This is a genomic window from Paenibacillus sp. J31R98 (assembly GCF_056269245.1).
In genome coordinates, this window is sequence record NZ_JBWDNO010000011.1 from 115343 (window position 1) to 229797 (window position 114455).

Here is a 114455-nt window from a genome sequence, read left to right on the forward strand (position 1 = left end):
GCTGTCGATGCCCTTGCTCTACTTCTACCGCATGTTCCTTCCGGTTATTTGGGCTCTGAACGGCTCTGCGAATAAGTTGTTGCGCATTATAGGTGTTGAACCGGCAAGTGAGCATGATTCTGCGCATACGGAGGAAGAAATTCGGATTCTCATGGATCAGAGCGCGAAGAGCGGCATTATTAACAAAGAAGAGCTGCAGCTGTTCGACAACATATTCGAATTCTCCGATCGGTTGGCACGCGAGGTGATGCTGCCTCGTACCGATATGGACTGCTTGTATGCAGATCAATCCTTCATAGATAATATGAAGCATGTTTATGCGACGAAGCATACGCGTTATCCAGTCTGCGTGGAAGATAAGGATCAATTGATCGGTTTCGTACATATTACGGATCTGCTGACGGCAGATCCGGATGAAGAGCAGTCGCTGCGCCAGTTCCTTCGCCCGATACTGAATGTACCGGAATCGATGGAGATTAGCCACGTGCTGAAGCTGATGCAGCGCAAGCATTCGCAGCTTGCCATCGTTGTCGACGAGTATGGAGGCACGGCAGGCATGCTGACAACTGAGCTGATTCTTGAAGAAATTGTCGGCGAGATTCATGACGAATTTGATAATGAGCAGCCGAATGTTGTCGTTAACGGTGACATCACTTCGGTTGATGGCCGGATGCTGATCGAAGAGATGAACGATCTGTTCAATCTAGATATTGAAGACGATGACGTGGATACGATTGGCGGTTGGCTATTCACGAAGCTGGAAGGGAACCCTGTCGTTGGCAAGAAGATCGAGACAGGCGGCTATGTGTTTGAAGTGGCCGAGAGCGAGCGGCTGCGTGTGCTGCGCGTCCACATCTACGTTTCCCCGAAACCGGACGAAGAGAGCGCATCAGCGGACCAAGAGCAAGAATAATGTATGGAGTCTGTGCCTGGATAACAGGTACAGACTTTTTTTTGTTTACGCAAGAAGTTAAATATTACCCGGGAAATCATGAAATAAATCAGATTAGGAAACAAATCTAGGCGGTTGTCATATATTTGAGAAATAATGCTTTGTTTGAGATGCGCATTGTGAGGAGGAGAGCACAAGTGAATGTGACGAAGCAAACGCGCGAGTGGTATCCCTTTGTCGGTCCTTTTGACCCTTGTCCACCAAAGTATGTGAAGTCTTATTCTGTTCCGCCCAATCAATTCATTCCATACCAGCCCATGAATTTGCCGCAATTTCCGCTGGCGGATGCCTTGAGACTTGGCACGCTCTGGCCTGCATTGTATAGCCCATATGAGTCCAAATGCAAGCCGGCAGGAGGGGCATAACGGATGAATAAGAAGCTGGATGAGAACTATTACCGCAAGCTTCTGGAGCTGCAGCAGCTGGATTTTGCACTGGTTGAACTAACCCTTTATCTGGATACACATCCGAACGATCTGCAGGCATTGCAGCAGTTTAATCAATTGGCTCAGCAACGTCAGCAATGTGCCACGCAGTTCGAGATGGAGTATGGGCCGCTTATGCAATTCGGACATAGCTATTCGAAGTATCCTTGGCAATGGGTAGAGAGCCCTTGGCCTTGGCAGGTATAAGCATAGGCGGAGGGAGGGAGATGCTGCATGTGGATTTATGAGAAGAAGCTGCAATATCCGGTTCGGGTCAGCAAATGCGATCCTCGGGTTGCTCGCTATCTTGTTGAGCAGTACGGCGGAGCTGACGGCGAGTTATCGGCGGCGCTGCGTTACTTAAACCAGCGGTATTCGATACCGGATAAAGTCGTCGGATTACTTACAGATATTGGAACAGAAGAGTTCGCACATCTGGAGATGATCGCGACAATGATCTACAAGCTGACGAAGGATGCGACTCCGCGGCAGCTCGAAGAAGCGGGACTTGGCTCGAACTACGTCAATCATGATAACGGACTGTTCTATGCCAATTCGTCTGGTGTGCCGTGGACCGCAGCGTACATCGGAACCAAAGGAGATCCCCTTGCTGACCTCTATGAGGATATAGCGGCGGAGGAGAAAGCGCGGGCGACGTATCAATGGATTATCGATATGACGGACGATGTGGATTTGCAGGATGGATTGAAATTTCTGCGTGAGCGGGAAATTGTCCATGCGATGCGGTTCAAAGAAGCGGTCGAGATGATCAAGGCGGACAGGGACACCAAAAAAGTATTTTAATTTGCAGGATTGATGGATCAAGAGCTGGCATGCCGTGGAGGTGTGCCGGCTTTTTTTGACGTGAGAAAACGTTAAAAAAATGTTAATTTTTAGGCTGACTGAAACTTTTCGGTGATTGTCGGCGTCTACATGGTACGAACATTACTCGAATTTTGGAAAAGAGGCAGCCTTCATAGATGGAAACAAATTTACCAGCGCGCAGCAGAACGGGATCGTCCTCTGTTCCGCCAAGAAGATCAACACCTCCGCAGACGCCTTTTGCCCGACGTCTTAAGCGGATTGTAAAAATTACCGCAATTACCGCAGTCGTGCTATTCATGCTCGGCCTTGGCGGTATCATCTGGATGTTTATTACGCCATCAGGCAACAACTTCCGCTATCTGATCGCAGATACGCTCATTACGACTCAGCACCGTTATTTGGCCAAATATATCATTGGTCAGCATGAGCTCGACACACGGGTAAAGGCGTACCAGAACCGTTTTGACGCGATGGGTGAGGAACGGGATACGCATGAGATCAAACCTGGTGCAGGTGAGCAGACCGGCTCTGACAGCGGTGCAGAAGAGCAGGAGAAGCCGCTTGTTGAAATTGAGAAAATTTCCGGGCATGGATACAGCGGCTATGTCATGACCGTCAACGATCCGAAGAAGATCCGTATCGTCGTGCCGCAGAAAGCAGGCCGAGGCGAACGTGTGCTGAGCATGGTACAGCGAACAGGTGCGATTGCAGGTGTGAACGGCGGCGGCTTTGCCGATCCGAATTGGCAAGGTAACGGCTTCCAGCCGATTGGCGTCGTTATGTCGGGGGGCAAGCTGTTCTACAGTGACCTTGGCAAGTCGCGTTCGACGCAGATTGTAGGGCTCGATAAGGATGGCAAAATGATCGCAGGCCGCTATTCGCTTAACGAGCTCCAGCAGCTTGGCGTGCAGGAAGCGGTGACGTTCCAGCCGCGTATTATCGTCAACGGCAAAGGGCTGATTAAGAACGCAGCAGACGGCTGGGGCATTGCGCCGAGAACGGCTATGGGCCAGCGGGAGGACGGAACCATTCTGTTCGTCGTCATTGACGGCCGCCAGCCGGGCCACAGTATTGGAGCAAACCTCTACGATGTGCAGAATATTATGCTCGCGCATGGCGCAGTCATCGCCGCGAACCTTGATGGCGGCTCTTCCACGATGCTCGTGAAGGATGGAGCCGTGCTGAACAAGCCGTCAACGAAGAGCAGCGAGGGCAGATACTTGCCGACGGCTTGGCTTGTGTTCGATCATCCGGAGCAGGCGGATATTGCAAACGTGTGGGCAGGACTTAAGCCAGGGGATATTGATCCAGGTAAATGGTAGCAGATAGAGGGTAGAAAGCAACTCAGAGTGCAGAAATGAAAGTTGGAGTGCCGGAGAGAGGTCTAGTGGACTGCTTCTCCGGCACTTTGTTGTTGTTCAGGCCAGCTGCTTGCGGGCTCAGGAGGCTAACGGTACCCAGACGTAACGGTACCCAGACGCGTTATTTGGCGCAAATGGCTCTTTTCTGGCATGTAACGGATCACAGAAGCGCTATTTGTATGAAATCGGTCTCTATCGGTAGTAAATGAGGTAAATAACGTCTCTGGAGTCCGTTACAGATATTTGACCGCTACTTTTGAACGAATAAGGTCTATACGTTCCGTTAGACGGGCGATTGCTGACAGGCTGTTGGAGATTGGCCGAGGTGCGAAAATGAATAACGGTGACTCATGATCAGTCAAGCGCGTCTTGCGCCTCTATCGTATCTTCCAGTATGATAAAAGGCATTAAATGGTGAAAAGGGGTTTGTTCGCTTGAGCAGCTTGAAACAGTTGGCGCAACCTGAAGCAATGATTTTTGATATGGACGGTACGTTGTTCGAGACGGATACGCTGCTTGTTCATGTGCATGAGCGGATCTTCAAGACGCTTCGCAGCGAGGGGCTGTACATGCAGCCTACGCCGCCGGTGGAGAAGCTGCTCTCGTGCCTCGGCATGCTGCTTGAAGATATTTGGCGTAAAGTAATGCCTGACGCCTCGGAAGCGGCGCAGCGCAGAGCGGATGAGCTCATGCTGCAATATGAGCTGGAAGGGCTTGAAGCTGGCGAGGGAGAGCTATATCCGCATGTAGCGGAGACGCTGCAGGTGTTGAAAGAACGCGGGTATAAGCTATTTGTTGCCAGCAATGGACTGGAGAAGTATGTAAAAGAGGTGGCGCGCTATAAGGGCATCGCACCGCTCTTCGACGGCTTGTACAGCGCAGGCGAGTACGGCACCGCCTCGAAGGTTCAGCTTGTCGCGCGGCTCATGGCCGATCACGGCGTTGCATCCGCGTGGATGGTCGGCGACCGCTCCTCGGATGTGGAAGCGGGCAAAGGCAACGGCTTGCAGGTCGTCGGCTGTGCTTATGCGGTCTACGGGCGACAGGAGGAGCTACAGGGCTCCGACGCGCTTATAAGCGACTTCCGGCAGCTGCTGGAGCTGGCGGGGGAGTAGAAAGCGCAAAAAGCAAGCTGAGAGAGCCAATACGCTCTCTCAGCTTGCTTTTCAATCATATGACGACGGGACGAGCTTCTCTTTCCGTCGTTTTTTTTGTTCGTGCAGCCATATGGCATACTCCAGCGGCCTAATGATAGCGGTCCGGTAGGTGTCGCGTTCGCCGGCTTGGATGAACACTTCGCGGGCTGGCTTCGGGTTGACCTCGAGCAGCCAGATTTGGCCTTTGCGGTCGATTGCAAGATCGAGTGCGAGCTCGCATAACCGGCCGTAGGACTGTTCGAGAAACTCAGCGATTTCGACACCGAGCAGCTCTGCTCGCTCCACGATGTCATTCGTCTCTTTCTCGTTTTTAATCCAATCGCCGAGCAGCTCTTTCATCTTGATCGCTTGCCCGCCGCCGTGAAGATTCGACGTGATGCTGCCGGATGCGCCAATGCGCCCGGCGCAGCCCGTCACTTCCCACTCGCCTTGCCCATTCTTCTGCACGAGCATCCGGTAGTCGTGAACCCGCCCGTTCGGCAGCTTCAGCTGAATGCCCTGCTGGACGATGTAGTGGTTGTCTTTCAAGTTCCAGGAAGCCAATCTGTTCTGAATGCTGGACAGCGCGACCCGTTGCGGCGACACGATTCGGCGAGACTGGTCACGTCCTTGGATCGAGTAACTGGTCCCTTGTTTCTCAATCCGAAGGATGCCGCGGCCGCCGGTTCCGTTAATCGGCTTTAAGTAGACGAGCGGATACTTGCGGATCATCTCCATCAAGTCATTCGAGCTCTCATACAAGCGCGTTTGAGGAAGATGCTCCTTGAATACCTCTTCCTTGCGCATGGTTTTGTAAACCGTCCATTTGTTACGCAGCACGCGGTTCAGGAAGGTGAGATGCCCGTATTTCCTGCGAAAATTACTCAGCTCCACGAAGCGATGGCTCTTCTGAATCCGGCACCGGTCATAGATCATATGGGGAAAAGAACGCCACTTCCGCGTCCAGCTCTTCGTAGCAGCATCATACATATGTGCGTTAATCCGGTTCTGTGTAAAGTTCACGTCCGAAGGCGTGAATACGAACACCTCTAGGCCGAGCTTCTTCCCGGCGATGATCATCTTCTGATAAACAGGTCTCTCCTCGAGCAGGCCATTGTCATTGAGATAGAGGGTTAGGATGCCGAGAACCGGCTGACCCATAATAACTCCTCCTAAACATTTTTGCGATTATTAGCGAAGGTGGGGCAGAACTCTCACATCCGAAGCTTGCAAAAACATCCTGTAGCGGTTAGCTTTCAAAGCGGAGCGTCGGCTTCCCCGTCGGACCGGTATGCAGGCTGACCGCTTTCATGCCGGCGCGGAAGCACATGCCCATGCTCTCCGGATTATCAGCGGCAACCGTGCAAGCAAGACGCCCGAGGCGCCGCTGTAATGCCGCGAGCAGCGCGCTCCCGGCGCCTCGGCCGCGAAACTCCGGCGAGACGACAACGAAGCAGGCCCGCTCGCCGCCGTCCTCTGCGAAAGCGACGGCGGCGAGCTTGCCGCTTACTACGGCAATGGCAATCGCCGCTTCAACTCCAGCTTCGCCGCCACTGCCACTGCCATTGTTACTGCCGCCCGCTCTGCTTGCCACGAGCCGCGCCGGAGCGAGCTCCTGAAGCGCCGCAAGCGCTGCGGTCGTAATCCGTTTATCGCCGTGCCGATACAGGAAACGAGTGATCTTCTCTTTCGATGCCGACCACTGGGACGGCGATAACAGCTTCACTTGCATCGCAGCTTCACTCCTCAGTACAACTACAGCAGCTACAGCCCGCGCATCTTCAGCAAATATTGGCTGTACTGAAAGATCCGGTCGAGCGAACGTTTGCGGATGTCCGGTTCATCGAATTTCATCGGCTTCGCATTCGCCTCGAAGAACCACACTTGACCGTCCTGATCGACGCCGAGATCCATCGACATCTCCATCAGCTTGCGGCGGGAACCGCGTTCGATCTGCCTCGCGATAATGAGCGCTGTATTGCGAGTCTTTATTAGCAGTTTACGTGCTTCATCTTGGCCAAATACGCTGACAAGCAGCTTCTCCGGATCTTCGATGCTGCCGCCGCGCGGCACATGCGTCGTAATGCTATAGGAGCCGGCGACTCGCGCGCCGATGCCGCTAATATCCCACTGGCCGCGGCGGTTCTTCTGCACAAGTGTCCGCAGGTCGAAGGAGCGCTCGTTGAACGCTGCGAGCTGAATGCCCTGCTGGGCAATGTATCGATCGCCGCTGCTTTCTTTTACAATCCGTGACCATAGCTTCGCTATCGAGCCGCAGTTGTAAGATGTGCTGCCCTTTTCGCCTTGAATCTTGAGTGTGTAGGGGAGTGTCTTCTCTGGCTGCAGCTGAATCGTCATAATGCCTTTGCCTGCTTTGCCGCTGACCGGCTTCAAGTAGAGGAAACGGTGTTTCAGCATCATTTTGCCGAGCCCGCCAGCTGTCAACAGGCGCCGCGTAGCGGGAATGAACGGCTGCGTCGTGCGGGACTGGCGGAGCCATTTGAATAAGCTCCACTTATTGAAGAACGAAGGATTAAAGATTTGGATTTGCGGATGGCTGACGCAGGCCGCGATCTTCCGTCTGACCTCCGGCTGCAATTCATCCTCACGCAGAGGAATACGGTTGTAGATCAAGTTCGGTACTGGGAACTTCTGCCCGATCCACGTATCGGTATCTCTGTCGTAAGTGAAGCCGTCAAGCAGCTTCCGACTAAGCTTCAGCTGCTTGACAGTTACGACGTAAACAAGGAAGCCATGGCCTGAGCCTGCTGCGATAATGTCGGCGAAGTTGCTCCGGTTGCCGCGAAACAGCTGGATGTCATCTTCAATCGTCAATATGGCGAGAACGGGCTGCTTGCTCAGAATGATGGCGGCTTCGTCCGCAGAATCCTCGTGAAATACGAGAGCCATCAATCTTCGCCTCCTTGCCCCGTGAACTTGCTGAGATACATGCAGTGCTCCAGGATATGATTAACCGACTCCCGTCCCTGCGCGCGCAGTGCAGGATGGCTGAAGATTGAACGGCCTGGCTTGGCGTTGGCTTCAAACATCCATACATCGCCATCCTTGTCGATGCCGATATCAAGGCCGAGCTCGCCGAGCGTATGCGGGAAGTTGCGTTCGATTGCTTCCGAGAGCTTCACGGAAACCTCTTTCGCTTTCGTCAGCATCTCGTCTGAGCGTTCACCGAAGGCTTGCTTGAGCGCTTGCTCCGGCGTGAGCAATTGGCCGCCATTCTTGATATGCGTCGTTACGCTGCCTCGGCCTGCTTTCTTCGCGCCGATGCCGACCGGCACCCATTCGTTGTTGCCGTTCTTATGCATGTGGAAGCGGAAGTCGATTGGGCATCCGTCGATTTCAATAAGCCGCACGCCTTGCTGGCTCACATACCGGCCGAGCCCGCTGCCGTGCCTGGTTTCCAGCATTCGCATCAAGCTGTTGAAGTTCGTAAAGCGCAGCAGCACGTTCGTGCCGCCTCTGCGGTATCTCGCGAAGTATCCGCGCTTCGGATGATACGTCAGCCGATAGATCCCAATGCCAAGGCTGCCCGCAGTCGGCTTGAAGTAGATGAATTGATGCTTCTCTAGCATCTCTTTTATTTTATCTGAGCGCGGATTGTTAACAGACTCCGGCAAATGCTCGAGTGCCTCTACGTCCTGGTCGAGCAGCTTATAGACATCAGATTTATTGAAGAAGCTCCAGTTGAAGAACGGAACGCCTTTGCGGATGAATCTCTCCCGTAACGACATGATTGTAGAAGTCGTCTCGGCGACGCGGCTCGGCAGCCGGTTATAGACAACATCGGGCAGAGGAACGACCTTGCGGTACCAGCCGCCGGTGCTGTTCAGGAAGTAGCCGTTGATGGTGCCTTGATTCCAGTTCACGTCTCGCGGCGTGAAGGCGAAGAAGTAGGCTTTGCGTTCTCCCATCCGAAGCAGCTGGCGTATATAGCCGGAGCGAGAGCCGAATGGCGACTCGCTGGAGCGTGCGCCGTCCGTCAGGACGCCGATGAGCGGACCAAGCTGAACCTCGTTGTCGTCCCCTTGAATGAAGGAGATGCTGCCGGCTTTCGGCACGCGGATCGATTGGCGCACGCCTGCGGACAGATAGAGATGGTGGCCTTGGCGCTCGATTGTTTTGACCGCTGCGGTTATTCGCTCGTGACCAAGCTTAAGTTGGATCGTCTTCTTGCCGGCGAGCTTTAACGATTTAAGGAGTGAGCCCGACAGATAGACGATGCGGTCACTTGATGGTGAGAAGTGTACATGACAAGATGTCAAACTCATGGATGAACCTCCTGGATGTATCTCCCTTGATTTCGGTTGGAATGGAATATCGGTTTCTGGCGTGCCGCCAGATGCAGGGCATATTGAAGCGGCCGTATGACCGCAGCTTCATAGGTGCGCTCATCATCCTCAAAAGACTGGCGGCCAGGTCTGCTGTTTGCTTCCAGCAGCCATATCCGGCCGTCCTGTTCAATGCCGAAGTCTATCCCAAGCTCGGCAAGCCGCCCGAAATGCTGTTCCAGCACTTCGGCTGCGCATTCGCTGATTCGGCGGATGAGCTGCAGCATCTGAGCTGCGACTTCTTCGCCGAAGCGCTCAGCCAGCGCATCTGCGGCATTCGCCGCTGTGCCCCCGCCGTGCAAATTCGAGGTAACGCTTCCGCTCTCTCCCGTGCGCAGTGCTGCTCCGGTGAATGACCACCTGCCAAATCCGTCCTTCTGCACAAGTGCTCGAACGTCGAAGGGGCAGCCATCCTCGTCAATCAGCTTCAGGCAAGGCTGGATGACATAGGGCGCGCCTGCGGTGAAACGGAAGATCCAGCTGCTAACGTTCCGCCAGCTGGTGAATGCATGTGAAAGAGGACGGTTTCTTCGGTCTCTGCCATCAAGCTGCCAGCCGTTCTCCGCCCGAATGAGTCGAAATGCGCCTCTGCCTTGCGCGCCGGCAGATGGTTTCATGAAGATGCCTTCCTCGTGCTGGCTCGCCGCAAGCTCAAGGCTTTGTGCTCCGGAATAGCCGAGCGAGCGCGGGACATGCGGCGCTAGCTTGGCATTGCCGCTCAATACGCTGTAGACATATAACTTGCCGGGAAGCGAGCCGTTTAGCAGTATATACGGCTTCAATCGTTTGAGTTCGTTCAGCGCCTCCATTGTCAGCGCATAGTGATCGGATGACTTAGGCAGAGCCCGGTCATAAACAAGGTCGGGAAGCGGGAAGCTTCCAGCCTGCCATACGCCGCCTTGCAGCTGATAGCCGCGAAGCATCCGGCTTGCCGCATAAGGGACGCTGGTGGCGCAGAAGAAATAAACGAGCAGCCCAAGCGATTGCCCGAGCCGACTCAGCAGTCGGCAGAATGAGTCTTCCGGCAATGCGGAAGGCGTCATGCTCTCGCCTTGCGCAGATGCGGACTTCGGACGAATTTCACTGATCATAACGCCAAGGACAGGGGATTGCTCAGAGATAGCCAAGCGGTCGCTACCTCCTTTTCGTTAAAATTCGGCAAGATGCCGGGCATAGCGAATCAAGTTTCGGACGGAAGGGCGGATTTTGTTATCCTGCAGCGGAGTGTTATCGTTCTTGGACGGCTTCGAGTTGACCTCGAGCAGCCAGACCCGCCCGCTCGTATCGAGCGCCAGATCTATTCCAAGCTCACCGAAGTGAGCAGGGATATGCGTATCGATTCCCTTTGCAATTTCAAGAGCAGCGCGGGTTAGCTTCGCTGGCGCGTCGTGACTGCCGGAGAGATTAGACTTCGCGACCGCCTCGCGCACGGTGCTGAGCGTGCCGCCTCTGGCGAGATTGGAGACGAAATGATTGCTTCCGGCTGTGCGTGCGACGATTGAAGTAAGCATCCATTTGCCTTGCTCATTCTTCTGAACTAGTGCCCGGAAGTCGACCGGCCGACCTAGAATATCAATCAGGTGAAGGCCTTGCTGAATCTGGTAACGGACCGTTTTCATTTTGCCGGAGATGGAGGCGTACAGCTTGGCGATCCCGTTAAAATGCTGCCTCCGCGTACCAAGCGTCGTTGCATATTGCGCCGAGTAAGAATCGGCGTCGACTCTGGTGATGCGGATAATGCCTTTGCCCAGACTGCCGCGCACCGGCTTGAGGAAGACGGTGTTGTACTTGCTGCACATGGACTTTAGCATCGGCAAGCTCCGCAGCACATGCGACTCCGGCAAATATTTGATGAGAGAGGAGTCCTTCACCAGCGCTTCGAACACTTCGGATTTATCGAGAAACTTCTCGTTGAACACCGTGCTGCCGTGCCGCAGCTTCACCTCTTTAATAAACTGCTGTACATTCGGGCGATTCTCCAGCTTGCGGCTCGTTAAACGGTTGTTGACGATGTCGGGAACAGGCATCATCACTTTCCGCCAGCCATCGGAGTAGACCCATCCCTCGACATTATTGAAATTATCTGTCACATGATCCGGCGTAAAAAAATATACGTGAGCGCCTTGGGCGGCGCAGGCATCGACGAGCTCCTTGCAGAACATAGTGATGGAGCCGAAAGGCCGATCTCGTGTTTCGGGATCGTCACGGCTGATCAGTACGCCGATTAAGGGGCCGAGAGAGAGAGTGGACGTATCGTAGTTATAACGTATGCGCAGCGACGTACTTACGAACAAGCCCATCTTTCTTGCCAAGCTTTGACCGATGCGCATGCCGTCATATCGCTCGACAGGCACTACTTTGACATAGTGGCGAAGCGCTCCAAACTTCAGGATAACCGGCTGTCCTTGCGGGATTTTCCACTGTCTTAAATAAGCATCGCCGAGCATTATGGCATCATCCGGCAAGATGCCTGGGCTGATGACCTGAACGGCGACTTTCGATTTGAGCATCGACGAAGCTCCTTCCAGGCTGGAGGATGACGAGGTGCAGCTTCTGAAGTCTTAAACAGTAACACACGAATTAATTCATCATATGAGGACAGATATACCTTGGTGATTAGCGGACAGCGTAGGTACAGGGAAAAATAGGCAGATGCCCCGCGTTTTTTCTGAAAACTTGACCTGCTTCTGCTACAATAAGACATACCGAATACAAGACAAGGAGTGACCGTCCGTGGCTTCCGGAGTAAATGGGCTAGAATCGCTAACGAAACACGAGCGTCTTATGCAATATATTAAAGCGCTCGAAATCGGTACCAAATTATCGGTGCGCACGATGGCGGAAGAACTCGATGTGAGCGAAGGCACGGCCTACAAGGCGATCAAGGATGCGGAATCGGCCGGGCTTGTGAGCACGAAGGAGCGGATCGGCACGGTCCGCATTCAGCGCCGCAACAGGGAGACGCTCGACCGGCTGACGTTCGGCGAGGTTGTGGAGATCGTGCAAGGCGAGCTGTTCGGCGGCGCGGCAGGTCTCGATAATACCCTGCACAAATTCGTCATCGGCGCGATGGAGCTTGATGCGATGGTGCGATATATCGACGCAGGCAGTCTGCTAATTGTCGGTAACCGGGAAGGGGCACATAGATGCGCGCTCGAGCAAGGCGCAGGCGTGTTGATTACTGGGGGCTTCGGCACAAGCGAAGAGATTAAGCGGCTCGCGGATGAGAAAGGGCTGCCGATTCTCTCCTCCAAGTACGACACCTTTACCGTCGCTTCGATGATTAACCGGGCGATGTTCGACAGGCTGATCCGCCAGAAAATCATGCTCGTCGAAGACATCGTCACTTACAGCCGTCCGGTTGAGACGATGCGTCTTGGCGAGACGAAGAACGATTATATGCAGCTTGCAGCGAGGGTTGGCGGCTCGCGCTTCCCGGTACTTGATGACCGTGGACGAGTCGTTGGCATGATGACTGCCAAGGATGCCGAAGGCGAGCCGGATACACAGCTCGTTGACAAGCTGATGACGCGCAGCCCGATTACGGCGGCACCGAATATTCCGATTGCATCGGCGGCGCATACGATGGCGGCTGAAGGCATTGATCTGCTGCCGATCGTCGATAAGAACCGCAAGCTTCTCGCGGCTCTGAGCCGAACGGAAGTGCTGGAAGCGATGCGTTACGCGGGCAAGCAGAAGGAGTCCGGTGAAACGTTCGATGAATTGATCGGTGCGGGATTCGTGAAAAAAGAGAATGATCAGAGTGATTGGCTCTACGAGGGCCGGATAACGCCGCAAATGTCCGGGACGTTCGGCACAATTTCCGAAGGGGTGCTGGTCACTTTAATGACGCAGGCTGCGCGGGGATTAATACGCGAGATGGGGAAGCGGGACTATATCATTGAGAGTATGACGACCTATTTCGTAAGGCCGATTCAGCTGGAGAGCGAAGTGGTTATCGAGCCGAGCCTGCTGGAGATGAGCCGCAAGAGCGCCAAGCTCGAGATCGAGCTGAGGGACCCTAGCGGCCTCGCTGCCAAAGCGATGCTAACGGCGCAATTAATTGATCCGTACTGATTCCGAACTAACCTTTCATAGAGCGGTATATGCTGTTGTTGCGCAAGCCCGCGAACAGGTTGAACAGGCCAAGCACGATAAATAGTGCGCCAATAATGACTTTAACCGTTGATCCGTTGTATGCGAGCATGACGAACAGGGCGATGAAGATCAGCATGATGCCCATGTAGATGTTCATGCATGCGGCATAGATGCCACGTTGCCTTGTATCGTTTGATCGGCGAGCTTTATAGCTGTTATAAACCGAGAATAGCGATGCGCCGATAATCACGATGACGATCAACCAGTGAAGTGTACTTTCCATGACGCTTTATGCAACTCCTTATATGTGCTGTGCAGCTTATGCACGTTTGTCCCATTGTAGCATGAATTGCCGTATCAGCGAAAATAAGCCTGCGTTCCCACCTGTGTCAATTATGTGATCGGTCTATTGTAAGACTCTGCTTTAAACCACACCTGCAGCACATTATCGACGACGAGCATCGTCCGAATTTCGACCGTGTATTCTTTGCCACTCGCAAGCAAATAAACTTTATTATCCAGCAGCTCCCGGCCAAGCTCGCCATTGGCGTTAATTTTATAGATGCTTGTGCCGACGAATACGCTCAAGTCCTTCCTCAGCCTATCCTTCAGCTCCTTCTTCATCTGCTCGTCCGTCAAACCGGGACGATCCGATGCTTTATTGTCCAGCAAGATTGGCAGAACAGTCTTAATGACCGTATGCTGATCTTTGAATTTATTCAGCTTCTCAATCCGATCCTCATACTCAATCAATTTATCCTCAAGCTCTGTATGGCTGTCTCGCAAAGCGTTGAAGCTCATAAAGAACACCGCGTGATAGGCCATCGCCCCTATTATGGCGCCAAGCACGACAAAGGCGCATGCCTGCATGAGCCTGGAGAACCGTTCAAAGGGTGGAACGCGCATCGATCAGACCGCCCCTCTGCACAGCCAGCGTATCAGTTCTGTCCCCATATGCGCGCCGAGAAAGGCGCACAGAATGTAGGCGATCTGGAGCGCAACTGGTGATAAATGCCCCTCGATCATATTGCTTTCAATGACGCGCATTGGGTCAATTGTCCCCCCTACAGCGGCGACGAGCGCCCAAATCTTGAGCCGTGACGCGGTTTCCAGCATGATGGCAGCAGGAGCTGAGAGCACGAATACCGAGCCTATTCCAGCCAGCATGGAGCCGCCGAACACAACGCCAAAGGCAATGAAGAAGTCGATCATCGCATTCGATAAGAAAGAATTCATCTTGTTCATTACACCCTCCTGTGGGAGTACATGGAATACATGGGGGGAGGCTCCGCAATCAGCTCGTCCCCTAGTCCATTCTATGGGCGAGCAAGGCGTCAATATGATAAACTAGTATAAAATGATTGGTTCTGAAAGAAAGAAGGGACGAACAATGAGCGGCGAACGCGATTTTGTCCATTTGCACGTGCATAGCGAATTCAGCCTGCTCGACGGGGCTGCTCGGATTAAAGACTTAGTGAGCCAAGCTTCTGAGCTTGGCATGAAGGCGCTCGCCTTGACGGATCACGGCGTCTTGTACGGCGCAGTGCCGTTCTATAAAGCTTGTATCGCTAGAGGCATCAAGCCGATTATCGGCTGCGAGGTTTATTTCACGACGGGATCGCGCTTCGACAAGGGCGCGCGCAAGGATAATCCGATCTATCATTTGATTCTTCTGGCGAAGAACGAGACCGGCTACCGAAATCTAATGAAGCTGAGCTCGATCGGGCATTTGGAAGGCTTCCACTATAAGCCGCGGATCGACCTTGAAGTGTTGGCCGAGTATTCGGAAGGTCTGATCTGCCTTAGCTCTTGCTTGGGCAGCGAGATTGCTCAGCACCTGCTGCATGACCGATACGAGCATGCGCTGAAGTCTGCGGAGCGGTACCGCTCGATCTTCGGCGAGGATTTCTATCTGGAGCTGCAAGATCATGGCATGCTGGAGCAGAAGAAGGTGCTGCAGGCGACTCTTCGGCTGGCGCAAGAGACGGGCATACTGACAGTAGCGACGAACGATGTTCACTACTTGAAGCCGATAGATGCGGCCGTTCAAGATGTGTTGATCTGTATCGGCACTGGCAAGACGGTTGAAGACGATGACCGACTGAAGATGATGACGGATCAGATGTATCTCAAGAGCGCGGACGAGATGGCGATGCAGTTCCGTCAAGCGCCGGACGCCGTGGCCCGCACAGTGGAAATTGCGGAGAAATGCAACCTTGAGCTGACGTTCGGACGAGCGCTGCTGCCAAGATTTAGCCCGATTCCAGCGGGAATGAGCTCGGCTGACTACTTGTCCGCACTCTGTCATGAAGGGCTTGAGACACGTTATTCCGGGGAAGCGGCGTGGACTACAGACGCTGGTTATAAGAGCAACATTACAGAACGGCTGGACTATGAGCTAGGCGTTATTGACAAAATGGGCTTCAGCGATTATTTCCTTATCGTGTGGGATTTCATCCGTTTTGCGCATGAGCAGGGCATTCGCACCGGTCCGGGGCGGGGATCGTCCGCGGGCAGTCTGGTGGCTTACACGCTTAATATTACGGATGTCGATCCCATTAAATATAAGCTTCTATTCGAGAGGTTCCTCAATCCGGAGCGGATTACGATGCCGGATATTGATATTGACTTTAATGATGAACGCCGTGACGAAGTCATCAGTTACGTTTCTGCAAAGTATGGCGACGAGCATGTGGCGCAGATCATTACATTCGGTACGATGGCGGCAAAAGCAGCCGTGCGAGACGTTGGCCGAGCGATGGCTGTTCCGTTCGGCGAGGTGGATCGGGCGGCGAAGCTGATCCCGAACCAGCTTGGCATTACACTTGAGGAAGCGATGCGCGTAAGCTCAGAGCTTCGCGAGGCGGCGGAGCGTCAGCCGAAGACAGCCGATCTGCTGCGAATGGCGCTGAAGGTGGAAGGAATGCCGCGCCATGCCTCGACGCATGCGGCAGGCGTTGTCATCTCCGGCGAGCCGCTAACTCATTACGTGCCGCTGCAGGCAGGGAGCGAGAAGACGGCGCTGACCCAATACTCCATGGAGCATCTGGAGTCGGTTGGTCTTCTTAAGATGGACTTCCTCGGCCTGCGCACACTCTCGATTCTTGAGCGAACGCTTGACTGGGTGAAGAAACAGCAGGGAATCACGGTAGATTTCCGCTTCATCCCCGACAATGATCCGGCAACCTACGCGATGCTATCACGGGGCGAGACAACGGGCATCTTCCAGCTCGAGTCCGCTGGCGTTAGGCGTGTGCTGAAAGAGCTGAAGCCAACTCAGTTCGAAGATATCGTCTCGGTCACGGCGTTGTACCGTCCGGGTCCGATGGAGTTTATCCCGAAATATATCTCCGGTAAGCATGGTCTTACCGATGTTGAGTACCCGCATCCGTCTCTTGAACCGATACTTGCCGATACCTACGGCATTATCGTGTATCAGGAGCAAATTATGCAGATTGCATCGACGATGGCGGGCTTCTCGCTTGGCGAGGCGGATCTGCTGCGCCGTGCCGTATCGAAGAAGAAGCGCGAGGTGCTCGACGAAGAGCGCGCTCACTTCGTAGAGGGAAGCTTGCGTCAAGGCTACCCTGAGAAAGATGCGAACGCCGTGTACGATATGATCGTCCGTTTCGCGGACTACGGCTTCCCGCGCGCCCATGCGGCGGCGTATGGCGTGCTCGCGTTCCAGACGGCATGGCTGAAGGCGAATCATCCTGTGCCGTTCATGGCATCCATGCTGGCGTCGGTCACAGGCAGTCAGCGGAAGACAGCGGAATATGTAGACGAATGCCGCCGAATGGGCATCGACGTGCTGCCGCCGGATGTGAACGAGAGCAGCGTGACGTTCACACCAGTGAATGGCGCGGTTCGCTTCGGCCTCGCGTCGATCAAGAACGTTGGGACGCAGGCGATCGAATCTCTCTTGAAGGAGCGGGATGACCGTCCGTTCGAGAGTCTGCTCGATCTTTGCCGGCGCGTTGACCTGCGCGTTGTGAACAAGCGCGTGCTTGAGTCGCTTATTCAAGCAGGCGCATGCGATTCGCTCGGTGGACATCGCGCGCAGCTAGTCGCTGTGCTCGATGAGACCGTCGAAGCGGCGCTGAAGTGGCGCAAGGAGCGCGAGGAGCTTCAGATCGAGCTGTTCGGCTTCGATGAAGTGCAGAACTGGGATGTGGAGATGCCGGAGGTTCCGGCTTATACGACAGGCCAGAAGCTGTCGCTGGAGCGGGATCTGCTCGGCATGTATTTGTCCGGGCATCCGCTTGACGCTTATGAGGCGGAGCTTGAAGAGCTGCCGCTTGATCGTCTCGTTGATCTGACGGAAGTGCCGGAGGGTTCTTTCGCAACCTTGAGCGCGATGGTTGTGTCGGCGAAGCATTTTACGACGAAGAAAGGACAAGCGATGGCCTTCCTTGAAATCGAGGATCGCATTATGCGCGTCGAGGCGGTCGCGTTCCCGACCATCTGGAAGCGTCACTCGGCTGCGCTCGATCCGGGCAGCCTCGTTATTGTTCTCGCCAGCGTGCAGCATCAGGATGAGGATTATAAGCTCCTCATCGAAGATGTGGTGCCGCTTGGCGGCGGCACTGGCATGGGCAGCGCGGCCGACTCGGTGGCCGCAGGAGTTCAGCGGCTGCAGCGGCAAGCCCGCAGCCGCAGCGGCGAAGCCGCGGCGCGCGGCGGTGGCTCCGCGGCCGGCGGCGGCACGGGCTCGCGGCCGGCGCCGGCGGCGCAAGCTCGCGGCGGTGCTGCCGGGGCTTCGCAGGCGGGCAGCGCCGGAGCTGGAGCGGGCGCACCGCGGCAAGCCGCGCCTGCTGCGCAGCCAGCGGCGGCGCACGTGAATGCGCCAGCGCGCAGCGGCAGCGCGCCACAGCAGCCAGCTCCGTCTGCTCAGCCGGCAGTCGCCCGCGGCGGCGGTACCTCGCAGCAACCTGCCGCAACGGCTAAACGGCCGCAGCGCCTATACGTCAAGATCGTCGCAGGGCGCGAAGACTCCGCATCGCTCGCGAAGCTGAAGGCGCTTCTGACGGCAAGCTCAGGAGTCTATGAAACTGTCCTGTTCTATGAGCGCGAAGGACGAACTGTCGCGCTTAGCGACGCCTTCCGCATCAAACCTTCGGAGCAGTTGTTGTCGCAAATCGAGTCGATATTTGGTAAAGGGTCGGCTGTTGTGAAATAATAATGAAAATGGACTCGAATCATCGTTTTGCTGGGCAAGGGTTTACACGGCCTTTTTGCTTAACCAGGCACATGTTGATATGAAGCTGCATACATTAGGAGACACAGAGCCAATAGCAACTCCATTACGTTGCTTAAAGCTTTGTATTCGCCGCTTGTATGGGCTGAAGAAGCCAGGGAACGGAGTTTTGACTCCCCTGTCTCCCCCCAATTCGTACAAGCTGGACAGTGGGGGATGAACAATGTCGTCCGATATGGAGAAATGGCTGAACAGACGCGGTGTTTCGGTAAGCGATGTTGCAGATATTGTATTTTCGCTGCAAAGTCCGTATAATGCGGCTTTGACCTATGAGGAATGCGAAGAAAGCGTGCATGCCGTGCTTGGCAAGCGTGAGGTCCAGTATGTCCTGTTTACAGGCATTGCGCTGGATGAACTGGCGGAGCAGAAGCTGCTGCCCGCGCCGCTGCAAGCGATTATGGAAGCCGATGAGTCGCTCTTCGGCGTTGACGAGACGCTTGCGCTCGGCATTACAAATGTATATGGCATGATCGGACTTACAAGCTTCGGCTATCTGGACAAAGTGAAGCCGGGCATCATTCGTAAGCTTAATGAGAAGGGCACGCATGTGCATGTCTTTCTGGACGATCTCGTCGCAGGACTTGCTGCTGCTGCATCCGCAAGGATCGCACACCAGGATCCGAAAGCGAACCGGTACGAAATCGCAGACACGCCTTAACCCGCGTGAACGCCGCCTTTCGGGTCTGGAATATGCTCACAGTCCTCGCGCCGTTGCGATGAAAACCAAACTTATGGTATCATGATGACATCATATGCCCAATTAACGTGTGTTCATTTTGCGGCTAATGCCTATACAAGTGCGATCAGATGTTCTTTTTATTATTGCAAGGAGGTACCTTTCATGTGGACGGTTATCTATATCGCGCCTACGGCAAAAATTGCGGAGAGCATCAAAAACCGGCTGACCCAAGAAGGGTTTCTCGTGAAAATCAGGCCAATTAACGTATCGAAACAGCAATACGAGATATTGGTCCCATCTGGCGAACTGGAAGAAGTGCAGGAAGTGCTGAACAATATTCTAAACTCGGGGCGGTAATAGCTTGAACTTACTGCGCTCCGCTCCAAAGAGGTGTCACTCGTGTTCAAGGACTTATTTCATAAAAAGAAGTATGCCACAATTCCTTCGGGTCAGCCGCGTACGAAGCCGGATATTCCGGAAGGCTTAATGTCCAAATGCCCGAAGTGCGGCAACATTCAATTTAGCAAAGAAGTCGAGAAAAATTTAAAAGTTTGTCCAGGCTGCGGACATCACTTCCGGCTTAACGCTTGGGAGCGCATTGCCATTACACTCGATGAAGGCAAGCTGACGGAGCTGGACGCGGATCTCGAATCCGTTGATCCGCTTGGTTTCCCAGGTTATGCAAACAAGCTGGAAGCGCAGAAGAAGAGCTCCGGTCTTAAAGATGCGGTTGTAACGGGAGTAGGGACGATCGGCGGTCTGCCGGTCGTCGCCGCTTTCATGAGCTTTGATTTCTTCGCAGGCAGCATGGGTTCCGTTGTCGGTGAGAAGATCACACGTGCAATTGAGTATGCGCATGCGAACAAGCTTCCGCTGATCGTGTTCTCCACCTCAAGCGGCGCTCGTATGCAGGAGAGTATTCTCAGCCTTATGCAGATGGCTAAGACAAGCGCAGCACTCGCGAAGTTCCAAGGTGACGGCGGTCTGTATATTTCCATTATGACTGATCCTACAACAGGCGGCGTCTCCGCAAGCTTCGCATTGCTTGGCGACTTTAATTTGGCCGAGCCCGGCGCGCTTATCGGTTTTGCGGGCCGTATCGTAATTGAACAGACTATCCGCCAGAAGCTGCCGGACAACTTCCAAACCGCGGAGTTTAACCTGCAGCACGGACAGCTGGATAAAGTGGTACACCGTAAAGAAATGAAAGCAACACTTGCGAAATTGCTTGATATGCATTCGGTAAAGGGGGAAATTATCAATGGCGGGTGAGCTGCCGTTTGAGAAGCCGCTTAACGAGCTGCAAAAGAAAGTCGAAGAGCTGAAGAAATTCGGCCTAGAGTCGGGTATTGATTTCAGCGATGAAATCGCCCGTTTGGAAGAACGCTGTAAGCAACTGCAAGAAGATCTGTACAATGAATTGACGCCTGCGCAGAAGATGCACTTAGCGCGCCATCATGGTCGCCCTACAACGCTTGACTACATAGGGACGATTTTTACAGACTTTATTGAGCTTCACGGCGATCGCCTGTTTGCTGACGACCTCGCAATCGTCGGCGGTCTGGCGAAGCTGAACGATGTGCCGGTAACCGTTATCGGTCATCAGCGCGGCAAAGATACGAAGGATAACATTGCCCGTTTCTTCGGAAGTCCGCATCCGGAAGGGTTCCGCAAGGCGCTCCGCTTGATGCAGCAGGCGAACAAATTTGGCCGCCCGATCGTAACGTTTATCGATACGAAAGGCGCTTATCCAGGCAATACAGCGGAAGAACGCGGTCAATCCGAAGCGATTGCCCGTAATTTGCGTGAGATGGCCATGTTCGGTGTTCCGATTATCTGCGTCGTCATCGGCGAAGGCGGAAGCGGCGGTGCACTCGGACTGGGCGTTGGTAACCGTGTATTGATGCTCGAGAACGCGATTTATTCGGTTATTTCTCCGAATGGTGCGGCATCTATACTATGGAAAGATGCCTCTCGCGCTGACGAGGCAGCTGCTGTGATGAAGATTACGGCTGCTGACTTGAAGGGCTTCGGCATCATTGAAGAGATTATCGCCGAGCCGCAAGGCGGAGCGCATCGTGATCTGGCCGAGCAATCGGAGACGATCAAAGAAGCGATCTGGCGTCACCTTGGCGAACTGTCAAAACTTTCGTCCGAGGAATTGATCGAAGACCGGTACGAGAAATTCCGCCGCATCGGGGAGTTCCGCTCACCGGAGCCGGATGCTGATATCGAGCAGATTCAAGAGGCTGAATCGGCTAGCGTTTAATTAATGACTGTATAACGACAATGTGATCGTTTAGACACGGAGGATGGAAAATTACTTATGCGTAAAACGAAAATTGTATGTACGATCGGGCCTTCCAGCGAATCGCTCGAAAATACGAAGAAACTGATTAACGCGGGCATGAACGTTGCTCGTCTGAACTTCTCCCACGGCGACTTCGAAGAGCACGGCAACCGGATCAAGAACATTCGTCAAGCTTGCCAAGAGCTTGGCAAAACAGTTGCGATCCTGCTTGATACGAAAGGTCCAGAAATTCGTCTGGGCAAATTGAAAGAAGAGCCGATTGAGCTCGATCAAGGCGATACGATTACATTGACGACGGAAGAAATTCTCGGCGACCGTAACCGTATTCCTGTTACGTACTCGAACCTTCCTGCTGATGTAGAGGCAGGCTCGACGATCCTGATCGACGACGGTTTGATCGGCCTGACGGTTGAAGAAGTCGAAGGCACTGAGATCAAATGCCGCATCGTTAACAGCGGTCCAATCAAGAGCAAGAAAGGTGTAAACGTTCCTGGCGTACACATCTCCTTGCCTGGTATTACGGAGAAGGATGCGAACGATATCATCTTCGGTATCGAACAAGGCATCGATTTCATCGCAGCATCGTTCGTGCGTAAAGCGACGGACGTGCTCGAAATCCGTGAGCTGCTTGAGAAGCATAACGCAAGCCACATCCAGATCATCTCGAAGATCGAGAACCAGCAAGGCGTTGACAACCTGGACGAGATCCTTGAAGTGTCCGACGGCCTTATGGTTGCGCGCGGCGACCTCGGCGTAGAAATTCCTGCTGAAGAAGTACCGCTCGTTCAGAAGAAAATGATCCAAAAATGTAACCTGGCAGGTAAGCCGGTAATTACAGCTACACAAATGCTCGATTCCATGCAGCGCAACCCGCGTCCGACACGTGCGGAAGCAAGCGACGTTGCGAATGCGGTCTTCGACGGCACTGACGCGATTATGCTTTCCGGTGAGACAGCTGCCGGCAAATACCCGGTTGAGTCGGTTCAAACGATGTCCCGTATCGCAGTTCGTGCGGAAGAGACGCTGAACTACCGTGAGATCTTCACGCGTCAAGCGAATGCGCAGCAAAAAACAGTAACAGAAGCAATCAGCCAAGCTGTTGCCAACTCTGCTCTTGATCTGAACGCGAAAGCGATTATCACATCGACAGAGAGCGGCTACACAGCACGGATGATTTCCAAATACCGTCCGAAATCGCCGATTATCGCAGTAACGCCTGTTGAGCAAGTTATGCGCCGTTTGGCTCTGATCTGGGGCGTAACGCCAGTGCTTGGTACACCTGCTGAAACAACGGATGAAATGTTCGACATCGCGGTTCAAGGCGGCATCAGCTCCGGCATGGTGAAGCTTGGTGATACAGTTATCATCACAGCTGGCGTACCGGTTGGCCGTTCCGGCTCGACGAACTTGATCAAGATTCACACAATTGGCGAGATGATCGCTAAAGGTCAAGGGATCGGCACTCAAAGCGCGACAGGTAAAGTGGTTGTAGCTCGCACTCCTGGAGAGGCTATCGCGAAAACAACAGAAGGTTCGATTCTTGTGACTGTCTCGACAGACAAAGAATATATGCCTGCGATCTCCAAAGCAGCAGCAGTGATCACGGAGCAAGGCGGCATCACTAGCCACGCGGCGATCGTTGCGCTTAACCTTGGAATCCCTGTTATTCTAGGTGTTCAGAATGCACTTGAGCTTCTACACGACGGTTCGGAAGTAACGGTTTACGCAGAAGTTGGCGTTATCTATTCCGGCCAAGCTAAAGTGATGTAATAGGTTTATCAAAAAAGCGATGGTGCGGAAGCGCCGTCGCTTTTTTTTAACTAGGAATCAATTTGAGGATAAAGGGCTGATGAGGGCATGACGGAAGCAGACAAAGAGAACGTTCTCTGGCATTTGCATCCCCTTCGCGTTCGCTATCAAGAAACGGATCAGATGGGCGTTGTGTTTCATGGGAACTACGTGACATGGTTTGAAATTGGCCGTACGGAGCTCGTTCGTGCTTTGGGGATGACGTATGACAGGGTAGAGAAGCAGGGACTGCTTCTTCCTGTCGTGGATTTGGATTGTGCTTATGTCTCCCCGGCTCGGTATGATGATACTGTCGTCGTATATACGAAACTGGAACAATTCTCGCCTACTCGGGTATCATTCCGATCGCAGATTCGTCTCATGGATGAAACAGATGTCGAGCGTGTGAAATGGTATATTGGAGCTGAGCCGCCGGGTAAGCTGCTTGTCCGAGGCGGTACCCGGCATGTATGGGTCAATCTGGATTGGCGACCGGCAAGACTCGACAGGCTGCTGCCTGAGTTGTACGAGCTTATGAAGGCAGCCTCGGCAGGTATAGTGCCTAATCAAGGGGAAGGAGGCAGCTAATATGCTAAAATGGATCATTGCCGCAATCATCATCGTTCCTGCCGTCGAGATGTGGGGCATTATTAAGGTAGGCCATATGATCGGCGGCTGGCCGACCTTCGGTCTTATTCTCTTAACAGGATTTGCTGGGGCGCAGCTGGCGAGACTTGAGGGACGCAAAGCGCTGATGGATGTCCAAGCACAAATCCAAAGCGGCAGGCCGCCGGGGCATGCCATGCTGAATGGAGTTTGTGTATTGCTCGGAGGTCTGCTGTTGCTCATGCCAGGCTTCTTTTCGGATATCATAGGCCTCACGCTCCTATTCCCGTTGACACGTCCGTTCTATCGCTTGATGATACTCCGTTGGCTGGAGAAGAAACTTCGTAGTGGCTCGCTTACGATTCGAAGAAGATAAAAGCCAGTAATTCTATCCTATACCTATTCCAAGTGAAGGTGCCGCAGCAGGTGGCGTGCCCTTCGCTTTTTTTGTGTTGGATACATGGTGCAGGCAGTGCAGGTATCGTTAATTCGCCCAATGTAAATAAAGAGCAAGGAATGTCAATCGTTTCAGGTAGAGCGAGCCATGCAACGCACTTACAATAGAAGTAAGGGTATTCGAAAGGTGGAAACGATCGAATAGGGTACTTCAGAGGAGGAGCTTAACGATGACAGCGCTTGATTCCATCTATCAGGTAAAGAACGGACGCAGAACGAAACGAATTTCGAGCTATGACCGGTCCGGGCTCAATAAAGACTCGATTGCAATTGCTGCGGGAGAGGTTAGCGAAATTGCTCGCATCGGAGGGGCGGGCGTGATTCGTCATATTTGGCTCACGATGAATTGCGCGGACCGAATGATTCGGCGCAATGCGGTGCTGCGCATGTATTGGGACGGTGAAACCGAGCCGAGCGTGGAATCGCCGATCGGCGATTTCTTCGGGCAAGGATGGGGAGAAAACTACAATTTTGCATCGTTGCCGCTTGCTGCGGCGCCTCATAAGGGCCAAGCGCTGAATTGCTATTTTCCGATGCCGTTCGGTGAGGGAGCCGTCATTACGATCGAGAATGAATCCGATGAACCGATCGAGTCCTTCTATTACTACATCGATTATGAGGAACACGACGCGATGTCGGAGGACGCAGGCAGATTTCATGCGCAGTGGCGGCGGGAACTGACGGAAGCCGATCAGGTGGACGGAGAGAACGAAGGCTTGGAGCTCGTGCCGCAGCAACCGAACTGCTCCGATGTAGACAACTACGTAATCGCCGATATTCGTGGCAAGGGTCATTTTGTCGGTATCAACTATTATGTCGATAATCCAAGTCCGATGTGGTACGGAGAAGGAGACGATATGTGGATGATCGACGGCGAACAATGGCCGGGATCGATGCACGGAACCGGAACGGAGGATTTCTTCAACACTGCATGGTGTCCGAAGGAAGTTTATTTGCACCCGTATTTTGGCTGTGCCAGAGTGAACGGAGAAACCGGATTTCTCGGGCGGACGCATGTTTATCGATTTATGCTGGAGGATCCTGTCTACTTCGAGAAGTCGCTGCGCGCCAGCATCGAGCACGGGCACAACAACGCGCTTACGCTTGATCTGGCAACCGTTGCCTATTGGTACCAGCTCGAACCGCATCAGACTTTCTCCAAGCTTCCAGGCAAGGAAGGTAGGCAAAATAAGCCGATTATCAATTTGCACGATATCCATTATTGGCGGCAGGAGTACCGCAAAGCATTCGGTAATGGAACGACGCTGTGGGGGAACGAATGGCGATCGAAGCAGGACTAGCCCAGCAAGCAATGTCAACATCGTCATCTAGAACGGGCGGCGATCGGTCCACTATACTTTCTTTTATAAGGCGGTTGAGTACCCGATGATCAAGCTATCTGACAACAAACGATTTTTGACTTATCAGGATGGGAAACCGTTCTTCTACCTCGGCGATACGGCCTGGGAATTGTTCCATCGTCTTACCCGCGAAGAGATCGCAGCGTATTTGGAGAACCGCAGTGCCAAGCGCTTTACGGTCCTTCAAGCGGTTATATTGGCGGAAATGGACGGCATCGAGGAGCCCAACGCTTATGGCGATGTGCCCCTGCGGAGGAATGAGTCAGGCGCATTCGATCCGACGCTGCCGGCGGTAAATCCGGATGGCTACGATTATTGGCAGCATGTCGACTATGCGGTCGATAAAGCCGCTTCCCTAGGAATGGTCATGGGGCTTGTGCCGACATGGGGAGACAAGGTAACGCTCGGCAATCCGTATGCCAAGGGGCCGGAGCTGTTCGATGTCGACAATGCGCGGGCATTCGGCCGTTATGTCGGCGCGCGATACAAGGAATGCCCGAACATCGTATGGATTTTGGGCGGTGACCGCAATCCGGACTCGAAGCTCGCCGTATGGCGCGCGTTGGCAGAAGGATTGCGCGAGGGTGACGGTGGCAGTCACCTGATTACCTATCATCCGCTTGGCGGGTATTCCTCGTCGATTTGGTTTCATCACGATGAGTGGCTCGATTACCATACGAATCAGTCGGGACATGGCGCCAGGCATTTGGACAACTACAATATGATAGCAAAGGATTATCACATCTATCCCCCTAAGCCGACGTTTGACGGGGAGCCCCGCTACGAGGGTCATTCGGTCAATTGGAGCGATGAAGCTGGCTATTTCACGGATTACGACATTCGACAGGCCGCTTATTGGGCCGTCTTGGCCGGTGCATTCGGGCACACTTACGGCCATACGAGCGTGTGGCAGCTGTTTGAGCCGGGCCGGCCGGCGTACAGTGGTGCAAAGCTGCATTGGCGAGAGGCGCTGGACAGCCCGGGAGCGGAACAAATGCGACATTTCCGTGCGTTATTCGAATCGAGACCCTTTCTCCAGCTCGTGCCTGATCAGCAGATAATCGTGAATGCGCTTACCGGATCGGATCATATCCGGGCGGCACGAGGCGACAGTTACATCTTCGTATACAGCGCGAGCGGGCAATCCTTCGAGCTCCTCATGGGTAGAATTCCGGGCAGCCGGCTGCTGGGGCACTGGTACGATCCGCGGTCGGGACGATCGACTGCGCTGACCAAGAAGGTGGCGAATAGCGGCAGAGCTTTGTTCACGCCTCCATCATCCGGCATCGGCGAAGATTGGGTGCTCATCTTGGATGCAGAGGAATAGGAAGAGAAGTAAGAATCGCCTGAACTGAAGCGATGAACAGAAGGAACAAGCTTAACTTTGAATGGAGGAATATTCGATGAAAGCCATACCACTGGAGCGCATTTCGCTTGAAGGCGATCTGCGAGACCGTCTGACGGCCAGCGCTTCGCGTCTAGCCGACTCGCTGTACGGGCCGGACGAGGTATTCAAGCCGGCGACCTATGATTGGCCAGGCGATAATGAAGGCAGAACGCTGCTTGCCCAAGCGTTGACTGCCCGCGCCACGGGTACGGAGCCGCTGCACACGGCAGCGATTATGGCCAAGCTGCCGGAGGCGGTGAATGAACGCGGCTATTTTGGCCGCATATTGCCTGACGGGATGACGGACGAACAACAGCTTTCGGGCAACAGCTGGTATTTGCGTGCGCTTGCTGAGCTGTACGTGTGGAAGCGGGAGCCTGACGTTCTCCATCAAATCGAACGCGTCGTCAAGGGATTGATTCTTCCTGCCAAAGCGCATTTCGCGTCTTACCCGACCGATCCTCAGGAACGTGCGATCGACGGGGAGGCCGCAGGGTCGCTGGGGGAAAAGCCGGTTCGGAACTGGTACTTGTCAACGGATATTGGCTGCGCGTTTATTATGCTTGACGGCGCCACTCATGCTTACGAGTTGCTAGGCTGGCCGGAGCTGAAAGCAACGATCGAGGAGATGATACGGAAATTTCTATCGATCGATCTGTTGGGAATCAGCGCGCAGACTCATGCGACGCTGTCGGCGCTGCGTGGAATACTCCGCTATTACGGTATGAGCGGCGATGCCGGTCTGCTAGCTGAGGCTGAGCGAGTATTCGAGCTGTACGTCCAGAAGGGGATGACGGAGAACGGCGCTAACTACAATTGGTTCAACCGGCCTTGGTGGACAGAGCCTTGCGCGGTCGTCGATTCGTTCGTCGCTTCAGTCGAGCTGTGGCGAGCCACTTCGAAGCCTCACTACCTGGAGACAGCCCACATGATTTATTTCAACGCCATGAGTCACGGCCAGCGGCCGAACGGCGGCTTCGGCTGTGATAACTGTGCGGGCGCGACTGAGCGCGAGCTGTATGCGCTGGACAATGTATATGAAGCGTATTGGTGTTGCACGATGAGGGGCGGCGAGGGACTCGCGCGCGCGGCGGAATACGGCTACTGGGTGGACGGAAGCCGGGTATCGGTGCCGTTCTATCATAACGGAATTGCTAGCCTTGCATGGGATGACGGAGAAGCGGTCATTCGCCAGACAACTTCGTATCCGTATCGGGGGCATGCAGGGTTTGAGGTGCTGAGCGCCTCGTCGTCCTGCACCGCAACGCTCCGTTTCTACGTTCCGCAGCATACGGTTCCGGGAACGTCGGCCGTCAGCATGAACGGTGTACGATTGGATGCCGTGAGCGAGAACGGTTATCTGGAGATCCAGGTCGAGCTAGTTACAGGCATGCGCTTGGAGCTGCAATTCGAACTCGGACTGACGCGCGTTCCTGCGCATTCACCAGGATTTCCGAATGCCGTTACGATGCGTCATGGAGCGCTGCTGCTGCGGAGCAAGTGGAATCAAGAGGAGTCGAATGGCAATGAATCGGAGTTTGGCTCGTTGACCTATGCTGAGGAAGGCGTGTACACGGATGCCACTGGTTCCGTCGTTCTATCGCCGGTGTTCGTGCCAATTCGCCAGAGCAACAAAGAAACGACGCTGGAGCATAAAACGATTCTGTTCACATAAACGAGGAGGCAGGAGCAGTTATGAAATTTTCTGTATCTTTAGGTGCGGTGTTTGGCAATAGCAGCATGTCCACGGAGGAGAAAATTAGAAAATCAGCGGAGCTCGGGTTTCCGGCGATCGAGTTCTGGCAATGGTGGAGCGAGGATCTGGAGCTGGTCGAGCGGGTCACGAAGGAATGCGGCATCACGGTCGCATCCGTCTGTACCCGATTCGTATCGCTCGTCGACGCTGAGCGAAGAGCGGAATATATCGAGGGGCTGAAGGAGAGCATCGCGGCGGCGCGGCGTCTTGGATGCCGCTATCTGATCAGCCAGACCGGCGACGAGCTTGCCGGCGTTAGCCGCTCCGTACAGGCCGCTTCCTTGGTGGCGGGTTTGAAGCTGGCTGCGCCTCTGCTAGAGGAGGCCGGCGTGACGCTCGTCGTGGAGCCGCTCAATACGCGGGTCAACCACCCTGGTTATTATTTGCAAACGACTGAGGAAGCGGCTGCCCTGATCGGGGAAGTGAACAGCCCGAATGTCAAAGTGCTCTACGACGTCTATCATCAGCAGATTACGGAAGGCAATCTGATTCCCAATATACGTGCGCATATGGACGTCATCGATTATTTCCATATCGCCGACCATCCCGGCCGCCACGAAATCGGGACCGGTGAAATCAATTATGAGAACGTGCTTAGCGCCATCAAGGAAATCGGATTCACCGGTTATATCGGATTAGAATATTTCCCGTCGGCAGAGGCGACCGAAACTCTTCGACAATTGCTGCGCACATACGGAAGCTTGGTAGAACCGGCAGCTGCAGCAATTAAATAGGCTCACTTAGCATTTTTGCTAGCTTTAAAAGAAATAATAAAGGAGATAAACAACTACATCTGCTTAACTCCTTTCAGAGTGTCGATAAGTCCACAGGACTTTTCGGCACTTTAATTTTAACGTGAAGGCCAGGCGGAGCCATTCAAGTCATCTTCGCGACCGGACTTTATAAGGACAATATTTACATTGCTGATCTAGTGTTTACAAAAGTAAACAGATGTCATGACGAGTCAATACTTTCATATTTCTTGACTGGTCGTTCTCCGTTATGATGAGGCAGCAAGATAAAAATAACATAGGGAGGCAACAAGCATTGAAACACTCGAATAAGCTCGCTATGCTCTCACTGATTATCGTTCTTACTGTCGTTACGGCTTGCTCAAAGTCGAATGATGCCGGCAGCGGAGACGCGAATGGCAACGCGGCTGCGGCGAACAAAGGCAATGCAGATTCAGCACCGGTCGATATCAACGCGAAATACGATCCGCCGATAACGGTGACAACCGTACGGGATCAAGACGCTTCGATCGCATTCAAGCAAGGCGAAGATTTTGACAATAATAACTGGACAAAAGCTTATCAAAACGAGCTTGGCATTACGGTCAAGCACAGCTGGATCGTACCGAGCGATCAATATGACGCGAAACTGAATATTGCAATCGCTTCCAACGATTTGCCGGATATATTCAAGGTCAACGGCTCCCAACTGAAGCAGCTTGTCGATGCGGGCATGCTGGCGGATTTGACCGACGTTTATCAAAAATACGCCTCCGATCTGACGAAAAACTCCATCGAGTCCGGTCCGCTGGCGAAAGCGGCGGCTACGTTCGATGGCAAGCTGATGGCGATTCCGCCGGATGAAAGTGGATACGAGGGCGGGATCAACCTGCTATATCTTCGTTCTGATTGGATGAAGAAGCTGAACCTGACGACGCCGAAGACGTGGGCGGATCTGGAGAAAGTGATGGATGCGTTCGTCAATCAGGATCCGGACGGCGATGGCAAGAAGGATACGTTCGGCCTATCGCTCACGAAGGATTTGTACAAGAACGGCGTGGCGGAATCGACCGGCGTGTTCAATGCCTTCGGCTCGCACCCGAATATCTGGATGGCAGGCGCGGATGGCAAAATCGTCTACGGCGGCATCCAGCCGGAGACGAGAACTGCGCTTCTGAAGCTACAGGAAATGTACAAGAAAGGCTGGATCGACCCTGAATTCGGGGTGAAAGACAGCGGCAAGGTCGGCGAAGATTTTGCCAATAATAAGATAGGGGTCGACTATGGCGCACTATGGAATCCGCTGTGGCCGCTGCAAGATACGGTCACGAAGAACCCGAACGCGGACTGGAGCGTATCTCCTGCGGTGTCGGCAACTGATAAACCGGTGCAATATTCGGCCGATCTCAGCTTTAACGAGTTCATGGTCGTGAACAAAAACATGAAAAACCCGGAGGCGCTCATCAAGTTGATGAACTTTGCCAACGACAAGCTCTACGGCGGCACGGCCGATCCGAAAGTGTTCCATTCCGACAAAATCGGAGACAAGCAGTACGATTATTTCAAAGAAAACGTCGTCAGAGTCGGCGGCTCCAACCCGATTGGCGGAAACTTCGGCCACTACAAGAAAGTAACGGCGGCACTGTCAGCGAAAGATCCGGCTGGACTGAATCCGGAGCAGAAGGACTACTACGACAAAATCGTTGCTTATAACGGTGGCGACCGCACGGCATGGGGAACGATGCGCGTCTTCGGACCCGAGAGCGCCTACAGCACGATCGAAGGCGTCTACCAGAATAAAGATCAGAACTTGAAATTCACGAAGTTCTACGGAGCTCCGACGAAGACGATGGCATCGAAAAAGTCGACGCTGGACAAAATGCAACTCGAAACTTTCACCAAAATCATTCTTGGCGCGCCGATCGAAGAATTCGATAAGTTCGTCGAGGACTGGAAGAAACTTGGCGGCGACCAAATTACGCAGGAAGTAAACGAATGGTCGGCACAGCAAGGTAAATAACGCCGATGCGGTTCGGGAAAAGAAGGAGAACGATGGAGGTTCGACAACCGTTCTTCTTCTTTCTCTAACCGAACCAACCGAATTTGGAGGACGAACAATGAATAAAACTCGAGTCAGCCAGCTGCCGTTCCACCTCATGCTTCTGCCGGGCGTCGTCCTGGTGCTCATCTACAGCTACGGTCCGATGTTCGGCATCATCATGTCGTTTCAGCAGTATATTCCGGCCAAAGGCTTCGCCGGCTCCGATTGGATCGGCTTGGAAAATTTCCGCTACGTGCTGGATATGCCAGATACCTTCACGGTACTGTGGAACACGATATACATTGCCATGATGAAAATCGTAGCGGGACTCGTGTTTCCGATTCTGGTCGCGCTTCTTCTGAACGAGGTGCGCAAAAACGCCGTCAAGCGGACGATTCAAACGTTGATCTATCTTCCGCATTTCCTGTCCTGGATCATTCTGGGCGGCATTCTGATTGACGTGCTGTCTCCGTCATCGGGTATCGTAAACCATTTTCTCGGTATCTTCGGCATCAAACCGATCTTCTTCCTTGGCGACAATCATTGGTTTCCGTTTACGATCGTCATCAGTGACATGTGGAAGGAATTTGGTTTCGCGACGATCGTTTATTTGGCAGCCCTGACCTCGATCAATCCGGTGCTCTATGAGGCCGCGATCGTAGACGGCGCAAGCCGGTGGCGCCAAACGCTGCATGTTACGCTGCCCGGCATTACGCCGATTATCGTCCTGCTGCTGACGCTAAGTCTCGGTAACGTGCTCAACGCAGGTTTCGACCAAATCTTCAACCTTTACTCGCCGCAAGTGTATGACAGCGGAGACATCATCGACACGATGGTATATCGGCTTGGATTAGTGGATGCGCAATTTGGTCCGGCTGCCGCGGTAGGGCTCTTCAAGTCAGTCGTTTCCTTTGTCTTCATCTCGGTTTCCTATTTGCTAGCTTATCGTTTCGCTAACTACCGCATCTTCTAGAGGGGAGCATGCCGCTTGGACTTTCATATGACTACCGGACAAAAGACGTTCAATGTACTGAATCAGATTTTTCTGATCGCACTCTCCGTGCTTTGCATCCTGCCGCTCATTCATGTGCTGGCGATATCGTTCAGCGACAAGACGGCCGCATCGGCGGGCGATGTCGTGCTGTGGCCTGTTCATTTCACATGGCAATCCTATTCGTACGTGCTAGGCAAACCTGAATTCATGCACGCGTTCTGGATCACGCTCGAGCGAGTAGCGCTCGGCCTGCTGGTCAACATGTTTCTGACGATTCTGCTCGCCTATCCGCTATCCAAGGAAGTGCGGGTATTCAAATACAGGACCGTGTACGCATGGTTCTTCGTCCTGACGATCCTGTTCAGCGGCGGTTTGATTCCGACCTATATGATCGTCAACCAGACCCATCTCATCGATACGATCTGGGCTTTGATTATTCCCGGCGCGGTTCCGGTATTCAACGTAATCCTGCTCCTTAACTTCTTCCGAGGTTTGCCTAGGGAGCTGGAGGAGGCTGCGTTCGTCGACGGCGCCAAGCAGTGGACGGTGCTGTGGCGGCTGTTCGTGCCACTCTCTATGCCGGCTTTGGCGACAATCTCGCTGTTTACGATCGTTGGCCATTGGAATTCGTGGTTCGACGGGCTCATTTACATGAACAAGCCCGAGCATTACCCACTGCAAAGCTACTTGCAGACCGTAATCATCAAGACTGATCTTGCCATCCAGTCGGCCAAAGATTTGGACTCGTTGGCGCAGGTGTCAGAGCGAACAAGTAAAGCGGCGCAAATCTTCATGGGTGCGCTTCCGATCCTGATCCTCTATCCATTCCTGCAGCGCTTTTTCGTCAAAGGCATCGTGCTTGGAAGCGTAAAAGAGTAAAGCGATACGACTTTTCTGCATGTATGGCGTATACATGATGATTAATTCCGAAGGGAAGTCGATGAAATGCTACGCCTGAAAATGCCGAAAATCGCTATCTTTTACAAGCTCGTCATCGTTCTGCTGCTCGTGATTGCCCCGTTATACGGAATCAGCATGTATTTGAACCAGCAGAGCGAAGCGAGCGTGCGTAGTGAAATCTCCGACTCCATGCAGTCCCGAGTCCATTTCTATATTCAGTCGCTTGTCGTTGAGCTTGACCGGATCCAGCGGCTGCAGCGGGAATTCATCAATGACGATGACCTGCAGAAGCTGAGCGTTGCGAGCCCGGTTATGTCCGATCTGGAGCGGACCATGGCGATGATTCGACTGCAGAAGCGGCTGGTGCTTGTGAAAAACTCCAGCAATTACATCGACAGCGTCAATGCGTATGTACCAAGCCTCGGCAAAGTGATCAATTCAAACAATATCTATATTACAGCTAGTCAGGAGCAGCTTCGACCGTTGTTTAATGCGTCGCTGCTTCATCTGACACTTGTCCCGCTCGCGAACGAAATGTTTATTTGCCAGCAGTATCCGGATACGCGAGATCTCAGCGCACTCAGCTTCTTTCTTTATCTCGAGCTGTCGAAGCAGGCGATTAAACAGGAGCTGACGCAATTTATCACGTTCAACGAAGAACAGGCGATCCTGTTCGGAAGCGACTTGGAATGGGCGATAACGACGGATGGCAACGCGGAGCGCGCGGAGGCGATCAAATCGATCGCAAAGTCCAGCATCGACGAGGGCAAGCAGGGAATGAATGCGTTTACTTATGACAATAAGCGCTATATTTTGACGCTTGAGCATTCGTCTGCAGTGGACATGACGCTGCTCATGTATACGCCCGAGAAAAACGCGCTCGGTCCGATTCAGAAGTACAATACGTGGTTCTGGGTGCTGTCCCTGTCGTCGGTGCTGATCGTGGTGGTCTTCTCTTACTGGATCTACAGAATGATTCACCGCCCGCTCAAACAGCTTGTCCGATCATTCCGTAAAGTGGAGAAGGGCAATCTGGACGTGAAATTGACGTTGAACAGCAACGATGAATTCGAGTATTTGTACGCGCAGTTCAATTCGATGCTGAGTCAATTGAAAATATTGATCGAAGAAGTGTACGTGGAGAAAATTCATTCGCAGAAGGCGGAGCTGAAGCAACTGCAAGCGCAGATCAATCCGCATTTTCTGTATAACAGCTTCTTTATTCTGAATCAAATGGTGAAGCTTGAGGATTATCCAAAGCTGAAGCCCTTTACGAAGCATCTCGGTAATTACTTCAAATTCATTACCAGGAACGCATCAGACGATGTTCCGCTCAGAGAGGAATTGGAGTTCGCGAGGGCGTATCTCGAGATTCAAAAAATCCGCTTCGAGGATCGTATCATCGCGGAAGTAGATGAGCTGCCGGATAACATGGCAAGCGTGTTCGTGCCGCGGCTGACGCTGCAGCCGATTATCGAGAATTCGTATAAATACGGACTCGAGGATGTAGGCAACGGCGGTCAGCTATGCGTGCGGTTCTTGCATGCCGCCGATCAGCTTGTCATCGAGATTGCGGACAACGGGAAAGGCATGAGCGACGAGGACCTGTGGAACTTGAACCGCAAGCTGACCGATCCGCCTCCCCATATCGAGAGTACGGGAATTATTAACGTGCATAAGCGGCTGCGGCTGAAATACGGACCGGAGAGCGGCGTCAAAGCATCAATAGACGGCAAGCTCGGAGGTTTGAAGATTAGCCTCTATATTCCCGTAAAGGAGAAGATTCAATGATGCTGCATCGGATGCTTATCGTAGATGACGAGCCGTACATCGTGAACAGCTTGCGCGAGCTGTTCGAGGAAGCCCAGCAGCTCAAGCTTGACCTGTACACGGCGAATTCTGCGGCGGAAGCGCTGGACTGGCTCGGGAAGACGAGAATCGACATCGTCTTGTCGGACATCCGCATGCCAGGGATGTCGGGACTCGAGCTGCTAGAGCGGATTCGCGAGCAATGGCCGTCCTGCAAGGTCATCTTCCTGTCGGGACACAATGAATTCGGTTACGTGCAGGCTGCTATCCAGAACGGCAGCGCAGGCTATTTGCTCAAGACCGACGACGAGGAAGACATCATCCGCACGGTGGAGAAAGCGGTCCGTGAGCTGACCAGCGAGCGGTCGATCAACGGCTTCATTGACCAAGCGAAGGAACAGATGCGTAAGGCGCTCCCTGTCCTGCAGCGGGATTTATTGAATGCCATGGCCGAGGGTGAGGTGGCGAGCGAAGCGATCCGCGCAAGACGGTTTGGAGAGCTTGAGTTGAAGCTGTCTGCATCCCAGCCCGTCATGCTCGTGGTTGGCCGGGTCGACCGATGGGGAGACAGTTATACTTCGGTTGATAAAGAGCTGCTGTTGTACGCGGTGCAAAATATTGCCGTTGAAGTGCTGAGCCATTCGGCTGTGATGGCAACGGCAGTAATCGACCGTTCGCGGTTCATGTGGCTGCTGCAGCCGGATGGCGAAGGTCGTCCGGAGAGCGCTTCATGGGTCCGATTCGTCCAGGAATCGCTCGATTTCATTCAGGACCGGTGCAAAACGCTGCTACATGTGCCGTTGTCGCTCAGCTCTACCGTACAGCCATTCGCATGGGAAGAGCTGTCCGCGAAATACGCCCATCTGTCCCGACTGCTCATCCGCGGACTTGGAGAGGGCGACGAAATGCTCCTCTACGAGATTAACGAGAATGCGGTGGACGAGGGTGAAGCAGCCGATTCGCGCAAGGAGACGACTGCCCATCAACGGCGGGTTAGGCTCAACCAGCTCCGTACGCTGCTGGAGAGCGGTCAAAGCGCTCCGTTCGACAGCTTGTTCGCCGAGGCGCCTGGACTGCAGTACGAGGAGCTGCAAGAAATTTATTATTCGGCGGCAACGATGATTTTGTCCCAAATAAATCGCTGGAATGCGTACGCTCGAATCGCTGAGCGGCTGCCGATGAACCGGCTGTTCGCGCTCGATGCCCATTCCTCCTTGCAGGAGGCCGGCCGTTATTTGCGGCGAATGGCCGATGCGCTCTCCGAGTTTCTCGCGGAAGACAACTCCGAGAAAAGTAACGAAGTCGTCGAGAAGCTTCATCGGTATATCCACGCCCATATCGACGGCGATTTGTCGCTCGTGCGGCTCGCCGACGAAGCGGAGCTGAACTCCAGCTATCTGTGCCGCTTGTATAAGCAGCTTACCGGTATCGGATTGTCCGATTACATCACCGACGCGAAGCTGGCGCTGGCCAAACAACTGCTCGGGGAGACCAGCCTGAAGGTGGGCGAGGTTGCGGTTCGGATCGGCTTCGACTCGGGTTACTTCTCCCGCTTTTTCAAGAAAAGCACGACGCTGACGCCTCAAGAATACCGCGAGAAAGTAACCCAATAAAGGAGGGAATGCCATGCGCACGAACCGGATCGCGAATACGAATCTGCAGCCGTCCGTCATTTGTCTCGGGACATCGGGGTACGGATCGGAAATCGCAAGAGAAGACGCTTTTCGATTAATGGACTTATATAGGGAGCAAGGTGGGAATTTTCTCGATTCGGCCAACATTTACGACGATTGGGCAGGTCTTGGCAAAAGCCTTAGCGAGAAAACGGTCGGTGCCTGGCTGAAGGAACGGGGCTGCCGGGACAGTATCGTGCTGGCGACGAAGGGCGCGCATCCCGATCTGGCGACAATGGATCAATCGCGTCTTAGCCGCGACGATATTCTGCATGATCTGAACGACAGCCTCTCCAACCTGCAAACGGACTATATTGATCTTTATTGGCTGCATCGCGACGATCCGAACGTTGGAGTAGAGGGCATTATCGACGTGCTCAATGAGCAGGTCCGCAAAGGGACGATTCGCGCCTTCGGCTGCTCCAACTGGACGGTGGCTCGCATCCGCGCCGCGAATGCGTATGCTTCGCGCAGCGGGCAGCTTGGTTTTGCTGCTAACCAGCCCCTTTGGAATCTGGCCGTGCTCAATCCAGGCGTACTCGAAGGCTCGACGGTCGTGGCGATGGATGATGAGACGGCTGCTTATCAAGCGGCTTCTAATATGGCGGCCGTACCGTTCTCATCGCAGGCCAACGGCTTCTTCAGCGGGCGCTATGTTCGGGGTCAAGCACCGGAGAAGGGCGGCCGGTCGGCAATCGTCACGGCGATGTACGCCAATGAGGCCAGCTTCGATCGTCTCGACCGCACGAACAGGCTGGCGGAAGAGCTGAATACGACGCCGACGCGAATTGCGCTTGCTTATTTGACCTCGCATTCGTTTCCTGCGTTTCCGATCATCGGCGTCTCGAAGCCGGAGTATCTGTTGGACAGTTGCGGAGCTGCGGATTTTCTCCTCAGTTCGGAGCAAGTGCGGGTGCTGGAATCCGGCAGTGCGAATTAACAGCTGAATGAAGAGGCATGCCATCATTTTAATTATTCATTCATGGAGGAGATCACGATGAGCTTTAACGGAACGAACATGAACATGGGCAATCTTGCCCGACTGTCCAAGGCAAAAACCCGATCGATCAGCGCCGAGAACTTTACGGGCGAGAAAGGGAAAGGCGGTATGTCTGTCGACGGAGCCAGCGCCTACTGCGCGCGCGATCTCGGTCAAGGCTGGAAAGTCTCGCCGTGCGTTCCGCTTAAGAAAGGCGAAACGTTCGAGCTTGCGAACATTAACGATTCCGGCATGATCCAGCACATGTGGATGACGTGTGCGCCGGAGAAGTGGAGAAGCTTGATTCTGCGCATGTACTGGGACGGCGAGGAGTCTCCATCCGTGGAAGTGCCGCTCGGCGACTTTTACTGCAACGGATGGTGCCAGCGCAGCATCGTCAACTCCATTCCGATCTCTGTTATGACGGGCGGCGGCATGAACAGCTATTGGCAAATGCCTTTCCGCAAGTCGGCCCGCATTACGATCGAGAATCTCGGTGAGGACATCCCGCAATTTTTCTATCAAATCGACTATACGCTTACGGACATTCCGGAAGATATGGCTTACTTCCACGCGCAGTGGCGCCGGAGCAATCCGGTCGGGTACAAGGAAGTGCATACCCTTCTCGACGGCGTGAAGGGCCAGGGACATTACGTGGGCACCTATATGGCCTGGCAGTCGAACAATGACGGCTGGTGGGGAGAAGGCGAAATTAAATTTTTCATGGACGGCGACGACGAGTTTCCAACGATCTGCGGAACAGGAACTGAGGATTATGTAGGCGGCGCATGGGCGTTCGAGCAGGTTGAAGGCGAGGGCTATCTGCCGTATACGTCTCCTTACTTGGGCTTCCATCAGGTATCCAAGTCCAACGGATTTGCGAAGGTGAACCAGCGTTTCGGCATGTACAGATGGCATATTCTGGATCCAATTCGCTTCGAAGAAGACTTGAAAGTGACGATACAGGCGCTGGGCTGGCGTAGCGGCTTCCGGTATTTGCCGCTGAAGGACGATATCGCCTCCGTCTCTTATTGGTATCAGGCAGAGCCGCATGCGCCGTTTCCGAAGCTGCCGGACAAAGACGAATTGGAAGTTATATAAATCAGGGAGCAACTAGGAGGAGAACCGATATGTCAGAGAAACCGATTTATAATGTCTACAGCATGGTGGAGCATTTGAAAATGGCCGAGATGAAGAAGAAGCATCCGGATTGGCTCTGGAACCGCAGCGACACGCATGTGCTGCTCGGCGTTCCTACCTCGCACGAAGGCTATAAAATCGCCGTCGAGCCGGGCAACTCATTTTCTCCGGGCCACCGCACGTATGGTGTGTCGACCTGGCTGTACACGGACGGGAAGCTTCATGCGCCGGAAGAGCTGCCGATCGAGCAACTGTCGTGGTCGTTTCTTGAAGGTCATGTTCCAGTCCTTCGTTCCAGCTGGCAGGCTGGCGGCTTCTCGGTCGAATCCCGTCTGTTTACGGACGGCAATCCCGATACGAACGACATCAGAGCGTATTTCACTGTCGAACTCGGCAACGAAGGCAGCGCGGCGGTATCCGGCACCTTCTACTTGTCGATTCGCTCCTTCGGCGCGGCAGGCGGAGCGATCTCGCGCCTGGCGATGGACGGAAACAGCCTCAAGCTGAACGGCGCGCGGGTCATGGTTGCAGATGAGCAGCCTTCCCGATTCGGCGCGGTCAGCTATGCGGACACGGGTAAAGATATTTATGAGTTTCTTGCGAAAGGGCAGTTCCCCGAGCATGCCGAGGTCGAAGATTCTTCAACGTGGGCAAGCGGGGCGCTCGCTTACGAGCTGAATCTGGAGCCTGGACAGAAGCGCTCGCTGTCGTTCGTCTGCCAGGTGCATGGCGACAACTGGCTGGTAAATCGCATGGTCAATTTACCCGAAGCTTGCCCGGATGTCAGCCGAATCGCGGACGAGTTCGCGGCAGAATGGCAGGCGGGAAGCCGGATTAAGCTGCAGCTTCCCGACCGTCGGTTCCAGGAAGCTATGCTTGCCCAGCTGACGCATCTCTATATGTTCACCGTCGATGCGGAGCCGCGTATTACGCCGGTCTCCTATCCGTTATGGTGGCTGAGGGACGGAGCTTATGTCGTCGTTGCGCTGGACAAAGGCGGCTATGGCGAGTTTGCCGAGCGCGCGCTGCGGGCCGTGGCGCACAGAGATGCCTTCGGCGGCTTCGGCGCGGAGGGTGACGGACCGGCGAACGGAATCTGGATGATCTCCGAGCATTACTTGCTGACGCGTTCGAAATCGTATCTGCAGGACATGTACCCGCATATCGTTCGCAAAGCGGAATTGCTGCGGGAAATGCGACATACGACCGTTCCGGTCAAGCGGCATAACGAATTCCGTACGTCTGAAATGCTGCTGCGCGCAGAGAGTGATATTCTGTGCATGGCGAGCAAGGACGGTCTCATTATGGGGCGGATGGACCACCACCAGCCTATACTATGGATTAACGGTTATGCCTATCTGGCATTGAAACGCGCGGCTATGTGCGCGGAAGCGCTTGGCATTGAAGGCACCTGGTTCGCGGAAGAAGCTGAGGAACTGAAGCAGGCAATCCGCCAGAAAGCCGAGCAAATCTTCGGCGACAACCCGCGTGATCCGAATTCTGTCTTCTGGCCGACTGGCTGGGGAGACAAGGATGACGCACGCATCGTTGAAGGGATGGAGCGCTTCTGGAACGAAGAGCGGTTCCTGAACGGCCAATATAATCCGGAGCCGCATTGGACGTACTTTGAGGCTGGCCAAGCGCACAACTTCCTGCTTATGGGCCATCGCGATCGCGCCTGGCTGTCGATCGAGCATTTCCTGACGCTCCATACGGCGCCAGGGCTATACACGTACCACGAAGGCTGCGATGACGAGAATTCTTCCCTGCAATGGCAGCGTTCGCGGGGCTGGGACGAAATCCGCTATATTACGCCGCATGGCTGGACGGCCTCGGAGCTATTCTTGCTGCTCCGCGACTGTCTGGCAAGAGAGGAAGAGGACACGCTCGTGATCGGCTCAGGCGTTCCGGAATCATGGATGAGCGAGCCGTTCTCCGTCTCTGATATGCCGACGTATTTCGGCACTCTATCATTCTCGTATACGCCGGAGGATCGCAAGCTGATCGTTACCGTCGAGCGACTTCCGCAAGGTGGCATCCGTTCGGAACTGCCGGGCGATGTCGAAGTTGTCGTAAGGACAGCTGTTGGCTCGGTCTAGAAACGGGGGTTAGCATGTCAGACATACGGCCGGTTAAGGTTGCCGTTATCGGTCCTGGAGGCTGGGGCACGCAGCATTGCCGCGCGTTCTCAGACCGGCCCGATGTTGAGCTGTGCGCAGTAGCGGGGCGGTCGCATGAGCGGACGAAGCAGCTGGCTGCTAAGTATCATACGAACGCGTACACGGATATTGACGAGATGCTGGAGCAGGAGAAGCCGGATTTGGTTAGCATTTGCCTGCCTCATCTCGAACATTTCGACACGACGCTGCACGTTATACAGAAAGGGTATCCGCTCCTCGTAGAGAAGCCGCTGGTGTACAGCTTAGCGGAGGCCGATATACTGCTGGAAGAAGCGGCCAAGCGGCAGCTGTTCTTCGCCATCAACTTCAATCATCGGTTCAGTAAGGCGGCACAGCTGGCCAAGGATGCGATTCTTCAAGGCAAAGTGGGTACGCCAGCGTGGGCGGCGTGGCGCTTCTCCGGCGCATGGGATCCGGGCCACCGCTACGGGGCATTGATCGAATTCAATTGCCATGGCTTTGATCTGATCGAATCGCTGTGCGGTCCCATCCGCTCGATTCAAGCGGAAATGACGGATGTGACAGGCAGCGGCTTCCGGTCGTTCGCGCTGTCGCTACGGTTTGAGAACGACGCTGTCGGGAGCTTCATCGGCTCCTACGACGCGTCTTTCTCGCATACAGGCGCCCAGCATCTGGAAATATGCGGTTCGGGCGGACGCGTGCTTGTCGAGGATAACGTAAGGAAATTCACCTATTCCCCTGTGGGCAGCGAATGCAGCGAAGTATGGGAGGCAGGGTTCTTCAACGATTGGGACCGCAGCTTCCATGCTACGGTGGATCGTCATTTCGACGCGATTATCGCGGCTTTCCGCTGCGGCAGCGAGCCGCCAGTGCATGCACGCGCCGGCCGCCGGGCGCTCGTCTTGGCCTTGGCGGCGATCGAATCGTTCGAAAGCGGCCGCCGGGTCCATGTTGCGGACATCCGGTAACGGAGATTGACACATGCGAGAGAGGTTGACGATAAGCGATGACTGAACGATCCACGTTGCTGCAGAAGCTGCGGATAAGCGACGACAAGCGGCATATTGTTCAAGAAGACGGTACTCCGTTCTTCTGGCTTGGAGATACGGCGTGGGAGTTGTTCCTGCGATTGAACCGCGAGGAAGCAGATCGTTATTTGCGTCATCGGGCGGAGCAGGGCTTCACGGTCATTCAAGCGATTGCTTTAGGAGCGACGGATATGACTCGGGCCGACAATGCCTATGGCAGAAGTCCGCTGCTCCACAACGAGAACGGCGATTGCGACCCTACGCTTCCTGATCTTGCGCTAGATGGCGAATACGGATACTGGGATCATGTGGATTATATTGTCGATCGCGCTGCTCACTATGGCTTATATATTGGGATGCTCCCGACATGGGGGGATCGAATTCACGCGGCTTGGGGTGGCGGGCCGGAAATCTTCAACTCGGACAATGCGGCTGTTTACGGCAATTGGCTCGGGAGCCGATACCGAACTCGCCGTAATCTCGTATGGATTCTCGGAGGAGACCGCCCGCTGACGAACAGACGGCATTTGGGCATTATTCACGCTATGGCGGTGGCGCTCCGTCAAGCCGATGGCGGCGCTAATCTCATAACGTTGCATCCGAACGGCGGACAAACATCGTCCATCTCGGTGCATGAAGAGGAGTGGCTGGATTTCAACATGATCCAATCCGGCCATGAAGCAAACGTGCCGAACGAGGCGATGATTGCGAGCGATTATAAGCTCGTTCCGCCGAAGCCAGTCCTCGACGGCGAGCCTTGCTATGAGGATCATCCGGTCGGTTTCAAGACGGAGAACGGGTTCTTCGACGCGAAGGATGCGAGGCAGGCGGCGTACTTCGCGCTGTTTGCCGGCGCATTCGGCCATACCTACGGGCACCATTGCGTCTGGCCGATGATAACGGAGCCGAACGACTATTTTATCATGACCTGGCAGGATGCCATCTCGCGTCCGGGTGCCGCGCACATGAAATATGTCCAACGGCTGATGACAGCGAGGCCGATGCTGGGCAGAGTGCCGGATCAGTCGCTGCTCGTCCGCAATTATAAGGGCAGCGGCCGATTGCAAGCATGCCGAGGCAAGGACTATGCCTTCGTTTATAGTCCGAACGGTCTGCCGATCGAGATCCGGTTAGGCACTATATCAGGCGGCGTCTTGAATGTGCATTGGTATGATCCGCGAACGGGTCAATCGCATCTTGGCGGGATGGTGGACAATCATGGCGAGCGGAGGTTCACCCCTCCTTCCTGCGGACGGCAGGACGACTGGGTGCTCGTGCTTGACGATGTGACCGCAGATTACCTGTGTCCGTAGAGAAGAAAAGAGAAAGACGACGCATCCTAGTAAGCGCAGGTAAGCAAAACGATTTCTATAAATAGTTTCCCTTTAACAAATAACGTCCTGCTCATGGTGAGCAGGACGTTATTTGACTTTATTTTGGACCGCGTACGACGAACCAGTATAAATCCCGAAACACATTTGCCCTATGTATCGCAGTTAGGATAACAAGCGAGACCGGCCCAATAATGAGGCCGACGACACCGAATAACTTGAGCCCGACGAACATCGCGATTAGCGTCGGCAGCGCTTCGAGACCGACGCTGCTTGCAAGCACCTTCGGCTCGATCGTCTGTCTGCAGACCAGAATGACCCCATAGAGAACGGACAAGCTGATGCCGAGCGAGACTTCACCATAGATGAACGTATACGCGATCCAAGGGATCATTGCCGCTCCAACTCCAAGGTAAGGGAGCAGATCAACGAGTCCGATGAGCATGCCGATCGTAATTGCATAATCAACGCCGATGATGAGGAGACCGATTGTCACAACGACCGCTGTGATTGATATCATAATGAACTGAGCACGCAAATAACCGAACAATGCTTTTTGCAGGTCAACCCAGACAACTGACGACGACTGCCTGATTTGCTCAGGGAACCAGCCCCCCATCCGCTTGACATAGACGCTCCAATCCTTCGAGATGAAGAAAGCAGCGAGTAGCACGACGATCATAATCGTGGCTACATTTGGCAAGGAAGTAATAATATTCACAATGCCATTTAGGAAATAGGTTATAATATTGGTACTTGTTTGTGCGAGCAAATTGGCCGTGTCGGATATACGAGCGTTAATTGTATCGTGATAATTCGGATTTGCATCGTAGAAGGAATTGAGCTTGCCGATGAGGTTCTGAATCTCCGGCGAAGCCACAATAGATTCGAATTCATCGCGCCACCAGTCGATCGAGCTGCTGACCGATTTGGATAGATGAATGATTTCGACCACAATACGCGTCACGAGCGCGGATACAATCGTAACCATCGCCACGACGAATACAAGCAGCGTCAGAGTCACGCCAATCCAGCGTGGCAGCTTCAGCTTCCGATTCAGCATGTTTACAATCGGATTAATGGCATAGGCGAGCAGCCAGCCGAGTAAAAATGGATACACTAGCGGCGTTATATAAATAACAGCGAGCACTGCGCCTACCAGTCCGAGAAGCAGCAGAAACGCGCGCCATATCCGTTTCCAAATGACACGATCCATATGAGAGATCACTCCTTTATATTGTGCAGGCGGGCATGGTCTTTCCATTTCCAGTGTAGCATAGTTACCAAAAAAAGTACGATCCGCATTAACTTTACGCCTTATTTACAAATCGTTAACATGTGATAAACATTGACACTTCATAATTGTATTATTCGGGCATAGCAGGAGGACTACTCAATGAACAAACTAATGTCGCCCTACGTAAACCGCGACTTGAGCTGGGTCGAGTTTAATCGCAGAGTGCTGGAGGAGGCGCAGGACCAGGATAATCCGCTTCTTGAGCGGGCTAAATTTCTGGCAATCGTCTCAAGCAACCTCGATGAATTTATGAGCGTGCGCGTAGCAGGCATTCAAGATCAAATAAAGGCCGGCTATACGAAGCGTGATTTTACCGGCTATTCGCCTGCTGGACTATGGAAGCGCCTGATGAAGCGCACTGGTCTCATGGTGGTTGAGCAGTATCGCACCTATCGCGAAGTGCTGCGAGGTTTAATGAAGGAAGGGATCTGCTTCCGCCAAATTGACGAGCTTAACGCTCAACAGCTGAAAGCGGTCGACGATTATTTCTTTGACATCGTCTTTCCCGTGCTGACGCCGATGGCGGTGGACCAGAGCCGACCGTTCCCGCTGCTTCATACAAAGGAGCTCTATCTATCTGTACTGCTCGGCCGCGAGAATATGCCCGAGGAAGAAGAGCCGTTCTTTGCAATCGTACAAGTTCCGTCTATTCTATCCCGGTTCATCCAACTCCCTAACCGAATGAATAGCAAGAAGCATGAATATCTGCTGCTCGAACAACTGATTGAGCGGCATATCAACACGCTCTTTAACGGATATACGACGATCTCGGTTGATCCGTTCCGTTTAACCCGCAATGCGGACCTTACGTTAAACGAAGAAGGTGCTGAGGATCTGCTCGAAGAGATTGAGAAGGAGATTCGCCGCAGACGCTGGGGGCTTCCGGTTCGATTAGAATATGGCAAAGGCATGCATCCTTATGCGCTGCAGATGCTCAAGGAAGAGCTTGAGCAAGGCGAGAACTTGTTTGAAATTGATGGGCCGCTCGACCTAAGCTTCTTAATGAAGTTTGCTTCTGCGGTGCCGGATTATGATAATCTTCGTTTCGAGCGCATCGAGCCGGTCTATCCGCATGAGTTCGACGAGGATGATATGTTCTCCGTCATAAGGCAGGAAGACGTGCTGCTCTACCATCCATATGAATCGTTCGAAGCCGTGACGGATTTCGTGACGGATGCGGCGCATGACCCAGACGTTCTCGCGATCAAAATGACCCTCTACCGAGTAAGCGGTCAATCCGCTCTCGTTCAAGCGCTGGCGATGGCCGCGGAATCAGGCAAGCAAGTGACTGTGGTCCTGGAGCTTAAGGCTCGGTTCGATGAGGAACGGAACATCGCATGGGCGCGTCAGCTGGAGAAGGCGGGATGCCATGTCGTTTACGGCCTCGTAGGCTTGAAGACGCATGCGAAGATAACGCTCGTCGTGCGGAGGGAGCAAGGCATGCTTCGTCGATATGTCCATGTCGGCACAGGCAATTATAATGACAGCACTGCGAAGCTGTATACGGATATTGGCTTGTTTACGTCACATCCGATTATCGGAGCAGATGCATCCGCTTTGTTCAACGAGATAACCGGCTACTCTTCGCCATATGAGTGGAAAGCGTTCGGCGTTGCGCCAACAGACCTCAAGCAGAAGCTGTTCGATCTTATGGACCGAGAGAAGCAGCATGCGGCGGAAGGGAAGCCAGCGCATATTATTGCTAAGATGAATAGCTTGTCAAATCAGGAAATGATCGATAAGCTGTATGAAGCGTCGCAAGCCGGCGTACGTATCGAATTGATCGTGCGCGGCGTATGCTGCCTTCGTCCGGGAGTACCTGGACAGAGTGAGAATATTCGCGTCATTAGCATCGTAGACCGATTCTTGGAGCATTCGCGGATTATGTACTTCAGTAACGGAGGCAATGAAGAGGTTTACTTGTCCAGCGCGGATTGGATGACTCGTAACTTAACCCGCCGGATTGAGCTCATGTGCCCTGTATTTGACGCCAAACTGCGCAAGACGTTAATGAACGTGCTTAAGCTTAATTTGGAAGACAATAAGAAGGCGCGTGAGCTGCAATCTGACGGCGGTTATGAGCCGGTGCGGAATGAGCAGCCAGCACTTAGAAGCCAATTCCATGCAAAAAATATTCGCAAATGGAAGAGCTACCGATAGTCGGGCGGTTGCAAGCAGGGGGTTAAGTTCCACTGCTTCTTGAAGTCGCTTGCGAGTGAATCGACTTCCTTGCGTTCAACGGCAAGCATCCCTTCGGCACGCAGCGCACGCAGGTGAAGCTTGCCGCCCGCGGCTTCGATACTCAGTTTGCCGATTGCTTGCGTTTCACTGCGGTCGAGTGCGATTGCCAGCAGCAGCACAACGCCAAGCTTGCATACCAAATCAATATCTTCTTCGATTAGTAACGGCTTGTACTCGGCAGCTGTCTGTTTCACACGGCTCTTGCCTTTATAGGATGCAATCAAGGAACATATGAGGAGCTCCCGATGAGATAATCCATTAATATGCGAATTGATCATTAGATAGAAAGTATGCTTCTTATAATCGTAATAATCGATGCTTGCGCCGATTCGGTGCAGAATCGAAGCAATGTCAAGGTACTGCCGTGCGCGGTCAGGCTCTGGCAGCCTCGAACCAAGCAGATCAAGCAAGCTCAGCACCGTGCGGTTCACCTGCGATGTATGCTGCATTGGCGCTTCAGGGTGAAGGGCTGCGAGATTATTAACGCTGTAAGTAATGACATCATCTAGTCGAGGCATCTCCGGGAAGCGGGTGGCGTAGAATAAGCCATCCCTGAGACCCGCTGCACAGACTAGATAATGAGAAGCGCCGATTGCGCGGAAGATCGTGCGTAAGATTGCAACGCCTGGAACCACAATATCGACGCGGTCTTTCGACAGACCGGGTACTTTGCTTCGCTTATCCAGAGGCTGCTTCCGAAGCAGCTCGAACAGCTCATCGGTCGAAGCCGCATCAATCGGATAATTATTCGTACTCGGGAACGGATATTTGACATGTGCCTGATGCACCTTGCCTAGCGCGCGCACCGTTCCGCCGATTCCTACAAGCGGCAAGTGCGGCGAGCTGCGGAGCCAAGCTTCCTGTTCAATTCTATCTTCAACATGCTTCTCAAGTTCCTTCAGCTGCTGATCCGAGAGCATCCCGCCTTTGCCATATCGCTTCGTCATGCTGACGCAGCCGAATGGGAATGAGACGGCATGGACAAGTTTCCGATTCTTGAACAGGGATACTTCTGTGCTGCCGCCGCCGATGTCGATCAGGAAGCCGTCTTCAATGGCCATCGAGTTAATCATTCCGAGGTAGCCGTAATCGGCTTCTTGCTTACCGGAGAGCAGCTCGATCGGCAGGCCGGATTCTGCTTCAATGCGACGCAGGATATGGCTCTGATTCGTTGCATTACGGATAGCTGCTGTTGCAACAGCACGGATGTGGCCCGTGCGATGATGCGCGCAAATGAGCCGGAAGTGATTCACCATATCCACAAGCTCACTTATGGATTGCTCTGGCAGAGCTCCGTCGTCATCCAGCTGCTCGCTTAGCCTTGCTGAACGTTTACTGCCGTCGATTACACGGTGGGCGCCGCCGGTTGTGCGTTCATAGACGACGAGCCGAATGGAGTTGGAGCCGATATCAATGATGCCGATGCGCTGTTCAGTCATTCGAAAGTCCCCTTAGAGGCGTGAAGCCAGTCTTGTTATATTGCACATCTTACCATTTGGGACAGTCGCAATAAAGTGTAGTTTTGAGCGGGTAAAAGTGAAATGTTTAGGGAAAAATCAATGCAGGTTAAGTAGAAGAAAAAACCTTTATGGTAGCGATAAAGCAATTTTATGTCCGATTTTGTTCACTTCCAGGTCAAAATCCGATATGATTAAAACGACGATTGTGGAACTCGAATCCAATTATTGTTAACGTAACTCCATTTATTTTAAATAAAAGAGACAAAAGGAGAGAGAAACATGACAGTGACCAAAGGTCTGGAAGGTATTGTCGCAACGACATCCTCGATCAGCTCCATTATTGATGGGGTACTGACATATCGCGGGATCAACATCGATGATCTTGCTGAGCATGCTTCTTTTGAAGAAGTAGCTTACTTGCTCTGGTACGGTAAGCTTCCGAACCAATCTGAGCTAAACGATCTGATCAAGAAATTTGGTGAATACGCAGCTGTACCAGCGCAAGTGCTGGAACAAATGAAGCTGTACCCAAACAACACGAACTCGATGGCAGCACTCCGTACGGCGGTTTCGAGCCTTGCGCTTTATGATGAATCCGCTAATGAGATGTCGCAAGAAGCGAACATTAAGAAGGCGATTAAACTGCAAGCACAGATCCCGACGATTGTTGCTGCATTTGACCGCATTCGCAAAGGCCAAGAGCCAGTTGCTCCGAAGTCGGGCGTTTCCATTGCTTACAATTTCCTATACATGCTGACTGGCCAAGAGCCGGATCAAGTAGCTGTTAAAGCACTTGACCAAGCCCTTGTACTTCACGCAGACCATGAGCTTAACGCATCCACATTCGCAGCACGCGTTACGGTTGCTACGCTTTCGGATATCTACTCCGGCGTAACTTCCGCAATCGGTGCCCTCAAAGGCCCATTGCACGGCGGTGCGAACGAAGCGGTAATGGTTATGCTCGAAGAAATCGGTTCGTTCGGCAACGTTGAATCGTATATCAACGAGAAGCTTGCGAACAAAGAGAAAATTATGGGCTTCGGTCACCGTGTTTACAAGAACGGCGATCCGCGTGCGAAGCATCTGCAGAAGATGTCCCGTGAGCTTGGCAAATTGACAGGCAACATGGAATTGTACGAGATGTCCGTTAAGATTGAAGAGCTTGTTACAGGTCAAAAAGGTCTGAAGCCGAACGTTGACTTCTACTCTGCATCTGTATACACAACCCTTCAAATCCCGCGCGATCTGTTCACGCCGATCTTCGCGATCAGCCGTTGCACAGGTTGGACAGCACATATTCTTGAACAATACGAGAACAACCGCTTGATCCGTCCGCGTGCTGAGTACACAGGCCCAGTCGATCAAAAGGTTACTCCAATTGCAGATCGTTAAGCTGAAAGAAGCGGCCTTGTCGTGACGGGGTGCCGACTGCCAGCGCCTTATAAAGCGCGGACAGCCGGCTCCCGTCATGTTATGTAAAGCGATTATACGCACTTCAAATTATAGGAGGATTTCAACTAATGAAACTCGAAAAATTCGCGTTACCAACTGAAGGACAACAAATCACTATCGATAACGGCGTACTTAATGTGCCGAGCAACCCAATCGTACCTTTCATCGAGGGCGACGGCACAGGCCGTGACATCTGGAAAGCATCCAAGCGCGTTCTGGATGCAGCTGTTGAGAAAGCATACGGCGGCGAGAAGAAGATCGCTTGGTACGAAGTATTCGCCGGCGAGAAAGCATTCAATACTTACGGCGAGTGGCTGCCAGCTGATACGCTGACTGCAATCCGCGAATATATCGTAGCAATCAAAGGTCCATTGACTACGCCAATCGGCGGCGGTATCCGTTCCCTGAACGTTGCGCTTCGCCAAGAGCTTGACCTGTATGTATGCTTGCGTCCAGTTCGTTACTTCGACGGCGTACCTTCCCCGGTTAAACGTCCTGAGCTAGTAGACATGGTTATCTTCCGTGAGAACACTGAGGATATCTACGCTGGTATCGAGTACCAAGAAGGTTCCGACGAAGTTAAGAAAGTAATCTCCTTCTTGCAGAATGAAATGGGCGTTAACAAAATCCGTTTCCCAGAAACTTCGGGTATCGGCATTAAGCCAGTTTCCGCAGAAGGTTCGAAACGTCTTGCACGTGCTGCGATTGAATACGCGCTGAAACATGGCCGTAAAACGTTGACACTTGTTCATAAAGGCAACATCATGAAGTTCACTGAAGGTGCATTCAAAACTTGGGGCTATGAAGTCGCTGAGCAAGAATTCGCTAACGAGACTTTCACATGGGGTCAATACGATCGTATCAAAGAAGCAGAAGGCACTGACGCTGCTAACAAAGCACAAAAAGAAGCAGAAGCTGCTGGCAAGCTGATCGTGAAGGACGCAATCGCGGACATCGCGCTGCAACAAGTTTTGACTCGTCCAACAGACTTCGACGTTATCGCAACGTTGAACCTGAACGGTGACTACCTGTCCGATGCACTGGCTGCACAAGTTGGCGGTATCGGTATCGCACCAGGCGCGAACATCAACTACTTGACTGGTCACGCAATCTTCGAAGCAACTCACGGTACTGCGCCTAAGTACGCTGACCTTGACGTTGTAAACCCAGGCTCGGTTATCCTCTCCGGCGTAATGCTGCTTGAGCACCTTGGCTGGCAAGAAGCGGCTGATTCCATCTACAAAGGTCTGGAAACAGCAATCAACAACAAAACAGTAACTTATGACTTCGCACGCCTGATGGAAGGCGCTACAGAAGTGAAATGCTCTGCATTCGCTGACGAAATCATTAAAAACCTGTAATACAACTGGAATAGGGAGCGTCCCTATTTACCCCATGCTTATGCCTCCCCTAAATCCCCTCCAGAGGAGGGGACCCCAGGGGTTACCACCCTTTGGAAACCGGAAGGTATAACGTGGGAGTTACAGAGTCTATATATTGAGTGGTGCGTGCACCGCTTTCGCAAAAACCGCATAGCCTTCGCTATTGCGGTTTTTGCACGCTATATGCGTTCGAGTGAGTTGGCCGCTTGAGGCGGCTGTCGCTATGAGCGACGACTAGAAACTAGACGCGAAGAGAAGCTTAAAGACGTTGCAATCGGGGAAACTAATCCTATGTCTATTAGGAGGTAGTGTACGATGGCGATTAAACGGAATAAGATTACGGTTGTTGGTGCAGGTTTTACAGGTGCGACTACCGCGTTAATGCTTGCCCAGAAGGAGCTTGGCGATGTCGTTCTCGTCGATATTCCACAGCTTGAGAACCCGACCAAAGGCAAAGCACTGGATATGATGGAGTCGACGCCGGTTCAAGGCATTGATTCCAAGATCATTGGTACTTCCAGCTATGAGGATACGAAGGGCTCGTCTGTCGTCATCATTACGGCAGGGATTGCGCGCAAGCCAGGCATGAGCCGCGATGACTTAGTCAACACCAACGCCGGCATTGTCAAATCGGTCTGCGAGAATGTTAAAGCGACAAGCCCGGATGCTTATATCATTATTCTCTCTAATCCTGTAGATGCGATGACCTACGTCGCTTATCAGGCACTCGGATTTCCGAAGCATCGTGTCATTGGACAGTCAGGTGTTCTTGATACAGCCCGTTACTGCACCTTCATTGCCGAAGAGCTGAATGTCTCTACCGAAGACGTTCGCGGCTTCGTGCTCGGCGGTCATGGCGACGATATGGTTCCGCTCGTTCGCTATTCGAATGTCGGAGGTATTCCGATCGAGAAGCTCATACCGGCAGACCGGATTGAAGCAATCGTGCAGCGGACGCGTGTCGGAGGCGGCGAGATTGTCAATTTGCTTGGCAACGGCAGCGCCTATTTTGCGCCAGCCGCTTCGCTTGTTCAAATGACAGAAGCGATATTGAAAGACAAGAAACGAATACTGCCCGTCATCGCGCTTCTGGAAGGCGAATACGGCTACAATAACTTGTTCATGGGCGTGCCTGTTATTCTAGGCGGCGACGGTATCGAGAAGATATTCGAGCTCGAGCTATCGGCCGAGGAGAAGTCGGCGCTTGAGAAGTCAGCGAACTCGGTCCGCGGTGTCATCGCAATCGTCGACGCCGGAAGCAACAAGTAGAAGCAATCGAGCACGATAACCTCATGAAGCACATGAGACCCTGACTGCATTCTTGTCAGGGTCTTCATTTTTGAATATGGAAGGAGGAGCAGGAATGATTCAAGAAGAAGCACTGCGCACGCTTAAGCAGGTGTACGGCTACGACAGCTTTCGTAAAGGTCAGAGCGACATCATAGCAGGTGTGCTGGAAGGAAAGGATACGCTCGCCATCCTGCCAACAGGCGGGGGCAAGTCCATCTGTTATCAGCTCCCCGCGCTGCTGCTGCCTGGCACGACGATTGTCGTATCACCGCTCATCTCGCTTATGAAAGACCAAGTGGATGCGCTTAATCGGCTTGGCGTATCGGCTGCCTATCTGAACAGCTCGCTTAGCGCGGAATCATATCGCGAAGTAGTCCGTCAAACGGCGCAAGGCGTGTATAAACTGCTTTACGTTGCGCCAGAGCGCCTCGACAGCACGATGTTTGATTCGTTATCGAGCCAAATGCATATCCCGCTCATCGCCATTGATGAAGCACACTGCGTCTCGCAGTGGGGGCATGACTTCCGTCCAAGCTACCGACAGCTGGCAGGCTGGATTGGAAGGCTGGAGAATCGCCCGCCAGTAGCGGCATTTACGGCAACGGCAACACCTGAGGTATCGGAAGATATTGCAGCGATGCTGGGTCTCAAACGCCCTAATATTTTCGTAACCGGATTTGCACGTACGAACCTCACACTGTCCGTCGTGACAGGGACTGACAAGCGGAAGTTTCTTCGCGACTTCGTCAAGCAGCGTCCAGACCAATCTGGCATTGTATACACGGCAACCCGTAAAGAAGCCGAGGAAGTGTGCGATGACTTGTTGAAGCTCGGCATTGCAACGGGCAAGTATCATGGCGGCTTGAATGACGAGGAGCGGGCGGACGCGCAGGAGAAGTTCCGGTTTGACGAGCACCGCGTGATGGTGGCCACGAATGCATTCGGTATGGGGATCGATAAGCCTAACGTCCGCTATGTCATTCACTGGCAGATGCCTGGCGATGTGGAATCGTATTACCAGGAGGCTGGGCGTGCTGGGCGTGACGGGGAGGAGAGCGATTGCGTTCTTCTGTTTGAGCCACAGGATGTGCAGGTGCAGCGATTCCTGATCGATCGCAGCACGACAGACCCTGAACGCAAGACGATTCAGCTGAACAAGCTGTATACGATGATGCATTACAGCCGGTCGGAGAAGTGCCTGCTGCAATATATCGTGCGTTACTTCGGCGAAGCGGATGTTCCAGAATGCGGCAAATGCAGCAATTGTCTCGATCAGAGCGCGATGATTGATACAACAGAGGATGCTCGCAAGGCTCTCTCATGCGTTGGGCGGCTGAAGGGACGCTTCGGCATATCGCTTGCTGCGAAAGTACTCAAAGGCTCGCGCGAGAAGCGGATACTTGAATTCGGGCTAGACAGGCTATCGACGTATGGACTCATGCGAAGCTGGGCGGAGAAGGAGATTGCCGATCTGCTCTACTATCTCGTTGCTGAAGGCTATCTGCGGATCAGTGAAGGGGAATATCCGACTGTATCGCTGACGGCGGAAGCGCTGCCTGTATTGGAAGGCAAGGTAAGCGTACACCGCCGGCAGAGCGCTGCAGCCAAGCGTAGAGAAACGTCGGGCACGAATGTGTCTGCCGCGAACACGCCGCTGTTCGAAGCGCTGCGTGAGTGGCGCCGCGTGACGGCTGCAAGAGAGAGCGTCCCGCCGTTCATGCTATTCTTCGATGCGGCGCTGCGTGAAATTGCCGACAGGCAGCCGGTTACGTCCGAGCAGCTGCTTGGCGTGAAGGGCGTCGGCGAGGCGAAAGCTCGCAAGTATGGCACCGATGTGATCGCCATTGTGCGTGAATTTAAAGAGGGGGCAGCTTCGGGGAATCCGTCAGTTGCCACAGGCAATGTAGAGCTACAACCAACAGCGGCAGTACAACCGAGCCGGGCTGCAGCTGAACCAAAGGCACAGATTAGTCAGGCGGATGCTGCGGAGCTAGCCGAGCTCGAGAGCCTGCCAAGCCATTTGCTGACGCTCACCTTGATTGGCAGAGGCAAGTCGCTTGCTGACATCGCTGCAATGCGCGGCATGAGCCGCGTGACGATCGAGAACCATCTGCTGCGCTGCGCTCAGGAAGGCGAGGAGTTAGACTGGGCGGCGTTCATCCCCGAGCAGTATGAGACGCTCATCGTGGAGACTATTCAGCAAGTCGGAAGCGACAAGCTGAAGCCGATCAAAGAGGCACTACCGGAAGAAGTCGATTATTTTGCTATCAAAGCGGTCATGGTTAAGCATCGTTTGACACCTTCATACGAATAAAGCTATTTTTTGTATTGGAGCGTGCGTTTTAGTATACTTGTTAGGATAATACATTATAGCGGATGCTGGAGTATGCTAATGTATCGAACCATTAAGGAGGAAGTAAAGCATGTTGGATTTTATGTTATTTTTGCACGTAATCGGTGCGACTGGGATGGGCTTTTATATCGTATTGCCGCTGATGGCAGGCCGCGCATCCAAGCTTGACGGCGCAGGACAAGCTGGACTTGCCTCAGGGCTCGTTTCTGCTAATCGGATTGCCCAATATTTCCTTGTGCTGCAGCTGCTGACTGGCGGCTACTTGATGTCGCAAGGCGAGTACAAAGTGATTTGGATGATTATCGTCACGTTGCTCTTCTTGGCTATCGCAGCGCTTGGCGGCATCGTAACTAAACCTCTGAAACGTATTGCTACAGCGATTCAAAGCGGTCAGAGCGCATCGGCCCACATTGCCAAAGCGCGTGCGTTGAGCCTTATCATTCTTGTTATTTATCTTGTCATTCTATATTTCATGAAATATCCAATCTTCAAAGACATCTAACCTGCCCGAAAGTCAATTTGGAGGGGAAACCATGACGAAGACAGCGCCGGATTTATTGACATTTGGCGAGACGATGGCTTTATTCATGCCGCAAGATCATCGGGCGATTGAAGGATCGGCGATGCTGGAACAGAGCTACGGCGGTGCAGAAAGCAATGTTGCGATTGGCGTTGCGAGACTTGGTGAAGCTGTCGGCTGGTTCGGAGCGTTAGGCGACGATCCGTTCGGACGCTCCATTCTGAAGCGGATTCGCGGTGAAGGCGTCGATGTGTCACGGGCATCATTGTCATCTGATGCGCCGACAGGCATGATGTTCCGTGAGACGGTCGCAGGCAAGCTGACGGTCCACTACTACCGCAAGCATTCGGCGGCAAGCAAGATGAAGCTGAGCGATCTCGATCTGGAGTACATACGCAGCTGCAAGATTTTGCACATTACCGGTATTACGCCAGCGCTAAGCGAGAACTGTCGCGAGACGATCTTCGCTGTGGTTGCTGCAGCTAAGGAAGCGGGCGTGAAGATCAGCTTCGATCCGAACTTGCGTCTGAAGCTATGGTCGATTGAAGAAGCGCGTGAAGTGGTGCTGCCGTTAGCGGAGCAGGTGGATTACTTCCTGCCTGGCTGGGATGAGCTGAGACTGCTGTATGATACGGATGATTTTGAGGACGTGAAGGCGAAGCTGGTTAACTTGCCTGCTGTTAGCATCGTGAAGGGCGTGGGCGACACGAACGTGGTGCTGGAGAACGGGCAAGCGGTAGATGTGCCATTCTACCCAGTCGACCGCGTCATTGATACGGTTGGAGCGGGCGATGGCTTCTGCTCTGGTTTCCTTGCAGGTCTGCTCAAAGGGATGAGCGTGCTGGAAGCGGTTCGTCTAGGCAGCATTAGCGGGGCGCTTGTCGTGCAAAGCCGCGGTGACTGGGAAGCGCTGCCTGATTGGGCAACCGTGGAGCGCCGATTATCGGATAAAGGCTGGGTGGAGCGATAGATGGCTGAAGCTGGTTCGTCAAAAGGACAGCGACGGCGGGAACAGATTATGAATGTGCTGAAGCGTCAGGGGCGGATTACGATCCAGGAGCTCGTGGACCGATTCGGCATATCGGAGGCGACGGCACGCCGCGACCTGGAGCTGATGGAGAAGTCAGAGCCGGTCATACGTACCATTGGCGGCGCGATGTATGATGGGATGAATGCCGTGCGCGAGCTGCCCTTTGCCGAGAAGGAAGGGCTGTCGTTCTTGGAGAAGGAACGGATTGCGGCTGCGGCGGCAAGTCTTATCCTAGAAGGTGACGTTGTCGGCTTGTCCGGCGGGACAACGAACTATTATCTCGCCAAGCTGATCAAGACGCGCAGAGGCATTACCGTTGTCACGAATGCCGTTAATGTCGCGATGGAGCTGGCGGGCAGCGATATTAACGTCGTTGTAACCGGAGGCATGATGCGCCACAACAGCTTCGAGCTATGCGGACCCCTTGGTGAAGGGATGATCGGACAGCTGCATATCGGCAAAATGTTCCTCGGCGTCGATGGTGTCTCCTCGACTGGCGGTATCACAACCTATTCCGAGCAGGAGGCGCATATCGCGAAAGCAATGATTCGCCGCTCGCAGGCGACTTACGCGATGTTCGACCATACGAAGATCGGCCGAACATCCTTGTTCTCGATCGCGCCGCTGTCGCAGCTGCAAGGCTTCATAACGGATGAGGCGCTGCCGCAGCAGCTCGCGTCCATAGCGCAGACGCATGGCATTCAAACGGTCGTTGCCGACGCGCAGTATGGGGCGAGTGTCTGAGTTTGTGAAGAGGGACGATATAAAAGTGAAGGCGATGGCTGCTACTGGCGGCTATTGCTTTTTTTTCATCTGAAATTCCCAAATGGTTCCTTGTTTGCCACTCAATATTTGGTATACTTGGGGATGTACGAAACCTTGAAGGGAGATATGTGACGTGTCAGAGAAATTAATTATTGGTAGCGCCTCTCACTCGTATGAAGTTGCACAAGGCTGGGGCAAGCTTCCGGAGGGCATTGCATACGGCTATACACACGGTATCGTCGTAGATGAGAATGATAACGTATACGTACATAATACCGGCAAAGATTCCGTTATCAAATTTGATAAAGACGGTAATTTCATTACTTCGTGGGGTCCTGAGTTCGAAGGTGGCGCTCACGGCTTCTATCTCCATCGCGACAATGACGGCATCGAGTATCTCTATTTTGCAGATACGAACCGCGGGCTTGTTGTGAAGACAACGCTGGATGGCGAGACGCTGCTTGAGATCGGCCGTCCTGAGCGTCCGGATCTGTACGATGCGGAGCGCCGCTACGTACCGACGGATGTGTGCGTTGCGCCGAATGGCGATATCTATGTTTCGGACGGCTATGGCCAATTCCATATTCACCACTACGATGCGAAGGGCAACTATATCCGCTCGTGGGGCGGACGCGGTTCGGAGCCGGGCAAAGTGATTGAGCCGCATGGCATCTCGATTAACCTGCGCGGTGAAGAGCCGGAAATCTATGTAGCTGACCGCCGTAACAGCCGTATTCAAGTGTTCACGCTCGAAGGAGAGCACAAGCGCTTCGTCGAGCACAACCTTGACTTGCCTTGCAGCTTCTATTTCTTCGGTGATGAAGTGTACATTCCGGATCTCGACAGCCGCATTACGGTGCTCGACCGCAATGACCGCCTCATTACACACCTCGGCGAGGACCAGCAAGCGTACAAGCAACAAGGCTGGCCGAACCTGCCAAAATCATACTATCGTCCAGACAAATTCAGCTCCCCGCATGGCGTTTGCGTTGACTCGCAAGGCAACGTATACGTGGCAGAGTGGATCTTCGACGGTCGGATTACGAAGCTAGTTAGACAGCAATAATTCTTTATTTAAAAACAAAAAGTTGGACGGATAAACGACATGTTTATCCATCCAACTTTTTTTAGTTCGTAACGATGTTATGGTTGTAGCGGAACCGATTGGACGGATCATACTTCAACTTAAGCTCGGTCAATCTGGCGTAATTGTCTGCAAATGCGTGTTTGGTCACTTCTTCGCTCAAACCGATCGCATTCAAATACGAAGATTTGTTATGGGAATAAGGGAGAAGCTTGGCAAATATCGTGTCCATCCACGCTTGGCAATCGCCTATGTCAGCACCCAGTGCCATGATGTCGAGGAATACGACCAGCTCTGCATCGCGGGTAGCAAACGCCGCATCTCCAGACCCGATACGGTTCATTTGTCCGCCTAATGGGAACAACTGGGTCAGTGTAGTCGGTGCCGGCGCAAGCTCCAATTGATTCAGAAGCAGATCGATTGCCTCGTCATCGAATGCTTTGAAGAATAATGAGCTTCCGATGGCTGGAACCGTGTCAGGCACTAATGGATCAAGCTTGTGGTGGAGTTCCTCATACGTGGTAATACCCGTTTGGTCGATGATCGGCTGGGCCAACTGGCGCAGCGGTTGAATGGCTCTGAAGCCTTCGACCGGATCTCCGGCGTACAGGCCGTTCAGAATAACCACTTTCTTGTGATGCAGCATTTCCGGTAAGAAAGGGAATGGAGGCAGCTGGAGCAACGTTATACCGAAAGAGACTTCATCCGGAGCCTGCAGGTTGTATGGATAGGCGTTCTGGATAATCTGTTTCGCATCCGCATAATCATACATCACATCCAGCGCCAATACTTCAGGTCCCAGAGGCTGAAGCTGGAATACGAAGCTTGTCACGACTCCGAAATTTCCGCCTCCTCCTTTAAGCGCCCACAATAGATCCGGATGCGAGTGCTGATTGACTTCCAATAGTTGGCCGTCTGCCGTAACAAGGCGGGCTCCGATTAGATTGTCGCACGTCAAGCCGAACTTGCGTCTGAGATAACCGATTCCGCCATTGAGCGTAAGTCCTGCAATGCCAGGCTGGGATGCTGTGCCCACAGGCAGGACGAGTCCATGCTGCTGTGTCGCTTTGATAATCTCGCCGACATTGGCGCCGCTGTCTATATAAGCGATTCGCTTGCCTGAATCAACGGTGACTTTGCACATCTCGGACATATCGAGCATCAGCCCTTCATCGCATACAGCTAAACCCGCCACATGATGTCCGCCCCCACGAATGGAGACAGGAATTTGAAGCTGTGCTGCAACTTGCACGGCTGCGATTACGTCAGCCTCCGATTTGCAAACGGCGATGGCTCCCGGTCTTCTATCAATTGCCGCATTCCAAACTTTTCTCTTGCTTTCATATCTTTCATCTTCGGGAAGGATGAATTGATCGCGCAGCATTTCTTTCAATTGGTTAAACATAGCGTATGTTCCTTTCTAATCTAGTTAGTAATGTCACACTATGAATCTATCGAAAACAATGAAATCAGCATAAAATCGCACGCTAATAATTCGGGCCCCCGTTACTCATTGCGAGGGCTCGTTTGCTTGATGATTTGACAATACCGACTTTAATCAGCTAGCGCATCGTATTCCAAGTACGTTTCAGATCCTAAATGCAATGTATTTAACGAAAAGTAGGGTGGCACAGCTAGAGGAAAGTGTGCAAAGCCCTTGCTTGGTGTAGAAGCCACAAGGTCTGACCGGCTGCCGATCTGTAACACAAGCGATTCCCCTGCTTGTATGCTCGCAGCGGCAGGCGTCAGGCTGAAGCGGAAGGTCACCGGTACGTCAGGGATAAGCGGAACCGGATTCTCTGCATCATTGACAATTTCAGCCGATGAGCCAAGTCCGTTAATCTCTTTGCTTCTTGCAGGAGAGACAGCGCCAATCGCCAGATAATGAATATGGCCTTGTCGATCTACCCGCGACAACCTCGCAATGACATAGCTGTCGATTTCGTTGCAGCTGAATTTCATGCTGGCGGTGAGCGGACCGGCAAAGGTTAGCGTTTGATTGACCGTGTATCGGAATGAGATGACTTGATTAATGACTTTATCTACGCCTTTAAGCACAGGGAAGCCATAAGGAATCGCTGTCCACTGTGCTTCTCCCTGCTGCGGTGCAGTGCTCACCAATGCGCCGCTCTCCGCAAGATAGAGGCGCTCACGTTTGCTTTGCGGTACCGGGAAGTCGGTAGCGGCCCGATATTTGCGTTCTCCGTCGACAAAATAACGGAATCGCGCTTGCTCGTGATAGCCGTTATCGGTTCCTTTGACGATGGCGTCGAAGAAGGCTATGGCCTCAAGTTGCCAGGAGGTGGTTGGAAGCTCGTATTCGTGCTCGCTCTGAATAAGCCAGCGTAGATGCTTCGGCGTACCGGCATGTTCGAACAAATCATTCGCGCCGAATTGATGAATATTCCACATCGCTGGATTTTGAACCGCGACAAAAGGAATCGTGATCTGATCTAAGCCAAGGTAAGGGCCGGGATCGAATTCCGAATCTTCCCGGCGTTTGCGATGAAGACCGATATCACGGTAATGCTTCAACGTTTGCAGAGAGGGCTCCTTATTGACGAAACTCCGGAATATTTTATCAATGTTCGGATGAACGATTCTTTTCCACATATAATCCCGATTGATAATCTGTCCGAGCAGGGCTCGTTTCCAAGGGGCAATTTGGCGTCGATGATCGGAGTCCTTGAAATTGGCTCCCATCCATACGTTGAAGAAGCCGACATTATTCGTTCCTGCGTAGTTCGTCGTATGCCGGAAGAAATCCGTGCAAAACTCATGCGCGAAGAACGCTTTGAGCGCCGGAGGCTTGCGTGCGGCAACCAAGGGTTGAATCATTCCGTAATACGAAGTTCCGAACATCACGATTTCGCCGCTGCACCACGGCTGAGAAGCGGCCCATTCGATTGCGCGTACAAAATCATCAACTTCCTGCTTGTCAAAATATAGCCCGCTGGTCCCCGTCGACCGACCGACGCCGCGCCTGCTGGACACAACATGCGCATAGCCGTGATTGGCGAATACGGCAGGAGCGCCAATTTCATTGTTCCCTGTCGGTGCACCGGCGGAATGCAGGTCTTTATTATAAGCGCCGATCATAACAACAGCGGGATATCGACCTTCTCTGCGCGGCAAGTATACGTCTGCGGAGAGGGTGTCGCCTCCGGAAACCGGGATCTTCTGGTCAGCCAGCAGCACGCAGCCGAGATTCTCATGAGCGTATCGCTTGGGCTGCCACCCAGCCAATTGCATAGGATTAATTCGTTTGCGAAGGGGGATTAAATTGTCTAGGAATCGTCCCATGGAAGTACCTCCTTGTTGCTAAGCTCGTTTCATATTCAACATCTAACCGTCATGTAGCTACTGTATAATAAAAAAGAAACATTTCTATGTACACGTTTCTAATGTGTGTTGATTGTGAGGGAAATTATCAAACAAGATATAAATAAAAGTGCCGAGAACGTCCAAAGGACGTTCTCGGCACTCTGCAGCAGCCCCGCTAGGACCTGCTCTTCATTATTCACTTATCCGTATATTTGACGTCCGTTCACCCAAGTGCGAAGCGCGCTCGTGAACGATGTGTCCGTCAGCACGAGGTCAGCGAGCTTGCCTTCGGCAATGCTGCCTGTAACCTCGTCAATGCCGAGCTGTCTCGCCGGGTTGCCGCTCGCCATCTGGCTGACTTCAGCAACGCTGAGGCCTGTATGCGCGAGCATATAACGGACGGCGTCGATCATCGTCAGCGTACTTCCCGCAAGAGCTCCGCCCTCATGAAGGCGTGCAACGCCGTCATTAACATCGACCGCTAATCCGCCGAGGTCGTATTGGCCATCGCCAAGTCCAGCTGCTGCCATTGCGTCCGTGATCAGAATTACCCGATCCGTCGGCTTTGCTGCGACGAGCAGGCGAATCGCTGCCGGATGGACGTGATGTCCGTCCGCGATCAGCTCGGCATGGATCCGGTGGTCGGTCAGTACCGCGCCGACAGTTCCCGGTTCACGGTGATGCAAGCCTCGCATGGCATTATACGTATGCACGGCTTGTGTCATTCCAGCTTCCGCAGCATCGACTACCTGTGCATAGAGCGCATCCGTATGGCCGGCAGCGGCGACGATTCCGCTGGCAGCGAGGTATTCCGTCAATGCGAGCGCATTTTCTTTCTCGGGAGCGAAAGTAACTTGTTTCATAAGTCCAGGGTACTGCTCGTTCCAAGCTTGAATAAGATCAACACGGGGCGGGATGATGAAAGCCGGGTTCTGTGCGCCAGGCCATTTTTCACTAATGAAAGGACCTTCCAAATGAACGCCTGCCAGCACCGTATTCGGCATGTCGCCGCCGCGGTAAGCATCTGACGCTTCGAGTACGGCTGCAATTGCTTCTGGTGAAGCGGTAACCGTCGTTGCCAGCATTCTAGTCGTTCCTTTGGAGGCATGGAAGCGGGTAATGGTGTCATACGCTTCGCGATTCGCATCCATGAAGTCAGCGCCGCCGCCGCCATGAACATGCATGTCGATAAAGCCTGGCAGCAGCCAGCCGCCATGCCCATCTACCGTCTCAAGCTGCTCGTATTCCGCTGGAATGGCGTCGCCCTCAATGATTTTTGCTATTTTACCGTTTACTACAACTACGCTGCCTTCAATCACCGTATCCGATACGATGGACTGAACATGCTTAACGAGCCATGAGTCACCTGTAGTTCGCATCAATTATAACAGCCTCCCTGCCTCACGATCGACGAGTACAAGTACATTTTTGTGCGTTTGCAAGAGCGATGCCGGCACTTCAGTCGTAATCGGTCCTTGCAGCGCTTGTTTCACGATGCCTGCTTTGTCAGCGCCTTTCACGACGAGCAGAATGGAATCAGCTTTCAGTATCGAGCCCACACCCATCGTTATCGCCTGCGTAGGCACTTCCTCCAGCTTGTCGAAGAATCTCGCGTTCGCTTCACGCGTCGATTCCTCCAGCTCGACTACATGCGTACCGCCTTGCAGCTCTTGATCGGGCTCATTGAAACCGATATGGCCGTTCAGGCCAAGGCCGAGCAATTGAATGTCGATTGGCTGCTCAGCAAGCATCCGATCGTACTCTTGGCATTCCGATTTCAAGTCCAATCCCGTGCCTTTCGGCAAGTGCGCATTATGCTGTGGCAGATCGATATGATTGAACAGCTGCTCTTTCATGAAGTGCGCATAGCTCTGCTCATGCTCCGGCTCCAAGCCGACATATTCATCCAGGTTAAATGTGGTAGCGTCCTTGAAGGAAATGCTGCCGTTCTGGTACATCTCTATTATTTTTCCATAAATGCCGACGGGTGTCGAGCCTGTAGCAAGGCCTAGAGTCGCATTCGGTTTATTTTTAAGCTTCTCCGCAAACAGCTGGGCAGCGAACAAATCGAGTTCAGTCGTATTGTCAAATGTTTTTACTTGCATTTTTAAGCGCCTCCTGTTTAATGATCTTCTGCTTTTATTATACGATCTTATGTAGTAAACAACAACGAAAATGATTGTTATAGTCAAAAATAAGATCAAAATAATCAAAATTACGCAAGTGTCTACCGGATTTGCCTAGCTCTGCTCAATGTGCCATGATAGCTTTAATGAAAACGGAAGCTTTTTTGCTAAAAAAGGAGAACGACGACTAGGATGACAGACAGATTGAATGAAGAATATCAAGAGACTGCCAGACGAAAAGGCGAGCATATCCGCATTTGCCTTACGGAGGATGTGCAAAGTGTCGGTACGGAGCCGGGCTTCGCGAGCTATCGATTCCGCCATAATGCGCTCCCGGACCTGGCATTTAATCATATTGATCTTTCCACTACATTTCTTAATCGGGCGATGGAAGCACCGCTATTGATCAGCTCCATGACCGGAGGCACGTATGAGGCTGCCGCTATTAATGTCAGGCTAGCCGAAGCGGCCGAAGTGCGCGGCTGGGCGATGGGGCTTGGCTCCATGCGGGCAGCAATCGAGAATGAATCGCTGTCGGATACGTTTCAGGTGCGGCAATATGCTCCGACGATTCCTATTATCGCGAACCTTGGCGCTGTTCAGCTCAATTATGGCTATGGTGTCGCCGAATGCCTCAGGGCGGTAGAACTAGCTGAGGCAGATGCGCTTGTGCTGCACTTAAACAGCCTGCAGGAAGTGTTCCAGCCGGAAGGCGATACGAATTTCCGCGGCCTGCTGAACCGCATTGGCGATGTGTGCCGCAGCATTGGCGTCCCCGTTGGCGTGAAGGAGGTCGGCTGGGGCATCGACGCAGAGACAGCGGAACGCCTCGTACAAGCAGGCGTATCTTTCATTGACGTTGCCGGAGCAGGCGGCACCTCGTGGAGCCAGGTAGAGAAGTACCGCAGCAGCGACCCGCTGCGCGCCGAAGCAGCCGAAGCATTCGCCGGCTGGGGCATTCCGACTGCGGCGTCAGTCCGCGAGGTCAGAGCTGCGCTGCCGCAAGCAACAATCATTGCGAGCGGCGGGCTGCGAAGTGGCGTCGATGCGGCCAAAGCCATCGCGCTTGGCGCGGACTTGGCCGGCTTCGGCCGTTCGCTCCTTGCCGGGGCAGCCGAAGCGGCAGCAGGCGGTAGCGAGCGGGAGCTGCACCGCCAGATGGAGCGGACGGAGTTCGAGCTGCGCACCGCCATGTTCGGCATTGGTGCAGGCTCGCTGAAGGAGCTGCGAAGCACGGACAGGCTTGTCCGAATCTAGTCTCTAATTAGCTAACTAAGTTGTTTAACGCACAATGCCGGAGCCTTCAATAGTGACAGTCGCCTGTACGTCAAACTTCAATCTTGGATATATGGACTGCCAGTCTTTCCAAGTCTTCTCGCTGCCGGCATGAGTCGCGCGAAATCTAAGCCCGAAGCCAAATGGATCAACGCCTGCTTGCCGTGCCTTCTCAAGCAGGCGCTCCGCTTCTTGTTCTACCTGCGCATTGAACGTCTGCTCTAGCTTCTTCCAGCTTTGATCATAGACGCCGACAGGTGCTTCCTCGAAGATTCCCCGGATATTTAACTTCAGTCTCAGTACCCAACCTTCACTCGTTTTGACGATTTTGGTCCGTGACGAAATGCTATCAACGGACATGACCATATTCTGCCCATCGATAGTGGCGGCAATCGTCGATTTCCTATATTCATTGCGAATTTGATTGTACGTCTCGGTTTCTTGCGGATTCAGCACGGCAACGAGCCTGGTTTTATTCAGCAGCCCAAGTCGGGTGACGACGTAGCCGTTCTTCTCCTTGCGCATGATCGGCAGAATCGGGTCCATCCCGCGTTCTCCGGTGCGCCGCACAAAGTCGAATAAATATTCGTAAATCGTATACGACGACTCTGAACCGTCATTGCCGAACAGCAGGAAGATCGCGTTCCCAGGCATACGCTCATTGGTTGGTTCGATCTCAATAATCGTCTTGGCATCCGGTTTGCCAATTGCCACATACGCAACGTTCTGAATGTCGCGTCTGCGCGACAGCCAATTCAGCGGTCCGCGAAAATCCTTCTTCGCCAGCTCTTCGCCAAGCAGCAGCAGCTTGCAATGTCCGAAATCAAGCTCTTTATCAACATGTGATTTCAATAGTCGAACCGCTTCCGCAATGCTTGTGGCTTGAATCGTTTCCACCTGTGATTTCGCAGCACCTGGCTCCACCTTTGGCGAAGGAACGGCTAAGCGCAGTGAGATCTTATAGCCCTTGGCGCCTTCCGGAGCGGGGTCAATGCCGATGGCAACAACGAAAAACCGTTTGTCGATGTCCTTGAAGCCGCATCCACCAGTCAGCCCGATTAGCAGCAGCAAGGCAGCTAGTGCCAACAACCGTCTATACTTCATGCCGATTGCTTCCTTCCGCCCATTCCAATGCTAAGCACGAAGAGGAAGAGTACCGAGATGACTTCCACAAAGACGCGCAGGATGAGCCAATTCGTAGCAAGCGACAAGTTCTGCTTCTCATCGAAGAAATAAGAAGTAAGGACTGTGATCAATCCCAGACTGCCAGCAATAATCCAGTTGAGCAGCGGTGTTCGCTCAGGATCGATCTGCGGTTTGGAACCTGGCAGGCAGCTCTTGAACAGCTCCATCGCGATATGCCAAGTGTTCGTCGTATACACGAGGGTCAAGTTCAGATATAGCAGCAGAAAAATAAACACGACCCGTTCGAGAAACCCGTACTCCATCGTCATCGAATCTGCCGTAACGCTCCACACATACAGGTAGGAGGCTGCGGTTTCGGTACCGTGAAAGCCAATCGGCACGAAGAAGGAGCTTATCAGAATGACAGAGCCGATGAGCGGAATGAGCCAGCGGTACCTCAGCCGAAAGTTCGGAGGGTTTAACCGATTGAAGATGGCATAGCCGGTATAGCCAGTAAACAAAAAGACTGCCGCTGCATAAGAAGTCAGCTTAGGCGGCTGGCGCCAATATTGCGCGACAGTACGTATGGCATCCCAATCGAGTGCTGGACTCCGGTAAGATTTGAACAGAATCAGAATGATGAGCGGAACGCTAATAACTAAGCCCATCTCAACGATGAAGATGTTGGACAGCGTGGAGCGGGTTGCCCCATAGATGCAAGCAATCGACAGCAAGCTTAGAACAATGAATGAGCTTGTATCTGGATTCAGAAAGCGGTTTATGAGCACGGAGAACCCCGTCAATACGATGGAAGCGGACATGAAATACATGCAGCCGATCACAAACAGAATTGGTGCCGACACCCATTTCGGGAAGAACAGGCCCAATATCTCCGGCAGTCCTTTGCCAGGGAACACTTTCATTACATGAGTAAACAGGATCGCGAGCGTGGAGCCGGCGACAGTTGCGATAATCATGGACGATACAGCCCCCACATAGCGGTCCTGAATCAGTAAATAAGGAACAAACAGCATTAAATTGAGCATGCTTACGATCGTCACGCAATAGTAAAAATAACGGTTCATCCTTGATCCACCTGCCCGATATCACCTGATTGCGAAGGCGTTTTGCTGAATATGCGAAAATACGGCTTGCCAAAGCTGCGCAAGTCGGCCAAATAAACAAAATACATAAACAGGCCAATCGTCACGCCGGATATGCCGAAGAAGATCGCCATAATGATGAGCGGATATTTCATGAACCGGATGGCTATGGACATATTGTTGACCGGTATGACGAAGTTAGAGATTGCGACAACAGAAGTAACAATAATCATAATGCTGCTGACGAGCCCCGCTTGTTGCGCAGCTTGTCCGAGAATGAGGCCGCCAACGGTCGTGGCCGTAGAGCCAATAAACTTGGGGAGGCGTACGCTGGCCTCGACGAGCGCTTCAATCATGAGCAGCATGATGATAACTTCAATAAAGGACGGGTACGGCACAGCTGCGCGGCTTCCAGCGATGGAGAAGGTCAATTGAACGCGAAACAGCTCCGGATTAAAGGAAACGATGGCAACGTACAAAGCTGGCAGTGAGATCGTCAGCAAGACTGCGACATAGCGAAGGACGAGCAGCGTGCGCGTCATCCAGAACGAATCATACTGATCGTCAACCGCGCTTAAAAAATCATAGAACGTAACAGGCAGCACAATAGCGAACATGGAGCCTTGTAGGAGCAACACGACTTTCCCATCCTGTATGCCGTTGCAGACACGATCAGGTCGCTCCGTAATGATCATGGTCGGAAACAGCTTATACCGATCGCCTAGCGCACGGGTCAGTTGGCCGGAAGCGGAAATCATGGGTACGTTGACGCGCTCGAGCTTTTGCCTGACCATATTCAGCACATTGGAATCGACACTTCGTTTGTCGTACAGCAGCAGCACGCGAGTCCGCGAGATGGTGCCGACAGTCCGCTCTTCGGTCGCAAGCTCAGGGCTTGGGTAGCGGCTGCGGATAATATTGATTGAATCAATGACATCCTCGCTAAGAGCAATCTGCGGACCGTTAATGACGGTTTCGACCATCGTTTGCGGATTCTCGTTCCGGATGATACGCGCGGCGTCCAGCTTATAGATTCTGCCTTTGACTTGAATGAGGACGAAGCCGAGCAGCAGCGTGTCTGTCCATTTGGCCGGGTCATCAAGCGGTTCATAGACCGAATTGATCTCTACAATTTCATCAAAAGGCTGCAGCTGCTTCGTGAAGGGGACGAGGATAAAGTCGCTCACTTTACTTCCGTCGCAAAGCGTCTCGATATAGGCGATCTCGATAGACATGTGATTATTTTGCAGCTGATGCATCGTTAAATCTCTTGACTCGGCAAACAGTGTCTCGATCCGCTTCAGCACGTTGCTTCGACCGCCTTTCCTTATCTTGGAATAGTATGGATAGTAAGGATGATAATTATGCCGCTGCAGACGTCTTTTGCCAGAATAGCGGACCGTGAAGTACAATAGGAGGCAGTGAAATGAAGGAGGGGAATCGCGTATGTCGGCATGGTTTGAGCGGAGTTTTGGCTCCGATTATATGATTGTGTACAGACACCGGAATTGGGAGCATGCCAAGCGTGAGGTGCAGCGGATGGCAGGCTGGCTAGAGCTTGAGCCGGGCGCGGCTGTTCTCGATGTTGGCTGCGGCATGGGCAGGCATGCGCTCGCGCTGGCACAGCTCGGCTACGAAGTGACCGGCATGGACCTTTCGCAGGCGCTGCTTCAGAAGGCACGCGAGCACAATAAAGAGGGCCTGATCAAAGAGCTCATCCAAGGGGATATGCGAGAGCTGCCGTTCGCAGACGATTCATTCGATGCGACGGTCAATTTGTTCACGTCCTTCGGCTATTTCGAGGCGGAGGACGATAACAAGCGCGTGCTGGCTGAAATTCGCCGCGTGCTGAAGCCTGACGGGAAGTTCTTGATTGATTTTATGAATGCAGCGTATGTGGCTGCTAATCTTGTTCCGTGTTCGGAACGATTGGACGCGGAATCCGGCTTACATATTGAAGAAGTACGATCCATTACGGAAGACGGCTGGGTCGTTAAACGAATCGCAATTGGTACAGAAGGCGATGAAGCGACTGTCCGGCGTTACGAAGAGCGTGTCCGTTTGTTTCCGCTGGCTTGGTTTGAACAAGCCTTGTCCGAGGCGGGTCTTGAACTGACGCATGTATATGGCGATTATGAGGCACTCGCCTATGATGAACAGCGATCGCCCCGGCTGATCTTGAGAGGGAGGGCAAGCCATTGAGTGAAACGAGCAAACCGATAGCTACGAGAATATGGCCAAGCGGCATTATTCAAGTGAAGGTACCGTTGCCCTTCTCCTTGAAATTCGTCAACAGCTATCTACTGCAAGATGAACGGGGTTATACGATTGTGGATCCTGGCTTGCATACACTTGAAGCGGTACAAGCATGGGAGCAGGCGCTGGACACTCACGGAATCGCCATCCGCTCAATCCATACGATTGTGTTGACGCATCAGCATCCCGATCATTACGGGCTTGCTGGTTGGTTTCAAGAGCAGACGGGCGGAGCGCCGGTCTATATCTCCGAAGACTCGTACGCGTATACGCAGCGGCTATGGGGAAGCGATGCAGGAGCCGCTTTTGCAGCGGATCTGACGCAACTGTACGAAGAGCACGGCATGCCGCAGCAGGTGTTGGATGAGATTAAGCCGCATCTGGACAGCTTCATCGCGAAGGTGTCACCGCAGCCGAAGGTGACCTTCCTCGAAGCGGGGCAAACGATACAGATGGGCGGTCTCTCCTGGCAGACCATCGACACGCCAGGTCATGCGAAGGGGCAGCTCTGCTTCTACGCTGCCGATGCGAAGCTGATGCTATGTGGCGATCAGGTGCTGCCGGATATTACGCCTAATATTAGCGTTGTCCCAGGCGACGGCGAAGATCAGCTGCAGCAGTTTCTGTACAGTCTGGAGCATATTCGCAAGCTTGAGGTGGAGCTTGCTTTTCCCGGCCATCGGGACCCGTTCGATAACTATAAGGAGCGGATCGATCAGCTCATCGGGCATCATGAACGCAGGCTGACGCAAATGTATAGTTTGATTCAAGCGGGCGCAGATACGGGTTATACGTTATGTATGCAGCTGTTCGGCGAACGAATTGCCGGCAATACGCATAATTTGAGGTTCGCCATGTCAGAGACGCTTGCCCATTTGTTCCATCTGGAGAAGAGCGGGCGCGTCGAACGAGGCATGCAAGGAGCCAAGATCTATTTTTCAATCAAAGAGGCACTTTAGCCGTAAAAAGTTTCCTTTACTCGCTCGCAAATGCGGTATAATGAATGCGTCCATGTTCAAGAGAAAAGGAGCTTAGCCGACTATGCACGCATCAAGGTCTGAAACACATCAGCACCAGAAGAAGCAGCGCTCAAGGCGGTTGAAAAGGCTGCTCGCAATCAATATCGTTATGCTGTTCCTCATAGGCGTGCTTGCTGTCGTCTATTTCGTGCAGCGACAGGACGAGGCAGAGAAGCTGGACATCGCTTCGGATCCGGCAAGTGGAGCTAACAAGAGCAACTCAGGCGAGGGCAATAATGCCGCAGCCACAGATGATAGTGATCCTTCGAATGCTTCCGCAGACGATGGAGCGAATTCGAATGATTCGGGGACTGGCTCAAATCCCGGCTCATCGGATGCCAATCAAGGCGATCAGCAGCCTGCAGCGAATCAAGAGCAACCTGACGATGCGGATGGCTCGAACTCCGGTTCAGGATCAAGTACAGCTGTTATTGACAAGGGATCGGCGACTGGAGATGCCAATACCATCACGCTTTCTTTTGCCGGGGATGTACTGCTCGCAGCTGCCGTCGAGAATTTAATGCTGAAGAACGGATACGATTATCCATATACATATGTGAAGCCGTTTCTGCAGAAGCCGGACTTAATGGCCGCGAACCTGGAGACACCGGTAACGGAACGAGGGACGCCAGCTCTAAAGAAGCAGTATGTGTATAAATCATCGCCAGCTGCGCTGCCTGCCTTGAAGGCTTCGGGCATCGACGTCGTTAATCTGGCGAATAACCATACGATGGATCAAGGCGAAGAGGGGCTGCTCGATACGATCAGTCACCTCGACTCTGCAGACATTCCGAATATGGGAGCGGGCCGTGACGATGCAGAGGCGTTCAAGCCGGTGCTGCTTGAAGCCAAAGGCATCAGCGTCGCGTATATCGGCCTCTCGCGGGTGATTCCGGAAGGCTCGTGGAAAGCGGCCAAGAATCATCCGGGTCTAGCCGAGACCTATGATTCCACGCGAGCTGTGAAAGCGATCCAGGATGCGAAGAAGCAAGCGGATCTTGTTGTCGTCATGGTGCATTGGGGCATCGAACGTGAAGATAACCCGAATGACGATCAGAAACGCCTGGCGCATGAATATATTGATGCAGGAGCCGATTTGGTCATTGGCAGTCATCCTCATACCTTACAAGGCTTCGAATCCTATAAAGGCAAGTGGATCGCATACAGCTTAGGCAATTTTATATTCCCAGGCATGACGCCGGATAAGACGAAAGACACCGGTGTTGTAGATGCACGGTGCAGCGTAGATGGCAAGTGCTCGCTACTCATGCATCCGATGCGCGCGAATCAGTCCCAGCCGGCGCCGCTTGAAGGCGAAGAGGCGGCTGCGCTGCTCAAACGCATTTCATCGATTTCGATTCATGCGTCGATTGACGCTGCAGGAAACGTGAAGCCGAAGGAGTGAATGCTCGAATGCTCAATCCTTGTGTTGCTCATCGCGGCGCGTCCGGACTTGCGCCGGAGAATACGATGGCTGCTTTTCGGGAGGCGATGCGCTTTCCTTTCGTGCAATGGATTGAACTTGATGTTCAGCTGTCCAAAGACGGTATCCCCGTCGTCATTCATGACGATACGCTTCGGAGGACGGCAAGAACATCTGGCAGAGTGAACGATTACACAGCGGAGCAGTTAGGGAAGATGGATGCCGGCAGCTGGTTTGATAAAGCTTTTGCCGGTGAGGGCATTCCGACACTGGAGCAAGTCATGCTGGAGACCGTTGGCCGCTGCCGACTTAATATTGAGCTGAAGACATACGGAGGACGCTATCCCGGCATCGAGAAGAAGGTCGTCGATCTGCTGAACAAGCATAGCCTCCAGCATGACTCGGTTATTACTTCCTTCGACCGTGAGTCGCTGCGAATCGTTCGCTCGTTAACGGCAGATGTGCGCACAGGACTGATCCTGGATGCATCGCCTTGGACGCTCTTGCAGGACTTGAAGCAGCTTGGTTCGACATTCTTGTCCGTCGGCTATACGCATGTTTCGAATCAGATGCTGTCACAGATGCGAGGAGCAGGAGTCGGAGTTATGGCGTGGACCGTCAATGATGCGCCAATGATGAAGCGGCTTGGCAGCATGGATCCGAACTTAATGATCTGTACGAATTATCCGGATCGCTTCCAGCAAGCGTCGTCATGAGGCGAGGGGTTATAGAAGCAAAGAGAGACCGGCTATCACATTAGTGACAGCCGGTCTCTTATGGTTATAGATCGCTATATCGGTCGCGGATTTCCAGAATGGCGGGCAGCTGGTCGTTCAGCACATCGACAAGGCGAGAATCGAAATGCCGATCGCGCTCCTCATTGAACATGGAGAGAATGCGATCGAGCTCCCAGGCTTTCTTGTAGACCCGTTCACTGCCAAGCGCATCGAATACGTCTGCAATCGCCGTGATGCGTCCGTATAGATGAATCTCCTCGCCCTTCAGCCCTTGCGGATAGCCGGCTCCGTTCCATTTCTCATGATGCTGGTGAGCGACAATTGCAGCAGTCTTGAGCAGCTCGCGACCGGAAGACTTGAGCAAGTTGTAACCGATCGCCGTATGGTTCTTCATCAGCTCGAATTCTTCCTCAGTCAGCTTGCCTGGCTTGTTCAGCACAGCATCGGGAATGGCAACCTTGCCGATATCATGCATAGGTGAGACGAGCTTGAGCAGCTCGGCTTCTTCATGCGAAAGGCCGAATCCGAGTGCGAGAATATAGGAGTATTCCGCAACGCGTTTGACATGGTTGCCGGTTTCTTTGGAGCGGCTCTCGCCGATTTCGCCCATAGCGGAAATAATTTCGCGCTGGGTTGCGACGATCTCTTCGTGCAGCATAACGGATTCGAGCGATTTGCCTGCATAGGAAGCGGCCAGCTTCAGCTGATCCAGATCGCGCTGCGTGAATACCGCTTGCGGCGTTAATTTATTAATCGCCTGGTAGGCGCCAATAATACTGCCATCATTGCCCACGAACGGAACGGTGATGATTGACTTGGTCCGGTAGCCGGTTCTTATGTCATTCGTATCGTTGAAACGCGGGTCTTGGTATGCGTCCTCAATCAGTAAATTCTCGCCCGTCATGACGGAATGTCCGACGAAGCCTGATCCGAGCGGTTGCCGGATTTCGCTGACTCCATGCGCAATGGTCGTAAACAGCTCTCCTCGGTTGCGGTCAATGAGCCACACGGTGCACCTGTCGGCCAATATCATTTCGCGGCCCATATCGGCCATCAGAAGAAGAACGCTCTTCAGGCTTCGCTGGCTTCCAATTCTAGCGGTATAATCAAAGATAATGCGAAGAAGTTCTTCCGGTGTTCTCTCGTTTGCCGCTGGCTTTGAATCAGTTACAGGGTTCATTAGGGTTGAGTTCTCCTTGTGTGCGAGACTGGTTGAGGTATACTACAAAATTATGACAAAATGTGAAGTAGTTCGACATATCACTTCAACGTAAAATTGAAAAATCCTTCTTTTGGCATTAGAAAGGAAATGAGCGGTTATGACGGATTTATATTCTTCTCTAGCAGGCCGTGTGCTTGTCGGTCTTATCGGCAGTTTGATTCTAGCGGGAGGCGCGTATCGGCTGCGTTCCTTGTCAGGTTCCGGCATGTTTTCAGCCATTGTGATGGGGACGTGCTATGTGGCGCTTGGCGGACCGTTCTGGTTCGGCTCGCTGCTTGCTTTCTTTATCTCTTCTTCCTTGCTCTCGAAGTGGAAGAAGCGGCATCGGAAGAAGGAGCAAGCGGAAGCGAACTATGCCAAGAGCGGCCGCCGGGATTGGCTGCAAGTGTGGGCCAACGGCGGGCTGGGCTTGGCGCTGTGCGCCGGGCATGCGCTCTGGCCGCATGGCGGCTGGGCCTTCGCTTTCGTCGGCGTCATGGCTGCCGTGAACGCGGACACGTGGGCGACGGAGATCGGCGCCCTAAGCGCGGCTGCTCCGCGTTCGATCTTGACCGGCCGGCGCGTCTCGGCCGGCACCAGCGGCGGCGTTACGCCGCTCGGTAGCGGCGCCGCGCTGGCTGGCGCCGCCTTCATTGGCTTGGTCGCGGCGCTGCTGGCTGCCGCGCCGCCAGCGCCTGAGGGCGCCTTGCCGGGCGGGGCGCTGCTCGCCGCCGCGGCGGTAGCCGGCACGGCCGGCGCCTTCGCCGATTCGCTGCTCGGCGCCACCGTGCAAGCGATGTACCGCTGCCGTGCGTGCGGCGGCGAGACGGAGCGCGCCGAGCACTGCGGCGTCGCTGCCGAGCGGGTGCGCGGCTTCGCCGTGATGACCAACGATGCGGTGAACCTCGCATCGTCCGCGTTCGCAGGCTTGCTCGCCTGGTTGATCGGCAGCTTGCTGAGCTAAACTCAGCAGGCTGCCATCACACTCGGCTCCGCCGCCCCTCGGTTTCTGACATACCTATCGGCGCCCGCCGCCCCTCGGTTTCTGCCATACCTATCGGCGCCCGCCGCCTCTCGGTTTCCGCCGTACCTATTGGCTCCCATCACCCTCCAACTTCGCCCCTCCACAAAGCCCCCGAATCTACAAGCTTCGCTATCAATTTTTGTATTATTTTCGCAATATTCACCCATTTTGCTTTGAAAACGGTTATAATCAACTGCATATTAGGTGTCTTGCTCGCGGTTGCTGACAATTTGAAAGGTTGACAGCATATAGCTGCCCTAGTATCCTAACTCTTATAGTAAATATTTACAGATTATGAGAAGCAAAGGGAATAGGAAGGAGAATGGCTGCCTGTGATAATCACTACGGCGGAATCGTCAACACCTTTGAATCAGCCACTGCTGAAAGCTGTTAATGTAAAGAAGGTGTTTGGACGCGGCGACAATTCTGTAACCGCTGTCAAAAATATTAATTTGACCATTAACAAGGGTTCGATGATCGCGCTCAAAGGTCGTTCAGGGTCTGGGAAGACTACACTTCTCAACTTGCTCGCCGCGCTCGATCAGCCGACGGAAGGCGAAGTGTTCTTTAACGGGCAAGTCATCTCGAAGCTGCCGGAGAAGCAGCGCAGCAACTGGCGCCGCACCCATCTTGGCCTTGTTTTCCAAGCATTTGGTCTCATCCCGCTTATGTCCGCGTATGAGAATGTCGAGTTCGGCCTGCGCATCGCTGGCAATGACAGCAAGCAGAATAGAATGCAAGCGGAACGCGCGCTCGAATGGGTCGGGATGAAGGCGAGGATGAAGCATCGCCCGCCTGAGTTATCCGGTGGTGAGCAGCAGCGTGTTGCGATTGCAAGAGCGATAGCTCATCAGCCAATCCTTCTGCTCGCGGATGAGCCGACGGCCGAGCTGGATAGCCGTATGGGATTGCAAGTCATTAAAGTGTTCCGCGACCTCGTAGAGAATCATGGCATGACCGTCGTAATGACGACTCACGACCCAGGCATCATGGAAATCGTTGATCATGTTATAGCATTGGAGGATGGAGAGCTTGTCACAGAGTCGAACCAGTCTAACTCGTAATCGTCGTCGCACCATACTGAAGCAAACCGCTGCCTTGCTCGCGTGCGCAACACTCTTATCCGGTTGCTCATTGCTGCCGCAGAAAGAGCTGAACATTCAGCCTCCGCTTGTGAAGCCGGCTGCTGAGAAGATCGATGCGATCGAAGTGAAGAAAGCAATGATTGAATCGAAATTTACAGGTGTCGCTACCGTCGCATCCAGCAATAATGTCCCTTTATTCTATAAAGAAAGCGGCAGATTGAAGCAGCTCTACGTCAAGCAAGGAGATGAAGTGAAGGCAGGCGACTTGATCGCAGAGCTGGACATGGGAGATTTCGACTTGCGTATGAATCTCGAGCAGCTGAATTTGGAGCGTGCTCAGATCTCGCTGCACAGCGCCAAGGTGAACGGCGAATCCGGGACGGGCTTGCGCATGAAGGAAATCGATCTGGAACGCGAACAGCTGCTGATGGACGACCTGAAACACCAGTATGAATCCGCGAAGCTGATTGCTCCAATTAACGGTGTAATCTCCTATGCTGATGCGAAGTCACCGGGTGACGGCTTGAACGGCTATACACCGCTTGTAACGATAGCCGACCCGAGTAAAGTATGGCTCGTTCATACTGCTGATGATGGGAAGACACTATCTGCCATTCAGCGCGACATGATCGTATCCGTGACGATTGATAAAAAGGAATATAAAGGAAAAGTGGTTCAGTCGCCATCAGACGCTCCGCTAACAGGCAACAAAGATGTCGACGAGCGCAATACGAGACTTCTATACATTGAGCTCACTACCAAAGGCGCGAAGCTCGAGCTTGGCAAGCCTGCTGAAATCAAGATTAGTCTTGAGAAGCACGACAATGTAATTGTCATTCCGAAGAGCGGACTCCGTACGTATCTCGGCCGTACTTACGTGCAAGTCGTTGACGGCGACCGCCGCAAAGAAATTGACGTACAGCCTGGCATCACGACTTCGACCGATGTCGAGATTGTCAAAGGGCTTGAGCCCGGGATGAAAGTTGTCTTAAATAACTAATTTCGATGCGTTCTAGAAGAGGGTGAACAGGAAACGATGGCGATTTGGACGATGATTTTTCGGAAAATGGCGAAAAATCGCTGGCTACAGCTTAATCTTTGGTTCGGGCTTACGATTTGTGTTGCGTTATTCAGCTCCATGCCGCTTTACTCTCACGCTATTTTGCAGCGGACGTTATTTAAGCAGCTCCAGCAGCTTCAGAAGGATCAAGGGATATATCCGGGTTCGCTCCGGGCCTCGACTTCCATCTCAGGCACGCGTACTTTCGAGGAGACTCGCTCGCTTATAGCGAAAGCTGACCGTTATATGCAGAATGCACCTGCCCGGTTTGGGCTTGACGCGCAGTCATATGTCATTTCGCGTGGATCGCAGTCATTCAGGGTGCTGCCAGTCGATGCGTCTGACCGTGAGAAGAGGGAGCTTAATGTTTCGGGTAGCTTCCGCACAGTTACCGATTTGGAGAAGCGCGTGCATGTGATTGACGGCCGCTTGCCTGATCCGAACCGCAAAGACGGCGTATACGAGGTGCTCGTTACCCAGAAGTTTATTATTGATATGAAGCGTGACCTGAACCATGAATTTGTTTATAAGAATAAGGACACAGGCAAGGAACTGCACCTTATTCCAGTCGGTATCGTAGAGTCGAAGTCCGATAACAAATACGATCAGTTTAATGTGGAATCGTACAATTCATCGTTCTATATTCCGTATAAGCAGTTTGATCATGATTTTGTTCAAAATCAAGGGCCGCTGAAGCTCTCGGTTATTGCTTGGCAGTATGCCTTCAATTATGAGCAGATGAATATTGATCGAATCGACAATTATTTGGGCCAATTCGCAAGCATCAACAACTATTTCAACATGCGACTCGGCATTGCTGCTGTCGACATGCCTGCGAAGAACTCGATTGCAACGTATACCGAGAAGCAAGAGAAGCTCGACGTTATGCTCTGGTCGCTCTACTCGCCGGTTATGCTGATGCTGGCCTTCTACCTCTACATGGCGGCTAACCTCATTATTGAGCGTCAGAAGACGGAGATTTCTGTTCTCCGCAGCCGTGGGGCTAGTAGAATGCAAATTATGCTCGTCTTCCTCATAGAGAGCTTGTTGCTCGGCGCGCTCGCGCTAGCGGTAGGTCCGTTTATTGGGGTGTTCTTCACGAAGATACTCGGTGCGTCGAGCGGCTTCCTTGAATTTGTGCAGCGCTCCTCGCTTGATGTGGTATTGAACAGCGACTCTTACAAAATTGCGGTAACAGCCGTATGCGGTTCCATCATTCTTATCCTGGTACCAGCATTCCTAGCTACCCGCACGACGATTGTCGGTCACAAACAGCAAATGGCCCGTTCGAACAAAATGTCGTTCTGGCATAAGACCGGCGCAGATGTTGTTCTGCTCGCTGTAGCCATCTACATGCTGCATAACTTCAACACACGCATGGAAGGATTGAAGGCGCTTGCACTAGATCCGACTGCGATTCAAGTCGATCCGCTTATGTTCTTCATGCCTGCGATATTCTCGCTTGGCATCGGATTGTTCGTGCTGCGGCTCTACCCTTGGCTGATCAAGCTTGTATTCTGGATCGGCCGCAGATGGTGGACGCCTGCGCTATATTCGACACTGCTACAGATCAGCCGCTCATCGTCGCAGTATTTGACGATCAAGGTATTCCTGATTATGACGGTTGCCATGGGCCTATTCAGTGCGAATGCAGCACGGACGATTAACGGCAATATGGAGGACAAGATCCAGTATACGACCGGATCGGATATTCAGTTGTCCGTTCATTGGGATAACGATAAGCCGCCGCCTGCACCTGCGGGACCTGGAGCTCCAGCACCGGCTGATGATGCCGCTGCGCCAAAGGTTGTAACGTATACAGAACCGTCCTTCATTACCATGCAGCAGCTTGCAGGCGTTGATACCGCTGCGCGCGTATTCCGCAAGGATGATGCCAGCTTCTCGGTGAATGGTGCGAATGGCGCCACGTCGCTGTATGGCATTGATACGTATGACTTCGGTAAAGTAGCATGGATGCGCGGAGGCTTGATGCAATATCCGCTCAACAGCTATCTAAACCTGTTGGCTTCAAATCCGAAAGCCGTGCTAATCTCTAGAAGTCTAGCGGACAAATTCAAGGTGAAGCCTGGCGACCCGCTCTCTGCCAAGTGGGCTGGGCTCGATAGCGCCAACTTCATCGTCTATGGCATTATCGATTACTGGCCGGGTTGGAATCCGCTTCCGGAAGCAGGCGACAAGGATAATCCGGACGTGCGTCTGCCGAACCTTGTAGTCGGCCATCTCTCGTACATTCAGAACCATCTGGCGCTTGAACCTTACGAGGTATGGATCAAGCTGAAGTCGGATACAACAAGCGCTGTTCTGTACAATGATCTGATTAAGAAAGAAATTCCGGTTGAGAATCTGGTCGACGCTGGACAGCTGCTCATCCGCTCCAAGAACGATCCGTTCCGTCTTGCGATTAATGGAGTTATGACGCTCGGATTTGTTATCTCCATGATGATCAGCTTCTTCGGGTTCCTGTTGTTCTGGGTACTGACTCTATCAGGACGTACGCTGCAATTCGGTATTTTGCGAGCGATGGGGATATCGTTCTTGCAGATTATAGGCATGCTGCTAAGCGAGCAGCTGCTTACCTCGGCAGCTGCGATATTGTTCGGCGTATTAATCGGGAACTCGGTCAGCAGCATGTTCGTGCCGCTATTCCAGCTGTCCTTCAGCGCTTCGGATCAGGTTCCGCCGTTCGAGATCGTTCGTCAGCTTAGCGATTACGTCCAGCTGTACGGCGTCGTCGGCACGATGATTGCGATCGGGCTGCTCGTGCTCGGCATCCGGATTTCGCGTATGAAGATTACGCAGGCGCTGAAGCTTGGGGAGGAGTAACAGATGATTCATTGCGATGGGCTTGTAAAGATTTATAAAACCGACGATCTTGAAGTCGTCGCTCTGCAAGGTCTCGATCTCCATGTAGAGGCCGGCGAGCTAATGGCGATTATCGGCAACAGCGGCAGCGGCAAGTCAACGCTTCTGAACATGCTGGGCGGTCTCGACCGCCCTTCCGCCGGCAAGCTGCTAGTCGACGATAAAGACTTGCTCAAGTTTACGGAGCGCGATCTTGTGAAGTATAAGCGCGAGACGGTTGGCTTCGTCTGGCAGAACAACGCGCGCAACCTGATCCCGTATTTGACCGCGCTTGAGAACGTAGAGCTGCCAATCATGCTCAGAGGCGCTCGCAAGCGTCTGCGGGCGCTGGAGCTGCTTGATGCGGTTGGACTTAGCCACCGGACGAAGAACCGGCTAAGCGAGCTCTCAGGCGGTGAGCAGCAGCGTGTCGCCATCGCCATTGCACTGGCGAATGAGCCGAAGCTGCTGCTGGCGGATGAGCCGACAGGCTCGCTCGACACGAAGATGTCCAATCAAATTCTTGATCTGTTCCGTGAGCTGAATCGCAGCATCGGCATTACGATCGTTATCGTAACGCATGATCCGCTGCTCGCAAGGAAAGTAGACCGCGTTGTCGCAATCCGTGACGGCAAGACATCCTCCGAGATTATTCGCAGGCAGTCTTATGCGGAGGAGCTTGCGGCAATGGCAGAAGGCGGCAACGGCTTCGTTCCGGAAGAAAGCCATGTGGAATATGCCGTCATCGACAAAGCGGGGCGGCTCCAAATTCCATCGTCTTACTTGCAGGCGGAAGAGTTCAAAGAGAAGAACAAGGTGCGCGTAGAGATGGAAGACGGGCGAATCATTCTGTATCCGCCGGAAGAAGTGAAAGCGAAGTAGGTTACAATAGTACCGGGAGCTGTGCTGCATAATAAGCGGCCGACTCCCGGGTTATTTTTATACTATTCATAGTTTACTTATCGGAATTATGGTAGTATAATGTTTCCAGAATGGTAAGGAGGCCGAAATCATGCCGAATGTAGTCATTGTATCGGGAAGTCCAAGTGGAGTATCGCGTTTGAATGGTTTGACGGGTTATGCGGAGGAGAAGCTGCGCCAGCTCGGCTGGGAAGTAAGCAGCCTGCATGTTGCCTCACTGCCTGCGGAGGATCTCGTTCTAGCTCGCTGGGACAGCCCCGCGATCATTGAAGCGAATAAGCGCATCGAAGCAGCGGATGCAATTGTAATCGCAAGCCCAGTATATAAAGCTTCATTCACTGGTGTACTGAAGACATACCTCGATCTGCTGCCGCAGAACGGGCTGGAAGGGAAAGTCGTTCTCCCGCTCTTCATCGGAGGAACGATTGCACATTTGCTGACGATTGACTATGCGCTGAAGCCGGTCTTGTCTGCCCTCTATTCGAAGCATGTTACAGCTGGCGTATATGCGGTTGACTCGCAGGTGAAGAAGCTAGACGCAGGCGGTTATGAGCTTGATGAGGAGCTTGCGAAACGACTGGAGCGTGCTGTTCTCGGCTTCGCTGAAGCGACAGAGTTGTTCAGAAACAGTAAGACATCCATCTCTTCATAAAAAGAGAAAAGGGGCTATTCACGGACTTTGCCAGATGATGTGGCAATGACCGGGATAGCCCCTTTTAAATGCGAAATTTAATTAAGAAGTAAGCTGTTCCATCTGCGCAATTAATTCCTCGAACACGCTCATCGCTTGCTCAATCGGCTCAGGCGTAGACATGTCGACGCCAGCCTTCTTAAGAATGTTGATGGAGTAGTCGCTGCCTCCGCTCTTCAGGAAGCCGAGGTAACGTTCCACAGCCGGAGCGCCTTCTTCGAGAATTTGCTTCGAGAAGCTCGTCGCTGCCGAGAAGCCTGTCGCGTACTTGTACACATAGAAGCTTGTGTAGAAATGCGGGATACGCGCCCATTCCATTTCAATATCTTTATCGATGACCATGCCTTCGCCGTAGTACAGCTTATTGAGGTCGTAGTAGATTTTGCTGAACTCTTGCGGCGTCAGGGAGTCGCCTTCTTCTGCGCGCTCGTGGATGATTTTCTCGAACTCCGCGAACATCGTCTGACGGAATACAGTCGTCCGGAATTGGTCGGCGTAGTACGTCAGCAGGTACATTTTCTCCTTCGGATCCGTCGACTTCTTCAGCATATAATCCATGAGCAGCGCCTCGTTCAAAGTCGAAGCAACCTCAGCCAGGAAGATCGTATACTGTGCGTCGCGGTACTCTTGCGTGTTGTCAGAGTAGTAGGAGTGCAGAGCGTGACCCATCTCATGCGTGAGCGTGAACATGCTGTTCAGGTTGTCCTTATGGTTCAGCAGCACGTATGGATGCGTGCCGTATGCGCCCCAGCTGTATGCGCCGCTGCGTTTGCCTTCATTCTCGTAGACGTCGATCCAGCTCTTGTCGAAGCCTTCCTGCAGCACCGTCAAGTAATCTTGACCGAGCGGCTTCAAGCTCTCGCTGACCGTCTTCTTCGCATCCTCGTAGGTGATGTCCATCTTGAACTCATCGACGAGCGGAGCGAACAGGTCATACATATGCAGCTCATCAACCTTCAGCAGCTTCTTGCGCAGCTCCATATAACGGTGCATGAGCGGAAGATGCTTGTGAATCGTGCTGATGAGGTTCGTGTAAACCTCTTTCGGAATGTTGTCGCCATAGAGCGACATCTCCAGCGTCGACGGGTACTTGCGCGCACGGGAGTAGAAAATATTCTTCGTCACATTGGCGGCGAGCGTCGATGCGATCGTATTCTTCAGCTTGCCGTACGTATCGTACATCGCCTTAAAAGCACCTTCGCGAACTTCGCGATCCTTACTCTCAAGAAACTGTATGTAGCGGCCTTGCGTCAACTCAACCTCATTGCCGTTCTCATCCTTCACTTTCGGGAATTTGAGATCGGCATTGTTCAGCATGCTGAAGATTGTGCCAGGCGCTTGCGAGATATTGCCCACTTGCGCTAGGAGCGCCTCTTCAGACTTGGAGAGGACATGCGCTTTCTGGCGTTGCATCTCTTCCAACGTTTGGCGGTACTTGGTCAGGTCGGCATTCTCGATCATGGCGCCAAGCGCTTCATCGGAGAGGCTTAGCACTTCAGGAGTAATGAAGGATAGCGCTTCGCCCGTTTCCACACTCAGCTTCTTGGATTTATCCGAGAGCGCTTGGAATGTCGGCTCTGCTGTATCTTCGTGATGTTTCATATTCGCATAAACATAGAGTCGCTCGATTTTGAGCGAAAGCTCGTCCTCAAGCTCGAAGCAGGCTTTCAGCTGCTGCGCATCCGCAAGCTTGCCTTGGAATGCTTCGACTTTCTTCATCTGCTCTTTCGCCTGCGCGTATTCCTTGTCCCACGCGGCTTGATCCGCGAATATGTCCTCGAGCTTCCAGCGGTGCTCAGGGGCAGTCTCGGAACGTTTCGGTAATTGGTTCATAGGAACCCTCCTCGCCTGATAGTTAGTCGGTAAAGCAGAATGGGGTTGATTCTCGCCTTGCAAGCTGACATTGCTGCCCGCAAGCAGTGAGAACGATAGTGCAATCGGCAGCCACTTCACTAGCAGTCACGCTCCTAAGACAGGTTGTGACAGTAGTTTAGCCCGCAGTGCGCCTTGTTATGACCCCATTGTTGTCAAACTGTACACGATTAAGAAAAAGGCAAATGCAACAAACACGATCGTTGTGATGGCAAGCCCTCTGCGCAAATTGGCAGGAATGTTGTTCCGCTGCATGATGACGATGAGTCCCAGCGAGAAAGCAGCAATAATGAAAATAATCGCGGCTGTTGTATCCACTTTTGCTCGATACTCCCCTTTTGCGATAACCTATGCAGCTTGGTACATGGTTATGTTCGATATACAGGATGAATTTTCCTCCTGCTGGTATAAGGATCTGACTAGACGGAACGGAAACGCTCCATAATTTCTGTAAGTTCATCCTCGCGACCAACATAATCCGCCGCGCGGAAGCGGTTCTCTGCCCAGTGCAGCATCTCCGGACGGCTAACGAAGATATGGCATTCTTCGCCCCATTGATCATTAATTTCGCGTAAGACGAGAGTCTTCCCTTGCACCTCAACGGAGAGCATATTGTATTTGTCTGTTTTATAAATTTGTACCTTCTTAAACATCAGGACCATCCCTTCGAAAAATTACATGTTGTATCCTCCAATCATAGCCATAAAAAGGGGTAGAAATCAAATAGTTATCATGGTAGAATGTGGCAAACGCGAGCTGCGTTTGTTGCAGGAATGCCTTTAGCTATAGTTGAGAGCAAGCAGATTGAGATGAGATGAGACGAGTAGAGACGAGGAGAGATGAGTATGAGCAAGAGCAAAGGGTATCCGCAAGCGGGCGTCGCGGTGACATGCCGCAGCTTCGAAGAGTATGTTCTAATGTTTGATCTTAATGAAGCAGAGTTGCACACATGCGGGAAGCTGCTCGATATTGCAGCAGGTGCTTCCTCGTTCACGGCGGATGCATGTGCGAGGGGAATTGACGCGTACGCTGTTGATCCGCGCTATGCCAAGCCTCATGAGCAGCTGGTATCGGAAGCGCGTGAAGAAATCGAAGTCTCGATGACGAAGCTGATGTCTGTCGGGAACACGTACGATCTGAGCTATTATGGAAGTTTCGAGCAGCATCGGGCGGGACGGATCGCATCACTGGAGGCTTTCGCAGAGCACCATGGCCGTGATGATGAAAGCACGAAGCGCTATCAGGCGGGTGGTTTGCCGAGTCTGCCTTATGGGAACGGAGAATTCGGGCTCGTGCTGTGCAGCCACTTCCTGTTTCTGTACGAGGATCAGTTCGATTACGAGTTCCATCTGCGTGCCGTTATGGAGATGATTCGTGTCTGTAAGCCAGGAGGCATGGTGCGTATTTATCCAATAATCTCACTTCGGTGGGAGCCGTACTCGGAGCTTGAGCGGTTGAGGGCAGATTTAAGCAAGAATGGCGTAGTGACGGGCTTGTTCCGGTCCAAGCTGCCATTTATTCCTGGGTCAGAGCTTGGTCTTTTTGCCCGGATTTAATTGCAAATTTATCCATCTGGGTATATAATAAATCAAGTCGCCCTGTATAAAGGCGTTTCATTTTTAGGAGGTTGTTACATTGAAAGGAACAGTTAAATGGTTTAACGCAGAGAAAGGCTATGGCTTCATTCAAGTTGATGGCGGAGAAGACGTGTTCGTTCATTATTCCGCAATTCAAGGCGAAGGCTTCAAGTCGCTCGATGAAGGTCAATCCGTAGAATTCGATATTACGCAAGGTAACCGCGGACCACAAGCTGCTAACGTTGTAAAACTGTAATCATCGTTGCTTCCTTAAGGAAGCTTCCCATACTTGAAGATATCATTATATGATGAAGACCCGACATTCGCTGTCGGGTCTATTTTTCATTGCCATTGATTTAATGATCTCGACCGAAGTAATGCTTCACCATGAAAGCAGCCGCAGCAATGAGCGATAACGCTGTTGCGGTCTGGAAGAAGGTCGTGCTGCCGTAGTGCTCGAAGATGATTCCGCCGACTGTACCGCTTATGACACCGGCAAAGCCGCTCCAGACGATGGCATAGACAGCTTGTCCGGAAGAACGGAACTCGTCTGGGATGATGGTCGTGAGATAGCGCAGAGCGGTTACCATGAAGATGCCGAAGGTTACGCTATGCAGCGCTTGAATAGGGATAATCCAAATCGGCGACGGCATTTTGCTGATAAGGTAGAATCGCAAGGCGTACATAACGCCAGCAACGGCTAGCAGCGGTAGCTCTTTGAATTTGTGGCCGTATTTGCCGAGCAGATACAGTATGGGAATCTCACTGATTGCCGAGGTCATCCAAGCGATCCCGATTAGCGAGTCGCTGGCTCCCATCTCGCGCAGCGTCACGCCTAGAAAGCCCTCATTCATTCGATGTGCGACCGACATCACAAGGATGATCGCGAAGTAGATCAGGATGTCAGGCTTACGCAGCAGCTTCAGAAATCCGCTGAAATCGACTTTTCGCTTGGAGCCCTGGTAGTCTTTGAGCGTAAGTGAGACCAGGAGCGTCAGTCCAATGGAGCAGATCGCGAGCGGAACCGTGGCAGACGAGCCGAATGATTTAAGCAGCTGTCCGCCGAGGAACGCAGACAAGGCGAAGCCGAGCGAGCCGAATACGCGGATGAGTGCGAACGGCGTCCCGGTATACCGGCTGGACAGTAGAATGAGGCTGTCGCTAAGCGGGTTGACAGGCATCTGGAAGAAGTAATAAGCAAGCATGATGACACAGATAAAGGCAAAAGCATTCGTCATGAATAGCATTGAGATCATCACGAGCTGACCAAGCATCAGCAGTGTCATGATCTTCTGAATCGTTCTGAATTTATCGCTAGCCGTCCCGAATAGGAGGTTAGCGAAGATTGAGATGAACGGGCCGCATGAGTAGATAATGCCGATCTGGCTGGCATTGAAGCCTTTGTCCAGGAAGTACAGCGGCAAGTAGGTAGCGACGATTGCTTGCGTCGTATAGATGAGATACAAGAAGATGCGGAGCATCAGCACTTCCCGCTTTGGGGAAGTGGACGCGGATAACTCTGCAGCGTCTGATGGACTTGAAATATTCGATGATGAAACGGATGAAGCTGATGAAGAGGAAGAACCCATGCTGTTTCACTCCAATTATGCTTGTTGAGTCAAGGTGCGGCTAGCCCCAGTAAGCCTCCGCAGGACGGCGGCGACGAATAGAAGTTCTGCCCCAATGCCGACGGATTGAGCCCATGCGCCGATTGTACCGTTCCAACCCGGAGTAATAACTACGAGCAGTACGGAGGTTGTCACAGTAAATATCAGATTCGCCGATTGCGAGCCTAAGAAGATGCGAGTGTAGCCTCGTACCATGCTGATGCCATTCAGCACATCGAGCCATGGTAGCACAAGTGCGTACAGCACGAAAGGACGCATGGCATGGATGGTTTCGACTTTTAATTGTCCTTCGGCGCCCATGACATGCCCGACGATCAATCCGCCGATAGGCGAGAATGCGAGCAAGCCGACAAGTACGGCAGGCAAGAACCCGAGCAGAAGCGTGAAGTTGCGGACTGCGCGCGGATCAGTCTTATAGAAGTTCAGCACAATCTGATGGAAATACGAGAAGAAGCTGACCATCAGTTGAACCAGGTTTGCCGCGAGTGCGAATGAAGCAATGGATAGAGCAGCGTCGCCGGTTTTTCCGAGCAAGGCGTTAATGGAAGGGCCGATTAATATGGTGACGAGTGTGGAGATGAGCATCGGTCGGTAGAAGGAGAAAATCTGGCCGGTCGAATCAATCTGATGCCCTTCCACGCGTTCGGGCAGTCGTCGTACGAGCGAGGAGCCCTCGAAATAGCTCATGGCAGCCTCAATAATCATCCCCGAGAGGAAAATAATCGCCCCAACGGTGCCGCTCGTAACTCCCGTATGAATAAAATAAACCGACAATCCATACATCCCAAGCAGCCGAATCACCATACCAATGGTCAGCCACTTCGTTTGCAGATTGAAAATGATTACCCCATGATAGAGGCATCTGATTCCCGAAAAAATGCTTACGAACATGAGCACCTGATAGACATCAAGGACATGCGGAACAAGCGCATCGGAAGCGCCGAGAGGTCCGCCGAAGATCCATTTGCCAAGCGGTGTATAGCTGATGGCGAGGCCTAGCACGAGAATGGCGGTGAATACCAGCTGGCCGACGCGCAGCATCGCGCGGAAGGATCGTTTGTCGCGCACAAGCGCGGAACATGTTTGACGCAGCATGACGGCCGGCCGCTCCGTTATGGTAAGCAGACTCATCGCGATCGCATAACTGGCGATAACGGTCTTCTGATCGGCTGCTCGCGTCAGCGTACTGTTAATAATGACATGCGAGATCGTAACAAGGCTTGCCGAGATGCCTAGCGGCAGAAAAAACCGCCATAGCTGACCCAGTGTCACCTTGCCAGGTTGATTGCTCATTTGTCATTCTCCCCCAAGATAATATGTTCCAAAGTATAACACACGGGGGAACAAGTTTTCGCGCTGGATTTGTATTCTATGAAATGGTACATTAGTGGATGGAGGTTTTGAGACGTGAACCAATATTTTGCTTGGGATGACCGGCTTGGAATCTCGCTGCCGACACTAGAGCAGGAGTGGGAGCTGTACAGCGAGGACGTACGGACTTTCATCGTAACGCAGTGGGAGATCATTCGCGGCACAATTCCTGACCGTGTATTTGCTTTCGAACGAAACATTAATGTGAAGCAAGCGGCGCTTTTTGAAGAAGAAGATTTCGAACTTTCATGTACCATTAACTCGGACATTGCCGATCTGGCTAGCCGAATTAATGATTTACATATCTGGTACCGCACGAACCAAGAAATTGAAAATAAGCGCCATTCTTAAAGTATAGAGGGTAGTGGAAGAAGGAGGGCGCCATCTATGAAAATGTCACAACAGGCCCGCCAGTTGCCACAAACGCCGATTCGCCTTATGCATCGCGTGTACAAATATGTGCTACCTGAAGTAAGGGCTGAGCTTGGCCGGTTGCGTGCCATTGCAGAGCATATCCCGGATGATGAGCTGCGAACGCAGGCAATCGCCAGCATGACGAGCAAGCAGTTCCATTGTGAAGGCGGGGGCATATACGCCGCTGCCAATCTGGAGAGCAGAGCGATTCTCGTCCCGCTTATCGTAGCGCTTCAGACGATCAGCGATTATTTGGACAATCTATGCGACCGCAGTACATCGCTTGATCCGGATGATTTTCGGCTATTGCATCAGTCGATGCTTGATGCCGTTGACCCGAACGCGCCGCTCGTCGATTACTATGCGCTGCGTACGGAACGCGAAGATGGCGGTTACTTACATGAGCTTGTCCGAACCTGCCAGAATGCAATCCGGCAGTTGCCGTCTTATGCGGCGGTGCAGCCTTATGTAACTGAGCTCGTCGGTCTGTACGGCGACTTGCAGGTGTACAAGCATATCGCGAAGCCGAAGCGCGAACCGGCGCTGCTCGCGTGGTGGGAGCTGCACAAGGCGATGGTGCCGCAGCTGCAATGGAATGAATTCGCTGCAGCGACAGGCTCGACGCTGGGCATGTTCATGTTATTTCTAGCTGCTTCCTACGAGGATTGCAGCAGAGAAGATGCATTATTTATTCGCAATTCGTACTTCCCGCATGTTTGCGGCCTTCATATTATGCTGGATTACTTGATTGATCAGCAAGAGGATCGCGAGGGCGGGGACCTCAACTTCTGCAATTATTATACGGATCAGCGTCAGCTCGTGGACCGGATCGGCTTTATCGTTGAGAACGCCCGCGAAGATGTGAAACGAATGGCAGCACCGAAGTTTCACCGGATGGTAATTGAGGGATTGATGGCATTGTATCTATCTGATCCTAAAGTTCGAGGCCAAGAAGATGTGAAGCTCGTTTCTAGGCGGCTTATGAAGAAAAGTCCGCTTATGAGGCTGTTTTTCTGGGGCAATAGTGTTTTAATTCGTATGCGTCAATCTTAATTGTTTATATAGGTTTTAGGTTGCAAATTAGAAATGACACAGGTAAATACAAGGAGTGGGTAGGAATGTCAGCTGTAAAAAGAATTGCCGTTCTAACTAGCGGTGGAGATTCGCAAGGGATGAATGCAGCGGTACGCGCAGTCGTCCGCAGCGCTTTGTATTTTGGATTGGAAGTTTACGGCGTTCAACGCGGTTACCAAGGTTTGCTTAATGACGATCTTCGCCAGATGGATCTTCGCAGCGTAGGCGATATCATTCAACGCGGCGGGACCATTCTCCAAACGGCACGCTGCAAGGAGTTTTTGACGCCGGAAGGCCAGCAGAAAGGTGCAGACGTACTGCGTGCCCGCGGTATCGACGGTCTTGTCGTTATCGGCGGCGACGGTTCGTACCAAGGCGCGAACAAGCTGAGCAAGCTCGGCATCAAGACAATGGGTCTGCCTGGTACAATTGATAACGATATTCCGTTCACGGATTATACAATCGGATTCGATACGGCGGTTAGCATCGTGGTCGATGCGATCAACAAGCTGCGCGATACGATGACTTCGCACGAGCGTTCGTCGGTCGTTGAAGTTATGGGCCGTCATTGCGGCGATATCGCGCTGTACGCAGGTCTTGCGAGCGGAGCAGAGACGATTATCGTTCCGGAAGTGCCGTTCGATCTGGATCAAGTGGCAAACCGGATGCAGGAGAACTTCGGTTCCGGCAAACGACACAGTATTATCGTTGTTGCTGAAGGCGCAGGCTCCGGCGAAGAAATCGGCAAAGGCATCACACAGCGCTGCGGCATGGAGCCGCGTGTTACGGTGCTTGGTCACATTCAGCGCGGCGGTTCGCCGACGCATAATGACCGTGTTCTCGCGAGCCAGCTTGGCGACTTCGCGGTTCGCAAGCTGATGGAAGGCGATTCCGGCAAAGCTTGTGGAATCATCAACGGCGAGCTGGTCGTAACGGATATTGATAAAGTTGTAAATACGAAGAAACCGTTCAACATGGATCTTTATAACCTGGCACTTCGGTTATCTCAATAAATAAGCGAAAGCCTTACATGGCGTTTAATCCGGACAGATCCATTCAAAGTCCCGGGCGAGGCTAAGTGTAAGGCTTTTTGCTTATAGAAGAAAGGAATGGGGTAAATGTTCTTATACAAAATCGAAATTGAAATGGAAGACAGCTCGGCACATCTCATCCTGCTGGCAGAGACGGACGAGAAGGCATTCTCGGTCGTAGACAGCCACGTAGAGCGTCACTACTTGAAGAAGCCGGTGCTGAAACAAGTGGCAATTGTGGAGAAGAAACGTACGGAAGCGGGCAACGGATATTTAATTCCGAATTCCTAATTTGGCTATATTGACCAAACAAATAAAACAGACTATTATGTATGTAAAGTCAGTTTGTTTGGAAGGGGAATTATTTATGAAGATCGCTATGATCGCCGGCAGTAACCGTGCGAATGCCACGAGCACGAGCTTGTCCCTGTACATTAAGAAGTTCATGGAGAACGAGGGGCACGAGGTTACTTTGATTGATTTATACAAACAACCATTGCCTTTCTATGGCAGCGCAGGCGCTGATACGGATGCCAATCTAGTGGCAATGCGCCAAGCTGTGCTTCACAGTGATGCCATCGTACTCAGCACGCCGGAATATCACGGCAGCATGTCAGGCGTGCTGAAGAACGCGCTCGACTTCATGGGCGGCGACCACTTCGACAGCAAAGCAGTCTTGTCGCTATGCTCGGCAGGCGGCGCAGTTGGCGTAGCTGCCCTGACGCAGATGCAAGCAATCGTACGCAACATGCACGGCGTGAACTGCCCGGAATGGATCTCGATTGGCGGCGCTCTGCGCGAGTTTAATCCAGACGGCTCGCCGAAGTCGCCTGATGTTCAAACTCGTGTCCACAAGACAGTGCCATATTTCTTGCATCTTGCGGCTATGCTTAAGCGCTCCACGGTTGCTAACTAATCAAACAAAAACGCTTTGCATTCCGTTCGGTTATGTAATACCGGACAGGATTGCAAAGCGTTTTTTTTTTTTTGCATATCATCGTTTAAGTGACAGGCTTTAGAATTTCACATCTGCTGTATAACGATTGTTCGCGTTCCATAATAAATATTCATGAATGCCGGTATCATTGAGCGCTTTAATCTGAGCTTCGACTTCGGTTTTGCCGTATGGTGTATAATGCCCTTTGCCGAGCCAGCTTGCCGTAAAGTCTTGAATCCAAGGCCGTATAATCGGTTTGTACGAGCCGATGGGGTCGAGCTTCTTATGCGTATCGAGCATGGATCCTTTAATCGTCGCATACGGGCTCTTGTCCGGATCCTTCTGGCCGAACCAGCCGGTCGTATAATGGCTCGGATAAACCATTGGCGAGATGACGTCCACGTTCTTCGATATCTTCACGAAATCCTGTCCGATGCCTTCCGCTGCCGGCACTGACGCGGCATAGCCGAAGATGTCGACCGATACCCGCACGCCGAGCGGTTCGAGCTGCGACTTGGCATATTTCACGAACGCGGCGATCGTGTCGACGCGCGAATCCTTTGTTTTATCGAATACGAGGGAGTCGGCTTTCTTCTCGAATCCTTCGGGAAAGCGAACGTAGTCGAATTGAATTTCCTTAAAGCCAAGCTTCACCGCTTCTTTGGCGAGGGCGATGTTATAGTCCCAAACTTCTTTACGGTAGGGGTTCACGAAGCTGTCTCCTTTGCCATTCTCCCAGAGGGAGCCGTCTTTGCGGCGGTATGAGAGCTCAGGATGGCTGCGCGCGAGCACCGTATCCTTGAACACAACGATACGGCCGATCGGATAGACGTTATGCTTCTTCAGCCGTTCCATTAGTTTATTCACATCGCCAATGTAGCGCTGCGTCTTCCCGAGCTTCAGGAGCTCAGCATTCTTAGTCGGATAAGTAATGTAGCCTGCATCATCCTTTAAATCAATGACCATGCTGTTCAGCTCTGTCGTATCGAGAAGACTCAGCAGCTTCTCCATTCTTGCGCCGCCTGCGCTGTGAGCGGTTACATAGATTCCCTTCACAACAGGTGCATCTGGCTGAGGATCATGCTTGATGAAGCTTGTCCCTGCATTCGGGTTTGCCGCGCCGTTGCTACCAGAGTCTGTTCCTGTACCGTCTCCCGGTTGTGCGGCGGTTCCTGGATGAATATGCTGCTGTGACGCTGTTAACAGCGTAGCGAGCAGCTGGTGGGTCGAGGCGGTTTGTGGCGCAGCCGTGTCGGATGCTCCGGCTGGCGTTCCAGAGCTTGCGCCTGTTAATACATGAAAAAGCAATAAAAGCGTTTGAATCACTACATCCATTTCTGCACTCTCCCCGCATGCGAAGTCAGTTAAGATTATAATGCAGTTTCGCAGATGGGCGCGAGGGGTATTTTGTAGGATTTTGAACGTTGATGACAAAAAAAAGAACGAGCACCTAAGGAAGGCCTCGTTCCATGTTCATAGATTCTATTGCAGTAGCACTTCTTTCTGATACTCGCAAATGCTATGCTGCACAATTTCAACCGCGTCTTCAGGCTCCAGTAATGCCAGTCCATCACGCAGCACGATATTAAGATTTAGTTCCCGCTCCGTGAGAAAAGGCACCAACTCTGGTACTAGCTTCTCCACAATCTGTACGAGTCTGACTGTTTCCATATCCATGAAGCATCACCCTTTCATCGTAATGGAGGGTAAAACGTATGGCACGAAACTTGAGGTATAGGTTTGGGATAGCTTTATTATAACAGCAGCATCATGAAAAACCTAGTGTTCTACTTGAAAATTCCATGATTGCCGCTGCCCGATCTTTTGGAGCTTGGAAGTGAGCGGTTTTTAACGCTTATAATGATGGTTTGCGGAAATCGCCAAGCACGCCGACTGTTTCTACAATATTCACGAATGCACGCGGGTCAGTTGTTGCGATAATTTTGCGCAGCTGGTTCAGCTCGTATCGCGTCGTTACCGTCATCAGCATGTCATTCTCGGCATTGGTGTAGGCGCCGCGCGTCTTGATAACCGTTACGCCTCGGTACAGCGGGATTAATGCTGAGCGAAGCTCCTCCGTCTTCGTCGTCACGATGAACGCTGTCACCTTCACATGCTTAATATGGATAAGATCGATGATTTTGCCAGTCGTGAAGATCGAGAGCAGGGAGAATAGGGCGATGTCCCAATCATTCGTCAGCATGCCAAGCGCGGCAATAACTGACCCATTAAGCAAGAAAATCAACATGCCGACCGATATATCGCGTTTGCGCGTGACGATAGCGGCGATGATGTCAAATCCTCCTGACGAAGCGCCTTCCCAGAGTGCAAGTCCGCTGCCGAATCCAACGACGACGCCTCCGAATACGGCCCCAAGCGTTAAATCCGTCACGAGCGGCTGAACCGGAATGAGCTGCATAAACAGTGTCGTTGCTGCGACGGAGACAGCGCTCCAACCGACAAAACGGAGACCGAGCGCCCGCCAGCCCCAGATTAAAATAGGGACATTTAGAATAAAATAAAGCCAGCCGATGTTCAAGCCGGTTGCGTAACCCGCAATCATCGTAATGCCGGATACGCCGCCGCTAATCATTTTGTGGGGAATGAGCAGCTGGTTGAAGCCGAATGCAATGAGCATGGCGCTGAACAAAGTGATTGCTGCGGTTCGTGATGTTCTCATGGTTTTCATGGTGATTTCACCTCAAGGAAGTTTAGAAAGCCAACAAGCAGTTTATCAAAATTGCCTAAAGTTTGTCTATTGGTTCAAATAGGGCTAGTATGTGTCTGAAGTGTTAACTGGTATTCTGAAAGCCGTTTGTGCTATAATGAACTGAATATTTTCTGTAGGATGCAGATAGAAGGAGATTGAAACATTTGAGTTTGAAAACATTTGCTGAATTCGGCTTGGAACCTAAGGTTCTACAAGCCATCACAGACCTTGGATTTGAGGAGTCTACTCCAATCCAATCGAAATCCATTCCAATTGCGCTTCTCGGTACCGATATGATCGGTCAAGCACAAACAGGAACGGGTAAGACGGCTGCCTTTGGTATACCGCTTGTTAACAAGATTCCGGTTACTGAAGATCGTATCGTCGCACTAATTATGACCCCGACCCGTGAGCTTGCGATCCAAGTTTCGGAAGAAATCGGAAAGCTTACACGTTACAAAGGTTTGCGTTCGCTTCCAATTTATGGCGGTCAAGAGATCGGACGTCAGATCCGCGCATTAAAGAAGCGTCCCCAAATCATTATCGGTACACCAGGTCGTTTGCTTGATCATATCAACCGCAAAACGATCAGACTTGATGATGTAGAAACGGTTATTCTGGATGAAGCGGACGAAATGCTCGACATGGGCTTCATGGAAGACATTACTTCCATCTTGTCCCTCGTACCAGACCATCGCCAAACGATGTTGTTCTCGGCTACAATGCCTCCAAACATCCGTAAACTGGCTGACCAGTTCTTGAAGAATCCTGAGCATGTATCGGTTATCCCGACACAAGTAACTGCTCCGTCAATCGATCAAGCTTATATTGAAGTGCATGAGCGCCAGAAGTTCGATGCGCTTAGCCGCTTGCTTGATATGGAATCGCCTGAACTCGCTATTATCTTCGGTCGTACAAAGCGTCGCGTTGACGAATTGAGCGAAGCATTGCAGAAGCGCGGATATTCCGCAGACGGCTTGCATGGCGACTTGTCCCAAAATCAGCGTGATAACGTAATGCGTAAATTCCGTGACGGCAGCATCGATGTCCTTGTAGCGACAGACGTTGCAGCGCGCGGTCTCGACGTATCGGGCGTAACGCATGTAATTAACTTTGACTTGCCGCAAGATCCGGAGAGCTATGTACACCGTATCGGCCGTACAGGCCGCGCTGGTAAAGAAGGTGTCGCTTGGTCGTTCGTAACGCCTCGCGAGCTGGATCATATGCACTTCATCGAGCGCGTTACGCGCCACAAGATTGCGAAGAAGCCGTTGCCAAGCCTTGCAGAAGCAATTGAAGGCAAACAACGCCTTACAGCTGAACGTATTCTTGAAGCGCTTGATTCGGAAGGCGTGAATGAGTTCAAGGCAATTGCAATCCAATTGCTTGAGCAATACGATTCCGTAAACTTGCTGGCAGCAGCAATCAAATTGATTACTGGCGAGAAGAAAGATGTAAACATCGAACTTACGCCGGAAGATCCTATTCGTGCGAAGAAGCGTAGACCGGATGTTCGTTCGAACGGACGCCGTTTCTCCGGCGGTCCATTCGGCGGCGGCAGCCGTTCCGGCAGCGGCCCACGCGGACGCGGCGAGAGCAGCGGACGTGGCGGCTACGGCGGCGGCAGCCGCAGTGGTAGCGGCGGCAGCAGCAGCGGTAGCAGCTATGGCCGTGACCGCGACGGTGGTGGCAAACCTCGCAGCAGCGAAGGCCGCAGCGAAACTCGTCGTCCACGTCCATCCTCTGCTGAATAAGCTGGAATAAACACCGGGGCTTCTGTTTAGCCGAGCAATCGGATAAATAGAAGCCCCTTTCTTATTAACAGAAGCATGCTCCTAAGATGATGATCAGCAAGATGAACAGAACGAGAATCATAGCTGGGGACGTCAGGGACCCGTGATGGGCGCTGCTCATGAGTACGGCCTCCTTTACCTGCTGGCATGGGCAATCATAACACTATAATGTATGCGTATAGGTGTTAGCCGTTTAGACGCATGCCCACGATTCCCGAAAATGGGCGTTGGCTTATGGGGAAGACTATATTATAGTTATCGTAGAAGAAAATGAAATCGCTTGCTAGGAGGATAAAGCAACATGGAAATGAGAGGCATGATGGGCGGGTTTTACAAAATCTCGGAATGGATAATGCGTTTATCGGTGACGAACGTGCTCTGGATTATTTGTTCGCTGCCGTTTATTATTCTGTTGTTCCCTGTATTATTCGCGCAAAACAGTGATCAATTGCTCGGTTACTTTATCGTAGCAGGCGTTGTAGCTCCATTCACGGTATTCCCTGCAACTGCGGCCATGTTCGCCGTCGCCCGCAAATGGGTGATGGGTGAGGTAGACGCGCCGCTGCTGCGCACGTTCTTCCGGAATTACAAAGACAGCTACAAGCAAAGCATGATTGGCGGTATCATCTATGTTATTCTGTTCTCGATTCTAATCGTTGACTTCCGCGTCTACTTGGTTAAGCTGGAATCGCTGAAGCTGCTGTCTTACTTGTTTATCGCTTTATTCGCACTGCTAGCTGTTTCACTGTTCAACTTCTTCTCGATGGTTGTACACTATCATATGAAGACGATGCAGCTGCTCAAGAATGCGGTACTGCTCACCATCGGCCGACCTTTCCGTTCACTGTCGACTGTCATCATGTCTGGCGCGGTCATTGGAATCAGTGTTAGCTCGGCGAAGCTGATGTTCCTTATCCCGTTCTTTACGGGCAGTGTCGTGGCCTTGCTGTCGTTCTGGAACTTCTACGCCATCTACACGAAGCTGCAGGAGCAAATGCAGAAAGCGGCGGAAGCAGAGGCTGAGGAAGAGCGTAAACGGCTCGAAGAAGAAGGCATGGTTCTGAATACAGAAGAAGGACAAACGTCCATTAAATAGCTGCTTCGCTCAAGTTTACTTTTGCTGAAGTTACGTCTATAATAGCAATACATCCTGCGATGTACGTTACGGCTTATCACTTGTTTTGAACCAATGGCTGTATTTAGGGAGACTCAATTGAAGCGCGGCTGACATGCCCTCGAAAAGGGATCTCAAAAACGCTTCTGCGGCCACCCACCTGCGAGAGCGGGTTCAGAAACAAGCAAGCTGGACGGCAGAGCGGGTACCATAGTTACAATGAAAAAGGGGGAAACCCCTTTTTTTTGTATCATCATCTATGCTATGATGATTGATAGTGTACATAGACATTGGAGGGGGAGATTAACTTTGTTGAAGCGGACCCTCATCGGGTTGCTGCGCAGTCATGAATTGACTGGCGATAAAGCGAAAGATCCGTTGCTGAAATCCCATTATTACAAATTATCCCGGGAGAAGGCGTGGGAAGAAGTCGTCTCCACACTCAAAAAGATGCAAGGCTACAAGGTGCTTCACGAAGTTCATTCCGTAGGTGAGATTGTTCTCGAGAAACGGACGGTTACCGGCCGTACAATGGACATTACCGTCTCGGTTATTAGCGTAAATCCAGTAACTGCTGCTGTAGATATTTATTCCGCGTCGCGCGGTTCTTTCGGAGACCTTGGTTCCAATTATCGGATCGTTCTTGATATTTACCGAACTCTCGATAAGAAGCTGGCTCAATATAAGACAACCGGCATATAATAACGATAAAAGCGAGGAAGGGTGTCCCTTACCTCGCTTTTATCAATCCTATAGAATTTATAAGTTAGTTTTACACTTATCCATACCTATATGATCGCCGCACAAAACTGTTTTGCCAGTCATAGGACGGCAAAGCCGTTTTTGCTTGTGTGCAGTTTATGTAGCTTATACGAGTGCTTTCAAAGCGTTAAGTGCGTTCTCGTAGTTCGGGTGCTCTGTCATCTCGCCAAGCACTTCCACGTATTGAATTGTGTCGTTAGCGTCGATAACGAAGATTGCGCGCATGTCGAGGTTCAGATCCTTGATCAGTACGCCGTATGCTTCGCCGAAGTTGTTGTTCTTGTAGTCGGAGAGCATAACCACTTTGTCTACGCCAGCTGCGCCACACCAGCGAGCTTGAGCGAACGGAAGGTCAACGCTGACAGTAAGGATCGAAACGTTCTCGCCGAATTTGCCAGCTTCTTCGTTAAAGCGGCGTGTTTGCGCGTCGCAAACGCCTGTATCGATGGAAGGAACAACGCTGACAAGCTTTACTTTGCCTGCGAAATCCTTCAAGGAGACAACGTCAACCAGCGATTTGTTCAATTGGAAATCTGGTGCTTGGTCACCAACTTTAAGTTCTGGGCCGATCAGTGTAAGCGGATTGCCTTTAAGCGTTGCAACGCCAGTACGTTCTTGAGCCATTAAAAAACAGCCTCCTTGAAATGAATTGGGTTCATACCAAATTATTATAAGCATAATGAAATACCATTGTCCAATAGGGAGTGTGGAACGATTTGATTTTTCTCCGATATGAAAGCTTCCGAAGCTATTTGCGGTTTTATCCGGTTACGGCTGTAATTATTGCGATCAATATTCTCGTATATGCGCTTGACCATCTTGTATTTAACGGTTCCTTGACCGAACATGGTTTGTTTTACAGCGGAGGCGCATATAACTATTTCTCCCTCGATGAGCCATGGCGTTATGTAACGGCAGAGTTTTTGCATCTTGACCTCTCGCACATATTCTTCAACATGTTCAGCATTTTAGTTTTTGCACCGCCTTTAGAGCGGATGCTTGGCCATGTACGCTATGCGATTTTTTACTTGTTGTGCGGCGTGGTTGGTCATTTGTTCGTTGCGATTGCTGATGGACAGCCAACTATTGGTGCATCAGGTTGCATCTATGGCGTGTTCGGCGCATATCTGTACTTGGCACTATTTAAGCGTTCGCTTGATCCGAATTCACGCAAGACGGTTTATGCGATCTTGATCTTCGGAGTCATCTTCTCTCTAATCGGCACCAATGTTAGCATATGGGCTCACATAGGCGGTTTATTTGCAGGTATTGTGCTTGCTTACGCATACGACTGGTATGTCACATTGAAACAGAATCGACGATAATAACGTATAGTCTGCTAAGCGAGCAAGTAGTCATGGAATAGAAGAGGGGACGTCATGGAGCTTCGTCAATTGTATTATTTTGTGAAAGTGGCTAAGAGAGAGCATGTTACGAAAGCGGCGGAGGAGCTGCACGTCGCCCAATCTGCGGTCAGCCGCCAAATTCATCAGCTTGAAGAGGAACTTGGGGCAAAGCTGTTTCTCCAGAAGGGACGGAATTTGCAGCTTACGCCAGTCGGTTCGTTGTTTCTGAAGCGGGCTGAAGTTATTCTGGCTGATCTTGAGCGCGCCGTGGTGGAGATACAGGAATTCCTCGATCCGGAGAAGGGGGAGATTCGGCTCGGCTTCCCGCATAGCTTGGGCATCTCTCTTATTCCTGAAGTAGTGGCTGCGTTCCGCAAACTGAATCCGAACGTGAAGTTCAGATTCAAGCAAGGCATGTACCCGTCGCTGATTCAGGATGTCAGGAAGGGAGAGGTCGATCTTGCGTTCGTCTCCCCTTGTCCGGAGAGCCATCCGCATGTAACCGGGGAGCTTGTGCTGACAGAGGAGCTCTTCGCCATCTTGCCGCCAACACATCCGCTTGCAACGGAAAAAGCGATTGACTTGTATCAGCTTAAGGACGAAATGTTCGTCCTGTTCAGTGAAGGTTACTCGCTGCGCCCGATCGTTTGGGAGGCGTGCAAGGAAGCTGGCTTCACTCCTCGAATCGGATTCGAAGGGGAAGAGACCGATACCATTCGTGGCCTCGTAGCCGCTGGCATGGGGGTCAGCTTGCTGCCGGAGATGGCGCTCTATGCATCCGGACCGCTGCAGCCGGCGAAGGTGCGGGTGAAGTCGCCGAATGTGACGCGGACGATCGGCCTTATTTATCGGTCTAACGAGAAGCTGCCTCTGGTGGCGAAAGCATTCCAGACGTATCTTCTTGATTTCTTTGAATGCGATCGGTTTAAGAAGAGACCGTGACCATAGTTGAAAGTTAGAATGCTGGTGTTGAAAGTCTCCGTGGAGTTCGTCTCCTCGTGAGGCTTTTTTGTTGTGCTGTAGAGGGTCTGGTTGAATGAAGGGCTATCTATTTGTCTGTCGTGATGGGGAGATGGGGATACTAATGAGAAGATAAGAAGTGAAGGGAATCGGTGCAGGGATGAGTGTCGAACGGCGGAGAAATAGACAACGGCGGGTATATACGGCGCTGATCGGGATGAGCTTACTGCTAGTGCTCTACATGCTGCGGATTGCTTGGTTGCAGTTTGCGCCTGCTGATCCTGTAATGGCGAGCCGGGCAAGTACGCAATTGAAAGCGGAGTCCGTCGCGCAGCGTGAACGCGAGCTTGTGCTGGATACCGGGCGCGGCGACTTCTATGACAAGGACGGGCTTGCGATCACGGGAGAGACGTACAAGGCGCTGGCCATGTTCCCGCTGCAGCAGAATGCGCGAACGGATGTGCCAAAGGAACTCCAGAAGCTAGCTGGTGCACTTGGCGTAAGCGAGGCGGCGCTTGGCGGCTGGTTGCGTGGATTGAAGGAGCCGATGTTCTGGCGAAGCGCTGATGAGCGGCTGCCGCATAAGTTGACAGAACGTCAGCTCGGGCTGATTGATAAGCTTCATGTGAACGGAGTTCGAGTGCTGCCTTATCGGAATCGGTATCCAGAAGCCTTCGATCCGAAGCATGTCATCGGCTATACAAGCCAGCATCCAGAGTTGTTGCGCTCGGATTACTCAGAGCGACTAGCTAACAAGTCGATGAAGCTGTCCGCTCAGACGGGAGGCTCCGGTCTTGAGCGATCGCTGGATGAGCTGCTGCAAGGCGTAGGCGCGACTTCGGTTTCGTACTTCACGAACGGAGCGGACGAGCCGCTGCATGGACTCGATCTGCGGCTAACCGGACCCGACAATCCGTATTATCCGCTGAAAGTAACAACGACGCTCAATCTGCCAATCCAGAATAAGCTTGAGAAGTATATCGATAAGAATGGCTTGAAGGAAGGCGCCGTCGTTGTTCTGGATGCGGAGACAGGCGATATTGTGAGCATGATCTCGCGGCCAAAGCTAGCTGTGAGCCGAATCGGAGCGGAAGGTACGGATGCAGCGAATCATGCGATTCGAGCTGCGGTGCCCGGTTCCATCTTCAAAATAGTGACTGAGGCGGCTGCTCTGGAAGCGCGGATGACAAGCGAAGGGGAATCCTTCTTCTGCGGAGGCAGCTACGGCCGATATGGGCTTCACTGCTGGAAGCGGGGCGGTCATGGTGACGTTACGCTGCAAGAAGCGCTCGCTGGTTCGTGCAACATCGCGTTCGCTACAATCGCGGAGCGTCTTAGCGCTCGCCAGTTGATGATTGCAGCTGATCAGCTTGGACTTGCTCGCCAAGTTGGATGGACGAGCGCGCACGCCTTCCAGCCACTTGGTAAGCCGTTTAAACAGCTCCAGGATGAAGAAGCAGGCGCGGTGTTCGCAGGTGTTCCGGCAGTCCGTGACGGCGGGCAGCTGGCGCAAACGGGAATTGGACAGCGGGATGTGCGCATCTCTCCGCTCCAAGCTGCGAACATGATGGTCACATTGCTTCATCAAGGCGTTGTGCATGAGCCGCGTCTCGTGAGCGAGATTCGATACGGTAACGGCCAATTGCTGGCGAAGCTTCCTCGTCAGCTGGCTCCATCGCCATATGGACAAATAAGCCTCCATACGACGCAGACGCTGCTGCGCGGGATGGAGGCTGTCGTGGCTTATGGAACAGGCAGTTCAATCCAAGAAGGGCGCTGGAATGTAGCTGGCAAGTCCGGAACGGCTCAAGTCATGCTAGGCGGTCGAGAGCGTATCAATCATTGGTTCGTCGGCTATGGACCAGTGCAATCCCCGCGTTATGCCGTGGCTGTACTTGCGGAGAATCGCACGCCGGGCTTGTCCAACAAGGCGACTGTGCTCTTCCGCGGTGTGATGGATATTTTGGCAGCAGGCGAAGGTTAAGCTTGTTCTGCGTTCCAGCTCGTTCCAGTTAGATTTGATCTGCCGGGTTGGACTGGTTGTCGAACTCGCCTCTAGGCGATCGGATCCAGCGGTGGAAGTAACGCTGCTCATACAATGCCTTCAGCAGAATCATCAAGATCGGCGAGAGAATGACGCCAGAGATGCCGAAGATCGACAAGGAAACGATCATGAAAGCCAGCATGGTGAAGGCAGAGACGCCAAGCGTATCGCCGGTAATCTTCGGTTCCAGAATTTGGCGCGTCAGTACGACGACCAAGAACAGAACAGTGAGCCAGATAGCAAGCGTAATGTTGCCGACGATGAACAGATAGATAATCCATGGGACGAACACCGTTCCGACTCCCAACAGCGGCAGCACATCGAAGAAAGCAGCCAGCAGTGCAACGGAGAACGCATTGTCGACGCCAAGGATCAGCAGCGACACGAAGATCACGACAAATGTGATGCTAATGAGCTTACCTTGGGCCTTCAGGTAGCCGGCGATGCCAGAGAAAACATTTTCCCGCAGGAACATGAACGCTTTCTTGAACGTATTCGGCGTCTTCTCCTTCGCGAGCTGTCTCCATTCCTTAATCTCCAAACTTAGGAAGTATGCAAGGATGATGCCGATGGAGAAATTAAAGATAAAGGTGGAGAAGGATTTCAAATACCCACCCAAGGAAAGCAGGAACGACCCGGCCAAATTCGAGCCCCAGCTTGTAATGTAATCAAGGATATCTTTCGCTTTGGCGACTACGTCAGGCGGCAGTGCAGAGAATTTCTCTTCAATTTCGGAAGCGTTGTTCTGGAACTGCTCGACGAGCAGGCTCTGGTACTTGTTTAAATTACCGGCAAGTCCCGTAATCTGAGTTGTCATCACATAGCCAGCTCCGACAAAAGCGCCGACAATGACGAGCGTAAAGACGAGTACGGAAATCCCTGAAGCGATCGATTTCTTCATTCCTAGTCGGTGAAGCCAGCGTGCAGGCGGTTCGATGAACATGTAAATCACGAAGGAAAGGAACACAGGCGTCGCAATTTGGTATAAATAACTGAAGACAAGCATAATGAGATATACCGTGAGTGCAATGAGGGCAATATCAAATGCGGTACGCCAATATTTACGGTAGAAAGAAAGCATTCGTCAGACTCCTTTGTGCAACGTTATTCAGACAGATTCAATATGATTGTACTATAAAATAACAGTGTTTCCCATTCGCTCGTTTGTTATGAGTCCTGAAGCTGTAGATTATGTTAAGTTACGTAGCCGTTTCGACATCTGCTATGGTACAATATATGGAGGCATCATGCAGTACGGACTACTCTCTCCATTGGACGTGAAAGAGACGTAAAACGAAGGTGGTGGGAAACGAATCATGGAGAACTTCCTGCTATGGGGCTTTTATTTTTTAACTTTTTATGCTTTTTTGCCGGGTATCATTAGTCGGACATTCGGATTTCGAGTATTTAAACAAGGCCGAGCGAAGAAAGAGATTGCGCTCACTTTCGACGACGGGCCAGACCCGCATTATACGCCACAGCTGCTCGATCTGCTGAAGCGCTACGATGCGAAGGCAACCTTCTTCGTTGTTGGCATCCACGCGGAACGTCACCCGGAAATTCTGAAACGGATGCATGACGAAGGACATGTCATCGGCATTCATAACTACGTTCATAAATCAAACTGGTTAATGCGGCCAAGCACCGTCAAGAAACAAATTCACCGCACATCCGAGATCATCCGTAGTACGACCGGCGTTCGATCAGCTTACTATCGTCCGCCATGGGGTATCGTGAATTTGTTCGATTTCTCGAACCTCGGTTATTTGCAGATCATCCTGTGGTCGTCCTTATTCGGCGATTGGCGCAGACGGGTCGGTGCAGATCGGCTGCAGAAACGGATCATGAAGAAGCTGCGGCCAGGCGAAGTGCTGCTCCTGCACGATTGCGGACAAACCTTTGGTGCGGATGAGGATGCGCCAGTGAATATGTTAAAGGCACTTGAACCTGTGCTGGAAGCGGGCAAGGAACGCGGCTACAAGTTTGTGCATATTACGGATATGATTGCCATCACGGACAAGAACAAAGCGGCAGCACCCGCGTTTAGCTTGCTGAAGCGGGCAATTATTGCTTGCTGGATGGGTTGGGAACGGCTGTTTCATGTGCTGTTTCGCGTGAAATCAGGCGGCGAAGGATCGGTCTTCCATTATCGCATCATCCCATATAGCGGCCAAACCATTGAGCTTACAGACGGACGTCGCATTGAGCCGAAGGATCCAGTCGTCGAGCTTCACTTCGATAACCAGATGCTGCTCAGCATGATGTCGGAATCGAAGTCGATGATGCATGTGGCCATTAGACTTATACGTGAAGTGCAGCATGGCATGCCGAAGCTTGCCAAGAAGTTAATGCAAGATGAAGCGGCTGGAACGGTAAAAGGGCTTTACGGTGTCAGTATGATCAACCGTGGCGCAGAGCAGTTCGGCTTTAGTGTGCTGCCTATTCCAAAAGGCTTGTTCGATACGTCGACGCGGATTTACTTGAAGCTGTTGCTGCGTGTACTGCACCCTTCGGGTAAACAGCGACTGGCTGAACAGGGAGCTCGACTGGAACCTCGAATAATTGCCATGTCGATGACGGAATTCTGGCATCGTTACGGTCAAGATCCGGAGATGTCTCGAGAATGGAAGACTTCAGCTGCTAAAGCGGACGCGAAGCGCAATTCAGGAGCTCATACCAGCATCGCAACAGGTACTTATGATAATGCGAACGCTGCTGCAGGTGAAGTTACACCTTAACTTCGAGGCAATAGCATTACATGACAATAGAAGAAGGCGCCGCCATGATGCGGCGCCTTCTTCTATTTCAATGATTAATGTAACGCTCGAACACAGCCCCGAAGTCCTTCGATTTGTACTGCTTCTGCGTCTCATGCAGCCAATTGAAGGCAAGTTGATTGATGGACTTGAACTGTTCGGATAGATCTAACTCTGCTTTATAAATCTGACTGACCGTCGACGAAGCGAGGTCGAGGCTCTGTCTTGCGAATCCGAGATGGATCTCGTTCTCATGCGATATCTCAGCAATCTTAATGAGTGCCTTGTATAGATCTTTAATGTCTTCGATAAATTTCTTATGTACATCGATGGTGAATGCGGTACTGCCCAGCGTGAATTTGATCTCTACGTCAAGGTCTACTGTTCCGGCTGTTTCCAGGCTGACGCCGCTAATTCGGTTCGAGCTGTATGCGTAGCGGTAAAGCGTGCGTTTCTTGCTGATCGCGCTTGTGCCGTCGAGATGGATAAGGGCTTGGTTCGTGAAGCAGTATTCATCCGATTTCGATTTAATTAAGAAGTAAATCTTCTCGTTATCCTCATGAAGCACGTAATCGTCGGCATCCACCTTATCGTAATTTTCCGGTTTGATGACCGAGCCCAAATCGCTTAATCCGAGCACATCTGCAGCTACCTTACCGAACATAAGCGTAACCTCCTCGATTTCATAAATGCATGCATGCAAAAAAGATCGCCCTGCAAGGATGACTTTCATTCAGTCATACGCAGGGCGATCTCATTAAGTTGCAGGTTTTGAATAATTTTCTAAACGACTAGTCGATTAGTTGAATCGGAGCACGCCGCCTGTGCTTGCGTTCGTAACGAGGTGGGAGTAACGAGCGAGATAGCCTTTGGTGATCTTCGGCTCGAAACCTTTCCAGTTCGCACGACGAGCTTCGAATTCCTCGTCGCTGATCAAGAGGTTCATCTCGTTGTTGATCAGATCGAGCTCCACCATGTCGCCGTCTTGAACGAATGCGATTGGTCCGCCTTCAGCCGCTTCCGGAGAAACGTGACCGATACTGATACCGCGGGATGCGCCAGAGAAACGACCGTCAGTTACAAGACCGACTTTCGCGCCAAGACCCATACCTACGATTTGGGAAGTAGGGGCAAGCATCTCAGGCATACCAGGTCCGCCTTTTGGTCCTTCGTAACGGATGACTACGACGTGGCCTTCTTTAACTTTGCCATTGGCAATACCGTGCAATGCTTCATCTTGTGAATCGAAGCAGATTGCAGGACCTTTGTGGTAGCCGCCAACCGATTTATCAACGGCGCCGACTTTAATGATTGCACCGCGTGGTGCAAGGTTACCGAACAAGACAGACAGACCGCCGCGTTCGCTGTGCGGGTTGTCAAGCGTATGGAGAACATCCGTATCCTTGATGTCATGTCCAGCTACGTTTTCACGTAGTGTCTTGCCTGTAACTGTCAGCATGTCGCCGTTTAGTGCGCCTTCTTTTTTGAACAGCTCGTTAAGAATTGCGCTCACTCCGCCGGCGTTATGCACATCTTCGATATGGTAGTCGGAAGCTGGAGCGATCTTCGCAAGATGCGGTACGCGCGCAGCCACTTCGTTGATGCGCTCGATTGGGTATTCGATACCAGCTTCATGCGCAATTGCAAGCGTATGAAGAACAGTATTCGTGGAACCGCCCATCGCCATATCAAGGGCGAATGCGTTATCGATCGATTCTTTCTTCACGATATCGCGCGGTTTCAGATCCATCTTGATTAGCTCCATCAGTTGGCGAGCAGCTTGTTTAACGAATTCTTTACGCTCAGGCGATACAGCAAGAATCGTGCCGTTGCCTGGAAGCGCAAGGCCAAGGCCTTCTGCAAGGCAATTCATGGAGTTCGCCGTGAACATACCGGAACAGGAGCCGCAAGTTGGGCAGCCGTATTGCTCAAGCTCTGTCAAGCTTGCTTCATCGATCTTGCCTGCTTGGAATGCGCCAACGCCTTCAAATACGCTGGACAACGAAATAGGACGGCCGTCGGATGTTTTACCTGCTTTCATCGGTCCGCCGCTGACAAGCATCGTCGGAATGTTGACGCGAAGCGCGCCCATAATCATTCCTGGCGTAATCTTGTCGCAGTTCGGAATGCAGACCATACCGTCGAACCAGTGCGCGTTAACGACTGTCTCTACGGAGTCGGCAATAATTTCACGGCTGGCAAGCGAATAACGCATGCCGATATGACCCATTGCAATACCATCGTCAACACCGATTGTGTTGAACTCGAAAGGAACGCCGCCTGCTTCACGGATTGCTTCTTTAACGAGCTTGCCGAATTCTTGCAAGTGAACGTGGCCTGGAATGATATCAATGTACGAGTTACAAACCGCGATAAACGGTTTGCCGAAGTCCTCTTCCTTAACTCCGGCAGCACGCAGCAAGCTGCGGTGCGGAGCGCGGTCAAATCCTTTTTTAATCATGTCTGAACGCATCTTGTTTGCCGCCATTTCTGTCCCTCCCAAAGTAATTCAATAAATTTTAGTCTATCACATTGCCTGTCCAATGGCTAGCTTGGCTGTCGAAAGCTGAAGGTGGTAAACAATAGGCTGAATACCGGTTTGAAGGGATTTCGCGTCAACAAAATTAGACAAAAACTAACACGATATGACTCAGTTATAGTTAAACACTCGAATTATGTATCATAATGTGTTAGTTAATATGACATTAATCATTTACTTCCCTCTCGGCGCTCGCTATAATAATAGAAAAGTTACAGAAAAGAGGTGCCGGTTCATGCAACTTACTGAGCGTGAGAAAGAAAAACTGCTTGTCACTATCGCTGCAGATTTGGCGAAGCGGCGGCTTAATCGCGGCGTAAAGCTGAATTATCCTGAAAGTGTTGCATTATTAACCTCCGAAATAATGGAAGGCGCCCGCGACGGCATGACCGTTGCTCAGCTAATGGAATATGGCACGAATATACTCAGCCGCGATCAAGTGATGAGCGGCGTTGCGGATATGATTCATGACGTGCAGGTGGAAGCGACATTCCCGGACGGTACGAAGCTTGTAACGATCCATCATCCCATTAAAGGCTGATCGAGAGAAAGAAGGTGAACGCCTTGATTCCTGGACAATATCGGATCATGCCGGGCGAGCTTGAGCTTAACGCAGGAAGGCAGACGTCGAAGCTGATTGTAGCCAATATAGGCGACCGGCCAATACAAGTTGGATCGCATTTTCATTTCTTTGAAGTTAATCGCGCGCTTCGCTTTGATCGCGAAGCAGCCTTCGGCATGCGGCTCGACATTCCGGCCGGCACGGCAGTGCGGTTTGAGCCAGGTGAGGAGAAGCCGGTTCAGCTTGTTGAACTTGGCGGCAGCAAGCTTTCCTATGGACTGAATGCGTTATCCGGCGGGGCAGCTGTTCGTGGTGCGATGTCTGACGATGTTCGCGCAAAGCTTGCTGCTTGGAAGGGGGAGCAGCCATGAGCAGAATGGATCGGAGCAGCTATGCTGCCATGTTTGGTCCGACAACTGGGGATGCTGTCCGGCTTGCAGATACTGAGCTGTGGGCGGAGATTGAGCGCGATTACACCGTCTACGGAGATGAATGCAAATTCGGCGGCGGCAAAGTAATCCGAGATGGCATGGGGCAGTCAAGCGGTGCACTACGTGCTGATGGCGTGCTTGATACGCTCATAACAAATGCAATCGTTATCGACCACTGGGGCATTGTGAAAGGGGACATCGGCATTCGGGACGGCGTCATCGTCGGCATCGGCAAAGCCGGGAACCCCGATATCATGGATGGCGTCACGCCGGGAATGGTTGTCGGCGCAAGTACGGAGGTTATTGCAGGCGAAGGAAAGATCGTCACTGCTGGCGGTATCGATTCGCACATTCATTATATATGCCCGCAGCAGATTGAGACGGCTCTCTCTTCCGGTGTAACGACGATGATTGGCGGCGGGACGGGACCAGCGACAGGAACGAATGCGACCACATGCACGCCAGGCGCTTGGCATATGTATCGGATGCTGGAGGCAGCTGAAGCTTTTCCCATGAATCTCGGTTTCACTGGCAAAGGGAATGCGTCATTCACAGGCCCGCTCATCGAGCAGGTGGAGGCGGGGGCGATTGGGCTCAAGCTTCATGAAGATTGGGGCACAACACCGGCGGCTATTGATACTTGCCTCGAAGTCGCGGACCTGTATGACGTTCAAGTCGCCATCCACACCGATACGCTGAATGAAGCGGGGTTTCTTGAAGATACGCTTGCGGCGTTCAAGGGGCGAACCATACATACTTATCATACAGAAGGCGCTGGCGGCGGGCATGCCCCGGATATTATCCGTGCGGCGGGCGAGCCGAACGTGCTGCCTTCCTCGACGAACCCTACGCGTCCTTTTACCGTGAACACGATTGAAGAACATCTCGATATGCTGATGGTTTGCCATCATCTGGATAGTAGTATTCCCGAGGATGTCGCTTTCGCGGACTCGCGGATTCGGCCTGAGACGATCGCTGCGGAAGATATTTTGCATGATATGGGCGTCTTCAGCATGATTAGCTCCGATTCGCAGGCAATGGGCAGAGTTGGCGAGGTCATTATTCGAACCTGGCAGACTGCGGACAAAATGAAGAAACAACGAGGCGCGCTAGAGCAAGAAACGAGCGTAGAGTCGGATAATTTCCGCATCAAACGATATATCGCCAAGTACACGATTAACCCTGCGATTACGCATGGTATCTCGCATCTCGTCGGTTCGATAGAGCCGGGCAAGTTCGCCGATCTCGTTGTGTGGAGCCCGATGTTCTTCGGCGTGAAGCCTGACCTTGTGCTGAAGGGCGGTACAATCGCATATGCGCAGATGGGTGATCCGAACGCATCCATTCCGACGCCGCAGCCAGTGTTCGGCCGGCCGATGTTCGGCGCTTTCGGCAAAGCGAAGTATAGAAACTCCATCACATTCGTTTCACAAGCCGCCTACGATAGAGGGATTGCGGAAGAGCTTGGGCTCTCGAAACGGATTGAGCCTGTTCGCGGATGCCGCACAGTAACGAAGAAAGATATGATTCACAACGATGCGCTGCCCAAGATCGAGGTGGACCCGGAGACGTACGAGGTAATGGTTGACGGTGTTCTCGCGACATGCGAACCGGTGGATGTGCTGCCGATGGCTCAGCGGTATTTTCTTTTCTAAATGAATGAGGTGAAGCTTGATGGCTGAACAACGACAACTATCGGATTCACCACTAGCGCCGGCTGCTTCATCAGCAGGCATCGTTCCTTGGCTCGCGCTTCAGCAGCTGCTCGACTCAGCTCTGCCCATCGGCGGATTCTCTCACTCTTTTGGACTGGAAACCCTCGTTCAGGAAGGCTCAGTCCGAAATAGCGCTGATCTAGAAGAGTACATAAGAGCGATGCTGCTGCAAAGCTGGAGCACGGCGGATGTGATGGTTATCAAAGCGGTGTACCGGGACTTACCCGTCCGTGACCTGCACTCGCTTTGGACGGTGGAAAGGCTTGTACATCTCCAGCGGGCCGCGGTTGAATCGCGAACCGGCATTCAGAAGATGGGCAGGCGACTTCTGCAGCTGCTTGTATCACTTTATCCGCAATGTGATTGGTCGCCGCTTACCGAAGGTGCTCGCTCGAATGATTGCCTTGTGACACATCCGCTTGTTTTTGGCTACGCGTGTTGGCAGCTTGGCATCAGTTTGGAGCAGGCAGCACAAGGTTATTTGTACGCATGTATTGTCACTTCTGTAGGAAGTGCGCTGCGGCTAATGTCGATGGGGCAGACGGAGGGGCAGTCCATCATTGCTCGGCTAACCCCGATGACGGCCGAGGCATGGCGCATTGCAGAGAGTATGGAACCGGAAGAAGGATACTCGAATATGCCTTTAGCCGAAATCGCGATGATGCGTCACGAGCAGCTGTATTCCAGACTGTTTATGTCCTAACTACGAGGAATAATCAAATCAGTTTCCAGGAGGCGTTCAATATGTGTCAAGGACAAGGTCATCATCATCAGGAGTGGGAGCAGCCATCAATAGATCGCTCAAGACCGATACGGATTGGAATTGGAGGTCCAGTAGGCTCTGGCAAGACGGCGCTCGTCGAACGGTTGGCCGGTGCGCTCAAGGATAAATACAGTGTCGCGGTCATCACGAATGACATTTACACCAAAGAAGACGCTCGTATTCTGACCGCAACCGGCGTATTACCGGAAGAGCGCATCATTGGGGTTGAGACGGGAGGCTGCCCGCATACGGCCATTCGAGAGGATGCCTCCATGAACTTTGAAGCGGTCGATGAGCTGACGAGCCGTTTCGATAACCTGGATATTATCTTTATTGAAAGCGGCGGCGATAATCTCGCAGCAGCGTTCAGCCCAGAACTGGTAGATCGGTTTATTTATATTATCGACGTCGCGCAAGGCGAGAAAATACCACGCAAAGGCGGCCCGGGCATTATGCGATCGGATCTGCTTATCATTAACAAAATAGATCTTGCCCCGCATGTTGGCGCCAGCCTGCTGGTAATGGAGGAAGATACGAAGAGGATGCGCGGCGAGCGGCCGTATGTGTTCTCGAATTTGTTCGGTGGCGTGCATGTCGATCGAATCGTACACTGGCTGGAGCATGAGCTGGCCCACGTTCATGGTCACGCGCATCATCATGAAGACCATGGGCATCATCACAGTCACGTCTAGTGAGAAGGGGCAGCGCATATCGCAGCTGCGGGCCGTATTCGAGAAGCGGGAGCGGGGCTCCATTATCACATCAAAGTACCATACTGCGCCTATCAAGATTGCCAAGGCTTTTCCGCTCGGAGGTCCTGTCGGCGTCATTGTGATGGATGTTTCCCCTGGACTGCTTGCCGGTGATCGGTATGAACTGTATTGGAAGGCAGAGGACGCAGCTCATGCTTATATTACGAACCAATCCTTCACGAAAGTTCATCCTGCGCATGAGGATCATGGCGGATCGGAGATGTTACAGTGCTTCGAGCTTGGAATAGGAGCTATTGTGGAGTCGATGCCAGAGCCGACAATGCTGTATCGAGATGCGGAATTCACGATGCATACGGAGGTTCGGCTTGCAGAAGGATCGCTTTGGATGGGGGCAGAGGTGCTGTGTCCGGGTAGGGCGCTACGCGGGGAATTGTTTGCCTATCGATCATATCGGAGTAAATTTCACGTGTATTACAACGAAGAGCTGATCTATGCGCAGCATCAATTCATCGAGCCGTTGTCGCAGCGGCTAGCGGCACGAGGTTGCTTTGCGGAGAAGACACATACAGGTGTGTTTTATCTGTTCTCGGATCGGGTGCAAGCTGCACATGCCGAAGCGATAAGGACTGCGCTCTCGGAGCTTCCGCTTGTTGAGGAGCATCCGATTGAATGGGGCGTCTCCATGACGTATAAGCATGGGATTGCTGTGATGGCGGCAAGTACCTCTGCATGGACTCTTCAAGAAGCATTGTCGATTGCGTGGGGGAAGGCTCGCGAGCTGCTGCTGGAGATGTCACCTCTCGTATTTCGGAAGTAACGAGCGGCGTAGAGAAAAGCATAGGGATGAAGAGAGCGAGCCTTTAGTTTAGAAGGTTCGCTCTCTTTTTTGTGAATGGGATTATACCTGCTGGTTCAAATACTCCTCTCTCGTCAGACCGTAATAATGGATATCCTCGAATTGCTCCCATTTGCGAATATGCTGTTTGAACAGCCCTTCGTGCTTCAGGCCGGCCTTCAGCATGACAGCGGATGAAGCGGGATTCTTCGTCATGGCAGCGCCCCATATGCGGTTGAGCTTGATGGTTAAGAAGCCGAATTGAAGGATTTGTATAAGTGCTTCCGTCGAGTAGCCGTTGCCCCAGTAACTTGATCCGAGCCAGTAACCGATTTCTCCACGTTTATGTTCTGAAGTAATGTTTAAGCTAATGCAGCCCATCAAAGCATGAGTTTCCTTATGAACGATCGCGAAAGTATATCCATGGCCATGTCTTGCAGCATCCAAGCGAAAATCAATCCACATCTCTGCTGCGCCATGCGGGTATGGATGAGGGAGAGATAGTGTGGTGCGTGCGACGGCTTCTTCACCGGCGAGTCGCTGAACGTCGGCTGCATCGCTCGGTATGAAGGGCCGCAACAGTAGTCTTGCGGTTTCGAAACGATAGGCAGGAGTTGGGTTCGCCATCGTATAATTCACCCCGCTTGAAATTTTTACTTCATTATAGCAGCGGACAAGAACAACAAGAAACCCTTCCTTCCTGTTTGCCTGAGTTCAGCTTGAGGAAGAAAGGGTTTGGTTTAATGCTAAAGCTCAGGTAGCAAAGATGATCTAAGTAAGTTAGTCTTCCGCGCTGCTATTTGTTTTCTTATTATTGTTATCGGAGCCCTTCGAAGTGGTGTTCTTGCGGCCCTGCCCTTGCTGCTTTGCCAATGTTATTCCCTCCCTTCAATATTGCTGTAGCCTATTGTGCGTAGTGGAGGGATACATTATGAATGAATTTGTTCAATAAAAAACCTCCTATGGGATGCTGGACATCCGCTAGGAGGTTTTATGCTGTTACATCGCCGCTTTGTTATTGGCCGACAGCTGGTGTTTAATGCCTTGAAGCCGCCATTTGGAGACATGGACTTGCTTCGCTTCCGATGCGCTATGGTCGAAACAGATCAAGCCGTCAGTGAATGAAAGCACCTTCTCTTTATTAACGTAGCAAGTGCCGTTCACTTTAATGAATCGCCCTGATGAGATGTAGCTGTTCAGCTGCTCGGTAGTAATGTTCTTCTTTATGTTGTAGTTTCTACCGTGGAAGCTTACCAGTCCGGTTTTACCGACTTTGAAATAGTAGATGTCTTTCTCCACTTCAAAGTTCTCATATACGTTGCGGTTCTCATCTGCTACTACCTTCATCATGAATTGAACCCCCTCAAATAAGATGAATTTGTTAGCGCTTTCATTGTAACACAAACGATTTCCGATGTGAACGGGGAGGATGTCGACTTTATAAATTTTTAACCGAGCTTAATATGATGGATTGATATTGGATATGCATGAAATAGATTTTGGTTATGCAATGTAAAATAATACCTGTTGAAACCAAGTTGCGAGGCATGGTATATTCTTGTTCTGCCGCTGAGACGTAAGCGATTGGCGCGGTGCACGAAACGAAAACAAGTTGAAAAATAAAGCTTGCAATTAAGTTTCGATGTATGGTATATTCTAATTCCGGTCGCGAGACTGGAACGAAAAATAAGAAATTTGTTCCTTGAAAACTGAACAATGAGCGACCTGTCAAAAGGTCTTAAATACGTCGAAACGCCGCTCGCCATTCGTTGGCGAAGGGGTTTCTGGCGGAGCTAGTTTTTTGAATGAGCTAACAAGCGAATTCATAAATGATCTTCGGATCACTTTTATGGAGAGTTTGATCCTGGCTCAGGACGAACGCTGGCGGCGT

The 114455-nt window shown here is 52.4% G+C and carries 103 protein-coding genes and 1 other RNA gene (1 of these 104 cut by a window edge); 70 read left to right on the top strand and 34 right to left on the bottom strand.

What is annotated here, in order from left to right:
* The 6 genes from AC0YNX_RS28575 to AC0YNX_RS28600 form a co-directional block, all read left to right on the top strand.
* Positions 1-913, top strand: partial view of a hemolysin family protein gene (locus tag AC0YNX_RS28575; RefSeq protein ID WP_475819111.1) — the 3' portion only. The gene continues 437 nt to the left of window position 1, outside the view; 913 of the gene's 1350 nt are visible here — the last part of the coding sequence; the start codon falls outside the window, past its left edge; it ends in the stop codon at positions 911-913.
* A 182-nt stretch (positions 914-1095) separates the two neighbouring features.
* Complete coding sequence (locus tag AC0YNX_RS28580) at positions 1096-1317, top strand: spore coat associated protein CotJA (protein ID WP_475819207.1); 222 nt, start codon at positions 1096-1098, stop codon at positions 1315-1317.
* A 3-nt stretch (positions 1318-1320) separates the two neighbouring features.
* Positions 1321-1584, top strand: a complete 264-nt coding sequence (locus AC0YNX_RS28585; RefSeq protein WP_475819112.1) for a spore coat protein CotJB — start codon at positions 1321-1323, stop codon at positions 1582-1584.
* 27 nt (positions 1585-1611) lie between these two features.
* Complete coding sequence (locus AC0YNX_RS28590; protein ID WP_475819113.1) at positions 1612-2181, top strand: manganese catalase family protein; 570 nt, start codon at positions 1612-1614, stop codon at positions 2179-2181.
* 176 nt (positions 2182-2357) lie between these two features.
* Positions 2358-3524, top strand: a complete 1167-nt coding sequence (locus AC0YNX_RS28595; RefSeq protein ID WP_475819114.1) for a phosphodiester glycosidase family protein — start codon at positions 2358-2360, stop codon at positions 3522-3524.
* 509 nt (positions 3525-4033) lie between these two features.
* Positions 4034-4678, top strand: a complete 645-nt coding sequence (locus tag AC0YNX_RS28600) for an HAD family hydrolase (RefSeq protein WP_475819208.1) — start codon at positions 4034-4036, stop codon at positions 4676-4678.
* A gap of 51 nt (positions 4679-4729) precedes the next feature.
* Here the strand turns inward: AC0YNX_RS28600 and AC0YNX_RS28605 are convergent, their stop codons facing one another.
* The 6 genes from AC0YNX_RS28605 to AC0YNX_RS28630 all read right to left on the bottom strand — a co-directional run bounded on the left by AC0YNX_RS28605 (position 4730) and on the right by AC0YNX_RS28630 (position 11555).
* Positions 4730-5860, bottom strand: coding sequence for a YheC/YheD family endospore coat-associated protein (locus AC0YNX_RS28605; protein ID WP_475819115.1), 1131 nt, complete (start codon positions 5858-5860; stop codon positions 4730-4732).
* 88 nt (positions 5861-5948) lie between these two features.
* Entirely contained in the window at positions 5949-6431 is a 483-nt protein-coding gene (locus AC0YNX_RS28610) for a GNAT family N-acetyltransferase (protein ID WP_475819116.1), read from the bottom strand.
* A gap of 32 nt (positions 6432-6463) precedes the next feature.
* On the bottom strand, positions 6464-7609 hold the full coding sequence (locus AC0YNX_RS28615; RefSeq protein ID WP_475819117.1) for a YheC/YheD family endospore coat-associated protein: 1146 nt from the start codon (positions 7607-7609) through the stop codon (positions 6464-6466).
* The gene (locus AC0YNX_RS28620; protein ID WP_475819118.1) at positions 7609-8985 is read right to left on the bottom strand and encodes a YheC/YheD family endospore coat-associated protein; all 1377 of its coding nucleotides are present in this window, start codon (positions 8983-8985) and stop codon (positions 7609-7611) included. The genes AC0YNX_RS28615 and AC0YNX_RS28620 overlap by 1 nt, the downstream gene beginning before the upstream one ends.
* Positions 8982-10172, bottom strand: a complete 1191-nt coding sequence (locus AC0YNX_RS28625; RefSeq protein WP_475819119.1) for a YheC/YheD family endospore coat-associated protein — start codon at positions 10170-10172, stop codon at positions 8982-8984. The genes AC0YNX_RS28620 and AC0YNX_RS28625 overlap by 4 nt, the downstream gene beginning before the upstream one ends.
* A gap of 21 nt (positions 10173-10193) precedes the next feature.
* Positions 10194-11555: a YheC/YheD family endospore coat-associated protein gene (locus AC0YNX_RS28630; protein WP_475819120.1), complete on the bottom strand. Its 1362-nt coding sequence runs from the start codon at positions 11553-11555 to the stop codon at positions 10194-10196.
* Positions 11556-11829: 274 nt separating this feature from the next.
* Between AC0YNX_RS28630 and AC0YNX_RS28635 the strand changes: the two genes are divergently transcribed.
* Entirely contained in the window at positions 11830-13122 is a 1293-nt protein-coding gene (locus tag AC0YNX_RS28635; protein ID WP_475819209.1) for a DRTGG domain-containing protein, read from the top strand.
* Positions 13123-13129: 7 nt separating this feature from the next.
* Here the strand turns inward: AC0YNX_RS28635 and AC0YNX_RS28640 are convergent, their stop codons facing one another.
* The 3 genes from AC0YNX_RS28640 to AC0YNX_RS28650 form a co-directional block, all read right to left on the bottom strand.
* The gene (locus AC0YNX_RS28640; RefSeq protein ID WP_475819121.1) at positions 13130-13426 is read right to left on the bottom strand and encodes a YtpI family protein; all 297 of its coding nucleotides are present in this window, start codon (positions 13424-13426) and stop codon (positions 13130-13132) included.
* A gap of 110 nt (positions 13427-13536) precedes the next feature.
* Positions 13537-14049, bottom strand: a complete 513-nt coding sequence (locus tag AC0YNX_RS28645; protein WP_475819122.1) for a sporulation membrane protein YtrI — start codon at positions 14047-14049, stop codon at positions 13537-13539.
* A gap of 3 nt (positions 14050-14052) precedes the next feature.
* Positions 14053-14379, bottom strand: a complete 327-nt coding sequence (locus tag AC0YNX_RS28650) for a YtrH family sporulation protein (protein WP_475819210.1) — start codon at positions 14377-14379, stop codon at positions 14053-14055.
* Between the two features lie 154 nt (positions 14380-14533).
* Between AC0YNX_RS28650 and AC0YNX_RS28655 the strand changes: the two genes are divergently transcribed.
* From AC0YNX_RS28655 to AC0YNX_RS28760, 22 genes are all read left to right on the top strand, one after another.
* Positions 14534-18322, top strand: a complete 3789-nt coding sequence (locus AC0YNX_RS28655) for a DNA polymerase III subunit alpha (protein ID WP_475819123.1) — start codon at positions 14534-14536, stop codon at positions 18320-18322.
* A gap of 241 nt (positions 18323-18563) precedes the next feature.
* Positions 18564-19058: a phosphatidylglycerophosphatase A family protein gene (locus AC0YNX_RS28660; RefSeq protein WP_475819124.1), complete on the top strand. Its 495-nt coding sequence runs from the start codon at positions 18564-18566 to the stop codon at positions 19056-19058.
* Between the two features lie 183 nt (positions 19059-19241).
* On the top strand, positions 19242-19436 hold the full coding sequence (locus AC0YNX_RS28665; RefSeq protein WP_090578748.1) for a glutamate decarboxylase: 195 nt from the start codon (positions 19242-19244) through the stop codon (positions 19434-19436).
* 42 nt (positions 19437-19478) lie between these two features.
* Complete coding sequence (gene accD, locus AC0YNX_RS28670) at positions 19479-20351, top strand: acetyl-CoA carboxylase, carboxyltransferase subunit beta (protein WP_475819125.1); 873 nt, start codon at positions 19479-19481, stop codon at positions 20349-20351.
* Positions 20341-21348, top strand: a complete 1008-nt coding sequence (locus AC0YNX_RS28675) for an acetyl-CoA carboxylase carboxyltransferase subunit alpha (RefSeq protein ID WP_475819126.1) — start codon at positions 20341-20343, stop codon at positions 21346-21348. The genes accD and AC0YNX_RS28675 overlap by 11 nt, the downstream gene beginning before the upstream one ends.
* A 57-nt stretch (positions 21349-21405) precedes the next feature.
* Positions 21406-23160, top strand: coding sequence for a pyruvate kinase (gene pyk / locus AC0YNX_RS28680; protein ID WP_475819127.1), 1755 nt, complete (start codon positions 21406-21408; stop codon positions 23158-23160).
* Between the two features lie 87 nt (positions 23161-23247).
* Positions 23248-23766, top strand: coding sequence for an acyl-CoA thioesterase (locus tag AC0YNX_RS28685; protein ID WP_475819128.1), 519 nt, complete (start codon positions 23248-23250; stop codon positions 23764-23766).
* A gap of 1 nt (position 23767) precedes the next feature.
* Positions 23768-24160, top strand: a complete 393-nt coding sequence (locus tag AC0YNX_RS28690; RefSeq protein WP_475819129.1) for an FxsA family protein — start codon at positions 23768-23770, stop codon at positions 24158-24160.
* 250 nt (positions 24161-24410) lie between these two features.
* Positions 24411-25541: a glycoside hydrolase family 172 protein gene (locus AC0YNX_RS28695; RefSeq protein WP_475819130.1), complete on the top strand. Its 1131-nt coding sequence runs from the start codon at positions 24411-24413 to the stop codon at positions 25539-25541.
* A gap of 85 nt (positions 25542-25626) precedes the next feature.
* Positions 25627-26928: a glycoside hydrolase family 140 protein gene (locus AC0YNX_RS28700; RefSeq protein ID WP_475819131.1), complete on the top strand. Its 1302-nt coding sequence runs from the start codon at positions 25627-25629 to the stop codon at positions 26926-26928.
* A 76-nt stretch (positions 26929-27004) separates the two neighbouring features.
* The gene (locus AC0YNX_RS28705) at positions 27005-28663 is read left to right on the top strand and encodes a glycoside hydrolase family protein (RefSeq protein WP_475819132.1); all 1659 of its coding nucleotides are present in this window, start codon (positions 27005-27007) and stop codon (positions 28661-28663) included.
* 20 nt (positions 28664-28683) lie between these two features.
* Positions 28684-29478, top strand: coding sequence for a hydroxypyruvate isomerase family protein (locus AC0YNX_RS28710; protein WP_475819133.1), 795 nt, complete (start codon positions 28684-28686; stop codon positions 29476-29478).
* Positions 29479-29791: 313 nt separating this feature from the next.
* Entirely contained in the window at positions 29792-31495 is a 1704-nt protein-coding gene (locus AC0YNX_RS28715; RefSeq protein ID WP_475819134.1) for an extracellular solute-binding protein, read from the top strand.
* 97 nt (positions 31496-31592) lie between these two features.
* Positions 31593-32489, top strand: a complete 897-nt coding sequence (locus AC0YNX_RS28720) for an ABC transporter permease (protein ID WP_475819135.1) — start codon at positions 31593-31595, stop codon at positions 32487-32489.
* Between the two features lie 27 nt (positions 32490-32516).
* Complete coding sequence (locus tag AC0YNX_RS28725; RefSeq protein ID WP_475819136.1) at positions 32517-33389, top strand: carbohydrate ABC transporter permease; 873 nt, start codon at positions 32517-32519, stop codon at positions 33387-33389.
* A gap of 81 nt (positions 33390-33470) precedes the next feature.
* A complete protein-coding gene (locus tag AC0YNX_RS28730; RefSeq protein ID WP_475819137.1) occupies positions 33471-35201 on the top strand; it encodes a sensor histidine kinase in 1731 nt (576 codons plus the stop codon).
* Positions 35198-36832 (top strand): response regulator, encoded by a 1635-nt coding sequence (locus AC0YNX_RS28735; protein WP_475819138.1) that lies wholly within the window; start codon positions 35198-35200, stop codon positions 36830-36832. The genes AC0YNX_RS28730 and AC0YNX_RS28735 overlap by 4 nt, the downstream gene beginning before the upstream one ends.
* Before the next feature lie 13 nt (positions 36833-36845).
* Entirely contained in the window at positions 36846-37832 is a 987-nt protein-coding gene (locus AC0YNX_RS28740) for an aldo/keto reductase (RefSeq protein ID WP_475819139.1), read from the top strand.
* A gap of 57 nt (positions 37833-37889) precedes the next feature.
* Positions 37890-38972: a glycoside hydrolase family 172 protein gene (locus AC0YNX_RS28745; protein ID WP_475819140.1), complete on the top strand. Its 1083-nt coding sequence runs from the start codon at positions 37890-37892 to the stop codon at positions 38970-38972.
* A gap of 29 nt (positions 38973-39001) precedes the next feature.
* The gene (locus AC0YNX_RS28750) at positions 39002-41110 is read left to right on the top strand and encodes a glucosidase family protein (RefSeq protein WP_475819141.1); all 2109 of its coding nucleotides are present in this window, start codon (positions 39002-39004) and stop codon (positions 41108-41110) included.
* Positions 41111-41124: 14 nt separating this feature from the next.
* On the top strand, positions 41125-42120 hold the full coding sequence (locus AC0YNX_RS28755; protein WP_475819142.1) for a Gfo/Idh/MocA family protein: 996 nt from the start codon (positions 41125-41127) through the stop codon (positions 42118-42120).
* Positions 42121-42158: 38 nt separating this feature from the next.
* Positions 42159-43493, top strand: a complete 1335-nt coding sequence (locus AC0YNX_RS28760; RefSeq protein WP_475819143.1) for a glycoside hydrolase family 140 protein — start codon at positions 42159-42161, stop codon at positions 43491-43493.
* Between the two features lie 118 nt (positions 43494-43611).
* Here the strand turns inward: AC0YNX_RS28760 and ytvI (AC0YNX_RS28765) are convergent, their stop codons facing one another.
* Positions 43612-44727 (bottom strand): sporulation integral membrane protein YtvI, encoded by a 1116-nt coding sequence (gene ytvI, locus AC0YNX_RS28765; RefSeq protein WP_475819144.1) that lies wholly within the window; start codon positions 44725-44727, stop codon positions 43612-43614.
* A gap of 180 nt (positions 44728-44907) precedes the next feature.
* Between ytvI (AC0YNX_RS28765) and ppk1 the strand changes: the two genes are divergently transcribed.
* Positions 44908-46968, top strand: coding sequence for a polyphosphate kinase 1 (gene ppk1 / locus AC0YNX_RS28770; protein ID WP_475819145.1), 2061 nt, complete (start codon positions 44908-44910; stop codon positions 46966-46968).
* On the opposite strand, the gene AC0YNX_RS28775 is transcribed toward ppk1, so the two are convergent.
* A complete protein-coding gene (locus AC0YNX_RS28775; protein WP_475819146.1) occupies positions 46959-48488 on the bottom strand; it encodes a Ppx/GppA phosphatase family protein in 1530 nt (509 codons plus the stop codon). The two genes, ppk1 and AC0YNX_RS28775, sit on opposite strands and share 10 nt — an antisense overlap.
* Positions 48489-48788: 300 nt before the next feature.
* Here AC0YNX_RS28775 and citZ point away from each other — a divergent pair, with 300 nt between their 5' ends.
* The 8 genes from citZ to AC0YNX_RS28815 all read left to right on the top strand — a co-directional run bounded on the left by citZ (position 48789) and on the right by AC0YNX_RS28815 (position 58367).
* Positions 48789-49901: a citrate synthase gene (gene citZ / locus AC0YNX_RS28780; RefSeq protein WP_475819147.1), complete on the top strand. Its 1113-nt coding sequence runs from the start codon at positions 48789-48791 to the stop codon at positions 49899-49901.
* Positions 49902-50029: 128 nt separating this feature from the next.
* A complete protein-coding gene (gene icd, locus AC0YNX_RS28785) occupies positions 50030-51322 on the top strand; it encodes an NADP-dependent isocitrate dehydrogenase (RefSeq protein ID WP_475819148.1) in 1293 nt (430 codons plus the stop codon).
* A gap of 336 nt (positions 51323-51658) precedes the next feature.
* Positions 51659-52612 carry a malate dehydrogenase gene (gene mdh, locus AC0YNX_RS28790; RefSeq protein WP_475819149.1) on the top strand — a complete coding sequence of 318 codons (954 nt, stop codon included), beginning with the start codon at positions 51659-51661 and terminating at the stop codon, positions 52610-52612.
* Positions 52613-52706: 94 nt separating this feature from the next.
* The gene (recQ, locus tag AC0YNX_RS28795; protein ID WP_475819150.1) at positions 52707-54947 is read left to right on the top strand and encodes a DNA helicase RecQ; all 2241 of its coding nucleotides are present in this window, start codon (positions 52707-52709) and stop codon (positions 54945-54947) included.
* Between the two features lie 109 nt (positions 54948-55056).
* On the top strand, positions 55057-55488 hold the full coding sequence (locus AC0YNX_RS28800) for a hypothetical protein (protein WP_475819151.1): 432 nt from the start codon (positions 55057-55059) through the stop codon (positions 55486-55488).
* A 31-nt stretch (positions 55489-55519) separates the two neighbouring features.
* Positions 55520-56476, top strand: coding sequence for a sugar kinase (locus AC0YNX_RS28805; protein WP_475819152.1), 957 nt, complete (start codon positions 55520-55522; stop codon positions 56474-56476).
* Positions 56477-57280, top strand: coding sequence for a DeoR/GlpR family DNA-binding transcription regulator (locus AC0YNX_RS28810; protein WP_475819153.1), 804 nt, complete (start codon positions 56477-56479; stop codon positions 57278-57280).
* A 154-nt stretch (positions 57281-57434) separates the two neighbouring features.
* Positions 57435-58367, top strand: coding sequence for an NHL repeat-containing protein (locus AC0YNX_RS28815; protein ID WP_475819154.1), 933 nt, complete (start codon positions 57435-57437; stop codon positions 58365-58367).
* A 61-nt stretch (positions 58368-58428) separates the two neighbouring features.
* On the opposite strand, the gene AC0YNX_RS28820 is transcribed toward AC0YNX_RS28815, so the two are convergent.
* From AC0YNX_RS28820 to nagB, 4 genes are all read right to left on the bottom strand, one after another.
* Positions 58429-59790, bottom strand: a complete 1362-nt coding sequence (locus tag AC0YNX_RS28820) for an FAD-binding oxidoreductase (protein WP_475819155.1) — start codon at positions 59788-59790, stop codon at positions 58429-58431.
* A gap of 149 nt (positions 59791-59939) precedes the next feature.
* Entirely contained in the window at positions 59940-61688 is a 1749-nt protein-coding gene (locus AC0YNX_RS28825) for a CocE/NonD family hydrolase (RefSeq protein WP_475819156.1), read from the bottom strand.
* Positions 61689-61909: 221 nt separating this feature from the next.
* Positions 61910-63088, bottom strand: a complete 1179-nt coding sequence (gene nagA, locus AC0YNX_RS28830) for an N-acetylglucosamine-6-phosphate deacetylase (protein ID WP_475819157.1) — start codon at positions 63086-63088, stop codon at positions 61910-61912.
* 3 nt (positions 63089-63091) lie between these two features.
* A complete protein-coding gene (gene nagB / locus AC0YNX_RS28835) occupies positions 63092-63814 on the bottom strand; it encodes a glucosamine-6-phosphate deaminase (protein WP_475819158.1) in 723 nt (240 codons plus the stop codon).
* 213 nt (positions 63815-64027) lie between these two features.
* On the opposite strand from nagB, the gene fni reads away from it, so the two are divergent.
* Positions 64028-65092: a type 2 isopentenyl-diphosphate Delta-isomerase gene (gene fni / locus AC0YNX_RS28840; RefSeq protein WP_475819159.1), complete on the top strand. Its 1065-nt coding sequence runs from the start codon at positions 64028-64030 to the stop codon at positions 65090-65092.
* A 24-nt stretch (positions 65093-65116) separates the two neighbouring features.
* On the opposite strand, the gene AC0YNX_RS28845 is transcribed toward fni, so the two are convergent.
* Genes AC0YNX_RS28845 through AC0YNX_RS28855 form a run of 3 tightly spaced genes read right to left on the bottom strand, consistent with a single transcriptional unit; the run spans position 65117 to position 68645 of the window.
* The gene (locus AC0YNX_RS28845) at positions 65117-66214 is read right to left on the bottom strand and encodes a Ger(x)C family spore germination protein (protein ID WP_475819160.1); all 1098 of its coding nucleotides are present in this window, start codon (positions 66212-66214) and stop codon (positions 65117-65119) included.
* Complete coding sequence (locus AC0YNX_RS28850; RefSeq protein WP_475819161.1) at positions 66211-67320, bottom strand: GerAB/ArcD/ProY family transporter; 1110 nt, start codon at positions 67318-67320, stop codon at positions 66211-66213. Before AC0YNX_RS28850 ends, AC0YNX_RS28845 begins: the two co-directional genes overlap by 4 nt.
* Positions 67317-68645 (bottom strand): spore germination protein, encoded by a 1329-nt coding sequence (locus tag AC0YNX_RS28855; RefSeq protein WP_475819162.1) that lies wholly within the window; start codon positions 68643-68645, stop codon positions 67317-67319. The genes AC0YNX_RS28850 and AC0YNX_RS28855 overlap by 4 nt, the downstream gene beginning before the upstream one ends.
* 139 nt (positions 68646-68784) lie before the next feature.
* Here AC0YNX_RS28855 and AC0YNX_RS28860 point away from each other — a divergent pair, with 139 nt between their 5' ends.
* The 4 genes from AC0YNX_RS28860 to AC0YNX_RS28875 all read left to right on the top strand — a co-directional run bounded on the left by AC0YNX_RS28860 (position 68785) and on the right by AC0YNX_RS28875 (position 72752).
* Entirely contained in the window at positions 68785-69540 is a 756-nt protein-coding gene (locus AC0YNX_RS28860) for a class I SAM-dependent methyltransferase (RefSeq protein WP_475819163.1), read from the top strand.
* Positions 69537-70553: an MBL fold metallo-hydrolase gene (locus tag AC0YNX_RS28865; protein ID WP_475819164.1), complete on the top strand. Its 1017-nt coding sequence runs from the start codon at positions 69537-69539 to the stop codon at positions 70551-70553. Before AC0YNX_RS28860 ends, AC0YNX_RS28865 begins: the two co-directional genes overlap by 4 nt.
* An 82-nt stretch (positions 70554-70635) precedes the next feature.
* Positions 70636-72018 (top strand): CapA family protein, encoded by a 1383-nt coding sequence (locus AC0YNX_RS28870; protein WP_475819165.1) that lies wholly within the window; start codon positions 70636-70638, stop codon positions 72016-72018.
* 8 nt (positions 72019-72026) lie between these two features.
* The gene (locus AC0YNX_RS28875; protein ID WP_475819166.1) at positions 72027-72752 is read left to right on the top strand and encodes a glycerophosphodiester phosphodiesterase; all 726 of its coding nucleotides are present in this window, start codon (positions 72027-72029) and stop codon (positions 72750-72752) included.
* Positions 72753-72816: 64 nt separating this feature from the next.
* On the opposite strand, the gene AC0YNX_RS28880 is transcribed toward AC0YNX_RS28875, so the two are convergent.
* Positions 72817-73953, bottom strand: coding sequence for an HD domain-containing phosphohydrolase (locus tag AC0YNX_RS28880; RefSeq protein ID WP_475819167.1), 1137 nt, complete (start codon positions 73951-73953; stop codon positions 72817-72819).
* Positions 73954-74092: 139 nt separating this feature from the next.
* Here AC0YNX_RS28880 and AC0YNX_RS28885 point away from each other — a divergent pair, with 139 nt between their 5' ends.
* The 6 genes from AC0YNX_RS28885 (at position 74093) to ssuE (ending at position 81578) form a co-directional block, all read left to right on the top strand.
* Positions 74093-74938 (top strand): DUF92 domain-containing protein, encoded by an 846-nt coding sequence (locus tag AC0YNX_RS28885; RefSeq protein WP_475819168.1) that lies wholly within the window; start codon positions 74093-74095, stop codon positions 74936-74938.
* Between the two features lie 392 nt (positions 74939-75330).
* Positions 75331-76062, top strand: a complete 732-nt coding sequence (locus tag AC0YNX_RS28890; protein WP_475819169.1) for an ABC transporter ATP-binding protein — start codon at positions 75331-75333, stop codon at positions 76060-76062.
* Positions 76031-77083 (top strand): efflux RND transporter periplasmic adaptor subunit, encoded by a 1053-nt coding sequence (locus AC0YNX_RS28895; protein ID WP_475819170.1) that lies wholly within the window; start codon positions 76031-76033, stop codon positions 77081-77083. Before AC0YNX_RS28890 ends, AC0YNX_RS28895 begins: the two co-directional genes overlap by 32 nt.
* Positions 77084-77149: 66 nt before the next feature.
* A complete protein-coding gene (locus AC0YNX_RS28900) occupies positions 77150-79987 on the top strand; it encodes an ABC transporter permease (RefSeq protein ID WP_475819171.1) in 2838 nt (945 codons plus the stop codon).
* Between the two features lie 3 nt (positions 79988-79990).
* Entirely contained in the window at positions 79991-80887 is an 897-nt protein-coding gene (locus AC0YNX_RS28905; protein WP_475819172.1) for an ABC transporter ATP-binding protein, read from the top strand.
* 130 nt (positions 80888-81017) lie between these two features.
* A complete protein-coding gene (gene ssuE / locus AC0YNX_RS28910) occupies positions 81018-81578 on the top strand; it encodes an NADPH-dependent FMN reductase (RefSeq protein WP_475819173.1) in 561 nt (186 codons plus the stop codon).
* Between the two features lie 81 nt (positions 81579-81659).
* Here the strand turns inward: ssuE and pepF are convergent, their stop codons facing one another.
* From pepF to AC0YNX_RS28925, 3 genes are all read right to left on the bottom strand, one after another.
* Positions 81660-83450, bottom strand: a complete 1791-nt coding sequence (gene pepF / locus AC0YNX_RS28915; protein ID WP_475819211.1) for an oligoendopeptidase F — start codon at positions 83448-83450, stop codon at positions 81660-81662.
* Positions 83451-83627: 177 nt separating this feature from the next.
* A complete protein-coding gene (locus AC0YNX_RS28920; protein WP_090578850.1) occupies positions 83628-83807 on the bottom strand; it encodes a hypothetical protein in 180 nt (59 codons plus the stop codon).
* Positions 83808-83908: 101 nt separating this feature from the next.
* Positions 83909-84142 (bottom strand): hypothetical protein, encoded by a 234-nt coding sequence (locus AC0YNX_RS28925; protein WP_475819174.1) that lies wholly within the window; start codon positions 84140-84142, stop codon positions 83909-83911.
* A gap of 192 nt (positions 84143-84334) precedes the next feature.
* On the opposite strand from AC0YNX_RS28925, the gene AC0YNX_RS28930 reads away from it, so the two are divergent.
* Positions 84335-85045, top strand: coding sequence for a class I SAM-dependent methyltransferase (locus AC0YNX_RS28930; RefSeq protein WP_475819175.1), 711 nt, complete (start codon positions 84335-84337; stop codon positions 85043-85045).
* A gap of 79 nt (positions 85046-85124) precedes the next feature.
* Entirely contained in the window at positions 85125-85322 is a 198-nt protein-coding gene (locus tag AC0YNX_RS28935) for a cold shock domain-containing protein (RefSeq protein WP_116189961.1), read from the top strand.
* 100 nt (positions 85323-85422) lie between these two features.
* Here the strand turns inward: AC0YNX_RS28935 and AC0YNX_RS28940 are convergent, their stop codons facing one another.
* Positions 85423-86655 (bottom strand): MFS transporter, encoded by a 1233-nt coding sequence (locus AC0YNX_RS28940; RefSeq protein ID WP_475819176.1) that lies wholly within the window; start codon positions 86653-86655, stop codon positions 85423-85425.
* Between the two features lie 15 nt (positions 86656-86670).
* Entirely contained in the window at positions 86671-87987 is a 1317-nt protein-coding gene (locus AC0YNX_RS28945; RefSeq protein WP_475819177.1) for a multi antimicrobial extrusion protein MatE, read from the bottom strand.
* 114 nt (positions 87988-88101) lie between these two features.
* On the opposite strand from AC0YNX_RS28945, the gene AC0YNX_RS28950 reads away from it, so the two are divergent.
* The 5 genes from AC0YNX_RS28950 (at position 88102) to AC0YNX_RS28970 (ending at position 91500) form a co-directional block, all read left to right on the top strand.
* On the top strand, positions 88102-88416 hold the full coding sequence (locus AC0YNX_RS28950; RefSeq protein ID WP_475819178.1) for a hypothetical protein: 315 nt from the start codon (positions 88102-88104) through the stop codon (positions 88414-88416).
* Between the two features lie 36 nt (positions 88417-88452).
* Positions 88453-89532, top strand: a complete 1080-nt coding sequence (locus tag AC0YNX_RS28955; protein ID WP_475819179.1) for a tetraprenyl-beta-curcumene synthase family protein — start codon at positions 88453-88455, stop codon at positions 89530-89532.
* A gap of 65 nt (positions 89533-89597) precedes the next feature.
* Positions 89598-90566, top strand: coding sequence for a 6-phosphofructokinase (pfkA, locus tag AC0YNX_RS28960; protein ID WP_475819180.1), 969 nt, complete (start codon positions 89598-89600; stop codon positions 90564-90566).
* 105 nt (positions 90567-90671) lie between these two features.
* Positions 90672-90875, top strand: coding sequence for a DUF3906 family protein (locus tag AC0YNX_RS28965; RefSeq protein ID WP_090578873.1), 204 nt, complete (start codon positions 90672-90674; stop codon positions 90873-90875).
* 76 nt (positions 90876-90951) lie between these two features.
* Complete coding sequence (locus AC0YNX_RS28970; protein ID WP_475819181.1) at positions 90952-91500, top strand: NADPH-dependent FMN reductase; 549 nt, start codon at positions 90952-90954, stop codon at positions 91498-91500.
* Positions 91501-91599: 99 nt separating this feature from the next.
* Here AC0YNX_RS28970 and AC0YNX_RS28975 read toward each other — a convergent pair whose 3' ends face one another.
* The 3 genes from AC0YNX_RS28975 to AC0YNX_RS28985 form a co-directional block, all read right to left on the bottom strand.
* A complete protein-coding gene (locus AC0YNX_RS28975; RefSeq protein ID WP_475819182.1) occupies positions 91600-92856 on the bottom strand; it encodes a putative glycoside hydrolase in 1257 nt (418 codons plus the stop codon).
* Between the two features lie 147 nt (positions 92857-93003).
* On the bottom strand, positions 93004-93198 hold the full coding sequence (locus AC0YNX_RS28980; protein ID WP_132482066.1) for a hypothetical protein: 195 nt from the start codon (positions 93196-93198) through the stop codon (positions 93004-93006).
* Between the two features lie 178 nt (positions 93199-93376).
* The gene (locus tag AC0YNX_RS28985; RefSeq protein WP_475819183.1) at positions 93377-94210 is read right to left on the bottom strand and encodes a YitT family protein; all 834 of its coding nucleotides are present in this window, start codon (positions 94208-94210) and stop codon (positions 93377-93379) included.
* Between the two features lie 191 nt (positions 94211-94401).
* Here AC0YNX_RS28985 and cshA point away from each other — a divergent pair, with 191 nt between their 5' ends.
* Positions 94402-95985: a degradosome RNA helicase CshA gene (cshA, locus tag AC0YNX_RS28990; RefSeq protein ID WP_475819212.1), complete on the top strand. Its 1584-nt coding sequence runs from the start codon at positions 94402-94404 to the stop codon at positions 95983-95985.
* A 64-nt stretch (positions 95986-96049) separates the two neighbouring features.
* On the opposite strand, the gene AC0YNX_RS28995 is transcribed toward cshA, so the two are convergent.
* Positions 96050-96145 carry a YjcZ family sporulation protein gene (locus tag AC0YNX_RS28995; protein WP_475819184.1) on the bottom strand — a complete coding sequence of 32 codons (96 nt, stop codon included), beginning with the start codon at positions 96143-96145 and terminating at the stop codon, positions 96050-96052.
* Positions 96146-96325: 180 nt separating this feature from the next.
* Here AC0YNX_RS28995 and AC0YNX_RS29000 point away from each other — a divergent pair, with 180 nt between their 5' ends.
* From AC0YNX_RS29000 to AC0YNX_RS29010, 3 genes are all read left to right on the top strand, one after another.
* Positions 96326-97120, top strand: a complete 795-nt coding sequence (locus tag AC0YNX_RS29000; RefSeq protein ID WP_475819185.1) for a YesL family protein — start codon at positions 96326-96328, stop codon at positions 97118-97120.
* Positions 97121-97168: 48 nt separating this feature from the next.
* Positions 97169-97350, top strand: a non-coding RNA gene (ssrS, locus tag AC0YNX_RS29005) — 6S RNA.
* A gap of 97 nt (positions 97351-97447) precedes the next feature.
* On the top strand, positions 97448-97840 hold the full coding sequence (locus tag AC0YNX_RS29010) for a DUF1499 domain-containing protein (RefSeq protein WP_475819186.1): 393 nt from the start codon (positions 97448-97450) through the stop codon (positions 97838-97840).
* Between the two features lie 165 nt (positions 97841-98005).
* On the opposite strand, the gene tpx is transcribed toward AC0YNX_RS29010, so the two are convergent.
* Positions 98006-98524 carry a thiol peroxidase gene (gene tpx / locus AC0YNX_RS29015; protein ID WP_475819187.1) on the bottom strand — a complete coding sequence of 173 codons (519 nt, stop codon included), beginning with the start codon at positions 98522-98524 and terminating at the stop codon, positions 98006-98008.
* A 92-nt stretch (positions 98525-98616) separates the two neighbouring features.
* Here tpx and AC0YNX_RS29020 point away from each other — a divergent pair, with 92 nt between their 5' ends.
* The 3 genes from AC0YNX_RS29020 to AC0YNX_RS29030 all read left to right on the top strand — a co-directional run bounded on the left by AC0YNX_RS29020 (position 98617) and on the right by AC0YNX_RS29030 (position 102190).
* Positions 98617-99225: a rhomboid family intramembrane serine protease gene (locus AC0YNX_RS29020; protein ID WP_475819188.1), complete on the top strand. Its 609-nt coding sequence runs from the start codon at positions 98617-98619 to the stop codon at positions 99223-99225.
* Positions 99226-99279: 54 nt separating this feature from the next.
* Positions 99280-100188 (top strand): glutamate biosynthesis transcriptional regulator GltC, encoded by a 909-nt coding sequence (gene gltC / locus AC0YNX_RS29025; protein WP_475819189.1) that lies wholly within the window; start codon positions 99280-99282, stop codon positions 100186-100188.
* Positions 100189-100366: 178 nt separating this feature from the next.
* Positions 100367-102190 carry a peptidoglycan D,D-transpeptidase FtsI family protein gene (locus AC0YNX_RS29030; RefSeq protein ID WP_475819190.1) on the top strand — a complete coding sequence of 608 codons (1824 nt, stop codon included), beginning with the start codon at positions 100367-100369 and terminating at the stop codon, positions 102188-102190.
* A gap of 28 nt (positions 102191-102218) precedes the next feature.
* Here the strand turns inward: AC0YNX_RS29030 and ytvI (AC0YNX_RS29035) are convergent, their stop codons facing one another.
* Positions 102219-103331: a sporulation integral membrane protein YtvI gene (ytvI, locus tag AC0YNX_RS29035; RefSeq protein ID WP_475819191.1), complete on the bottom strand. Its 1113-nt coding sequence runs from the start codon at positions 103329-103331 to the stop codon at positions 102219-102221.
* A 235-nt stretch (positions 103332-103566) separates the two neighbouring features.
* Between ytvI (AC0YNX_RS29035) and AC0YNX_RS29040 the strand changes: the two genes are divergently transcribed.
* Positions 103567-104988 carry a polysaccharide deacetylase family protein gene (locus AC0YNX_RS29040; RefSeq protein ID WP_475819192.1) on the top strand — a complete coding sequence of 474 codons (1422 nt, stop codon included), beginning with the start codon at positions 103567-103569 and terminating at the stop codon, positions 104986-104988.
* Positions 104989-105055: 67 nt separating this feature from the next.
* Here AC0YNX_RS29040 and AC0YNX_RS29045 read toward each other — a convergent pair whose 3' ends face one another.
* Positions 105056-105670, bottom strand: coding sequence for a PH domain-containing protein (locus AC0YNX_RS29045; protein ID WP_475819193.1), 615 nt, complete (start codon positions 105668-105670; stop codon positions 105056-105058).
* A 135-nt stretch (positions 105671-105805) separates the two neighbouring features.
* On the bottom strand, positions 105806-107494 hold the full coding sequence (ilvD, locus tag AC0YNX_RS29050) for a dihydroxy-acid dehydratase (RefSeq protein ID WP_475819194.1): 1689 nt from the start codon (positions 107492-107494) through the stop codon (positions 105806-105808).
* Between the two features lie 286 nt (positions 107495-107780).
* Here ilvD and AC0YNX_RS29055 point away from each other — a divergent pair, with 286 nt between their 5' ends.
* The 6 genes from AC0YNX_RS29055 to AC0YNX_RS29080 are packed head-to-tail and all read left to right on the top strand — an operon-like array spanning position 107781 to position 112546.
* A complete protein-coding gene (locus AC0YNX_RS29055) occupies positions 107781-108086 on the top strand; it encodes an urease subunit gamma (protein ID WP_475819195.1) in 306 nt (101 codons plus the stop codon).
* Between the two features lie 23 nt (positions 108087-108109).
* Positions 108110-108478: an urease subunit beta gene (gene ureB, locus AC0YNX_RS29060; RefSeq protein WP_475819196.1), complete on the top strand. Its 369-nt coding sequence runs from the start codon at positions 108110-108112 to the stop codon at positions 108476-108478.
* Complete coding sequence (gene ureC / locus AC0YNX_RS29065; protein ID WP_475819197.1) at positions 108475-110193, top strand: urease subunit alpha; 1719 nt, start codon at positions 108475-108477, stop codon at positions 110191-110193. Before ureB ends, ureC begins: the two co-directional genes overlap by 4 nt.
* Before the next feature lie 19 nt (positions 110194-110212).
* On the top strand, positions 110213-110956 hold the full coding sequence (locus AC0YNX_RS29070) for an urease accessory protein UreF (RefSeq protein WP_475819198.1): 744 nt from the start codon (positions 110213-110215) through the stop codon (positions 110954-110956).
* 41 nt (positions 110957-110997) lie between these two features.
* Positions 110998-111708, top strand: coding sequence for an urease accessory protein UreG (gene ureG, locus AC0YNX_RS29075; protein ID WP_475819199.1), 711 nt, complete (start codon positions 110998-111000; stop codon positions 111706-111708).
* The gene (locus tag AC0YNX_RS29080; protein WP_475819200.1) at positions 111608-112546 is read left to right on the top strand and encodes an urease accessory protein UreD; all 939 of its coding nucleotides are present in this window, start codon (positions 111608-111610) and stop codon (positions 112544-112546) included. Before ureG ends, AC0YNX_RS29080 begins: the two co-directional genes overlap by 101 nt.
* An 81-nt stretch (positions 112547-112627) precedes the next feature.
* Here AC0YNX_RS29080 and AC0YNX_RS29085 read toward each other — a convergent pair whose 3' ends face one another.
* Both AC0YNX_RS29085 and AC0YNX_RS29090 read right to left on the bottom strand, forming a co-directional pair.
* Positions 112628-113191, bottom strand: coding sequence for a GNAT family N-acetyltransferase (locus tag AC0YNX_RS29085; protein WP_475819201.1), 564 nt, complete (start codon positions 113189-113191; stop codon positions 112628-112630).
* 372 nt (positions 113192-113563) lie between these two features.
* The gene (locus tag AC0YNX_RS29090) at positions 113564-113914 is read right to left on the bottom strand and encodes a hypothetical protein (RefSeq protein ID WP_475819202.1); all 351 of its coding nucleotides are present in this window, start codon (positions 113912-113914) and stop codon (positions 113564-113566) included.
* Positions 113915-114455 lie beyond the last annotated feature (541 nt).

Excerpts from the sequence above, each read along its gene's own strand:
- AC0YNX_RS28600 (WP_475819208.1), top strand. The coding sequence starts at position 4,034 with ATGATTTTTGATATGGACGGTACGTTGTTCGAGACGGATACGCTGCTT.
- nagB (WP_475819158.1), bottom strand. The coding sequence starts at position 63,814 with ATGCAAGTAAAAACATTTGACAATACGACTGAACTCGATTTGTTCGCT.
- mdh (WP_475819149.1), top strand. The coding sequence starts at position 51,659 with ATGGCGATTAAACGGAATAAGATTACGGTTGTTGGTGCAGGTTTTACA.
- ytvI (WP_475819191.1), bottom strand. The coding sequence starts at position 103,331 with ATGCTTTCTTTCTACCGTAAATATTGGCGTACCGCATTTGATATTGCC.
- AC0YNX_RS28995 (WP_475819184.1), bottom strand. The coding sequence starts at position 96,145 with ATGAGCAGCGCCCATCACGGGTCCCTGACGTCCCCAGCTATGATTCTC.
- AC0YNX_RS28705 (WP_475819132.1), top strand. The coding sequence starts at position 27,005 with ATGAAAGCCATACCACTGGAGCGCATTTCGCTTGAAGGCGATCTGCGA.
- AC0YNX_RS28800 (WP_475819151.1), top strand. The coding sequence starts at position 55,057 with ATGTTGGATTTTATGTTATTTTTGCACGTAATCGGTGCGACTGGGATG.
- AC0YNX_RS28660 (WP_475819124.1), top strand. The coding sequence starts at position 18,564 with ATGTCGTCCGATATGGAGAAATGGCTGAACAGACGCGGTGTTTCGGTA.
- AC0YNX_RS28820 (WP_475819155.1), bottom strand. The coding sequence starts at position 59,790 with ATGTTTAACCAATTGAAAGAAATGCTGCGCGATCAATTCATCCTTCCC.
- AC0YNX_RS28590 (WP_475819113.1), top strand. The coding sequence starts at position 1,612 with ATGTGGATTTATGAGAAGAAGCTGCAATATCCGGTTCGGGTCAGCAAA.
- AC0YNX_RS28585 (WP_475819112.1), top strand. The coding sequence starts at position 1,321 with ATGAATAAGAAGCTGGATGAGAACTATTACCGCAAGCTTCTGGAGCTG.
- AC0YNX_RS28900 (WP_475819171.1), top strand. The coding sequence starts at position 77,150 with ATGGCGAAAAATCGCTGGCTACAGCTTAATCTTTGGTTCGGGCTTACG.
- AC0YNX_RS28650 (WP_475819210.1), bottom strand. The coding sequence starts at position 14,379 with ATGAATTCTTTCTTATCGAATGCGATGATCGACTTCTTCATTGCCTTT.
- AC0YNX_RS28630 (WP_475819120.1), bottom strand. The coding sequence starts at position 11,555 with ATGCTCAAATCGAAAGTCGCCGTTCAGGTCATCAGCCCAGGCATCTTG.
- AC0YNX_RS28925 (WP_475819174.1), bottom strand. The coding sequence starts at position 84,142 with ATGTTTAAGAAGGTACAAATTTATAAAACAGACAAATACAATATGCTC.
- AC0YNX_RS28885 (WP_475819168.1), top strand. The coding sequence starts at position 74,093 with ATGACGGATTTATATTCTTCTCTAGCAGGCCGTGTGCTTGTCGGTCTT.
- AC0YNX_RS28905 (WP_475819172.1), top strand. The coding sequence starts at position 79,991 with ATGATTCATTGCGATGGGCTTGTAAAGATTTATAAAACCGACGATCTT.
- pepF (WP_475819211.1), bottom strand. The coding sequence starts at position 83,450 with ATGAACCAATTACCGAAACGTTCCGAGACTGCCCCTGAGCACCGCTGG.
- AC0YNX_RS29040 (WP_475819192.1), top strand. The coding sequence starts at position 103,567 with ATGGAGAACTTCCTGCTATGGGGCTTTTATTTTTTAACTTTTTATGCT.
- AC0YNX_RS28845 (WP_475819160.1), bottom strand. The coding sequence starts at position 66,214 with ATGAAGTATAGACGGTTGTTGGCACTAGCTGCCTTGCTGCTGCTAATC.
- AC0YNX_RS28750 (WP_475819141.1), top strand. The coding sequence starts at position 39,002 with ATGTCAGAGAAACCGATTTATAATGTCTACAGCATGGTGGAGCATTTG.
- AC0YNX_RS28620 (WP_475819118.1), bottom strand. The coding sequence starts at position 8,985 with ATGAGTTTGACATCTTGTCATGTACACTTCTCACCATCAAGTGACCGC.
- pyk (WP_475819127.1), top strand. The coding sequence starts at position 21,406 with ATGCGTAAAACGAAAATTGTATGTACGATCGGGCCTTCCAGCGAATCG.
- citZ (WP_475819147.1), top strand. The coding sequence starts at position 48,789 with ATGACAGTGACCAAAGGTCTGGAAGGTATTGTCGCAACGACATCCTCG.
- AC0YNX_RS28880 (WP_475819167.1), bottom strand. The coding sequence starts at position 73,953 with ATGAACCCTGTAACTGATTCAAAGCCAGCGGCAAACGAGAGAACACCG.
- AC0YNX_RS28875 (WP_475819166.1), top strand. The coding sequence starts at position 72,027 with ATGCTCAATCCTTGTGTTGCTCATCGCGGCGCGTCCGGACTTGCGCCG.
- AC0YNX_RS28645 (WP_475819122.1), bottom strand. The coding sequence starts at position 14,049 with ATGCGCGTTCCACCCTTTGAACGGTTCTCCAGGCTCATGCAGGCATGC.
- AC0YNX_RS28940 (WP_475819176.1), bottom strand. The coding sequence starts at position 86,655 with ATGGGTTCTTCCTCTTCATCAGCTTCATCCGTTTCATCATCGAATATT.
- AC0YNX_RS28615 (WP_475819117.1), bottom strand. The coding sequence starts at position 7,609 with ATGGCTCTCGTATTTCACGAGGATTCTGCGGACGAAGCCGCCATCATT.
- fni (WP_475819159.1), top strand. The coding sequence starts at position 64,028 with ATGACAGACAGATTGAATGAAGAATATCAAGAGACTGCCAGACGAAAA.
- AC0YNX_RS29045 (WP_475819193.1), bottom strand. The coding sequence starts at position 105,670 with ATGTTCGGTAAGGTAGCTGCAGATGTGCTCGGATTAAGCGATTTGGGC.
- pfkA (WP_475819180.1), top strand. The coding sequence starts at position 89,598 with ATGTCAGCTGTAAAAAGAATTGCCGTTCTAACTAGCGGTGGAGATTCG.
- AC0YNX_RS28740 (WP_475819139.1), top strand. The coding sequence starts at position 36,846 with ATGCGCACGAACCGGATCGCGAATACGAATCTGCAGCCGTCCGTCATT.
- AC0YNX_RS28775 (WP_475819146.1), bottom strand. The coding sequence starts at position 48,488 with ATGACTGAACAGCGCATCGGCATCATTGATATCGGCTCCAACTCCATT.
- AC0YNX_RS28945 (WP_475819177.1), bottom strand. The coding sequence starts at position 87,987 with ATGAGCAATCAACCTGGCAAGGTGACACTGGGTCAGCTATGGCGGTTT.
- nagA (WP_475819157.1), bottom strand. The coding sequence starts at position 63,088 with ATGCGAACTACAGGTGACTCATGGCTCGTTAAGCATGTTCAGTCCATC.
- ilvD (WP_475819194.1), bottom strand. The coding sequence starts at position 107,494 with ATGGCGGCAAACAAGATGCGTTCAGACATGATTAAAAAAGGATTTGAC.
- AC0YNX_RS28930 (WP_475819175.1), top strand. The coding sequence starts at position 84,335 with ATGAGCAAGAGCAAAGGGTATCCGCAAGCGGGCGTCGCGGTGACATGC.
- ytvI (WP_475819144.1), bottom strand. The coding sequence starts at position 44,727 with ATGGATCGTGTCATTTGGAAACGGATATGGCGCGCGTTTCTGCTGCTT.
- recQ (WP_475819150.1), top strand. The coding sequence starts at position 52,707 with ATGATTCAAGAAGAAGCACTGCGCACGCTTAAGCAGGTGTACGGCTAC.
- ureC (WP_475819197.1), top strand. The coding sequence starts at position 108,475 with ATGAGCAGAATGGATCGGAGCAGCTATGCTGCCATGTTTGGTCCGACA.
- AC0YNX_RS28700 (WP_475819131.1), top strand. The coding sequence starts at position 25,627 with ATGATCAAGCTATCTGACAACAAACGATTTTTGACTTATCAGGATGGG.
- AC0YNX_RS28955 (WP_475819179.1), top strand. The coding sequence starts at position 88,453 with ATGAAAATGTCACAACAGGCCCGCCAGTTGCCACAAACGCCGATTCGC.
- gltC (WP_475819189.1), top strand. The coding sequence starts at position 99,280 with ATGGAGCTTCGTCAATTGTATTATTTTGTGAAAGTGGCTAAGAGAGAG.
- AC0YNX_RS28860 (WP_475819163.1), top strand. The coding sequence starts at position 68,785 with ATGTCGGCATGGTTTGAGCGGAGTTTTGGCTCCGATTATATGATTGTG.
- ureG (WP_475819199.1), top strand. The coding sequence starts at position 110,998 with ATGTGTCAAGGACAAGGTCATCATCATCAGGAGTGGGAGCAGCCATCA.
- icd (WP_475819148.1), top strand. The coding sequence starts at position 50,030 with ATGAAACTCGAAAAATTCGCGTTACCAACTGAAGGACAACAAATCACT.
- AC0YNX_RS28720 (WP_475819135.1), top strand. The coding sequence starts at position 31,593 with ATGAATAAAACTCGAGTCAGCCAGCTGCCGTTCCACCTCATGCTTCTG.
- AC0YNX_RS28710 (WP_475819133.1), top strand. The coding sequence starts at position 28,684 with ATGAAATTTTCTGTATCTTTAGGTGCGGTGTTTGGCAATAGCAGCATG.
- AC0YNX_RS28605 (WP_475819115.1), bottom strand. The coding sequence starts at position 5,860 with ATGGGTCAGCCGGTTCTCGGCATCCTAACCCTCTATCTCAATGACAAT.
- AC0YNX_RS28850 (WP_475819161.1), bottom strand. The coding sequence starts at position 67,320 with ATGAACCGTTATTTTTACTATTGCGTGACGATCGTAAGCATGCTCAAT.
- AC0YNX_RS29070 (WP_475819198.1), top strand. The coding sequence starts at position 110,213 with ATGGCTGAACAACGACAACTATCGGATTCACCACTAGCGCCGGCTGCT.
- AC0YNX_RS29030 (WP_475819190.1), top strand. The coding sequence starts at position 100,367 with ATGAGTGTCGAACGGCGGAGAAATAGACAACGGCGGGTATATACGGCG.
- ppk1 (WP_475819145.1), top strand. The coding sequence starts at position 44,908 with ATGAACAAACTAATGTCGCCCTACGTAAACCGCGACTTGAGCTGGGTC.
- AC0YNX_RS28805 (WP_475819152.1), top strand. The coding sequence starts at position 55,520 with ATGACGAAGACAGCGCCGGATTTATTGACATTTGGCGAGACGATGGCT.
- AC0YNX_RS29055 (WP_475819195.1), top strand. The coding sequence starts at position 107,781 with ATGCAACTTACTGAGCGTGAGAAAGAAAAACTGCTTGTCACTATCGCT.
- AC0YNX_RS29090 (WP_475819202.1), bottom strand. The coding sequence starts at position 113,914 with ATGATGAAGGTAGTAGCAGATGAGAACCGCAACGTATATGAGAACTTT.
- AC0YNX_RS28685 (WP_475819128.1), top strand. The coding sequence starts at position 23,248 with ATGACGGAAGCAGACAAAGAGAACGTTCTCTGGCATTTGCATCCCCTT.
- AC0YNX_RS28690 (WP_475819129.1), top strand. The coding sequence starts at position 23,768 with ATGCTAAAATGGATCATTGCCGCAATCATCATCGTTCCTGCCGTCGAG.
- AC0YNX_RS28760 (WP_475819143.1), top strand. The coding sequence starts at position 42,159 with ATGACTGAACGATCCACGTTGCTGCAGAAGCTGCGGATAAGCGACGAC.
- AC0YNX_RS28810 (WP_475819153.1), top strand. The coding sequence starts at position 56,477 with ATGGCTGAAGCTGGTTCGTCAAAAGGACAGCGACGGCGGGAACAGATT.
- AC0YNX_RS28970 (WP_475819181.1), top strand. The coding sequence starts at position 90,952 with ATGAAGATCGCTATGATCGCCGGCAGTAACCGTGCGAATGCCACGAGC.
- ssuE (WP_475819173.1), top strand. The coding sequence starts at position 81,018 with ATGCCGAATGTAGTCATTGTATCGGGAAGTCCAAGTGGAGTATCGCGT.
- AC0YNX_RS28665 (WP_090578748.1), top strand. The coding sequence starts at position 19,242 with ATGTGGACGGTTATCTATATCGCGCCTACGGCAAAAATTGCGGAGAGC.
- AC0YNX_RS28610 (WP_475819116.1), bottom strand. The coding sequence starts at position 6,431 with ATGCAAGTGAAGCTGTTATCGCCGTCCCAGTGGTCGGCATCGAAAGAG.
- AC0YNX_RS28695 (WP_475819130.1), top strand. The coding sequence starts at position 24,411 with ATGACAGCGCTTGATTCCATCTATCAGGTAAAGAACGGACGCAGAACG.
- AC0YNX_RS28735 (WP_475819138.1), top strand. The coding sequence starts at position 35,198 with ATGATGCTGCATCGGATGCTTATCGTAGATGACGAGCCGTACATCGTG.
- AC0YNX_RS28655 (WP_475819123.1), top strand. The coding sequence starts at position 14,534 with ATGAGCGGCGAACGCGATTTTGTCCATTTGCACGTGCATAGCGAATTC.
- AC0YNX_RS28725 (WP_475819136.1), top strand. The coding sequence starts at position 32,517 with ATGACTACCGGACAAAAGACGTTCAATGTACTGAATCAGATTTTTCTG.
- AC0YNX_RS28730 (WP_475819137.1), top strand. The coding sequence starts at position 33,471 with ATGCCGAAAATCGCTATCTTTTACAAGCTCGTCATCGTTCTGCTGCTC.
- AC0YNX_RS28635 (WP_475819209.1), top strand. The coding sequence starts at position 11,830 with ATGCAATATATTAAAGCGCTCGAAATCGGTACCAAATTATCGGTGCGC.
- AC0YNX_RS28980 (WP_132482066.1), bottom strand. The coding sequence starts at position 93,198 with ATGGATATGGAAACAGTCAGACTCGTACAGATTGTGGAGAAGCTAGTA.
- tpx (WP_475819187.1), bottom strand. The coding sequence starts at position 98,524 with ATGGCTCAAGAACGTACTGGCGTTGCAACGCTTAAAGGCAATCCGCTT.
- AC0YNX_RS28755 (WP_475819142.1), top strand. The coding sequence starts at position 41,125 with ATGTCAGACATACGGCCGGTTAAGGTTGCCGTTATCGGTCCTGGAGGC.
- AC0YNX_RS28675 (WP_475819126.1), top strand. The coding sequence starts at position 20,341 with ATGGCGGGTGAGCTGCCGTTTGAGAAGCCGCTTAACGAGCTGCAAAAG.
- AC0YNX_RS28825 (WP_475819156.1), bottom strand. The coding sequence starts at position 61,688 with ATGGGACGATTCCTAGACAATTTAATCCCCCTTCGCAAACGAATTAAT.
- AC0YNX_RS28870 (WP_475819165.1), top strand. The coding sequence starts at position 70,636 with ATGCACGCATCAAGGTCTGAAACACATCAGCACCAGAAGAAGCAGCGC.
- AC0YNX_RS28975 (WP_475819182.1), bottom strand. The coding sequence starts at position 92,856 with ATGGATGTAGTGATTCAAACGCTTTTATTGCTTTTTCATGTATTAACA.
- AC0YNX_RS29000 (WP_475819185.1), top strand. The coding sequence starts at position 96,326 with ATGGAAATGAGAGGCATGATGGGCGGGTTTTACAAAATCTCGGAATGG.
- AC0YNX_RS29080 (WP_475819200.1), top strand. The coding sequence starts at position 111,608 with ATGTCGATCGAATCGTACACTGGCTGGAGCATGAGCTGGCCCACGTTC.
- AC0YNX_RS28640 (WP_475819121.1), bottom strand. The coding sequence starts at position 13,426 with ATGGAAAGTACACTTCACTGGTTGATCGTCATCGTGATTATCGGCGCA.
- AC0YNX_RS28745 (WP_475819140.1), top strand. The coding sequence starts at position 37,890 with ATGAGCTTTAACGGAACGAACATGAACATGGGCAATCTTGCCCGACTG.
- AC0YNX_RS28985 (WP_475819183.1), bottom strand. The coding sequence starts at position 94,210 with ATGAAAACCATGAGAACATCACGAACCGCAGCAATCACTTTGTTCAGC.
- AC0YNX_RS28965 (WP_090578873.1), top strand. The coding sequence starts at position 90,672 with ATGTTCTTATACAAAATCGAAATTGAAATGGAAGACAGCTCGGCACAT.
- AC0YNX_RS29085 (WP_475819201.1), bottom strand. The coding sequence starts at position 113,191 with ATGGCGAACCCAACTCCTGCCTATCGTTTCGAAACCGCAAGACTACTG.
- AC0YNX_RS28595 (WP_475819114.1), top strand. The coding sequence starts at position 2,358 with ATGGAAACAAATTTACCAGCGCGCAGCAGAACGGGATCGTCCTCTGTT.